The sequence below is a fragment of the Streptomyces fragilis genome (assembly GCF_003112515.1).
Classification (GTDB): Bacteria; Actinomycetota; Actinomycetes; order Streptomycetales; family Streptomycetaceae; genus Streptomyces; species Streptomyces fragilis.
Map to the genome: position 1 here is coordinate 1,596,061 of NZ_BEVZ01000002.1, position 113,320 is coordinate 1,709,380.

101 protein-coding genes, 1 tRNA gene, 2 pseudogenes and 1 riboswitch (2 of these 105 running past the window's edge) are annotated in these 113,320 nt (G+C 74.2%); of the genes and pseudogenes, 59 read left to right on the plus strand and 45 right to left on the minus strand.

Annotated elements, in window-relative coordinates; genetic code table 11:
• Positions 1-445, plus strand: the 3' portion of a protein-coding gene (locus Sfr03f_RS08780; RefSeq protein WP_108953074.1) for a class I SAM-dependent methyltransferase. The gene continues 362 nt to the left of window position 1, outside the view; the window shows 445 of its 807 coding nt (coding positions 363-807); its start codon lies off the left edge, out of view; it ends in the stop codon at positions 443-445.
• Between the two features lie 84 nt (positions 446-529).
• Here Sfr03f_RS08780 and rfbC read toward each other — a convergent pair whose 3' ends face one another.
• Both rfbC and Sfr03f_RS08790 read right to left on the minus strand, forming a co-directional pair.
• Positions 530-1,135, minus strand: coding sequence for a dTDP-4-dehydrorhamnose 3,5-epimerase (gene rfbC, locus Sfr03f_RS08785; RefSeq protein WP_108953075.1), 606 nt, complete (start codon positions 1,133-1,135; stop codon positions 530-532).
• A 3-nt stretch (positions 1,136-1,138) separates the two neighbouring features.
• Positions 1,139-3,169 (minus strand): glycosyltransferase family 2 protein, encoded by a 2,031-nt coding sequence (locus tag Sfr03f_RS08790; protein WP_108953076.1) that lies wholly within the window; start codon positions 3,167-3,169, stop codon positions 1,139-1,141.
• 424 nt (positions 3,170-3,593) lie between these two features.
• Here Sfr03f_RS08790 and fusA point away from each other — a divergent pair, with 424 nt between their 5' ends.
• Positions 3,594-5,645 carry an elongation factor G gene (gene fusA, locus Sfr03f_RS08795; protein ID WP_108953077.1) on the plus strand — a complete coding sequence of 684 codons (2,052 nt, stop codon included), beginning with the start codon at positions 3,594-3,596 and terminating at the stop codon, positions 5,643-5,645.
• A 78-nt stretch (positions 5,646-5,723) separates the two neighbouring features.
• Here the strand turns inward: fusA and Sfr03f_RS08800 are convergent, their stop codons facing one another.
• Positions 5,724-6,116: an SCO5389 family protein gene (locus tag Sfr03f_RS08800; protein WP_108953078.1), complete on the minus strand. Its 393-nt coding sequence runs from the start codon at positions 6,114-6,116 to the stop codon at positions 5,724-5,726.
• 137 nt (positions 6,117-6,253) lie between these two features.
• Positions 6,254-7,495, minus strand: coding sequence for a serine hydrolase domain-containing protein (locus tag Sfr03f_RS08805; protein ID WP_108953079.1), 1,242 nt, complete (start codon positions 7,493-7,495; stop codon positions 6,254-6,256).
• A gap of 117 nt (positions 7,496-7,612) precedes the next feature.
• Between Sfr03f_RS08805 and Sfr03f_RS08810 the strand changes: the two genes are divergently transcribed.
• Positions 7,613-8,047, plus strand: a complete 435-nt coding sequence (locus Sfr03f_RS08810; protein ID WP_108953080.1) for a PPOX class F420-dependent oxidoreductase — start codon at positions 7,613-7,615, stop codon at positions 8,045-8,047.
• A gap of 41 nt (positions 8,048-8,088) precedes the next feature.
• Here the strand turns inward: Sfr03f_RS08810 and Sfr03f_RS08815 are convergent, their stop codons facing one another.
• From Sfr03f_RS08815 to zwf, 4 genes are read right to left on the minus strand one after another with little or no spacing between them, the layout of a single operon-like run.
• The gene (locus Sfr03f_RS08815; RefSeq protein WP_108953081.1) at positions 8,089-8,697 is read right to left on the minus strand and encodes a histidine phosphatase family protein; all 609 of its coding nucleotides are present in this window, start codon (positions 8,695-8,697) and stop codon (positions 8,089-8,091) included.
• A gap of 12 nt (positions 8,698-8,709) precedes the next feature.
• A complete protein-coding gene (gnd, locus tag Sfr03f_RS08820) occupies positions 8,710-9,612 on the minus strand; it encodes a phosphogluconate dehydrogenase (NAD(+)-dependent, decarboxylating) (RefSeq protein ID WP_281262827.1) in 903 nt (300 codons plus the stop codon).
• A gap of 48 nt (positions 9,613-9,660) precedes the next feature.
• Positions 9,661-10,608 (minus strand): glucose-6-phosphate dehydrogenase assembly protein OpcA, encoded by a 948-nt coding sequence (gene opcA, locus Sfr03f_RS08825; protein WP_108953082.1) that lies wholly within the window; start codon positions 10,606-10,608, stop codon positions 9,661-9,663.
• Positions 10,605-12,194: a glucose-6-phosphate dehydrogenase gene (gene zwf, locus Sfr03f_RS08830; protein WP_108953083.1), complete on the minus strand. Its 1,590-nt coding sequence runs from the start codon at positions 12,192-12,194 to the stop codon at positions 10,605-10,607. Before zwf ends, opcA begins: the two co-directional genes overlap by 4 nt.
• A 197-nt stretch (positions 12,195-12,391) precedes the next feature.
• Here zwf and Sfr03f_RS08835 point away from each other — a divergent pair, with 197 nt between their 5' ends.
• The gene (locus Sfr03f_RS08835) at positions 12,392-13,729 is read left to right on the plus strand and encodes a 6-phospho-beta-glucosidase (protein ID WP_108953084.1); all 1,338 of its coding nucleotides are present in this window, start codon (positions 12,392-12,394) and stop codon (positions 13,727-13,729) included.
• A 198-nt stretch (positions 13,730-13,927) separates the two neighbouring features.
• Here the strand turns inward: Sfr03f_RS08835 and Sfr03f_RS08840 are convergent, their stop codons facing one another.
• Positions 13,928-15,073 carry an ATP-grasp domain-containing protein gene (locus tag Sfr03f_RS08840; protein ID WP_108953085.1) on the minus strand — a complete coding sequence of 382 codons (1,146 nt, stop codon included), beginning with the start codon at positions 15,071-15,073 and terminating at the stop codon, positions 13,928-13,930.
• Between the two features lie 256 nt (positions 15,074-15,329).
• Between Sfr03f_RS08840 and Sfr03f_RS08845 the strand changes: the two genes are divergently transcribed.
• Complete coding sequence (locus tag Sfr03f_RS08845) at positions 15,330-16,274, plus strand: Rieske (2Fe-2S) protein (RefSeq protein WP_108953086.1); 945 nt, start codon at positions 15,330-15,332, stop codon at positions 16,272-16,274.
• A 20-nt stretch (positions 16,275-16,294) separates the two neighbouring features.
• Here Sfr03f_RS08845 and Sfr03f_RS08850 read toward each other — a convergent pair whose 3' ends face one another.
• The 5 genes from Sfr03f_RS08850 to Sfr03f_RS08870 all read right to left on the minus strand — a co-directional run bounded on the left by Sfr03f_RS08850 (position 16,295) and on the right by Sfr03f_RS08870 (position 19,965).
• On the minus strand, positions 16,295-17,197 hold the full coding sequence (locus Sfr03f_RS08850; protein WP_108953087.1) for an aminoglycoside phosphotransferase family protein: 903 nt from the start codon (positions 17,195-17,197) through the stop codon (positions 16,295-16,297).
• A 24-nt stretch (positions 17,198-17,221) separates the two neighbouring features.
• Positions 17,222-17,431, minus strand: coding sequence for a hypothetical protein (locus Sfr03f_RS08855; protein ID WP_108953088.1), 210 nt, complete (start codon positions 17,429-17,431; stop codon positions 17,222-17,224).
• Positions 17,432-17,501: 70 nt separating this feature from the next.
• Entirely contained in the window at positions 17,502-18,653 is a 1,152-nt protein-coding gene (locus tag Sfr03f_RS30205) for an MAB_1171c family putative transporter (protein ID WP_159105594.1), read from the minus strand.
• Complete coding sequence (locus Sfr03f_RS08865) at positions 18,650-19,174, minus strand: toxin-antitoxin system, toxin component (protein ID WP_245967513.1); 525 nt, start codon at positions 19,172-19,174, stop codon at positions 18,650-18,652. The genes Sfr03f_RS30205 and Sfr03f_RS08865 overlap by 4 nt, the downstream gene beginning before the upstream one ends.
• 95 nt (positions 19,175-19,269) lie before the next feature.
• Positions 19,270-19,965, minus strand: coding sequence for a helix-turn-helix domain-containing protein (locus Sfr03f_RS08870; RefSeq protein ID WP_108953090.1), 696 nt, complete (start codon positions 19,963-19,965; stop codon positions 19,270-19,272).
• Positions 19,966-20,175: 210 nt separating this feature from the next.
• Between Sfr03f_RS08870 and Sfr03f_RS08875 the strand changes: the two genes are divergently transcribed.
• Entirely contained in the window at positions 20,176-20,865 is a 690-nt protein-coding gene (locus Sfr03f_RS08875; protein ID WP_108953091.1) for an MmyB family transcriptional regulator, read from the plus strand.
• 82 nt (positions 20,866-20,947) lie between these two features.
• On the opposite strand, the gene Sfr03f_RS08880 is transcribed toward Sfr03f_RS08875, so the two are convergent.
• Complete coding sequence (locus Sfr03f_RS08880) at positions 20,948-21,916, minus strand: ABC transporter substrate-binding protein (RefSeq protein WP_108953092.1); 969 nt, start codon at positions 21,914-21,916, stop codon at positions 20,948-20,950.
• A gap of 277 nt (positions 21,917-22,193) precedes the next feature.
• Positions 22,194-23,192, minus strand: coding sequence for a DUF2510 domain-containing protein (locus Sfr03f_RS08885; protein ID WP_108953093.1), 999 nt, complete (start codon positions 23,190-23,192; stop codon positions 22,194-22,196).
• A gap of 214 nt (positions 23,193-23,406) precedes the next feature.
• On the opposite strand from Sfr03f_RS08885, the gene Sfr03f_RS08890 reads away from it, so the two are divergent.
• Positions 23,407-26,079, plus strand: coding sequence for an ATP-binding protein (locus Sfr03f_RS08890; RefSeq protein ID WP_108953094.1), 2,673 nt, complete (start codon positions 23,407-23,409; stop codon positions 26,077-26,079).
• Between the two features lie 19 nt (positions 26,080-26,098).
• On the opposite strand, the gene pcaDC is transcribed toward Sfr03f_RS08890, so the two are convergent.
• From pcaDC to pcaH, 4 genes are read right to left on the minus strand one after another with little or no spacing between them, the layout of a single operon-like run.
• A complete protein-coding gene (gene pcaDC, locus Sfr03f_RS08895; protein WP_108953095.1) occupies positions 26,099-27,229 on the minus strand; it encodes a bifunctional 3-oxoadipate enol-lactonase/4-carboxymuconolactone decarboxylase PcaDC in 1,131 nt (376 codons plus the stop codon).
• Positions 27,226-28,578, minus strand: a complete 1,353-nt coding sequence (gene pcaB, locus Sfr03f_RS08900) for a 3-carboxy-cis,cis-muconate cycloisomerase (RefSeq protein ID WP_108953096.1) — start codon at positions 28,576-28,578, stop codon at positions 27,226-27,228. Before pcaB ends, pcaDC begins: the two co-directional genes overlap by 4 nt.
• Positions 28,575-29,180, minus strand: a complete 606-nt coding sequence (gene pcaG, locus Sfr03f_RS08905) for a protocatechuate 3,4-dioxygenase subunit alpha (RefSeq protein ID WP_108953097.1) — start codon at positions 29,178-29,180, stop codon at positions 28,575-28,577. The genes pcaB and pcaG overlap by 4 nt, the downstream gene beginning before the upstream one ends.
• Positions 29,181-29,185: 5 nt before the next feature.
• On the minus strand, positions 29,186-29,959 hold the full coding sequence (gene pcaH / locus Sfr03f_RS08910; RefSeq protein WP_108953098.1) for a protocatechuate 3,4-dioxygenase subunit beta: 774 nt from the start codon (positions 29,957-29,959) through the stop codon (positions 29,186-29,188).
• A gap of 320 nt (positions 29,960-30,279) precedes the next feature.
• On the opposite strand from pcaH, the gene Sfr03f_RS08915 reads away from it, so the two are divergent.
• Both Sfr03f_RS08915 and Sfr03f_RS08920 read left to right on the plus strand, forming a co-directional pair.
• Positions 30,280-30,741 (plus strand): MarR family winged helix-turn-helix transcriptional regulator, encoded by a 462-nt coding sequence (locus tag Sfr03f_RS08915; RefSeq protein WP_108953099.1) that lies wholly within the window; start codon positions 30,280-30,282, stop codon positions 30,739-30,741.
• Between the two features lie 347 nt (positions 30,742-31,088).
• Positions 31,089-32,468 carry an SGNH/GDSL hydrolase family protein gene (locus tag Sfr03f_RS08920; protein ID WP_108953100.1) on the plus strand — a complete coding sequence of 460 codons (1,380 nt, stop codon included), beginning with the start codon at positions 31,089-31,091 and terminating at the stop codon, positions 32,466-32,468.
• A 165-nt stretch (positions 32,469-32,633) separates the two neighbouring features.
• Here the strand turns inward: Sfr03f_RS08920 and Sfr03f_RS08925 are convergent, their stop codons facing one another.
• Positions 32,634-33,542, minus strand: a complete 909-nt coding sequence (locus tag Sfr03f_RS08925; RefSeq protein WP_308216788.1) for a DUF3048 domain-containing protein — start codon at positions 33,540-33,542, stop codon at positions 32,634-32,636.
• A gap of 269 nt (positions 33,543-33,811) precedes the next feature.
• Here Sfr03f_RS08925 and Sfr03f_RS08930 point away from each other — a divergent pair, with 269 nt between their 5' ends.
• Positions 33,812-35,002: a zinc-dependent alcohol dehydrogenase gene (locus tag Sfr03f_RS08930; protein ID WP_108953101.1), complete on the plus strand. Its 1,191-nt coding sequence runs from the start codon at positions 33,812-33,814 to the stop codon at positions 35,000-35,002.
• Here the strand turns inward: Sfr03f_RS08930 and Sfr03f_RS08935 are convergent.
• Positions 34,992-36,062, minus strand: a complete 1,071-nt coding sequence (locus tag Sfr03f_RS08935) for an ATP-dependent DNA ligase (protein ID WP_108953102.1) — start codon at positions 36,060-36,062, stop codon at positions 34,992-34,994. The genes Sfr03f_RS08930 and Sfr03f_RS08935 overlap by 11 nt on opposite strands.
• 51 nt (positions 36,063-36,113) lie before the next feature.
• On the opposite strand from Sfr03f_RS08935, the gene ligD reads away from it, so the two are divergent.
• The gene (gene ligD, locus Sfr03f_RS08940; RefSeq protein WP_108953103.1) at positions 36,114-37,124 is read left to right on the plus strand and encodes a non-homologous end-joining DNA ligase; all 1,011 of its coding nucleotides are present in this window, start codon (positions 36,114-36,116) and stop codon (positions 37,122-37,124) included.
• Positions 37,125-37,148: 24 nt separating this feature from the next.
• Here the strand turns inward: ligD and Sfr03f_RS08945 are convergent, their stop codons facing one another.
• The 3 genes from Sfr03f_RS08945 to ssgD all read right to left on the minus strand — a co-directional run bounded on the left by Sfr03f_RS08945 (position 37,149) and on the right by ssgD (position 40,380).
• Positions 37,149-37,934: a VOC family protein gene (locus Sfr03f_RS08945; RefSeq protein ID WP_108953104.1), complete on the minus strand. Its 786-nt coding sequence runs from the start codon at positions 37,932-37,934 to the stop codon at positions 37,149-37,151.
• A 94-nt stretch (positions 37,935-38,028) separates the two neighbouring features.
• Positions 38,029-39,669, minus strand: a complete 1,641-nt coding sequence (locus tag Sfr03f_RS08950; RefSeq protein WP_108953105.1) for an ABC-F family ATP-binding cassette domain-containing protein — start codon at positions 39,667-39,669, stop codon at positions 38,029-38,031.
• Positions 39,670-39,963: 294 nt separating this feature from the next.
• Complete coding sequence (gene ssgD / locus Sfr03f_RS08955) at positions 39,964-40,380, minus strand: spore wall synthesis regulator SsgD (RefSeq protein WP_108953106.1); 417 nt, start codon at positions 40,378-40,380, stop codon at positions 39,964-39,966.
• A 328-nt stretch (positions 40,381-40,708) separates the two neighbouring features.
• On the opposite strand from ssgD, the gene Sfr03f_RS08960 reads away from it, so the two are divergent.
• From Sfr03f_RS08960 to Sfr03f_RS08980, 5 genes are all read left to right on the plus strand, one after another.
• On the plus strand, positions 40,709-41,032 hold the full coding sequence (locus Sfr03f_RS08960; protein ID WP_108953554.1) for a plasmid stabilization protein: 324 nt from the start codon (positions 40,709-40,711) through the stop codon (positions 41,030-41,032).
• Positions 41,033-41,074: 42 nt separating this feature from the next.
• A complete protein-coding gene (locus Sfr03f_RS08965) occupies positions 41,075-41,794 on the plus strand; it encodes an endonuclease V (RefSeq protein WP_245967468.1) in 720 nt (239 codons plus the stop codon).
• A gap of 207 nt (positions 41,795-42,001) precedes the next feature.
• Positions 42,002-43,216 (plus strand): CaiB/BaiF CoA transferase family protein, encoded by a 1,215-nt coding sequence (locus Sfr03f_RS08970; RefSeq protein ID WP_108953107.1) that lies wholly within the window; start codon positions 42,002-42,004, stop codon positions 43,214-43,216.
• Positions 43,213-44,427 (plus strand): acetyl-CoA C-acetyltransferase, encoded by a 1,215-nt coding sequence (locus tag Sfr03f_RS08975; protein WP_108953108.1) that lies wholly within the window; start codon positions 43,213-43,215, stop codon positions 44,425-44,427. Before Sfr03f_RS08970 ends, Sfr03f_RS08975 begins: the two co-directional genes overlap by 4 nt.
• Before the next feature lie 53 nt (positions 44,428-44,480).
• Positions 44,481-46,655, plus strand: a complete 2,175-nt coding sequence (locus Sfr03f_RS08980; RefSeq protein ID WP_108953109.1) for a 3-hydroxyacyl-CoA dehydrogenase NAD-binding domain-containing protein — start codon at positions 44,481-44,483, stop codon at positions 46,653-46,655.
• Between the two features lie 27 nt (positions 46,656-46,682).
• On the opposite strand, the gene Sfr03f_RS08985 is transcribed toward Sfr03f_RS08980, so the two are convergent.
• Positions 46,683-47,384, minus strand: a complete 702-nt coding sequence (locus Sfr03f_RS08985; protein ID WP_108953110.1) for a MerR family transcriptional regulator — start codon at positions 47,382-47,384, stop codon at positions 46,683-46,685.
• A 193-nt stretch (positions 47,385-47,577) separates the two neighbouring features.
• Between Sfr03f_RS08985 and Sfr03f_RS08990 the strand changes: the two genes are divergently transcribed.
• Positions 47,578-49,065: an amino acid permease gene (locus Sfr03f_RS08990; protein WP_245967469.1), complete on the plus strand. Its 1,488-nt coding sequence runs from the start codon at positions 47,578-47,580 to the stop codon at positions 49,063-49,065.
• A 138-nt stretch (positions 49,066-49,203) separates the two neighbouring features.
• On the plus strand, positions 49,204-50,940 hold the full coding sequence (locus Sfr03f_RS08995; RefSeq protein WP_108953111.1) for a BCCT family transporter: 1,737 nt from the start codon (positions 49,204-49,206) through the stop codon (positions 50,938-50,940).
• Positions 50,941-51,196: 256 nt separating this feature from the next.
• On the opposite strand, the gene Sfr03f_RS09000 is transcribed toward Sfr03f_RS08995, so the two are convergent.
• Positions 51,197-52,150, minus strand: coding sequence for an FAD-dependent oxidoreductase (locus tag Sfr03f_RS09000; RefSeq protein ID WP_108953112.1), 954 nt, complete (start codon positions 52,148-52,150; stop codon positions 51,197-51,199).
• A gap of 66 nt (positions 52,151-52,216) precedes the next feature.
• On the opposite strand from Sfr03f_RS09000, the pseudogene Sfr03f_RS09005 reads away from it, so the two are divergent.
• Positions 52,217-53,253, plus strand: a pseudogene (locus tag Sfr03f_RS09005) (oxidoreductase).
• Between the two features lie 414 nt (positions 53,254-53,667).
• Here the strand turns inward: Sfr03f_RS09005 and Sfr03f_RS09010 are convergent.
• From Sfr03f_RS09010 to Sfr03f_RS09015, 3 genes are all read right to left on the minus strand, one after another.
• Positions 53,668-56,019 carry a Tex family protein gene (locus Sfr03f_RS09010; RefSeq protein ID WP_108953113.1) on the minus strand — a complete coding sequence of 784 codons (2,352 nt, stop codon included), beginning with the start codon at positions 56,017-56,019 and terminating at the stop codon, positions 53,668-53,670.
• Positions 56,020-56,206: 187 nt separating this feature from the next.
• Positions 56,207-56,338 (minus strand): LPFR motif small protein, encoded by a 132-nt coding sequence (locus Sfr03f_RS31505; protein WP_281262828.1) that lies wholly within the window; start codon positions 56,336-56,338, stop codon positions 56,207-56,209.
• Positions 56,339-56,452: 114 nt separating this feature from the next.
• Positions 56,453-57,193: an enoyl-CoA hydratase/isomerase family protein gene (locus tag Sfr03f_RS09015; protein WP_108953557.1), complete on the minus strand. Its 741-nt coding sequence runs from the start codon at positions 57,191-57,193 to the stop codon at positions 56,453-56,455.
• Positions 57,194-57,260: 67 nt separating this feature from the next.
• Between Sfr03f_RS09015 and Sfr03f_RS09020 the strand changes: the two genes are divergently transcribed.
• Positions 57,261-57,971, plus strand: coding sequence for an HdeD family acid-resistance protein (locus Sfr03f_RS09020; RefSeq protein ID WP_108953114.1), 711 nt, complete (start codon positions 57,261-57,263; stop codon positions 57,969-57,971).
• Positions 57,972-58,152: 181 nt separating this feature from the next.
• Positions 58,153-58,656 carry an ATP-binding protein gene (locus Sfr03f_RS09025; RefSeq protein ID WP_108953115.1) on the plus strand — a complete coding sequence of 168 codons (504 nt, stop codon included), beginning with the start codon at positions 58,153-58,155 and terminating at the stop codon, positions 58,654-58,656.
• Positions 58,657-58,840: 184 nt separating this feature from the next.
• Here Sfr03f_RS09025 and idi read toward each other — a convergent pair whose 3' ends face one another.
• Both idi and Sfr03f_RS09040 read right to left on the minus strand, forming a co-directional pair.
• Complete coding sequence (gene idi, locus Sfr03f_RS09035; protein ID WP_108953116.1) at positions 58,841-59,416, minus strand: isopentenyl-diphosphate Delta-isomerase; 576 nt, start codon at positions 59,414-59,416, stop codon at positions 58,841-58,843.
• A gap of 76 nt (positions 59,417-59,492) precedes the next feature.
• Positions 59,493-60,437 carry a cation diffusion facilitator family transporter gene (locus tag Sfr03f_RS09040; RefSeq protein WP_108953117.1) on the minus strand — a complete coding sequence of 315 codons (945 nt, stop codon included), beginning with the start codon at positions 60,435-60,437 and terminating at the stop codon, positions 59,493-59,495.
• 300 nt (positions 60,438-60,737) lie between these two features.
• Here Sfr03f_RS09040 and Sfr03f_RS09045 point away from each other — a divergent pair, with 300 nt between their 5' ends.
• The 17 genes from Sfr03f_RS09045 to Sfr03f_RS09125 all read left to right on the plus strand — a co-directional run bounded on the left by Sfr03f_RS09045 (position 60,738) and on the right by Sfr03f_RS09125 (position 78,873).
• Positions 60,738-62,573: a DUF5941 domain-containing protein gene (locus Sfr03f_RS09045; RefSeq protein ID WP_108953118.1), complete on the plus strand. Its 1,836-nt coding sequence runs from the start codon at positions 60,738-60,740 to the stop codon at positions 62,571-62,573.
• A complete protein-coding gene (locus Sfr03f_RS09050; RefSeq protein WP_108953119.1) occupies positions 62,570-63,322 on the plus strand; it encodes a phosphocholine cytidylyltransferase family protein in 753 nt (250 codons plus the stop codon). Before Sfr03f_RS09045 ends, Sfr03f_RS09050 begins: the two co-directional genes overlap by 4 nt.
• On the plus strand, positions 63,310-64,374 hold the full coding sequence (locus Sfr03f_RS09055) for an iron-containing alcohol dehydrogenase family protein (RefSeq protein ID WP_108953120.1): 1,065 nt from the start codon (positions 63,310-63,312) through the stop codon (positions 64,372-64,374). The genes Sfr03f_RS09050 and Sfr03f_RS09055 overlap by 13 nt, the downstream gene beginning before the upstream one ends.
• A complete protein-coding gene (locus Sfr03f_RS09060; protein ID WP_108953558.1) occupies positions 64,352-65,137 on the plus strand; it encodes a CDP-alcohol phosphatidyltransferase family protein in 786 nt (261 codons plus the stop codon). Before Sfr03f_RS09055 ends, Sfr03f_RS09060 begins: the two co-directional genes overlap by 23 nt.
• 131 nt (positions 65,138-65,268) lie before the next feature.
• Positions 65,269-66,123, plus strand: a complete 855-nt coding sequence (locus Sfr03f_RS09065; protein ID WP_108953559.1) for a glycosyltransferase family 2 protein — start codon at positions 65,269-65,271, stop codon at positions 66,121-66,123.
• A gap of 111 nt (positions 66,124-66,234) precedes the next feature.
• Entirely contained in the window at positions 66,235-67,164 is a 930-nt protein-coding gene (locus Sfr03f_RS09070) for an ABC transporter permease (RefSeq protein WP_108953121.1), read from the plus strand.
• The gene (locus Sfr03f_RS09075) at positions 67,157-67,936 is read left to right on the plus strand and encodes an ABC transporter ATP-binding protein (protein WP_108953122.1); all 780 of its coding nucleotides are present in this window, start codon (positions 67,157-67,159) and stop codon (positions 67,934-67,936) included. Before Sfr03f_RS09070 ends, Sfr03f_RS09075 begins: the two co-directional genes overlap by 8 nt.
• A 272-nt stretch (positions 67,937-68,208) precedes the next feature.
• Positions 68,209-69,108 (plus strand): squalene synthase HpnC, encoded by a 900-nt coding sequence (gene hpnC / locus Sfr03f_RS09080; RefSeq protein WP_108953123.1) that lies wholly within the window; start codon positions 68,209-68,211, stop codon positions 69,106-69,108.
• Positions 69,105-70,055 carry a presqualene diphosphate synthase HpnD gene (gene hpnD / locus Sfr03f_RS09085; RefSeq protein ID WP_108953124.1) on the plus strand — a complete coding sequence of 317 codons (951 nt, stop codon included), beginning with the start codon at positions 69,105-69,107 and terminating at the stop codon, positions 70,053-70,055. The genes hpnC and hpnD overlap by 4 nt, the downstream gene beginning before the upstream one ends.
• Positions 70,056-70,170: 115 nt before the next feature.
• A complete protein-coding gene (gene hpnE / locus Sfr03f_RS09090) occupies positions 70,171-71,616 on the plus strand; it encodes a hydroxysqualene dehydroxylase HpnE (RefSeq protein WP_108953125.1) in 1,446 nt (481 codons plus the stop codon).
• A 53-nt stretch (positions 71,617-71,669) separates the two neighbouring features.
• Entirely contained in the window at positions 71,670-72,755 is a 1,086-nt protein-coding gene (locus Sfr03f_RS09095) for a polyprenyl synthetase family protein (protein WP_372514426.1), read from the plus strand.
• 100 nt (positions 72,756-72,855) lie between these two features.
• On the plus strand, positions 72,856-74,862 hold the full coding sequence (gene shc, locus Sfr03f_RS09100) for a squalene--hopene cyclase (protein WP_108953127.1): 2,007 nt from the start codon (positions 72,856-72,858) through the stop codon (positions 74,860-74,862).
• Positions 74,862-75,536: a phosphorylase family protein gene (locus tag Sfr03f_RS09105; RefSeq protein WP_108953128.1), complete on the plus strand. Its 675-nt coding sequence runs from the start codon at positions 74,862-74,864 to the stop codon at positions 75,534-75,536. The genes shc and Sfr03f_RS09105 overlap by 1 nt, the downstream gene beginning before the upstream one ends.
• Positions 75,537-75,542: 6 nt before the next feature.
• Complete coding sequence (gene hpnH, locus Sfr03f_RS09110; protein ID WP_108953129.1) at positions 75,543-76,613, plus strand: adenosyl-hopene transferase HpnH; 1,071 nt, start codon at positions 75,543-75,545, stop codon at positions 76,611-76,613.
• Positions 76,610-77,989, plus strand: a complete 1,380-nt coding sequence (locus Sfr03f_RS09115) for an aspartate aminotransferase family protein (RefSeq protein WP_108953130.1) — start codon at positions 76,610-76,612, stop codon at positions 77,987-77,989. The genes hpnH and Sfr03f_RS09115 overlap by 4 nt, the downstream gene beginning before the upstream one ends.
• 78 nt (positions 77,990-78,067) lie before the next feature.
• Positions 78,068-78,718: a helix-turn-helix domain-containing protein gene (locus Sfr03f_RS09120; protein WP_108953131.1), complete on the plus strand. Its 651-nt coding sequence runs from the start codon at positions 78,068-78,070 to the stop codon at positions 78,716-78,718.
• Positions 78,715-78,873 carry a DUF6126 family protein gene (locus Sfr03f_RS09125; RefSeq protein ID WP_108953132.1) on the plus strand — a complete coding sequence of 53 codons (159 nt, stop codon included), beginning with the start codon at positions 78,715-78,717 and terminating at the stop codon, positions 78,871-78,873. The genes Sfr03f_RS09120 and Sfr03f_RS09125 overlap by 4 nt, the downstream gene beginning before the upstream one ends.
• 78 nt (positions 78,874-78,951) lie before the next feature.
• Here Sfr03f_RS09125 and Sfr03f_RS09130 read toward each other — a convergent pair whose 3' ends face one another.
• The gene (locus Sfr03f_RS09130; protein ID WP_108953133.1) at positions 78,952-79,749 is read right to left on the minus strand and encodes a tyrosine-protein phosphatase; all 798 of its coding nucleotides are present in this window, start codon (positions 79,747-79,749) and stop codon (positions 78,952-78,954) included.
• 443 nt (positions 79,750-80,192) lie between these two features.
• Positions 80,193-80,357, plus strand: a riboswitch (cyclic di-AMP (ydaO/yuaA leader).
• 4 nt (positions 80,358-80,361) lie between these two features.
• Between Sfr03f_RS09130 and Sfr03f_RS09135 the strand changes: the two genes are divergently transcribed.
• The 3 genes from Sfr03f_RS09135 (at position 80,362) to Sfr03f_RS09145 (ending at position 83,596) form a co-directional block, all read left to right on the plus strand.
• Positions 80,362-81,210 carry a M23 family metallopeptidase gene (locus Sfr03f_RS09135; protein WP_108953134.1) on the plus strand — a complete coding sequence of 283 codons (849 nt, stop codon included), beginning with the start codon at positions 80,362-80,364 and terminating at the stop codon, positions 81,208-81,210.
• A gap of 164 nt (positions 81,211-81,374) precedes the next feature.
• Entirely contained in the window at positions 81,375-82,202 is an 828-nt protein-coding gene (locus Sfr03f_RS09140) for an SGNH/GDSL hydrolase family protein (RefSeq protein ID WP_245967471.1), read from the plus strand.
• Positions 82,203-82,447: 245 nt separating this feature from the next.
• Positions 82,448-83,596: an MBL fold metallo-hydrolase gene (locus Sfr03f_RS09145; protein WP_108953561.1), complete on the plus strand. Its 1,149-nt coding sequence runs from the start codon at positions 82,448-82,450 to the stop codon at positions 83,594-83,596.
• 41 nt (positions 83,597-83,637) lie between these two features.
• Here Sfr03f_RS09145 and Sfr03f_RS09150 read toward each other — a convergent pair whose 3' ends face one another.
• The 3 genes from Sfr03f_RS09150 to Sfr03f_RS09160 all read right to left on the minus strand — a co-directional run bounded on the left by Sfr03f_RS09150 (position 83,638) and on the right by Sfr03f_RS09160 (position 85,822).
• Positions 83,638-84,063 carry a hypothetical protein gene (locus Sfr03f_RS09150; protein WP_108953135.1) on the minus strand — a complete coding sequence of 142 codons (426 nt, stop codon included), beginning with the start codon at positions 84,061-84,063 and terminating at the stop codon, positions 83,638-83,640.
• Between the two features lie 198 nt (positions 84,064-84,261).
• On the minus strand, positions 84,262-85,002 hold the full coding sequence (locus Sfr03f_RS09155; protein ID WP_108953136.1) for a LysE family translocator: 741 nt from the start codon (positions 85,000-85,002) through the stop codon (positions 84,262-84,264).
• Between the two features lie 169 nt (positions 85,003-85,171).
• Positions 85,172-85,822, minus strand: a complete 651-nt coding sequence (locus Sfr03f_RS09160; RefSeq protein WP_108953137.1) for a TetR/AcrR family transcriptional regulator — start codon at positions 85,820-85,822, stop codon at positions 85,172-85,174.
• A gap of 142 nt (positions 85,823-85,964) precedes the next feature.
• Between Sfr03f_RS09160 and Sfr03f_RS09165 the strand changes: the two genes are divergently transcribed.
• The 5 genes from Sfr03f_RS09165 (at position 85,965) to Sfr03f_RS09185 (ending at position 92,042) form a co-directional block, all read left to right on the plus strand.
• The gene (locus tag Sfr03f_RS09165) at positions 85,965-87,365 is read left to right on the plus strand and encodes a flavin monoamine oxidase family protein (RefSeq protein WP_108953138.1); all 1,401 of its coding nucleotides are present in this window, start codon (positions 85,965-85,967) and stop codon (positions 87,363-87,365) included.
• Entirely contained in the window at positions 87,362-88,216 is an 855-nt protein-coding gene (locus Sfr03f_RS09170; protein WP_108953139.1) for a universal stress protein, read from the plus strand. The genes Sfr03f_RS09165 and Sfr03f_RS09170 overlap by 4 nt, the downstream gene beginning before the upstream one ends.
• A complete protein-coding gene (locus tag Sfr03f_RS09175) occupies positions 88,213-89,754 on the plus strand; it encodes an APC family permease (protein ID WP_108953140.1) in 1,542 nt (513 codons plus the stop codon). The genes Sfr03f_RS09170 and Sfr03f_RS09175 overlap by 4 nt, the downstream gene beginning before the upstream one ends.
• Before the next feature lie 309 nt (positions 89,755-90,063).
• Positions 90,064-90,864, plus strand: a complete 801-nt coding sequence (locus Sfr03f_RS09180) for a glycoside hydrolase family 71/99 protein (RefSeq protein WP_108953562.1) — start codon at positions 90,064-90,066, stop codon at positions 90,862-90,864.
• 164 nt (positions 90,865-91,028) lie between these two features.
• Positions 91,029-92,042: an ArsR/SmtB family transcription factor gene (locus Sfr03f_RS09185; RefSeq protein WP_245967514.1), complete on the plus strand. Its 1,014-nt coding sequence runs from the start codon at positions 91,029-91,031 to the stop codon at positions 92,040-92,042.
• A gap of 12 nt (positions 92,043-92,054) precedes the next feature.
• On the opposite strand, the gene Sfr03f_RS09190 is transcribed toward Sfr03f_RS09185, so the two are convergent.
• The 6 genes from Sfr03f_RS09190 to Sfr03f_RS09215 all read right to left on the minus strand — a co-directional run bounded on the left by Sfr03f_RS09190 (position 92,055) and on the right by Sfr03f_RS09215 (position 96,927).
• Positions 92,055-93,479 carry an amino acid permease gene (locus Sfr03f_RS09190; protein ID WP_108953142.1) on the minus strand — a complete coding sequence of 475 codons (1,425 nt, stop codon included), beginning with the start codon at positions 93,477-93,479 and terminating at the stop codon, positions 92,055-92,057.
• Positions 93,480-93,672: 193 nt separating this feature from the next.
• Positions 93,673-93,927, minus strand: a complete 255-nt coding sequence (locus Sfr03f_RS09195; protein ID WP_108953143.1) for a hypothetical protein — start codon at positions 93,925-93,927, stop codon at positions 93,673-93,675.
• Between the two features lie 61 nt (positions 93,928-93,988).
• Positions 93,989-94,726, minus strand: a complete 738-nt coding sequence (locus tag Sfr03f_RS09200) for a class I SAM-dependent DNA methyltransferase (protein WP_170145046.1) — start codon at positions 94,724-94,726, stop codon at positions 93,989-93,991.
• A 56-nt stretch (positions 94,727-94,782) separates the two neighbouring features.
• A complete protein-coding gene (locus tag Sfr03f_RS09205; protein ID WP_108953145.1) occupies positions 94,783-95,283 on the minus strand; it encodes an HAD domain-containing protein in 501 nt (166 codons plus the stop codon).
• A gap of 131 nt (positions 95,284-95,414) precedes the next feature.
• On the minus strand, positions 95,415-96,161 hold the full coding sequence (locus Sfr03f_RS09210) for a class E sortase (protein ID WP_108953146.1): 747 nt from the start codon (positions 96,159-96,161) through the stop codon (positions 95,415-95,417).
• 193 nt (positions 96,162-96,354) lie between these two features.
• Positions 96,355-96,927 (minus strand): rhodanese-like domain-containing protein, encoded by a 573-nt coding sequence (locus Sfr03f_RS09215; RefSeq protein WP_108953147.1) that lies wholly within the window; start codon positions 96,925-96,927, stop codon positions 96,355-96,357.
• 69 nt (positions 96,928-96,996) lie between these two features.
• Between Sfr03f_RS09215 and Sfr03f_RS09220 the strand changes: the two genes are divergently transcribed.
• The 13 genes and pseudogenes from Sfr03f_RS09220 to Sfr03f_RS09280 all read left to right on the plus strand — a co-directional run bounded on the left by Sfr03f_RS09220 (position 96,997) and on the right by Sfr03f_RS09280 (position 109,483).
• Complete coding sequence (locus Sfr03f_RS09220; protein ID WP_108953148.1) at positions 96,997-97,275, plus strand: metal-sensitive transcriptional regulator; 279 nt, start codon at positions 96,997-96,999, stop codon at positions 97,273-97,275.
• A 191-nt stretch (positions 97,276-97,466) separates the two neighbouring features.
• Positions 97,467-98,522: a patatin-like phospholipase family protein gene (locus tag Sfr03f_RS09225; RefSeq protein WP_108953149.1), complete on the plus strand. Its 1,056-nt coding sequence runs from the start codon at positions 97,467-97,469 to the stop codon at positions 98,520-98,522.
• A gap of 139 nt (positions 98,523-98,661) precedes the next feature.
• Positions 98,662-99,522: an MBL fold metallo-hydrolase gene (locus tag Sfr03f_RS09230; RefSeq protein WP_108953150.1), complete on the plus strand. Its 861-nt coding sequence runs from the start codon at positions 98,662-98,664 to the stop codon at positions 99,520-99,522.
• Between the two features lie 75 nt (positions 99,523-99,597).
• Positions 99,598-99,840: an acyl carrier protein gene (locus Sfr03f_RS09235; protein ID WP_108953151.1), complete on the plus strand. Its 243-nt coding sequence runs from the start codon at positions 99,598-99,600 to the stop codon at positions 99,838-99,840.
• Between the two features lie 395 nt (positions 99,841-100,235).
• Positions 100,236-101,492, plus strand: a pseudogene (locus tag Sfr03f_RS31510) (sensor histidine kinase); the annotation flags it as partial.
• 1,582 nt (positions 101,493-103,074) lie between these two features.
• Positions 103,075-103,578 (plus strand): roadblock/LC7 domain-containing protein, encoded by a 504-nt coding sequence (locus Sfr03f_RS09245; RefSeq protein ID WP_108953152.1) that lies wholly within the window; start codon positions 103,075-103,077, stop codon positions 103,576-103,578.
• Entirely contained in the window at positions 103,575-103,952 is a 378-nt protein-coding gene (locus Sfr03f_RS09250; RefSeq protein ID WP_108953153.1) for a DUF742 domain-containing protein, read from the plus strand. Before Sfr03f_RS09245 ends, Sfr03f_RS09250 begins: the two co-directional genes overlap by 4 nt.
• A gap of 194 nt (positions 103,953-104,146) precedes the next feature.
• Entirely contained in the window at positions 104,147-105,175 is a 1,029-nt protein-coding gene (gene tdh, locus Sfr03f_RS09255) for an L-threonine 3-dehydrogenase (RefSeq protein WP_108953154.1), read from the plus strand.
• Between the two features lie 57 nt (positions 105,176-105,232).
• Entirely contained in the window at positions 105,233-106,426 is a 1,194-nt protein-coding gene (locus Sfr03f_RS09260) for a glycine C-acetyltransferase (RefSeq protein WP_108953155.1), read from the plus strand.
• A gap of 110 nt (positions 106,427-106,536) precedes the next feature.
• The gene (locus Sfr03f_RS09265; RefSeq protein WP_108953156.1) at positions 106,537-107,445 is read left to right on the plus strand and encodes a LysR family transcriptional regulator; all 909 of its coding nucleotides are present in this window, start codon (positions 106,537-106,539) and stop codon (positions 107,443-107,445) included.
• A gap of 62 nt (positions 107,446-107,507) precedes the next feature.
• On the plus strand, positions 107,508-107,867 hold the full coding sequence (locus tag Sfr03f_RS09270; protein WP_108953157.1) for an MmcQ/YjbR family DNA-binding protein: 360 nt from the start codon (positions 107,508-107,510) through the stop codon (positions 107,865-107,867).
• A gap of 138 nt (positions 107,868-108,005) precedes the next feature.
• Positions 108,006-109,295, plus strand: a complete 1,290-nt coding sequence (locus tag Sfr03f_RS09275; RefSeq protein WP_245967473.1) for an MFS transporter — start codon at positions 108,006-108,008, stop codon at positions 109,293-109,295.
• A 114-nt stretch (positions 109,296-109,409) separates the two neighbouring features.
• A tRNA-Pro gene (locus tag Sfr03f_RS09280) sits at positions 109,410-109,483 on the plus strand.
• 144 nt (positions 109,484-109,627) lie between these two features.
• Here the strand turns inward: Sfr03f_RS09280 and Sfr03f_RS09285 are convergent.
• The 3 genes from Sfr03f_RS09285 to Sfr03f_RS09295 form a co-directional block, all read right to left on the minus strand.
• Entirely contained in the window at positions 109,628-110,845 is a 1,218-nt protein-coding gene (locus tag Sfr03f_RS09285) for a mannose-binding protein (protein ID WP_108953159.1), read from the minus strand.
• A gap of 124 nt (positions 110,846-110,969) precedes the next feature.
• Positions 110,970-112,250, minus strand: coding sequence for a ricin-type beta-trefoil lectin domain protein (locus Sfr03f_RS09290; RefSeq protein WP_159105598.1), 1,281 nt, complete (start codon positions 112,248-112,250; stop codon positions 110,970-110,972).
• A 78-nt stretch (positions 112,251-112,328) separates the two neighbouring features.
• Positions 112,329-113,320, minus strand: partial view of a hypothetical protein gene (locus Sfr03f_RS09295; RefSeq protein WP_159105599.1) — the end only. The gene runs 2,323 nt beyond the window's last position; the window shows 992 of its 3,315 coding nt (coding positions 2,324-3,315); its start codon lies beyond the right edge, outside the window — the gene reads right to left on this strand; the stop codon is at positions 112,329-112,331.

Here is a 113,320-nt window from a genome sequence, read left to right on the forward strand (position 1 = left end):
GAAGCACTCCGACTGGGCCAGCGTCGTCGTCCTCGACGACATGCTGCCGCGCAACGTCGACGAGGCCGCGCGCGACCGGCACACCAACGCGTGGACCGGCGACGTCTACAAGGTCGTCGAGATCCTGCGGCGCTACCGGCCCGACCTGCGGACCGTGCTGGTCGACACCCAGCCCACCGGCCAGCTGCTGGTCTTCGGCGCCGACCCGTCCAACACGGTGCTGCAGGACAAGTACGACGAGATCATCGCCGAGTTCGAGGTCCCCGACCCGCAGAAGGTGCCCGAGTCGATCCTCGGCCGCACCACCGCGGTCCGCGCCGAGGACCTGCTGAACGCCGGGTTCTGGAAGCCGCTGGTCCACGCCCGCAACCGGGGCACCAAGCGCGCCAAGGGCTGGGAGCAGCTGAGCAGGTCACTGGACCGCCTGACCGGCGAGCGGGCCTGACCGGCGAGCGGGCCTGACGGACGACGGCGGAGGCCGGGACCCCGGGGTCCCGGCCTCCGCCGTGCCGTGCCACGCCGCGCGCCCTCACACGGACTCGTCGCCCCGCAGCTTCTCGTAGTACGCGACGCACTCCTCGTACACCGGCAGCAGCCCCGCCGCGCGGGCCTGCGCCAGCGAGGGCGCCGCCGCGTCCTTCGGGGAGAGGACCGGCTCGAGGTCGGCCGGCCACCGGATGCCCAGCTCGGGGTCGAGCGGATGCACCCCGTGCTCACGGCCGGGGGAGTAGCCGGTGGAGCACAGGTACAGCACCGTGGCGTCGTCGGTCAGCGCCATGAACGCGTGGCCGATGCCTTCGGCGAGGAAGACCGCGTGCCGGTTCTCCTCGTCCAGCCGGACCGCCTCCCACCGCCCGAAGGTGGGGGAGCCGACCCTGATGTCCGCCATCACGTCCAGCACCGCGCCCCGGGCGCAGGTCACGTACTTGGCCTGCCCCGGCGGGACGTCCGCGAAGTGCAGCCCGCGCAGCACGCCCCGGCGGGACACCGAGCAGTTGGCCTGGGCGAGCGACAGGTCGTAGCCGGTGGCCGCCCGGAACGCCCCTCCCCGGAACCACTCGTGGAAGCTGCCCCGGTCGTCGGGGAAGACCTCCGGTTCCAGCAGCCAGGTTCCCTCGATGGTCAGCGGTCGCACGGCTCAGTCCCTCTTCCCGTCGGTCAGTCGTGCCCGCAGTCCGGGCACGAGCGTGTCCATCGCCCTGACCACGGCGCGGCGGACCGGCAGCGGCAGCCGGCGCGCCAGCCGGTGCAGCCCCCGCACGGCTCCGGGCCGCCGCCCCGCCGTCCGCGGCAGCGCGGCGTGCCGTACCCGCACCCCGTCGGTGACCACGCTCAGCGACACCGGCAGGGGCAGGAACCGGGGCTCCGCCGCCCGCGGGTCCGCCGCCAGCAAGAGCCGCAGCGGGACCTCGCGCGGAGCGGCGTCCAACGGCAGCGCCGCCTCCAGCACCGAGGAGCGGGCCGCGTCCTCGCCCGGGGACAGGGTGCCCGGCGCCTGGAGCCGCGGGTCGTCCGCCGGGCCGGCCAGCCGCAGCAGGACGTCGGAGCGGTCCGCCACGTGCAGCGGCAGCGTCGCCCGCAGCCGGTCGCCCGTCACCGTGACGGCGGACGGGGACAACCGGTCCAGGCGCAGGTTCTTGGACGCCTTGTCCACGTCGAGCGACAGGGTGTCGCGGGCCGTCCAGTACGGCAGCACCACACCGTCCGCCGTGACCGCGGCGTTCCCGGCCGGGCGCGGCGCGCCCGGAGCCGGGTCGATCCGGCACTCGCGGGCCCAGCCGCCCAGCTTCACCCGCACGAACAGGTCCCACAGGCCGGGCCGCAGCGGCGAGCCGCCCGCGGCCACCGCGGGATCCAGGGACACCGAGGCGCGCAGCCTCAGGCGCACCCCCGCCTCCTCGCCGTCCCCGGCGGGCTCCTGCTCCCGGGTCACCTCGGCCGGCAGGTAGTACTGGGCCGCGGTGGCGCGCTCGCGCACCACGACGTCCACGTCCGCCGAGCCGAACCGCGCGGTGGCGTCGGCCAGCACCCAGGCGATCGCCGCCGCCACGTCCTCGGGCGCGCCCTCCGGCTCGGTGTGGGCGCCGTCGGCCGGGAAGACCATCGGCTCGCCCCGCGTGGTGTAACCGGCCGTCAGGTCGAAGCGCAGGACGCCCTTCTCCCAGCCGACCGCCCCGGCGGCGGCCCGGGGGGCGAGGGACGCCTCCCACTCGGCGAAGGCCAGCGTGTCCTCGTAGCGGTCGGCGGCGACCAGGGCCGCCACCACCCGCTGGGTGGGCGCCAGCGGGGCGGCCACCGACGGCCCGAACCGCTCGGCGACCACGTCCCGGATCTCCCCGAACAACTCCCGGCGGTAGTCGTCGGGGAGGTTCAGCAGCCGTGTGCCGCGCATCCGTTCGACCATCTCGTTGCGCAGCCAGCGCCGGTACATCCGGTCGCGCAGCGCGCCCGGCTCCGTGTGGCGCTCGACCACGTCGAGCGCCTCGCGCAGGTTCTTGAAGTAGCCCACCGGGTCGAAGCGCTGGAACCCGGCGTTGGAGGCGTCGTCCCGCTTGACGTGGTAGTAGCACACGTAGTCGCTGAGGACGGAGATCGTCTCCGCCCGCAGGTAGGCCTCCGCGACGAAGACGTGGTCCTCCAGCCGGCGGCGGCCCTCCGGGAAGCGCAGCCCGATCCGGTCGAGGAAGGCCCGCCGGAACATCTTGTGCGGCGTCAGGCTGTCCATCAGCGGGGCGTTCTCGACGGTGGCGCGCGGATGGTTCCTGCGGAACAGCTCCACCGGCACCGGGCGGCCCTTGCCGGCCATCTTGCCGATGACGACGTCCGCGTCGTTCTCCACCGCGTACGCGTACATGCGCTCGAGGGCCTCGTCGCCGAGGTAGTCGTCGTTGTCGACGAACATCACATACTCGCCCCGCGACGCGGCGACGCCGACGTTGCGCGGCTTGCCCGACCACCCCGACGGCTCCTGGTGGATCACCTGGATGTGGGAGTGCTCGGCGGCCAGCGCGTCCAGCCGCGCCGGAGTCCCGTCCGTGGAGCCGTCGTCGACGAAGACCACCTCGAACTCGCCCGGCGGCAGTGACTGCCGCAGGAGCGAGCCGACGCAGTCCTCGATGTAGGGACCTGGGTTGTACACCGGGACGACCACACTGACCTTCACCGACATGCGCTTCACGAGCTCCTAGTCAGACGTACCTGGGGCGAACCTACCGCGAACCGGACGCCGGCCGGGGCCGCTCGCACGCACCCGAAAATGCGCTGCCCGGTCCGCCGCCTGTCCCTACACTCGCAGCAACCCCCGGGTTTTCCCGGCCTCTTGGCGACACGTGCGTGTCGCCGGGGCCTCCCCGGAGGACGACCGCGACGAGTGAAGGGGGACAGGCCGTGCGTCAGCGCGCCGATGCCGTCGTTCCCCGTTCGCGGTACGAGGTGATCCTGGTGTCCCCGGCCCCCCGGCGCCCGCTGCGCGGCCGGCGCCGGACGTCCGCCACGCCCTGCTGAGACACCCCGCCCCTCGCGGAGTGCCGCGGCCGTGGCGGTGATCGCGCGTCCCGAAGGACCGGATCATCACCCCAGAAAGGCCGAAGGCCGTGCGCAACGACCTCACCCGCAGCCCCGCCCTCTCCCTCGCCGACGTCCGCAACCTGGGCATCCTCGCCCACGTCGACGCCGGCAAGACCACGGTCACGGAGCGGATCCTGCACGCCACCGGCGCCGTCCACCGCACCGGCGAGGTGCACGAGGGCACCACCGTCACCGATTTCGACGCCCAGGAACGCGAGCGGGGCATCACCATCTTCGCGGCCGCCGTCAGCTGCGCCTGGAAGGGGCGCCGGATCAACCTGATCGACACCCCGGGCCACGTCGACTTCGCCGACGAGGTGGAGCGCTCGCTGCGCGTCCTGGACGGCGCCGTGGTGGTCCTGGACGCCGTCGCCGGCGTCGAGCCGCAGAGCGAGGCGGTGTGGCGGCAGGCCGACCGGCACGGCGTGCCCAGGATCGTCCTGGTCAACAAGATGGACCGGGCGGGCGCGGACCTCGACGCCGCCGTCGCCTCGATCCGGGAGCGGCTGCACCCGGCGCCGCTGGTGGTGCAGCTGCCGGTGGGTGCCGAGGACGGGTTCCGGGGCGTGGTGGACCTGCTCGACCAGCGTGCGCTGACCTGGCCGGGCGGCGCCGGCGAGCCCGTGGTGACACCGGTCCCCGAAGAGCTCCGCACTGCGGCGGCGCGAGGGCGCCGTGAGCTGGAGGAGGCCGTGGCCGAACGGCACCCGGGGGCGCTCGAGGAGTTCTGCGAGCACGGCACGCTGACCGCGGCCACCCTGCGCGCGGCCCTGCGCGACCTCACCCGCACCGGCGAGGCGGTGGTGGTGCTCTGCGGCTCCGCCTACCGCGACAAGGGGGTGGAACCGCTGCTGGACGCGGTGGCGGACTACCTGCCGTCCCCGCTCGACCTGCCCCCGGTGACGGGCAGCTGGGAGGGCGCCGAGGTGCGCCGCGAGGCCGACCCCGAAGGCCCGCTGGCAGCCCTGGCGTTCAAGGTGAACGCCACCGCGACCGGCAGGCTGACCAGTCTGCGGATCTACTCCGGGACCCTGCGGAAGGGGGACGTCGTGCGGGACACGACCACGGGCCGCACCGAGCGCGTCGCGCGGGTGCTGCGACTGCGCGCCGACCGGTACACCGAGGTCGCGGCCGCGGTGGCCGGCGACATCGTCGCCGTGGCGGGGCCCAAGGCCGTGCGGGCCGGGGCGACGCTGTGCGCCCGGGAGCACCCGCTGGTGCTGGAGCCCCCCGCCCCGGCCGAGCCGGTGGTGTCGGTGGCGGTCGAGGCCGTCCGCTCCACCGACACCGGGCGGCTCGCCGAGGCGCTGGCCCGCCTCGCCGAGGAGGACCCGTCGCTGACCGTCCGCACCGATCCGGAGACCGGGCAGACCCTGCTGTCCGGCATGGGCGAACTGCACCTGGAGGTGGCGGTGGAGAAGGTCCGCCTGTCGGGCGGGCCCGGCCTCACGGTCGGGCGGCCGAGGGTCGCCCACCGGGAGACGGTGACCGGCGGCGTCACCGGGTTCGTCCACCGGCACGTCAAACAGGACGGCGGCGCGGGCCAGTTCGCGCACGTCGTGTTCGACGTGGAGCCGCTGGACGGGCTCGGGTTCGCGTTCCGCTCGACGGTGACCGGCGGCCGGGTGCCGCAGGAGTACGTGCGGGCGGTGGAGGCCGGGTGCCGTGACGCCCTGCTGGACGGTCCCCTCGGCGGGCACCCGGTGACCGGTCTGCGGGTCGTCCTCACCGACGGCGCCACGCACGTCAAGGACTCCTCGGACACGGCCTTCCGCACCGCCGGCCGGGCCGGACTGCGGGCCGCCCTGCGCGCCTGCCGCCTCACCCTGCTGGAACCGGTCGCCGAAGTCACGGTGACCGTGCCCGCCGACTGCCTGGGCGGGGTGCTCGGCGACCTGGCCGCACGGCGCGGCCGGGTGCACGGCTCCGAGTCCCGGGGCGGGACGGCCGTGGTGGGCGCGGTGGTCCCGCTGGCGGAGTTGTTCGGCTGGTCCGCCGCGCTGCGCGGCAGGACCAGGGGGCGGGGGACGTTCGTCTCCCGCCCGTGCGGGTACGCCCCGGCCCCGGCCCGGGGCTGAGCCGAACCGGCGGGGCGCGGCCACACGGGCCGCGCCCCGCCGGGGCCGGTCTGGGTGCCGGGTCCGCCGGACGTGGGCTCAGCAGTCCCGCAGGTCGGGGGACTGGTTGAGGAGCTGGGCACGCGGAGAGGTGAAGCGCGCGTGGCGCTCGCCGCCCACGTCCTGCGGCCGGAAGACGGCCACCCGGTGGCAGTTCTGGAAGGCCAGTGCCACGCCGAAGTGGCGCTCCAGCGTGCCACGGACGGCGTCGCTCGCCAGCGCCCGCAGCAGCTGGCCCCGCTCGCGCTCGGAGGGAGGCGGCGTGGTGTTGTCGGCGAACTCCGCGGACCCTCCGCGCAGTTCGCCGGCGAGCCGGGCGATCAGGTCGTAGGCGTACGGCAGCGAGGCGCGCACGGTGGCGACGAAGTCCGCCTCGCGGACGTCACCGCGTTCGGCGTCGGCGAGGAGGGTGGGGGAGACGTCGAGAGACATGGGGAAGTCCTGTCCGTGGGGTGCCGGTGTGGAATGCGGGCGGCGTGAACCGGGCGCGCCGTCCCACGGCCCACTCTTACTGAAAACGAATGTCATGTAGAGAGGGTGCCGGTCAATCCGCCGCGCCCGAAGGCCTCTCATCCCACGACGGATGCGTGCACCAGGCGCCGGATCTCCGGGAACAGCAGCCGCGAACGCCGGGGCCGCAGCTGCGTCATGAACTGCACGGTCAGGTCCTGGACCGGGTCCACCCAGAAGGCGGTGGTCGCCACGCCCTTCCAGCCGTAGGTCCCGAGCGAGGAGGGGGACTGGGTGCGCGCGGGGTCCACCACCACCGAGAAGCCCAGTCCGAACCCCACCCCGCTGTTGGCCGGCTCGTCGTGGACCGGTGCGCCGAAGGACCGCAGGTCCTCGCCCGCGGGCAGGTGACTGCGCGTCATCAGGTCCACCGTCGCCGGCCGCAGCAGCCGGACGCCGTCCAGCTCCCCGCGCCGCCGGAGCATCTCCATGAAGCGGTGGTAGTCCCCGGCGCTCGCCACCAGCCCCCCGCTGCCGGAGACGAAGCGCGGCCGCTCCCGCACCGGCGTCCCCGGCACGGCCTCGAGCGTCCCGTCCTCCCCGTCGCCGTACAGCTCGGCCAGCCGGCCCGCCTGCTCCTCGTCGATCCGGAACCCGCTGTCGGTCATCCGCAGCGGCCCCAGCACCCGCTCGCCGACGAACTCGTCCAGCGGGCGCCCGGAGACCACCTCGATCACCCGGCCCAGCACGTTGGTCGCCACCGAGTAGTTCCACCGGCTGCCGGGATCGAACTGGAGCGGGAGCCGGGCGTAGGCGTCACAGGTCCGCGCGAGGTCGGCGCCCGGCAGGACCGAGGCGTGCAGGCCCGCCTCGCGGTAGAGGGCGTCCACCGGGTGGGCGTGGTGGAAGGCGAAGGTCAGACCGGCCGTGTGGGAGAGCAGATGGCGGATCAGGACCGGCCCCCGCGCCGGGCGCGTCCGCATCCCGGCTCCCTCACCGGCCACATGGACCCGTGGATCCGCGAAGGCCGGCAGGTGGCGCTCGAGCGGATCGTCGAGCGACAGCAGCCCCTCCTCGACCAGCAGCATCGCCGCCACCGAGGTCACCGGCTTGGTCATCGAGTAGATCCGCCAGAGGGTGTCCGGTTCCACCGGCAGTCCCGCGGCCAAATCGCGGCTGCCGTAGGTGGTCAGACGGGCCACCCTGCCGTCGCGGGCCACCGACAGCAGGTATCCGGGCAGACTCCCGGTGTCGACGTGCCGGCCCAGCAGGCGGTCCAGTTCGTCCAGGCGGGCGGCGTCCAGGCCCGCCTCGCCCGGCTCGATCTCCTGGCGCAGCACCGTCCTCGCGGTCGCCGTCATGCTCCTGACCCTCCGTCCACGTTGCGCGAGCGGCTCGGGGATACCCCGTTCGGCGCAATTCCAGACCTGACCGGTCCGCCGGGGGAACACCCCGGCCCGGGGGGACGTTCCGCCGGTATGAGTGAAGAAGCCCTGCTCGCCCTGCTCTCCGAGGCCGCCGGCGGAGTGCTGGCGACCCTCAAGGCCGACGGGCGGCCGCAGTTGTCCAACGTCAACCACGCCTACTACCCCGAGGAACGCCTGCTGAGGATCTCCGTCACGGACGGCCGGGCCAAGACCCGCAACCTGCGCCGCGACCCGCGTGCCTCCTACCACGTGACCAGCGCCGACCGCTGGGCGTACACCGTGGCGGAGGGCACCGCCGAGCTGAGCCCGGTGGCCGAGGACCCCGAGGACGCGACGGTGGAGGAGCTGGTACGGCTCTACCGGGACGTCGCCGGGGAGCACCCGGACTGGGACGACTACCGGGCGGCGATGGTGCGCGACCGCCGCCTGGTGCTGCGGCTGCGTGTGGAGCGCGTGTACGGGATACCCAAGGGCGCCCTGGGATGACGGCGCGGGGGCCGGCCCGGGGCGACGCCCGGGCCGGTCCCCTAGAGCTCCGCGCCACCGGGCCGGGCGTTCCACACGGAGACGACCGGGCGGCCGTGCTCGGTGGACAGACGGCTGACGGTGCCGGTGAAGATCTGGAACAGCCGCCCGTCGGTCGCCGCGAGTCCCAGCCGGCGTGCCGTCAGGACGCGCAGGTAGTGGCCGTGGGCCACCAGCAGCACGTCGCCGTCGTCCGCCCGCAGCAGCGGCTCGACGCGGGCCAGCACCCGGTCCGCCCGCGCGCCGACCTCCTCCGGCAGCTCCCCGGGATGCCCGTCGGCCGAGGGCGGGCAGCCGTCGTCCCAGATGTTCCAGCCCGGCCGCTCCTGGCGGATCTCCTCCGTCATCAGTCCCTCGTACGCCCCGTACTCCCACTCGCGCAGGTCGGGATCGGCACGGGTGCCGGACAGGCCGGCCAGCCGGGCGGTGGTGACCGCGCGCAGCCGGGGACTGGTCAGCACCGCGGCCAGTCGCCGTCCGGCCAGCAGCGGGGCCACCGCCCGCGCCTCCTCCTCGCCGTGCGCGGTGAGCGGCAGGTCGGTGCGGCTGGTGTGGCGGCGCGCCGCGCTCCACTCGGTCTCGCCGTGCCGCAGCAGCAGAAGATCGCCCACAGTCGGCCCCGGCTACCGCGCCGCCGAGGGACCGGCCGCCTCGACGGCGTGGCCGCCGAACTGGTTGCGCAGGGCGGCGATCATCTTCATCTGCGGGGAGTCCTCCTGGCGGGAGGCGAAGCGGGCGAAGAGGGAGGCGGTGATGGCGGGCAGCGGGACGGCGTTGTCGATGGCCGCCTCGACCGTCCAGCGGCCCTCGCCGGAGTCCTGGGCGAAGCCGCGGAGCTTGTCCAGGTGCTCGTCCTCGTCGAGGGCGTTGACGGCCAGGTCCAGGAGCCAGGAGCGGATGACGGTGCCCTCGCGCCAGGAGCGGAAGATCTCCCGGACGTCGGTGACGGAGTCGACGGCCTCCAGCAGCTCCCAGCCCTCGGCGTAGGCCTGCATCATGGCGTACTCGATGCCGTTGTGGACCATCTTCGCGAAGTGACCGGCGCCGACCTTGCCGGCGTGCACGGAGCCGAAGTCGCCCTCCGGCTTCAGCGCGTCCAGCACCGGCTGCACCTTGGCCACGTGCTCGGGCTCGCCGCCGTACATCAGCGCGTAACCGTTCGCCAGGCCGTGCACACCGCCGGAGACGCCGCAGTCCACGAAGCCGATGCCCTTCTCGGCCAGCTCCGCGGCGTGCTTCTCGTCGTCCGTCCACCGCGAGTTACCGCCGTCGACCACCACGTCACCGGCGTCGAGCAGACCCGAGAGCTCGTCGATCACGGACTGGGTCGGCGGGCCGGCCGGGACCATCACCCACACCACGCGCGGCGCGGTCAGCGAGTCGGCCAGTTCGGCCAGGCTCGCCACGTCGGAGAGGCCGGGGTCGCGGTCGTACCCGATGACCTCGTGGCCGGCCCGGCGGATGCGCTCGCGCATGTTGCCGCCCATCTTTCCGAGACCGATGAGTCCGAGCTGCATGTCGTTCACTTCTTCCTGTTGTTCGGGGGTTCGCAGGCCGCCGGACGGCTCCGGCCGTCAGACGGCTCCGGCGTCCGCGGCGGACCCGGACGTCGCCCCGGCGCCGCGCAGGGCGATCTCGTACATGTCGTCGGCGTCCAGGCGCCGCAGTTCCTCGGCGATCAGCTCCGAGGTCGGCCGGATCTTCAGGGCCAGGCTGCGCGGCGGCTGGCCGGGCAGGGTGAGCGTGGCGAGCGGGCCGTCCTCACGGACCACCGAGACGTCACCGCGGTCGGTCTCCAGCCGCACCGCGGTGATCGCCGGACCGGCGGACGGCCTGACCTCGCCGGAAACCTCCAGGCGGGCGCGCAGCCAGCGCAGCAGCAGTTCCGCGCTCGGATTGCCCGGCTCGGCCTCGACGGCCACCGAGCGCACCGGCGCGTGCTCCTGGTCCAGCGCGGCGGCGAGCGCCGAACGCCACAAGGTCAGCCGGGTCCACGCCAGGTCGGTGTCGCCCGGGGCGTACGCGGCGGCCCGCTTCTCCAGTTCGCCCAGCGGGTCGGGGCAGGCGTCCATGTCGGTGATCCGGCGCTGTGCCAGCGCGCCCAGCGGGTCCTCGGCCGGTTTGTCCGGGGCGTCCACCGGCCACCACACCACCACCGGCGCGTCCGGCAGCAGCAGGGGCAGCACCACCGACTGCGCGTGGTCGCGCACCTCCCCGTAGAGCCTCAGCACCACCGTCTCGCCCGGCCCGGCGTCGGCCGCCAGCCGCACCTCGGCGTCCAGCCGCGAGTGGGTACGGTCGCGCGGGCTGCGCGGATGACGGCGGATCACCACCACCGTGCGGGAGGGGTGTTCCTGCGAGGCCTGCTGCGCCGCCCTCATGGCGTCGTAGGCGAACTCCTCGTCGATCACGACCACCATGGTCAGCACCATGCCGACGGCGGGCGTGCCCGAGGCCCTGCGGGCCTGGAGCAGTGCCTTGTTGACGTCTGTGGCCGTGGTGTCGTTGAGGTCCAGTTTCATGGCCTGCGCCAGCTCCGTCCGTCTCGTGCGAGCATCTCGTCGGCCTCCGGGGGACCCCAGCTGCCCGCCGGGTACTTGGCCGGCACGCCGTGGGTGGCCCAGTACTCCTCGATCGGGTCCAGGATCCGCCAGGACTCCTCGACCTCCTCGGTGCGCGGGAACAGGTTGGCGTCGCCCAGCAGCACGTCCAGGATGAGCCGTTCGTAGGCCTCCGGGCTGGACTCGGTGAAGGACTCGCCGTAGGCGAAGTCCATCGAGACGTCCCGGATCTCCATGGAGGTGCCCGGAACCTTGGAACCGAACCGCACCGTCATGCCCTCGTCCGGCTGGACCCGGATCACGATCGCGTTGGAGCCGAGCTCCTCGGTCGCCGTCGAGTCGAACGGCGAGTACGGGGCGCGCTGGAAGACCACCGCGATCTCGGTGACCCGGCGGCCCAGCCGCTTGCCGGTGCGCAGGTAGAAGGGGACGCCCGCCCAGCGCCGGTTGTCGATCTCCAGCTTGATGGCGGCGTAGGTGTCCGTCATGGAGGACGGGTCGATGCCGTCCTCCTCCAGGTAGCCCAGCACCCGCTCGCCGCCCTGCCAGCTCCCCGTGTACTGGGCGCGCACCGTGTGCTCGCCCAGGTCCTCCGGAAGCTTGACCGCCTTGAGGATCTTGAGCTTCTCGGTGAGTAGCGACTCGGCGTCGAAGGAGGCGGGCTCCTCCATCGCCGTCAGGGCCAGCAGCTGCAGCAGGTGGTTCTGGATCACGTCCCGAGCCGAGCCGATGCCGTCGTAGTAGCCGGCCCGCCCGCCGATGCCGATGTCCTCGGCCATCGTGATCTGCACGTGGTCCACGTAGGACCGGCTCCAGACGGGTTCGAACATCTGGTTCGCGAAGCGGAGCGCCAGGATGTTCTGGACGGTCTCCTTGCCGAGGTAGTGGTCGATCCGGAACACCTGGTCGGGGGCGAAGACCTCGTGCACCAGCGCGTTCAGGGCCCGGGCGCTGGCCAGGCCGTGACCGAACGGCTTCTCGATCACCGCGCGCCGCCAGGAACCCGGGGGAGCCTCGGCCAGTCCGTGCTTCTCCAGCTGCTGCACCACCCGGGGGAAGAACCGGGGCGGCACCGACAGGTAGAAGGCGTAGTTGCCGCTGGTGCCGCGGGAGGTGTCCAGCTGCTCCACGGCCTCGCGCAGCTGCTCGAAGGCCTGGTCGTCGTCGAAGTCACCGGGGACGAAGTGCATGCCCTGGGCCAGCTGCTGCCAGACCTCCTCCCGGAAGGGGGTGCGCGCGTGCTGCTCCACGGCGTCGTGCACCACCTGGGCGAAGTCCTGGTCGGCCCACTCACGCCGGGCGAAACCGACCAGCGAGAAACCCGGCGGCAGCAGTCCCCGGTTCGCGAGGTCGTACACCGCGGGCATCAGCTTCTTGCGGGACAGGTCGCCCGTGACGCCGAAGATGACGAGTCCGGACGGGCCCGCGATCCGGGGAAGCCGGCGGTCGCGGGGATCGCGCAACGGGTTGGCCCTGCCCAGGAGGGGGACGCCGGCCCCGAGCGGCGCGGCGCCCACCGTTCCGGTCGCTTCGGTCAATGTGATCATCTACTTTCTCGTCGGACGGGTGAGGGCCGAGTACCGCGCCCGGGGGCGGGCCATGCGGGCGCGGCGGCCTCCCGCACCATCCGGGCAGGTCGGAACGGGTTCGCCGGTCACCCCGGAAGGGGTTCCCGTCCTTGCGCCGCCCCACACCGAGCCGGATCGGCCGTCCCTCCCACAGGTCCGCGCGTTAGGTTGGCGGAATGAGGCTCACGATCATTGGTGGGGGCGGCTTCCGCGTGCCGCTCGTGTACGGGGCGCTGCTGGCCGACCGGGCACCCGGGCGCGTCACCCGGGTGGTGCTGCACGACGTCGACGCGGAGCGGCTGGCCGCCGTCGGCCGGGTGCTGGCCGAACAGGCCCGGGAGGTGCCCGACGCGCCCGAGGTGGTCACCACCACCGACCTGGACGAGGCGCTGACCGGAGCGGACTTCGTCTTCTCGGCGATCCGGGTCGGCGGCCTCGAGGGCCGGGCCGCGGACGAGCGCGTCGCCCTGGCCGAGGGCGTCCTCGGCCAGGAGACCGTCGGCGCCGGCGGGATCGCCTTCGGACTGCGCACCGTCCCCGTGGCGGTGGACCTGGCCCGCCGGGTGCGGCGCCTCGCCCCGGACGCCTGGGTCATCAACTTCACCAACCCGGCCGGCCTGGTCACCGAGGCGATGTCCAGGACCCTCGGCGACCGGGTGATCGGCATCTGCGACTCCCCGGTGGGGCTCGGCCGCCGCCTCGCCAGGGTCCTCGGGGTCGACCCGGCCCGCGCCTTCGTCGACTACGCGGGGCTCAACCACCTCGGCTGGGTCCGGGCCCTGCGCGTCGACGGCCGCGACCTGCTGCCCGGGCTGCTCGCCGACCGCGGCCTGCTCGAGTCGTTCGAGGAGGGCCGGCTGTTCGGCGCCGACTGGCTGCAGTCGCTGGGCGCGATCCCCAACGAGTACCTGCACTACTACTACTTCAACCGGGAGACCGTCGACGCCTACCGGCGGGCCGAACGCACCCGCGGGGTCTTCCTGCGTGACCAGCAGGCCCGCTTCTACGCCGAGGCCGGCCGGCCCGGGGCGCCCGCCCTCGAGCTGTGGAACCGCACCCGCGCGGAGCGCGAGGCGACCTACATGGCGGAGAACCGGGACGCGGCGGGGGCCGGGGAACGCGAGGAGGAGGACCTCTCGGGCGGCTACGAGAAGGTGGCGCTCGCCCTGATGCGGGCGATCGCCCGCGACGAGCGGGCCACCCTGGTGCTCAACGTCCGCAACCGTGGCGCCCTGCCCGGACAGGACGACGACGCGGTGGTCGAGATCCCCTGCCTGGTGGACGCGAACGGCGCGCACCCGCGGGCCGCCGCCCCCCTGCCGCAGCACGCCGCCGCCCTGGTGGACGCGGTCAAGGCGGTGGAACGGGAAGTGATCACCGCCGCCCTGACGGGCTCACGGGCCGCCGCGGTGAAGGCGTTCGCGCTGCACCCGCTGATCGACTCGGTCACCGTCGCCCGGCGGCTGATGGACGGTTACCAGGAAACCCATCCGGGCCTCACCCGATTCGAGTGAGGCCCGGGTCCCCCCGTCATGGTGGGGCGGACGGCCGCGCTCCCCCCGGGCGCGGCCACCCGCCCCATCCCCCGCACCGTTAAGAGCGCCACGTACGCGGATTGATACACCTCCGCGGAAAAAAATTCCGCGGCCGTCCGCACGGACCCCGTCGGCGCCGGGCAGGCGCCGCCCGGAGGGCCGCCGACCGTGCCGTTCTCAGGCGGGCGCGGCCGCCGTCGTGGAGGGGGAGGAGGCCGCGACGGCCCCGGCGGCGGGCGGCGCGGCCTGCGCGGGGACCGTCACCGCCGCCGGCACGGCGTCCCCGTCGCGGGCGGGACCCGCCCCACGCAGGAGCTGCGGGGCCGCCACCACGGCGTAGTCGGCGCCCAGGAAGGGCGGCTCCAGGCTCCCCGGGTCCTCGCCCAGGGCCAGCCGGACCGCGGCCCAGGGAGCGTTGAGGCCGCACAGCGACAGCTGGTGCAGCCCGCCGGCCGGCCGCGTGTTGACGTCGAGAAGAACCGGTTCCTCACGGAACTCCCGGAACTGGATGTTCGACAGGTGGTGCAGCCCGAACCGCTCGGCGACCAGGCGGGCCGGGGCGAGCCACCGCTCGTCCAGGGTGAACCCGCGACGCCGGCCGTTCTTGGTGCGGCCCACCGCCATCCGCACCCGGTCGTCCGTCCCGGTGAGGCAGTCCACCGAGACCTCCGGCTCCCGCAGCCTCGGCATCACCAGCCAGTCGACCTCCTCGCCGCGGTCGCGCAGCGCGCCGAGCACCAGGTCCAGCGGGACGCGAGGGCTGGGGAAGCCGTCGAGCTGGTCCATCGAGAAGGGCTCCCGGGTGACGACCCGGTAGCCCACGCCGCCCGCGCCCGCGGCCGGCTTGAAGCATGCCTGGTGCCCGTCCGCCTCCAGCTTCTCCACGGCGGTGAGCAGTTCGTCCGCCGTGCGCACCCGGAACCACGGCGGGACCGGCACGCCGAGTTCGGCCACCCGTTCGTAGGCGGTCGCCTTGTCCTGGAAGGCGGCCACCCCCTCCGCGGTCGGCGCCAGCAGGGCCGTGCCCACCGCCTCGAACTCGGCGCGGTGGGCGACGACCGCCTCCTGGTGCAGCCGCGGCACGAACACGTCGATGCCGCGCCGCACGCACTGGTCCAGGGCGAACTCGGCGTACGCGGCGGGGGACAGGCCCTCGGGCTCCAGCGCCGCCGTGTCCGCAGCGGCGAGCACCGGCGAGTCGGGGTCGCCGTGCGTGGCGTGGATCTCCACCGCCCGGTCCTGCGGATTTCTCCGCAGCTGTTCCATGAAGAAGACGTTCTCCGCGTACGTGCGGTTGAGCCAGACGCGTACGCGAGAGATCATTCAGGCCGCCCTTCAGTGTGCGGGCACGGCGGAGCCGCCGGGCCCTGCCGGGGAACACGCGGGTAGGGACACCGGGCCGCGCGGGGAGCCGGGGGCCCGGTGCGGCGGTGTCGGGCCGATCATAGAGCTTCGCGGGACGCGTACCGCTACGGGCGTGTTACGGCTTCTCCTCCCGCGTGTCGTCCCCGTTCCGCGCGGTCCGCGCGAGTCGGCGCGATCCACGTTTCCTTCCCCGCGGGAGGGCTACTCGCGCGGCATGACGACAACCGAACGTGACGAGGCGTGCACGGGGCGTGGCGGGCCCGGACGGCTCCATGTGCTGCTGGACGGTCTGGAGCGGTGGGGCGGGACCGACCGGGCGGCGGACGCCGTGCAGAAAGTGGTGAAAGCCGCGCCCCTGGGGCGCCGTGCCCGGGACCTGCTGCACGGGCTGCCGCTCGGCCATCCGCTGCACCCCGTACTGGTCCAGGTGCCGGTCGGCGCCTGGATGTCCTCGGCGGTGCTGGACCTGCTGCCCGGGCAGGAGAGGGCGACGCGGCGGCTCATCGGCGTGGGCCTCGCGGTGGCCGGACCGGCGGCGGTCGCCGGATGGGTGGACTGGTCCGACCTGCAACGCCAGCAGCGGCGGGTGGGGCTCCTGCACGCGGCGCTCAACAACGCCGCCGTCCTGCTGTACGCGGGGTCCTACGCGGCGCGGCGGAGCGGGCGCCAGGGGCTCGGCCGGGGACTGGCGGTGGCGGGACTGGCGGCCGTCTCGGCCGGCGGGGCGCTCGGCGGTCACCTCGCCTACCGGCAGGCCGCGGGAGCCAACCACGCCGAACAGGTGCCCCACCTGGTGCGGCCGGGCTGGCACCCCCTCGGCGGCGTGGCGGACCTGCCGATCGGACGGGCCGTCCGGCGGCAGGTCGACGACGTCCCGGTGATGGTGGTCCGGGTCGACGAGGACACCGTGCGGGTGCTCGCCGAGCACTGCAGCCACCTCGCGGGGCCGCTGTCGCAGGGGGAGATCGTCGACGGCTGCGTGCGGTGCCCCTGGCACGGGAGCGTGTTCCGGCTGGAGGACGGCTGGAACGTGCGAGGACCCGCCACGGCGCCCCAGCCCGCGTTCGACACGCGGGTGGTCGACGGGCGCCTGGAGGTCAGGCTGCGGGGGATCGCCCCCGGGAGCGAGGAGGAGGAAGAACCGGCGACGGCGGGCTGAGGAGCCTCGTCACCCCGTGTCTACATCGAACCCTCCGTCAGGACGCGGTCGAGAGCAGCCCGGCCCGCGGGTCCCCATGCCGGCTTGCCACCGGGAAGGCCCTGGTCCCCGTTGCGGCCCATGAGCATGAGGAACAGGCCCTTCAGGACGGCCAGCCCGCGGGCGCGGCGGACCGTCCCCTCGTCCGCCCGCGCGTACGCGTCGAAGAAGCGGGCGACGGTGCCCGCGGGAAGGATCACCCAGGCGGCCGCGAGGTCCCAGGCGGGGTCGCCGGCGAACACGGCGTCGAAGTCGATCACGCCCGAGAGTGTTCCGTCGCGGACGACGACGTTCGCGGGGTGAAGGTCGCCGTGCACCCACAGCGGCGGGCCCTCCCACGCGGGTGCCGCGACGGCGTCCTCCCAGACGGCGCGGACGGCGTCGGCCAGGTCGGCGGGGACGACGGCGTGGAAGAAGTGGTCGAAGCCGTCCGCGCACTCCGCGGGGTGGCCGCCGCGGTCCGCACCGGCCGGCGCGTCCTGCGGTGCTTCCACGTGGAGCGCGGCCAGGAAGGCCGCCAGCGTGTCGGCCGCGTGGTCGCCACGGCTGAGGGATGCCTGGTCCAGCGGCTCGCCGGGCACCCACGTCATGACGGTCCACGGCTTCGGGAAGCGCGCGGACGGCTCACCGACCCGTACGGGACCGGGGACCGGGAGCGGCAGGCGCGGACCCAGGACGGGCAGCCACCGGCACTCCTTGCGCAGCAGGGCCGCGGCACCTTCCTGACGCGGCATACGGACGGCCAGGTCGTCCCCGAGGCGCCACATCTGGTTGCCCCAGCCGCCCGCCACTTCGCGCAGGGGCAGCCCGGCGAGGTCCGGATGCTGCTCCAGCAGCAGGTCACGGACCAGGCCCGCGGTGATCTCGATCTCGAGGTCGGTCATACGGGACGACCCTACCGGCAGGCCCTAACGGCCCACCCGCCGCAGGAACGCCTCCTCGGCGCCCGTCAGGCCCGCCTCGCGCAGGGCGCGGTCCGCCTCGGCGAGCACCCCCGGCGGCACCGCGACGGGGCCCGGACCCGCCTCGGCGAACGCGGCCCGCACCGCGTTCAGCAGCCGCAGGTACGCCTGCGCCGCGCGGCGCTCACGGTCGGTCGGCACGGTGGTGGTGGTCATCCTCGGCAACTCCTCGGGCCGGGTCGGGCAGCTCACACCCCCCAGCCTGCCGCGCGGCACTGACAGGACGTCACCCGCGCATGGCGCGCAACGCCCGGGAGAGCCGCACCAGGTCCTCGGGACCCTCGGCCGGCGGCACCGCCACCGCGTCGTCCGCCGCCGCGTCCGCGGCCGCGCCGTGGGCCCGCACCGCCTCCACGACCATCACCGCGTCCGCCTGCGCGCGCGCCCGCTCCGACGCCGCGCCCGCCGCCACCGCGGCGGCCAGGGCCCTCTCCCGCACCGACGGGTCGAAGTGCGGGCACAGGACCAGCAGCGCGTCGTGGATCTCCGCCTGCCGCTGCACCGCCCGCAGCGACGGCGGCGACCACCAGCCGACCCGCACCGCCGCCCGGCTCTCGTCGCCCGCCGCCGACACCGGCCGCACCGCCCGCCACAGCGGCGCCAGCGCGCGGTACGACCGCCACGCCGACCACGCGTCGCCCAGGAGCCGGGCGGGCAGGGACCACAGCAGCGGCAGGGAGAACCCGGTCGCGCTCAGCACCCCGCCGAAGGCCGCCAGGGCAGGCGCCACCGAGGTGCTCAGCGCGTCGAGGTCGCCGCCCGCCCAGCGGACTCCCACCGCGACGAGCTTGGCGACCGCGTACAGCGCGCAGAAGCCGAACCCCAGCGCGATCAGCAGCAGCGACGAGCGCAGCGGCCGCCCGCCCACCCGGCGCAGCCAGCGCAGGCACAGGACGTTCACCGCCACCCCGGAGACGAACAGCGAGAGCAGGTACAGCAGCACCATCTCGCGCAGGCACGGCGTGGTCGCGTAGTAGGTGTCGAAGTCCCTCAGCCGCTCCACCGGCGCGTCGCCCAGCGCGAACAGCACGCACATCACGACGATCACCGCGCCGAAGCCCGCCGTGTACCACACCGTCAGGCGGCGGGTGGTGCCGGGCGGGCCGCCTCGCCAGCTGACGATCAGCACCAGACTGGCCGCGCAGACCGCTGTCAACAGCGCGTAGACCAGCGGCGCCGAGGCGTTCGGGACGCCGGTGATCCGGTTCACGGCCGCGATGCTCGGCGGCGCGGCGAAGGTGAAGGCCAGCGCCGTGAGCAGCAGCAGCGCGCACACCGAGCGCAGCAGCGGATCCCGCCAGGACGCCGTGCTGCGGCCCTTGAGCACCAACGGCACCGCCATCGCCATCGCGGGGACGTAGTAGCTGACGTCGTTCACGGACCGTCGGTCCCGTGCCGGGAGGCCGGGCGGTCACCGCCGAGCGACGCCTCGATCCGGCGCACCAGACCGTCCGGCCACGACGGGTCGCGCCTCGGCGGGGCGGCCGGCTCGGGCGCCGCGGGAGCGGTCGGCGTCCAGGTGCGGAAGCGGCTCGCCAGCAGCAGGCCGAAGCGCTCGGCCTCCGCCTCCTCCCACCGGTCGAAACGGGTCCGGGCCGCCACCGGCACCCCGTCCACCGGGCCGCCCCGGTGGCCGGCCGCCATGTGCCACAGTTCGTGTCCCAGGATCACCAGCTGGTGGTTGGGCGCGGTGCGCTCCTCGACCACCACGACGTCCTGGTCGTCGAAGGCCAGCCACAGGCCGCTGGCCGTGCCCGGCGGGAAGACCGCGGTGCGGAAGCGCACCGGACGCCCCCGCAGACCGCTCATCACCGCGCACAGCGCCCGGTGCGTCTCCTCCGGCCCCGCCGCCGCGGGCAGCGACAGCCCCGCCAGCAACACCTCGCACAACCGGGCCATCTCCCGGCGCACGCGCAGCGTCCGGAGCCGTCCCGCGGCAGTCCGCGCCAGCGCCTCCCCGACGCGGCCGGTTCCTCCCCTGACGAAGCCCAATGTCACGTCCCCGGCCGTCGCACGCTCTCCAGCAGCATGTCCAGCCATTCGGCGACCTTGTCCCGGTGCTGGTCGGTCGGGAGCTGCGCCGCCCGCCAGGCGATGCCGCGCACCCCGTGGTCGCGCAGCAGACGCTCCAGCGCGTCCTCGGCGACGTCCGTCCCGGCGGGGGAGCGGGCCGGGTCGGAGTCGGCCGCGGGGGCCGGGGAGGGCAGGCGCGCCTCGCGGTCGGCCAGCCGGCGCAGCAGTTCGCGCTCGGTCCGCTGCAGCGCGCCGGTCAGCGCCTCCGGGTCCTCCGCGGTCAGGAACCCCGCGTGGACGCCGAAGAAGCGCTGCAGCGCGTCGCAGTGCTCCATGGTGGGCCGCCGGTCGCCGTTGAGCAGGGCGCCGGCCTGCTGGCGCGACATGCCCGCCCCGTCGGCGATCTCCCGCTGGGTGTAGCGGCGGCCGTCCGGCCTGAGCCGGGTGCGCCGCAGCAGGTCGAGCCGCTGCAGGAACCGCGTCTGCACATCGCGCTCGCCGCCGGGCCGGCCGTTGAGCAGGGCCTTCACGGTGCCCTCGGGAACGCCGGAGGCCGCCGAGAGCCGCGAGACGTCGAAGACCTCCTCGCGCGGCACGCCCAGCCGGTCGGCCAGCGAGGAGACCCGGGCGGCGACGGCCCGCAGCGGGGCAGCCTGCCCTGCGCCCCGGTTCTCCATGTCACCAGCCACCGCAGTCTCTCCCGCGTATTGTCCGTCCGGACCCGGTGAGACTAGCGGGGACCCGTGCGACCCTCCAGGTTCCGCCACAACTGTGGCCGGATCCCGTCGCCAACACCCCTGAAATGCCACAATGGTTGACACGCGTGCCTCCGGGCGGCGAGGATCGGGGCCGCCGATGGGGCCGGAGCCGAGAGGGGGAACCTCCCGATGACAGCTCGGGCAGGAGGCCGGCGCCCGCAACCGCGGCCGGGGCCCGACGAGGACTACCTGAGGGACTACGCCGCACTCCTGGAGGGCGTGCCGTTCCCCTCGGTGCTGCTCGACCGCAGCTGGGACGTGGTGCTCGCGAACGAGGCGTTCACCGAGCTCTTCCGTGCCGTGGGGCCGCACCCCACCGCGATGCCGCACGACAACCTGCTGCGCTTCGTCCTGTTCCACCCCGACGCCGGGCTGGTGCTCGCCGACCGGGAGGTCCGGTGGTGCCTGCCGGCGCTGGCCCGGTTCGCCTTCCTCGTCGAGCGGTTCGCGGACGACCCGGTGCTGCAGGCCGTCCGGCGGGAGATCGCCGAGGACCCGCTGATGGAGGCCGCCTACCGGCAGGGGCTGCCGCACTGGGTGCACACGGTGGGGGAGCGCGCCGCGCGCGAACACGACGGCTCGGTGCGCCCGTTGCTCGGACCCGGGGCAGCGGGGACCGTGCGCGAGTGCCGCCTCGTGGTGGAGGCGCCCACCGCCTTCTCGGAGCTGGGGTACGAGCGGATGACGCTGGTGCTGCCGGAGCCGGGCCCCGAGCCGGAACCGGACCCGGTGCGCGAGCCCGCCGCCGTCGCGGCGCGGCGCCCGCCGCGGGGGCGCGGACACCTCTCCCTGGTCCACTCCGCCGCGTCCGACGACTGACCCCGAGGTCTCCGGCACGGCGCCCTCCGCGCACGGTGCCTCCCGAGCACGGTGCCCTCGGCGGGCCCCGGCTCGGCGTGCATCACGGCAGCAGCGCGTCCAGGTCCGGGGTCCTCGCGTACAGGCCGTCCTTCTCGCCGAGGTCACGGAGCGTCTCGATCGAGGCCCGGTCCGCCTCGGCCGGCCACCTGGGCAGGACCAGCTTCGGCAGCAGCTCGGCCGGGATGCCGGTGTAGGTGGTCAGGACGTCGCGCACCTCGTCCGGGTGGCCGTCGGCGTAGGTCAGCGCCTCCTCGGTGGCCGCCGCGAACCTCTCCACCACCTCCGGGTTCCGCTGCGCGTACCGTGCCGAGGTGAAGTACATGGCGACGGTCAGCCTGTCCGAGACGTCGACGTAGGAGGAGGCGACCTCCTTCGCGCCCTGGCTCTTCGCCGTGCTCAGCGCGGGCTCCACGGCCATGGCGCCGTCGATCCTCCCGGAGGCCAGGGCGGCCGGCATCCGCTCGAAGGCGATCTCCACGAACGTCACCGCGGACGGGTCGCCCCCCGCCTGACGCACCGACTCGCGCACGGTGGTGTCGTTGATGTTCTTCAGGGTGTTGACCGCGACCTTCCTGCCCTCGAGGTCCTTGGCCGAGCTGATGCCGCTGTCGCCCTTGACCACCAGGGCGCCGAAGTCCCTGCCCTTCTCGCCGGTGGTGGCGACGCCGTTGACCACGGCCTTCACCGGGACCCCGCCGGAGTGCGCGATCATCAGCGAGGCCATGTTGGAGAAGCCGAACTGGAACTGTTCGCCGACCACACCGGGCACGATGGCCGCGCCGCCCTGCGCGGGCGTCATCTCGAGATCGAGTCCGTGCCTCTCGAAGATGCCCTTCTCCCGGCCCAGGTAGAGGGGCGCGACGTCCACGACCGGGACGACGCCGACCCGGACGGTGGTGACGCCGCGGGCCGAGGAGCCCTTGCCCGACGCGGAGCCGACGGACGAGCCGCAGGCCGTCGCGCTCAGCAGGAGGGCACCGGCGGTCATACCGGCGAGCAGACGACGCATGGCTACTCCAGGCGCGGGGGAGAGGAGGGCGGAGGCGGATGCGATCCAGGTCCTGCCACGCGGCGGGCGCGCTCGCTGCGTGACGCTAGATCGCGGCCCGCCCCGGGTCAATGAGTGTCCGCCGAACAGGACCGTCGACCGTTCGGCGGGCGACCGCTCCACCCGGGAACACGGCCGCGGTCCGGCCGCCGTCCGGCACGACCCGACGGTGTCCGGACGTGCCGGAAGGCCGGTCCCGTGCGGCTGTGGGCGCGCGGAACCGGCCTCCCGGGTGCTGTCAGACCTCCTCGCCGGACCCCGGCGCGGAACCCAGCTCGGACTTCTCGATGCCCTCGGTGATCTCCTCGATCACCGAGAGGTCCTGGCCCGCGTCGATGCCGAACCGCACCAGGACCATCCGCTCGGGGTCGGCCGGGGACGGGAAGGCCAGGGACTCGACGACGCCGTCCGCCCCCTCCTCGGTCACCGCCGACCAGCGGACCCGGTGGCCCTTCTGCCCGGCGACCGTCACCGGACCGGCCTCGAGCTCCTTGTGCGAGGTGATGGACCCGTAGGTGTCACCGCCGTAGGAGTCCTCCATGTTGGCGGCGATGTCGGCCCGGGCCACCGCCTCGGCGGTGCCCCGCAGCCCCAGGCCCTCGGCGGGCAGCGAGTAGGCGCCGCCCGGTGTGCAGTCCTTGGACGGCGTGCCCGGGCACGGGTAGGTCCTGTCGGCCCCGACCTGCGCGCCCGCCTCGTGCGCCGAACCCGTCCAGCCGTCCGGCAGCGGAAGGCTGATGCCGTTCGCCGGGTCGGGCACCGGCCCTTCGGTGATCTTCTCCGGGCTCCCGGGCGTCTCCTCCTCGCCCGGCGCGCCGTCCTGCGCCCGCGTCTCCCGGGGCTGCGGGCCGGCCCGGTCCTCACCCCGGTCGAGCAGCAGGACGCCCCCGACCGCGGCGCCCGCCACCACCACGACCGCGGCCACGATCGCGGCCACCAGCGCCCCGCGCCGCTTGCGGGGCGGTGGCTGGACGCCGTACACCGGGTAGGCCGGGTGACCCGGGTGTGCGGGGAAGGCCGGTTGCCCCGGCGCCGAGAGGTCGCCACCGGCCAGGGTGGGGTGCGCGGCGATCGCCTGCGCGGAGGCGTCGGCCGCGGGCGGGCCCGGCGGGACGGGGGCGCCGGCCGGCAGCGTGTGCTGCGTCCACGCGCCGCCGTCCCACCACCGCACGCCGCTGGGGCCGTCGCTCGTGTGCCCGGGATCCGGGTACCACCCGGGAGGAATAGCCTGCGTCATGCGTCAAAGGTATGGGGCAACCGTGAAGGAGGCGCGGGAGGGTCGCCGAAGAAACGCCCGGATCCTCAAGCGGGCACCGCCGCAACGGGGTTGACGTGCCGCTCCGTGCGCCGCGTTCGGCGACACGTGCCCCGGGGCGGAGCGTGTGCCCCGGCCCGCGGCGGGCTAGGCTCACAAGGCGCACGTCGTCCGGGTGCCTGGGGAGGGAACGGAAGTGACCGAGGAACGGCCCGGTTCGGCCTTGCTCTGGGAACGTGACGAAGAGGTCGCCGCGATCGAACGGGCCGTCGACAGCCTGTGCACCGGGCGCGCCCCTACCGGCCGCTTCCTCGTCCTGCGGGGCGAGGCGGGCCTCGGCAAGACCGCCCTGCTGGGCGAGGCCCACCGCATCGCCGAACTCCGCGGCTGCACCGTCTGGTCGGCGCGCGCCGGGGAGACCCTCCGTTCGGTGCCGTACAACGTGGTGCGCCAGCTCCTGCAGCCGGCGCTGCTCGCCCTGCTGCCCGAGGAGGCCCGCGAGTACCTGGGCGACTGGTTCGACATCGCGGGCCCCGCACTCGGCATCGCCGAACCCGGCAGCCGCAACCCCGACCCCGGCTCCGTCTGCGACGGCCTGGTCAGGGTCGCGCGCCGGCTCGCGCGCCGCGAGTACCCGCTGGTCCTGCTCGTCGACGACGCGCACTGGGCCGACCTGGAGACCCTGCGGTGGCTCGCCGAGCTGTGCGCGCGCCTGGAGGACACCTCCGTCCTGGTCCTGGTGACCAGCCGCCCCGGCGAGATCAGCGGAGAACGCGCCGAGTACCTCCAGCGCGTCGTCGACGCCGCCGGCGCGGTCACCTCCCTGCGCACGCTCACCCCCGAGGCCACCGCCGGCCTCACCCGCGACACCGTGGGACGGCACGCCGACGACCCGTTCTGCCGCGAGGTCTGGGCGGTCACCGGCGGAAACCCGTACGAGACCGTCGAACTGCTCGCCAAGGTCCGCGACGCGGAGATGGAGCCCGTCGAGTCCTCCGCCCACGAACTGCGCGACCTCAACCGCGCCGCCCGCGGTGGCGGCCTCGTCTCCCGCCTCGACAAACTCGGCATAGAGGCCACCCGCTTCGCCTGGGCCGCCGCCATCCTGGGCGCCGGCATCACCGTCGACCTGGTGGCCGAACTCGCCACGCTGCGCCCGGCGGTCGCCGCGCGGTGCGCGGGCATCCTGTGCGAGGCCCGCATCCTCACCGTCCCGGACCCGCTCGGCCGGCAGCCCGCCGGCGGGGAGCTGGAGTTCACCCACCCGCTCATCGAGTCCGCCGTCTACAACTCGATACCCGACAGCCTGCGCACCGCCATGCACGGCATCGCCGCCCGGGTCGTCACCGACTCCGGCCGCGGCGCCGCGGCCGCCTCCCGGCACCTGCTGCAGGTCCACCCCGACGACGACGAGGAGGTCGTCGAGCAGCTGCGCGAGGCGGCCCGCGAGCACCTCGCCGTCGGCGCCCCGGCCGCCGCCCGGGCCTGCCTGGAACGGGCCCTGAGGGAGCCGCCGAGCCCCGAGATCCACCCCAGGGTGCTCTACGAGCTGGGCTGCGCCACCCTGCTCACCGCGCCCGCCGTCACCATCGGCCACCTGCGCGACGCGCTCGCCCTGCCGGGACTGGACGTCGCCGACCGCATCGACGCCGTGGTCCGGCTCTCCCAGGCGCTGCTGCACAACGACCAGGTCGGCGAGGCGATCCGCACCGTGCGGGCGGAGGCCGCACGGCACGAACACGGACCGGCCAGGCTGCGGCTGAAGGCCTGCCAGTTCCTGTGGGAGGGCATCCACTCGGCCGAGGCCGACTCGCCCGACCGCTCCCGGCACCTGGCCGAGCTCGCCTCCGCCTGCACCGGCCGGGACGGCGCCGAGCGCGCCCTGCTCATCGTGCACGGCTTCGACGTCATGATGCGCGGCGGCGACGCCGACGAGGTCGTCGCCATCTGCGACCGCGCCCTGGTCAACGGCCGGCTCGCCCCCGGCGTCGGCTGGACGGACAGCGGCTGGGGCTTCGAGCTCCCGCTGATGATCGCCGCCATCTACGCCTACACCGACCGCCTCGACCGGGCCGAGGCGCTCTTCGCCGAGGCGGTCCGCGAGTACGAGACGGCCGGCTGGAGCGGCGGCCACGTCTCGCTCTCCTACGGGTACCTCGGCCTCGCGCTGCGCCGCCGCGGCCGGCTGCGGGAGGCGGAGACCACCCTGCGCGAGTCGCTGCGGCTCGCCGACCGGGTGGGACGCCGGCTGCCGCTGCACTGGACCGCGTTCTGCAATCTGGTCGACACCCTGATCGCCCGCGGCCGCCCCGAGGAGGCGATGGAGATCGCCGAGCGGTACGAGTTCGGCGCGCCCTACCCCTCGACCATCCTGCTGCCCGACGCCCGCTCGATCCGCGGCAGGCTGCTGCTGGCCGTGGGCCGCACCGAGGAGGGGATCGAGGAGCTGGAGGCGGCCGGCCGGACGGCCGCCGAACGCGGACACCGCAACCACCTGGTCGCCCCCTGGGCGGCGGACCTGGCCAGGGCCCTCGCCGGCCGGGACCCCGCCCGCGCCGCCGAGCTGGCGGCGACGGTGCGGGCCGGCGCGGAACGGTCGGGCACCTCGACGGCGATCGGCGAGGCGCTGCGCTGCGAGGCCGCCCTCGCGCCCGGGCACCGCGCGGTCGAACTCGCGGGGCGGGCGGCCAAGATGCTCGAGGACTCCCCGTGCCAGTACGAACACGCCGCGGCACGCGTGGAGTACGGAGAACTGGCCGACTCCGTCGCCGAACTCCGCCGGGGCCTGGACCTCGCCGAGGCCTGCGGCGCCGACTCGCTGGCGCGGCAGGCCCGCGCGGCCCTGCGGAGGCTGGGCGCGGCGGACTGAGCGCCCGCCCCCGGGTCGGTCAGATGTCGCCGTCCTCCGCCAGGACCCGCTGGGCCACCGCGAAGGCCGAGTTGGCGGCCGGGACGCCCAGGTACACGCCGGCCTGCAGCAGGACCGCGCCGATCTCGTCCGCGGACAGCCCGTTGCGCCGTGCCGCCCGCACGTGCATGGCCAGCTCGTCCAGGTGGCCGTGCGCCACCAGGGCCGTCAGCGTCACCAGGGACCGCTCGCGGCGCGTCAGCGTGGGATCGGTCCAGATCTCGCCCCAGGCGTAGCGGGAGATGAAGTCCTGGAAGCGCGCGGTGAACGGCGTCTGCCGGGCCTGCGCCCGGTCCACGTGGGCGTCGCCCAGCACCTCCCGGCGCACCGCGACGCCCCGCTGCGCGAACCCCGTGAAGTGTCCCCGCAGCGCGGCCAGTACGGCCTCGGGCCGCTCCGCCGGGGCCAGGTGCGAGGCGCCGGGGATCTCGGTCAGCGACGCCCCGGGGACCGCGTCCGCGATCTCCCGCAGATGGGCCGGCGGGGTCGCCGGGTCCTCGCGGCCCGCGATCAGCAGCGTGGGCGTCCTGACCTCGGCCAGCCGCCCCCGCAGGTCGAAGGCGGCCAGCGCGTCGCAGCACGCCGCGTAGGAGTCCGGGTCGGCCGCGCGGTGGTCCTCGACCAGCCGCTCCACCGTGAAGCCCGGCGTGAACCAGCGCCCGTCGGCCGAACCGGCCAGCTCCCGCATCGCCGCGGGCCCGCCCGCCCGGACCGCCGCCGCCCGCTCCTGCCAGGGCCGCGTCCCGCCGAAGTGCGCCGAGGAACAGATCACGGCCAGCGAGGAGACGCGCTCCGGATGGTGGACCGCCAAGTGCAGCCCGACCGCGCCCCCCAGGGACACGCCGGCGTAGGCGAACCGCTCCACGCCCAGCTCGTCGGCGAGCCGCAGCACCAGGCCGGCGATGTCGCCCACGGTCGCCCCGGGACCGATCAGCCCCGCCGGTGAGCCGCCGTGCCCGGGCAGGTCGAAACGGATCACCCGGTGGTTCACCGCCAGTTCGGGCGCGAGCGCGTCCCACAGGGCCAGCGAGGTGCCCAGTGAGGGACCCAGCAGCAGGGGCTCGGCCGAAGTGGGGCCCTCGGCCCGGTGGTTCAGCGTTTTGGTCGTCAACGTCGCTCCAGTGCACGGTCGGTGAGGGCGGCGGCGCTGCCCGTGTAGTCGGCCGGGTCGGTGAGCGACTCCAGGTCGACGTCCTTCAGTTCGGGCATTTCGGGCTCCTGCCGCAATGCCTCGAGCAGGGGGAGCCCTTCCGCGTAGGCGCGGCGCGCGGCCGCGGTCAGCAGTTCCTTGGCCCGGGCGCGCCCCAGCACCGGCGCCAGCACGGCGGAGAGCCGTTCGGAGACGATCAGCCCGTGGGTCACCCCGAGATGGGCGCGCATCGCCGCGGCGTCCACCCGCAGCCCCTCGGTGAGCTCGGCGGCCTGTCCGGCCGCCGAGCCCGCCGCCCGCAGCAGGTCCCGCAGCGGCTCCCACTCGGCGTGCCAGGCGCCGGCCGGGCGCTCGTCCTCGGCGACCATCGAGCCGAACAGTGTGGCCGCCAGCTGGGGGGCACGGCGGGCCGCGGCGGCGATCAGGGTGGAGCGGACCGGGTTGGCCTTGTGCGGCATGGCGGACGACCCGCCGCCGCTCGCCTCGGCGAGCTCCGCGATCTCGGTGCGGGCCAGTGTCAGGACGTCGGCGGCCATCTTGCCCAGGGCGCCGGTGGTGAACGCCAGCGCCGCGGCGAGGTCGGCGACCGGGGTGCGCAGCGTGTGCCAGGGCAGCGGCGGCTCCGCGAGCCCCAGCTCCCGGGCGAAGGCGGCCACCAGCGGCAGCGGGTCGTCGGCCCCGTAGGCGCCGAACGCCGCCAAGGTGCCCGCCGCACCGCCCAGTTGCACCGGCAGCGCGCCACGGACCGCGCGCAGCCGGTCCCGGGCGTCGAGCACCAGGGAGCGCCACCCGGCGGCCTTCAGCCCGAAGGTGGTGGGAACTGCGTGCTGGGTGAGGGTCCGTCCCGGCATGGGCGTGTCGCGGTGTGCCGCGGCCAGCCGGGCCAGCGCGGCCTCGGTGCGCTCCAGGTCGGCCAGGACCAGGTCCAGGGTGCGGGCCGCGACCAGCATGGTGGCGGTGTCCATGACGTCCTGGCTGGTCGCGCCCCGGTGGACGTACGGGCCGTGCTCCGCGCCGACGGCGGCCGTCAGGTCGGCCACCAGCGGGATCACCGGGTTGCCTCCGGCCGCGGCCCGCCGGGCCAGCGAGAGCAGGTCGAAGCGGTCCGGGACGGCGGCCCCGGTCACCGCGGCGGCGGCCTCGGGGGGCACGAGGCCCAGCGATGCCTGGGCACGGGTCAGCGCGGCCTCGGCGTCCAGCAGCGCCGCCAGGAAGGCGGCGTCGCCGGTCGCCCCGGCCGCCGGGGAGCCGGTGCGGCCCGGGGAGAGCAGGCCGGCCTCTGACGGGGGGAGATGGGACGGCGATGTCACGGGAACTCCAGGAAGACCGTTTCGTCCTCGCCCTGCAGGCGGATGTCGAAACGGTACGTCGCGGGTGACTGCTCCACGGCGATCAGCGTGCGGCGCCGGTCCTCGGCCACCTGCCGGAGCACCGGGTCGGCGGCGAGCGCGGCGTCGTCGCCCGGCAGGTACACGCGGGTGAACAGGTGCGTCAGCAGCCCGCGGGCGAACACGCAGACGGCGAGGTACGGGGCGTTGACGCCGCGCGCGCCGGGGCGCAGCGTGCGGACCACCCAGTGGCCGTCGGCGTCCGTCGGGATGCGCCCGAAGCCGGTGAACTCCAGGCCGTTGCGGCCGGCGAAGCCGCCCGACGCGGGGTCGCGGCGCATCGAGCCGGTGGCGGTGGGCATGGAGCCGTCGGGGGCGGGGCCCCAGATCTCGACGAGCGCGTCCGGCAGCGGGGCGCCCTCGCCGTCGTAGACGTGGCCGTGGACGGTGACGGTGTCCGCGTGGCCCACCGGGGCGACCTCCGCGCCGCCGGGGAAGGGCAGGGCGTAACCGTAGAAGGGGCCGACGGTGTGGGAGGGGGTGGGGAGCACCGTCCCGGGACGGCTGGGGTCGATCTTCGTCATGGCGGTCAGCGTCCTTCTTCCGTCCAGGTGGCGCTCGGGCCGTCGAGCACGATGTCCCAGCGGTAGCCGAGGGAGAACTCCGGCACCGACAGGCCGTGGTCGTAGGTCGCGACCAGCCGCTGCCGCGCCGCGTCGTCGGTGACCGACTGCAGGATCGGGTCGTAGGGGAACAGCGGGTCGTTCGGGAAGTACATCTGGGTGACCAGGCGCTGGGTGAACGACCGGCCGAACACCGAGAAGTGGATGTGCGCCGGGCGCCAGGCGTTGGTGTGGTTGCGCCAGGGGTAGGGGCCCGGCTGGATCGTCGTGAAGCGGTAGAAACCGTCCCCGTCGGTGAGGGTGCGGCCGGCGCCGGTGAAGTTGGGGTCCAGCGGGGCGTCGTGCTGCTCACGCCGGTGGGCGTACCGGCCGGCCGAGTTGGCCTGCCAGATCTCGATCAGCTGGCCGCGGACAGGGCGGCCGTCGCGGTCGAGCAGACGGCCCTCGACGGTGATGCGCTCACCGATCGGCTCGCCGTGGTGCTGGCGGGTGAGGTCGTTGTCGATCTCCGTGATGTCCCGTTCGCCCCAGGCGGGGGAGGAGAGCTCCACCAGCTCGGGGTCCTTGGTCACGTCGATGTTCACCGGCGGCTGCTTGGGGTGACGCAGCACCGAGGAGCGGTAAGGGGCGTAACCGCGGGCGGGGTGGTGCTCCACCGGAGCGCCGGCGGCGACGCGCTGCTCGTAGGCCTCGCGCTCGGCGGCGATCTCCGCGTCGATGTCGTGCTGGGTGAGGGCCATGGTGGCGGCGACCTCCTTCGGTCGGGCGGCCTTCGTGCGGGCCGGCCTTCGGGGGTGGCGGGGGCGCGCCCCGAAGAGGCCGGCACTCCCCTTCGGACCGCGCCCGCCGCGGTCGTGACCCCGGAGAGGTGAATTAGTCAGGGCACTGATTATTTCTCCGGGGCTGCTCCACGCTTTCATCGGCTCCGCCGGATCGTCAAGAGAGGTCGCTTCCACCTGCCGGATCAAGCGGGAGCGGCAGGATTCCCGGGAGCAGGCAGGGAGGGTGTCCGGCTGGGTATCCTTCCGTGTACCGATCACATGACACCTTGGGAGAGCGCATGGCCGCGGTGGACCTCACCACCCATCCCGGGCACCTCGCCCGGCGGCTGCAGCAGGCCCACACCCTGCTGTGGAACGCGATGGTGTCCGAGGAGATCACCTCGCCCCAGTTCGCCGTCATGAACGCCGTCACGGCCGAGCCCGGTCTCGACCAGCGCACGGTGGGGGAGCGGGTCTCGCTGGACCGCTCCACCGTCGCCGAGGTGGTCGGGCGGCTCATCCGGCGCGAACTGCTGGACAAGGTCCGCGACCCCCAGGACGGGCGCCGTTACCTGCTGCGCCTGACCGAGGAGGGCGCGCGCGTCCACCGCCGGCTCACGCTCCGCGCGGCCCGGATGAACCAGGTGCTCCTCGCCCCGCTCAGCTCCGAGGAGCAGGGTCTCTTCGTCGACCTCATCCGCCGCGTCTCGGAGGCCGCCGAGGAACTCCGGCAGCCGGTCCAGGTCCCGCCGCGGCCGTAGCCGGCGGTAGCTCGTAGCCGGTAGTCGAGGGCCGGGGCCGGGGCCGGGGCCGGGGCCGGGGCCGGTGCCCCGGGGTCGGGGCCCGGCGCCCTGAGGCCAGGGTTCCAGGTCCGGGGTCCCGGGTCCGACCCATGATCTCCGGCCGTCGTCCGGCATGTTTCGATCGCCGGGCCCCGAGTCGCGCCAAAGGCCAATTACGTCAGAGGTGTTGACGCTCGCGACCGCGCTCCGTAGCTTCCCTCGCGGAAACTTTCGCCCCATTCCCGAAAGTTTCGACACCAGGCGTTCCCGCGCCGCACCGGTACCGGGCGCGGGGCGCGCAGTCGCGCATCGTGAGGGAGCCCCCCATGCCGTCCTCGACCCCGTTCCGCGACAGACGCAGCCGGGCCGCCTCCCGGCTCCGGGTGCGGGAGCGCGCCGGGTCCCTGCTCCGCACCGCCGCGGTGGCCGCGGTCGCCGTCGTGGTGGCCGTCTCGGCCACCGCCACCGGCGCCCCGGACGAGAGCCGGACCGGCGGCCGCACCCCCGGGACCGGCCCCGGCGGCGCCCGCTGGGTGGACACCTGGGCGTCCATGCCCCAGCTCACCGAGCCGCACAACATGCCGCCCGCGCCCTTCACGGACGGCGAGTCGGTCCTGGACGACAGCACCCTGCGCCAGACCATCCGCACGACCGTGGCCGGCGACAAGGTCCGCCTGCGCTTCTCCAACGCCTTCGGCGGGGCCGAACTCCCCCTGACCCGCGTCTTCGTCGCCCTTCCGGCCGGCGGCGCCGCGGGCGTCCCCGGGATCGAACCCGGCACCTCCCGTCAGGTCACCTTCGGCGGGCGGACCTCGACCGTGGTGCCGATGGGCGCCCAGACGGTCTCCGACCCCGTGGACATGAAGGTGCCGGCCGGGACCAACCTGACCGTTACGGTCTACCTGGCCGACGGGCAGGCCTCCTCGTCGGTGACCTCCCACCCGGGCTCCCGCACCTCCTCGCACCTCGTCAAGGGCGACCACACCACCGACGCCGACCTGCCCGGCGCCACCCGCACCGACCACTGGTACTTCCTGAGCGGCGCGGAGACCTGGACCGACGAGCCGCGCGCCGCCGGACTCGTGGTGATCGGCGACTCGCTCAGCGACGGCCGCGGCTCCACCACCAACGGCAACGACCGCTGGCCGGACCAGCTCCACCAGCGCCTGCTGCGCTCTCCCGCCACCGACGACGTGGCCGTCCTCAACGAGGCGGCGGGCGGCAACCGCGTCCTGCACGACGGGCTCGGCCCCAACGTGCTCGCCCGCCTCGACCGCGACCTCCTCGCGCGCACCGGGGTGAAGTGGGCGCTGGTCTTCGAGGGCGTCAACGACCTGGGCACCGCGGAGGCCACCGAGGCGGCCCAGCGCGCCACCGCGGACGCCCTGATCGCCGCCTACCGCCAGATCGTCGAGCGGGCCCACGCCAAGGGGATCGCCGTGTACGGCGCCACCCTCACGCCCATCGGCGGCAACGAGATGTACGACGACCCGGCCGGCCACCGCGAGCGGGCCAGGCAGCGCGTCAACGACTGGATCCGCCACAGCGGCGTGTTCGACGCGGTGGTCGACCTCGACCGGGCGGTCCGCGACCCGCAGGCGCCCACCAAGCTGCTGCCCGCCTACGACACGGGCGACCACCTGCACCTCAACCCGACCGGCTACAAGGCGATGGCGGACGCGGTCCCGACCCGTCTGCTGCGCTGACCGGACCCGTCCCGCGGTACTCCCCGGGCCGCCGGCGGCCGGTCGTGGCCACCGCCGGCGGCCCGGGGTCCCCGCCCGCCCGGCCGGCGCGACCCGCGCCGCCCGGACCCTGACCGCCCGGCCCCTGATCACCTGCTCGGGGCCACCCGCGCGAACGGCCGTCCCTCAGCGCTCGGTCAGCACCACCCACACCTGGCCGTCCGCCGTGTTCACCGCGGCCCCGTCACCGGTGGTGAACCGGGTGCCGTCGGCCGCGGTCGGCCGCTGCCAGCGCACCGGCCAGACCTTCCCGTCCCGCAAGAGGTCGGCGGTCCCGGACCCCACCGTCTCGCTGAACGGCGTGGCGTTGCCCCCGCGGTCCCGGAAGCCCGAGGCGCGCACCGTCACGTACTGGACGACCACGGTGGGCGGGGCCAGCTGCCGTCCGCCGTCGGTGGTGGGACGGCCGTCGGTCTCCACCAGCCAGCCGTGCCGCTCCGCGGACCAGGTGAAGGTGAAACGGGCCGACGGGAAGCGCACCGTGCGCCGCTCCTCGCTCGTGCCGCCGGCCGGGGCCGGACCCTCGTGGAAGCCCGCCGGAGCCAGTGCCGCCGCTCCGGCGGGTTTCCCCACCAGGCGCCGGGGCCGCAGGTAGAGATTGTGCGGAGCGGGATGGTCGCCGCCCCGGTACCAGGCCTCGGGATGACGCCCAGGGGTCTCCGCCCGCAGCGGTGCGGCCTCGATGAGCGGCCGCAACCGGCTCTGCGAGCCCGAGTAGGCGAGCACCGGCCGGTTGAACCCGCGCAGCAGCCTCAGGTCGGTCTCCCGGGCGCTGCGCACCGGGCCCACCGCCCCGGGCAGGGTGGTGGAGTAGAGGGCCATCAGCCGGCTGAGGCCCGCCTCGACCTGCTCCGTGTAGATCACGTCGGCCTGCGCCAGTCCGGTCTGGGGCCGCGCCGGGAGCACGTTGTCGACCTTGACGGCCAGCACGCCGGGCGCCGCGGCGGCCGTGGGGGAGGGGTCCGCGTCGCCCCCGCCGCCCGGCGCTGTGCAGCCTCCCGTCAGGGCGAGAGCGGTGATCGCGGCCGTGAGCACCGCTCTCCTTCCGGCGGGGCCGGCCCGTCTCCCGCGCGACAGCGCCCGCACCCGCGGCCGCCGCCGCCACTTCCGCAGTCCCACGCCCACTGCCTACCGCCCGCCGATCCGTCGGTCCCTCAGGGTGCACCGGTCCGAGGTGCTCTACCCTTCCGCGCCGCCGGTCGCACCTCCGGCAGGCGAACCGTGCCGGTTCGGCCGGTTTCGTGTAGGCCGTCCGGGTACCCGTCGCACGGACAGGAGTACGCGGAAGCAGGGAGTCCGACGCGATGAAGGCAGTGACCTGGCAGGGCAAGCGGGACGTCAGGGTGGAGACCGTCCCCGATCCGACCATCGAGGAACCCACGGACGCCGTCATCCGGATCACCTCCTCCGGTCTGTGCGGCTCCGACCTCCATCTCTACGAGGTCCTCACCCCGTTCATGACCCCCGGTGACATCCTCGGCCACGAGCCCATGGGCATCGTCGAGGAGGTCGGGTCCGAGGTCACCAACCTGAGGCCCGGGGACCGCGTGGTGGTGCCCTTCCAGATCTCCTGCGGCAGCTGCTGGATGTGCGGCCAGGGCCTGTACACCCAGTGCGAGACCACCCAGGTGACCGGCGAGGGCATGGGCGCCGCGCTCTTCGGCTACACCCGCCTCTACGGCGCGGTCCCGGGCGCGCAGGCCGAGTACCTGCGCGTGCCGCAGGCGCACTTCGGGCCGATCAAGGTGCCCGAGGGCCCGGCGGACGACCGGTTCGTCTACCTCTCCGACGTCCTGCCCACCGCCTGGCAGGCCGTCGAGTACGCCTCCGTCCCGCAGGGCGGCACCCTCGCCGTCCTCGGTCTCGGGCCGATCGGCGACATGGCCTGCCGCATCGCCCTGCACCAGGGCGCGGAGCGGGTCATCGGCATCGACCTGGTCGGCGACCGCCTGCGCCGCGCCCGCGAGCGCGGGGTGGAGACCTTCGACCTGCGCGACTTCGACAGCGAGAAGGAACTGGTCGCCGCCATCCGCGACGTCACCGGCGGGCGCGGCCCCGACTCGGTGGTCGACGCGGTCGGCACCGAGGCGCACGGCAGCGCCGTCGCCCGCCTCGCGCAGAACGCCACCGCACTGCTGCCCAACAAGATCAGCGGCCCGCTCGCCGAACGCTTCAGCATCGACCGGCTCGCGGCCCTGTACACCGCGATCGACCTGGTGCGGCGCGGCGGCACCATCTCGCTCTCCGGCGTCTACGGCGGCATGGCCGACCCGATGCCGATGCTCACCCTCTTCGACAAGCAGATCCAGCTGCGGATGGGCCAGGCCAACGTGCGGCGCTGGACCGACGACATCCTGCCGCTGCTCACCGACGAGGACCCGCTGGGCGTCGACGACTTCGCCACCCACCACGTCCCGCTCTCCGCCGTGCCGGAGGCGTACGACATGTTCCAGAAGAAGCGGGACGGCGCCGTCAAGGTCGTCATCAACCCCTGACGCCCAGCACCTCCGCGAGGTCGTAGCGCACCGGCTCCTCCAGCTGGGAGAAGGTGCAGCTCTCCGGGGTGCGGTCCGGCCTCCACCGGCGGAAACGCGCGGTGTGCCGGAACCGCGCCCCGCTCTCCATGTGGTCGTACGCCACCTCGACGACCAGGTCGGGGCGCAGCGGCACCCACGAGAGGTCCTTCTTCCCCGACCAGCGGCTCGGCGCCCCCGGCAGCCGGGCGCTCTCGTGCGCCGCCGCGTCCCCCCACGCCGCCCACGGGTGCCCGGACACGTCGTCCAGCCGCAGCGGCTCCAGCTCCTCCACCAGCTCGGCCCGCCGCTTCATGGTGAACGCGGCGCACACCCCCACGTGCTGCAGCACCCCCTGGTCGTCGTGCAGCCCCAGCAGCAGGGAACCCACCACCGGACCGCTCTTGTGCAGCCGGTAGCCGGCCACCACCACGTCCGCGGTCCGCTCGTGCTTGATCTTGAACATGGCGCGCTCGTCCGGCAGGTAGCGCAGCGTCGGCGGTTTGGCCACCACCCCGTCGAGGCCCGCCCCCTCGAACTGCTCGAACCACCGCCGCGCCACCTCGACGTCCCCGGTCGCGGGGGCCAGGTGCACCGGCGGGCCGGCGTCCCGCAGCATCCGCTCCAGCAGGGCCCGGCGCTCCGTGAGGGGACGGCCGGTCAGGGACTCGTCGTCGAGCGCCAGCAGGTCGAAGGCGACGAACGAGGCCGGGGTGCGCTCCGCGAGGGTGCGGACCCGGGAGTCCGCCGGATGGATGCGCTCGGTCAGCGCGTCGAAGTCCAGCCGCCCGCCGCGGGCGATGACGATCTCCCCGTCCACCACGCACCGCCCCGGCAGCCGCTCCCGGAGCGCGCTCACCAGCTCCGGGAAGTAGCGGGTGAGCGGCTTGGTGGTGCGGCTGGCGAGCTCCACCTCCTCGCCGTCGCGGAACACGATCGCGCGGAAGCCGTCCCACTTGGCCTCGTAGTGCATCCCCTCGGGGATCTTCGCCACCGACTTGGCGAGCATCGGCTTCACGGGCGGCATCACCGGCAGGTCCATGGGGCGATTCTGCGTGTGCGCGCCGCCCGGGGCACGCCTACCGTGGCACACATGGGTGACGACGCCGTGGAACTGGACGCCGGAGGACGGAAGGTGCGCCTGTCCCACCCGGACAAGGTGCTCTTCCCGCAGAAGGGCTGGACCAAGCGCGACGTGGCGGAGTACTACCTCGCCGTCGGGCCGGGCGTCGTGCGCGCGCTGCGCGAGCGGCCCACCACCCTGCAGCGCTTTCCGGACGGCGTCGAGGGGGAGTGGTTCTTCCAGAAGCGCGTCCCCAAGAACCACCCCGCATGGATCCCCACCGCGCACATCACCTTCCCCAGCGGCCGCAGCGCCGACGAGATGTGCCCGACCGAGATCGCCGCGGTGATCTGGGCGGTGCAGTTCAACACCCTGACCTTCCACCCCTGGCCGGTCCGCAGGGCGGACGTCGACCGGCCGGACGAACTGCGCCTGGACCTCGACCCGCAGCCCGGCACCGGGTACGCGGACGCGGTCGCCGCGGCCCACGAGCTGCGCCAGGTCCTCGAGGAGTACGGCGTGCGCGGCTGGCCGAAGACCTCCGGAGGCCGCGGCATCCACGTGTTCGTGCCGATCGAGCCGCGGTGGACGTTCACCGAGGTGCGGCGCGCGGCAATCGCCGCCGGGCGGGAGCTGGAGCGGCGGATGCCGGAGCGGGTCACCACCCGGTGGTGGAAGGAGGAACGCGGCGAGAAGATCTTCGTCGACTACAACCAGACCGCGCGGGACCGCACCATCGCCTCCGCCTACTCCGTCCGGCCCCGGCCGCACGCCCCCGTCTCGGCGCCGCTGCGCTGGGAGGAGGTGGGGCAGGCCCGGCCGGAGGACTTCGACATCCGGACCATGGCCGCCCGCTTCGCCGAGGTCGGCGACGTGCACGCCGACATGGAGGACCACGCCTTCTCCCTGGAGCCGCTGCTGGAACTGGCGCGGCGGGACGAGGCCGAACACGGGCTCGGCGACCTGCCGTACCCCCCGGACCACCCGAAGATGCCCGGGGAGCCGAAGCGGGTGCAGCCCAGCCGGGCCAGGAAGGCCTGAGCCACCCGCGCCGCCGGGCCCCGTTCAGCTCCGGGGCGGCTCCGGGCGCAGGACCGCGAAACGGGCGCCGTGCGGGTCGGCGAGGCGGGCCATCCGCCCGACGCCCTCGACGTCGACCGGACCGAGGTGCACCGAGCCGCCCCGTTCACGGGCGCGGCCGGTCACCGCGTCGACGTCCGTCACCGCGAAGTAGGGCAGCCAGTGCGTGCCGCCCTCCGCCGGGTCGTCCGCCGAGCCGACCAGGCCGCCGAACATCGCCGCCTCGCCGGCGCCCGCCGGGTTGACGCTCGTGTAGGCCCCGCCGGGGAAGGACACCGAGGAGGTCTCCCAGCCGAGTGCCGAGTGGTAGAAGCCCGCGGCGCCCGCCACGTCCGTGGTGTGCAGCTCCACCCAGCACAGGGCCCCGGCCTCGCCGGCGACGTCGAGCCCGGTCAGCGTCCCCGGGCGCCAGACGCCGAAGGACGCCCCCATCGGGTCGGCGAAGATCGCCATGCGGCCCTTGTCCATGACGTCGTCCGGTCCCGTCAGCACCGCGCCCTGCGCCCCGCGGACCGCCCGCGCGGTGGCGTCCACGTCGTCGGAGCGGAAGTAGACCGTCCACGCCGCAGGAGCGGGGGAGTCGCGCAGTTCCATGCCGCCCGCCACCGTCCGCCCGCCCGAGGTGAAGAAACCGTAGCCCCCGGCGTCCGGGCCGGCCGAGCCGAACTGCCAGCCGAACAGGCCGCCGTAGAAGGTCATCGCCACGTTGATGTCGGGCGTCCCCAGATCGACCCAGTTGGGGGAGCCGGGGACGAAGGCGGTGGTCAGCATCGTTGCCTCACGATTCGTCGGGGGTGCACGGCCCGCGGCGGGCGCGCCGCGGGTACCGCCGAGTGTGCACCGCGCACCCCCGCCGACCGTGGAGTCACGGCCGCTCCAGGTCCTCCCGGGTGACCTCGGTCAGCTCGCCGTCGGCCATCAGCCACCGGGTGACGCCGATCGAGTCCAGGAACGGCAGGTCGTGGCTGGCCACCAGCAGGGCGCCCCGGTACCCGTCCAGCGCCCGGGTCAGCTGCCGCACGCTCGCCATGTCCAGGTTGTTGGTGGGCTCGTCGAGCATCAGCAGCTGCGGCGCCGGCTCCGCCAGCATCAGCGCGGCCAGCGCCGCCCGGAAGCGCTCGCCGCCGGAGAGCGTCCCGGCCTGCTGCTCGGCCCGCGCCCCGCGGAACAGGAACCGCGCGAGCCGCGCCCGCACCTCGTTGACGGTGGCGCCGGGCGCGAAGCGCGCCACGTTGGCGGCGACCGACAGCTCGTCGTCGAGGATGTCCAGCCGCTGCGGCAGGAAGCGCGCCGGCACGTGCGTGACCGCCGCACCCTCCACCGGAGCCAGCTCGCCCGCCAGGGTGCGCAGCAGCGTGGTCTTGCCGGACCCGTTGCGGCCGACCAGGGCGACGCGCTCCGGACCCCGCACCTCGAACACCCCGGTCAGGCGCGCCCCGTGGGCCACCCGCAGGTCCTCCAGGGTCAGCACGGTCCGGCCCGGCGGCACAGCGGTGGCGGGCAGGTCGACGCGGATCTCGTCGTCCTCACGCAGCGCGAGCTCCGCCTCGTCCAGGCGCTCCCGGGCGTCGGCGAGGCGTTCCTGGTGCATCGCGCGGTGCTTGCCCGCCGACTGCTCGGCGGCGTTCTTGCGCATCCCCATCACGATCTTGGGCTCGCGCTTCTGCTCGTTCATCTTCTGGCCGTACTTCTTGCGCTTGGCCAACTTGGTCTGCGCCTCGGCCAGTTCACGCTTCTGGCGACGCACGTCCGCCTCGGCGGCGCGCACCGTGCGCTGGGCGGCCTCCTGTTCGGCGGCCAGCGCCTCCTCGTAGGCGGTGAGGTTGCCGCCGTACCAGGTGACCTCGCCGGCGCGCAGGTCGGCGATCCGGTCGGCCAGCTCCAGCAGTTCACGGTCGTGACTGACCATGACCACGACGCGGGAGCCGCCGCTCCAGCCCGCCACGGTGTCGTAGAGCCGCCGGCGGGCGAAGACGTCCAGATTGTTGGTGGGCTCGTCCAGCAGCAGGACGTCGGGACGGCGCAGCAGCAGCGCGGTGAGCCGCAGCAGCACCGACTCGCCGCCGGAGAGGTCGCCGACGGCGCGGTCCAGGCCCAGGTGACCCAGGCCGAGTTCGCCCAGTGTGGCCAGGGCGCGCTCCTCGACGTCCCAGTCGTCGCCGACGGTCTCGAAGTGCTCCTCACCGACGTCGCCGGACTCGATGGCGTGCAGCGCGGCGCGCTTGGCCTCGATGCCCAGGGCCTGGTCGACGCGGAGCGAGGTGTCGAGCGTGACGTTCTGCGGGAGGTAGCCCAGCTCGCCGGTCACCCGGAGGAACCCGTCGGTCGGGGTGAGCTCCCCGGCGATCAGTCTGAGCAGGGTGGACTTGCCGGCGCCGTTGACGCCGACCAGTCCCGTGCGGCCGGCGGTGAAGGAGACGTCCAGCTCCTCCAGGACCGGGGTGCCGTCCGGCCAGGCGAAGGACAGGGACGCGGCGGTGACGGAAGGGGCGGAGGTGGTTGACACGTGGCCTCGCGGTGGTGGGATGCGGTCGGGTGATCGCGTATCGAGACACCGTGCCGAGGCCGGAAACGAGAAAAGGCCCTGCAGGCGGAGGACGGCTCATGACGTCCGAGGTCGCACACGCGACGCGAACAGCCCCGGGGTACGCGGGGGTGCGGCACGGTGTCTCAAGACCTCAGACGAGCAACGTCCTTCTCCGATCGACGGCAGCAGAAGCACCACCAGGGTAACCACCCCGGGCGGGCGGGGGCGAGCCGTTTTTCCCCGGCCCCCTCGCCGGCGCGCGTTTCCCGTGCCTCAGAGCACGTCGCGCATCAGCTCGGCCAGGTCCTCGTCGAGGTCCAGGTGCAGGTGCTCGCAGCCGAACGGCACGACCGCGGCGGAGGCGGCGAGGAACCGGCGCACCTCGTCGGTCGCCACGTGCACCACGGCGGCGCCCTCGGGGGAGTGGAACTCCAGCGCCGTGCGCCCCTCCGCGTAGGGCAGCACCCGCACGTCCCCCAGACCGTGCGCGTCACGCAGTCCCTCGGTCAGCAGCTCCCGGGCGAACGTCCAGCACACTTCCACCCCCTCCAGGGTGGCCGGCCCCGGGAAGGTCATCCGCACCGCGAACGGGTCGTCCGTGTCGTAGTGCAGCGTCGACGGGATGACCGTCATCCGCGGAGCCGCGGCGACGAGACGGGCCTGGACCTGGTGCTCGATGACGGTGGACAAGACGGCTGCTCCCCCTGGAAGTCGACTGACCGGACGCCGGACTGGTCGGACCCGCGCAATGGAACAGAGGCCGGACGGCGGAAATCCGTACACCCCCGCCGCGTGACCTGTGTCACCGAGGCCATTCCCCCCGCCACCATTCCCCCACGGCATCTCCAGGACTCGTCCCCCGCATCGGCGTTCCCATGCGCCCCGCGCGCCGCGCCCCGCCGCGCGCGCCGGGCGCCGCGCCGTTCGGTCGCCGCCGCATGGCGCCCCTCCATGACCGTGCCGAACATGGGTATCCGTCCTGTCTCCGCAGATTCCCGACATGAAGGAGTGCGCGAACATGCCCCGTGGTTCCAGCCCCAAGCGGGAACGGCAGTACGAGCACATCAAGGAGAGCGAGAAGTCCCGCGGCGCCTCCACCGACCGCGCCGAGGAGATCGCCGCGCGCACCGTCAACAAGGAACGCGCCCGCTCAGGCGAGTCGAAGACCGCGAGCCGCACCTCCACTCAGGACATGTCGTCCGGCAAGCGGGGCGGACAGCGCTCAGGCAGCGGCTCGCAGGGGCCGACGTACGACCAGCTCTACCAGGAGGCGCGGAAGAAGAACGTCCAGGGCCGCTCCGACATGAACAAGGAGCAGTTGCGCAAGGCCCTGGGCAAGTGACCCCGGGCAGGTGACGGCCGAAGGGACGTAGTCTCTTCCGCCGTGACCGACATCCACGCCGTGACGGCGGCCACCGCAGAGGTTCCCGAGGGCTGGCCCACCACCGAGGAGGCCGCCCTGGCCGTCCAGGACGAGCTGCGCGCGCGGCTCGACCTCGGCGAGCAGGGCCCGCCCCCGGGCACCGGCCCCGTCACCGGCGTCGACGTGGCCTACGACGACGAGCGCGGGGTGGTCGCGGCCGCCGCGGTCACCCTGGACGCGGCCACCCTCGAGGTGACGGGCCGCGCCGTCGCCGTCGGACCGGTGGCCTTCCCGTACGTCCCCGGGCTCCTCGCCTTCCGCGAGGTGCCCGCGGTCCTCGCCGCACTCGAGGCCCTGCCCGGCCCGCCCGGCCTGGTGGTCTGCGACGGCTACGGCCTCGCCCACCCCCGGCGCTTCGGCCTCGCCTGCCACGTGGGGGTGCTCACCGGACTGCCCGCCGTCGGCGTCGCCAAGAACCCCTTCGTCCTCGCCGCCGACCCGCCCGGCCCCGGCCGCGGCGACCACACCCCGCTGCGCCTGGACGGGGAGGAGGTCGGCCGGGCACTGCGCACCCGGGCCGGCGTGAAGCCGGTCTTCGTCTCGGCCGGCCACCGGGTCTCCCTGGACAACGCCTGCGCCCACACCCTCGCGCTGACGCCGCGCTACCGCCTGCCCGAGACCACCCGGCAGGCCGACGCCCTGTGCCGCACGGCGCTCAAGGAGGCGTCGGCACAGCGGTGACCGCCTCCGGCGGACACCGCCGGCCGGCTCCGGGGGACGCCGCGGACCGGCTCCGGCGGACACCACCGACCGGCTCCCGACTGAGCGCTTGCTTTCCAGGCTCTTGTGCGGTGCTCCCCGCCTTCGTAGCATCACCGGTGTTACATCAGTTGTGTCACATGCAGGCCGGGTCGCACCGGGACCGCGCCGCGAACAGTGGGGGCTCTGATGACGGTGGCGAACACGCCGCGAGACCCGGGGGACGGCCCCGGGACGGACGGCCCGCGAGGACCGCTGGACGGCGTGCGGGTGCTGGAGCTGGCGGGCATCGGCCCCGGCCCGTTCGCCGCCATGCTGCTGGGCGACCTCGGCGCCGACGTGGTACGGGTCGACCGGCCCGGCGGCATCGCCGTCGCCCCCGACCCCCGGTACGACGTCACCCACCGCAACAAGCGGTCGGTGGTGCTCGACCTCAAGTCGCCCGACGGTGCCGCACGCGTCCTCGACCTTGCCGAACGCGCCGACATCCTGATCGAGGGCTACCGACCCGGCGTCGCCGAACGTCTCGGAGTGGGCCCCGGGGCGTGTCACGCCCGCAACCCGCGCCTGGTCTACGGCCGGATGACCGGCTGGGGCCAGGACGGCCCGCTCGCCGACCGGGCCGGCCACGACATCTCCTACCTCGCGCCCACCGGCGTCCTCGGCATGATCGGCGAGGCGGACCGGCCCCCGGTCGTCCCGGTGAACCTGCTCGGGGACTTCGCCGGCGGCTCCCTCTACCTGGTCACCGGCGTGCTCGCCGCCCTGCACCACGCCCGCGCCACCGGCGTCGGACAGGTGGTCGACGCCGCCATCGTCGACGGCGCGGCCCACCTGTCGGCGCTGATCCACGGCATGCTCGCCGGCGGTCAGTGGCAGGACCGGCGCGGGGCCAACCTGCTCGACGGCGGCTGCCCCTACTACGGCGTGTACGCCTGCGCCGACGGGCGGCACATCGCGGTCGGCGCTCTCGAACCGCAGTTCTACGCCCGGTTCCTCGACCTGCTGGGCCTGCCGGACTTCCAGGACGCGCACGTCGACCTGGCCCGCTGGCCCGCCCTGCGGGAGGCTGTCGCCGCGCGCTTCGCGACCCGCGACCGTGACGAGTGGGCGGCCGTCTTCGAGGGGTCCGACGCCTGCGTGGCGCCCGTCCTCTCGCTGCGCGAGGCCCCGCACCACCCCCACCTCGCCGCCCGCTCGACCTTCGTCGAGCACTCCGGCATCGTCCAGCCGGCGCCCGCCCCGCGGTTCTCCGTCACCCCCGGGAGCGTGCGGACCGGCCCCGCGCGGTCCGGCTCCGGCACCGAGGACGTGGCCCGGGACTGGGACCTGCCCGCACTCCTGCCGCACGCCCCCGCACCCGCCGACATCGACTCCGCACCCCTGCGAAAGGCTGACCAGTGAGCACCGAAGCGTACGTCTACGACGCGATCCGCACCCCCCGCGGGCGCGGCAAGGCCAACGGGGCCCTGCACGGCACCAAGCCGATCGACCTCGTCGTCGGCCTGATTCACGAGATCCGCGGCCGCTTCCCCGACCTCGACCCGGCGGCGATCGACGACATCGTGCTCGGCGTGGTCAGCCCCATCGGCGACCAGGGCTCCGACATCGCCCGCACCGCCGCCATCGCCGCGGGCCTGCCCGACACCGTCGCCGGCGTGCAGGAGAACCGCTTCTGCGCCTCCGGTCTCGAGGCCGTCAACATGGCCGCCATGAAGGTCCGCTCCGGCTGGGAGGACCTGGTCCTGGCGGGCGGCGTGGAGTCGATGTCCCGCGTCCCGCTGGGGAGCGACGGCGGTGCCTGGGCGATGGACCCGATGACCAGCCTGGAGACCGACTTCGTCCCCCAGGGCATCAGCGCCGACCTGATCGCCACCATCGAGGGCTTCTCCCGCCGCGAGTGCGACGAGTACGCGGCGCTCTCCCAGGAGCGGGCCGCCACCGCCTGGAAGGAGGGCCGCTTCAAGCGGTCCGTCGTCCCGGTCAAGGACCGCAACGGCTTCACCGTGCTGGACCACGACGAGTTCATGCGCCCCGGCACCACCGCCGACTCCCTCGCCAAGCTGAAGCCCTCCTTCGCCGCGATCGGCGACATGGGCGGCTTCGACGCCGTCGCCCTGCAGAAGTACCACTGGGTCGAGAAGATCGACCACGTCCACCACGCGGGCAACTCCTCCGGCATCGTCGACGGCGCGGCCCTGGTCGCCGTCGGCAACAAGGCGACCGGCGAGCGGTACGGCCTCACCCCGCGCGCCCGCATCGTCTCCGTCGCGGTCTCCGGCTCCGAGCCCACCATCATGCTCACCGGCCCCGCCCCCGCCTCCCGCAAGGCGCTCGCCAAGGCCGGCCTGACCGTCGACGACATCGACCTGGTCGAGATCAACGAGGCCTTCGCCGCCGTCGTCCTGCGCTACGTCAAGGACATGGGGCTCTCCCTGGACAAGGTCAACGTCAACGGCGGCGCCATCGCCCTTGGCCACCCGCTCGGCGCGACCGGCGCGATGATCCTCGGCACCCTGATCGACGAACTGGAGCGGCAGGACAAGCGCTACGGCCTGGCCACCCTCTGCGTCGGCGGCGGCATGGGCATCGCCACCGTCGTCGAACGCCTCTGACACAGCCCGGCGGAACCACGAGACCTCACGCATCCAACGGAGAGATTCCCGTCATGACCGACAGCACCGCCATCCGCTGGGAGAAGGACGAGACCGGCGTCGTCACGCTCGTCCTGGACGCCCCCGGCCAGTCCGCCAACACGATGAACCAGGCGTTCCGCGAGGCGCTGCACGCCGTCGCCGACCGCCTCGAGGCCGAGAAGGACTCGATCCGCGGCGTCGTCGTCACCTCCGCCAAGAAGACCTTCTTCGCCGGCGGCGACCTGCGCGAGCTCGTCAAGGTGACCCCCGAGACCGCCCACGACCTCTTCCGGGGCGGGCTGGAGATGAAGCGCGACCTGCGCCGCATCGAGACCCTCGGCAAGCCGGTGGTCGCCGCGATCAACGGCGCCGCCCTCGGCGGCGGCTACGAGATCGCCCTCACCTGCCACCACCGCGTCGCCCTGGACGCCCCCGGCTCCAAGATCGGCCTGCCCGAGGTGACCCTGGGCCTGCTGCCGGGCGGCGGCGGCGTCGTGCGCACCGTCCGCAAGCTGGGCATCACCGACGCCCTGCTCAAGGTGCTGCTCCAGGGCACCCAGTACAGCCCGCGCCGCGCCCTGGACAACGGCCTGGTCGACGAGGTGGTGGACAGCCCCGAGGAGATGATCGCCCGGGCCCGCGCCTTCATCGACGCCCACCCCGAGTCCGCCCAGCCCTGGGACCTCCCGGGCTACCGCATCCCCGGCGGCACCCCGTCCAACCCGAAGTTCGCCGCCAACCTGCCGGCCTTCGCGGCCAACCTGCGCAAGCAGACCAACGGCGCCCCCTACCCGGCCCCGCGCGCCATCCTGGCCGCCGCGATCGAGGGCTCCCAGGTCGACTTCGAGACCGCCCAGGTGATCGAGTCCCGCTACTTCGCGGAGCTGGCCGCGGGACAGACCGCCAAGAACATGACGCAGGCGTTCTTCTTCGACCTGCAGGCCGTCAACTCCGGCGCCAACCGCCCCAAGGGCGTCGAGCCGCGCAAGGTGTCCAAGGTGGCCGTGCTCGGCGCGGGCATGATGGGCGCCGGCATCGCCTACTCCTGTGCCATGGCCGGCATCGAGGTCGTCCTCAAGGACGTCACCGCCGAGGCCGCCGCCAAGGGCAAGGCCTACTCGGAGAAGCTGTGCGCCAAGGCCGTCTCCCGCGGCCGCACCACCCAGGAGAAGGCGGACGCCCTGCTGGCCCGCATCACCCCGACCGCCGACGTCCAGGACCTGGCCGGCTGCGACGCGGTGATCGAGGCGGTCTTCGAGGACACCGGCCTCAAGCACAAGGTGTTCCAGGAGATCCAGGACGTCGTCGCCCCCGACGCGCTGCTGTGCTCCAACACCTCCACCCTGCCCATCACCGAGCTCGCCGAGGGCGTGGAGCGGCAGGCCGACTTCATCGGCCTGCACTTCTTCTCCCCGGTCGACAAGATGCCGCTGGTGGAGATCATCAAGGGCGCCCGCACCGGCGACGAGGCCCTGGCCCGCGCCTTCGACCTGGTCCGCCAGATCCGCAAGACGCCGATCGTGGTCAACGACTCCCGCGGGTTCTTCACCTCCCGCGTCATCGGCCACTTCATCAACGAGGGCGTCGCCATGGTCGGCGAGGGCATCGAGCCCGCCTCCGTGGAGCAGGCGGCCGCGCAGGCCGGCTACCCGGCCAAGGTGCTCAACCTGATGGACGAGCTGACCCTCACCCTGCCGCGCAAGATCCGCAAGGAGACCAGGGAGGCCGTCGAGGCCGCGGGCGGCACCTGGGTCTCCCACCCCGCCGAGGCCGTGGTGGACCGGATGGTCGACGAGTTCGGCCGCACCGGCCGCAGCGGCGGCGCCGGCTTCTACGACTACGTCGACGGCAAGCGGGCCGGCCTCTGGCCGGGGCTGCGCGAGCACTTCACCAGGCCGGGTTACCGGATCCCCTTCGAGGACATGCAGGAGCGCATGCTGTTCTCGGAGGCCCTGGACACGGTGAAGCTGATCGAGGAGGGCGTCCTCACCTCGGTGGCCGACGCCAACATCGGCTCCATCATGGGCATCGGCTTCCCGGCCTGGACCGGCGGCGTGCTCCAGTACGTCAACGGCTACCCGGGCGGTCTGCCCGGCTTCGTGGCCCGGGCCCGCGAGCTGGCGGAGAAGTACGGAGACCGGTTCCAGCCGCCCGCGCTGCTGGTCGAGAAGGCGGAGAAGGGCGAGGTCTTCACCGACGCCCGCTGACTCCCCGCTCGGCGGCCGGCCCCGCTCTCAGGGCCGGCCGCCGAGCCAGCTGAGCAGCTCCTGGCGCAGCGACCGCTGGAACGCGGTCAGCAGCGCCTGCACCACGAGCGGCTGCATGTGCGCCGACAGCGACCGCACCGCCTCGGCGTCCTGCTCGGCCGACGCCTCGCGCAGCAGCCCCGACAGCGCCTGGGCGGCGGCCCGGGAATGCTCGGTGAGCACCTCGCGCGCCTCCAGCAGCGTCCGCTGGGCGAACGGCATGTCCAGCACCTCCACGCACAGGCGCAGCAGGCCGGTGTCCACCCGGAAGGCGTCCTCGCCCTCGCGGTCCAGCACGCCCAGCTGAGCCAGCCGCTCGAGGTCCTGGTCCTCCAGCGGGCGCCCGGCCAGCCGCTCCAGGCCCGCGCGGTCCAGGGTCTCGGCGCTCTCCGGAGCCCAGGAGGCCACCACGGCCCGCTCCAGGGCCAGATCGTGGGCGGTCACGTCGTCCGGGAGGCCGCGCAGATGACGTTCGATGCCGGCCAGCGTCATGCCCTGCCGCTGCAGTTCCTCGATCAGAGCCAGACGCGCCAGGTGCCCCGGCCCGTACCGGCCGACCCGCCGGGGGCCGATCTCGGGCGGCGGCAGCAGCCCGCGCGTGCTGTAGAAGCGCACGGTCCGGACCGTCACGCCGGCGCGCGCGGCCAGCTCGTCGACCGTGAGCGTGGGCCCCTGGGTGTCGGTCCTCATGCGCAACAGTATTGCTGTCTCACCAGCACTGCGAAAGACGGGATGTGAAGTCCACCACTGCGCATCGTCATGCGCAATGAGACATTCACTCCCGGCCCGCACCCGTAGGACGCCAAAAGCGCTGGTGGCGGGCCGTGAACCGTCCGACCCCCCGCGCCACCAGCGCACCGGGGAGCAACAGAGTGGAACACGCGTGAGCAAGGACGTCGCGACCGCCACGGTCACGAAGCCCCTCGACGGCCCGGCGGCCACCGGCCGCAGCGCCGAACCCCCCGCGGACGCGGGGGACGCCGGATACAGCAAGGACCTCAAGGCCCGGCACATCAACATGATCGCCATCGGCGGGGCGATCGGCACGGGGCTCTTCCTCGGCGCCGGCGGCCGCCTGGAGAGCGCCGGTCCCGCCCTCGCCCTGGCCTACCTGGTCTGCGGCGTCTTCGCCTTCTTCGTGGTACGGGCGCTCGGCGAACTCGTCGTCTACCGTCCCTCCTCGGGCTCCTTCGTCTCCTACGCCCGGGAGTTCCTCGGCGAGAAGGGCGCCTACGTCGCCGGCTGGATGTACTTCGTCAACTGGTCCACGACCGGTATCGCCGACATCACCGCGGTGGCGCTCTACACGCACTACTGGAGCCTGTTCTCCGACATCCCGCAGTGGGTGCTGGCGCTGGCCGCGCTCGCGGTCGTGCTCACCGCGAACCTGATCTCGGTGAAGTACTTCGGCGAGATGGAGTTCTGGTTCGCCATCGTCAAGGTCGCGACCCTGGTCGTCTTCATGCTGGTGGGCATCTTCCTGCTGGTCGCCGGACACGACGTCGGCGGCACCACCCCGGGCCTGTCGGTGATCACCGACAACGGCGGCCTGCTCCCGCACGGCGTCCTGCCCGTCGTCCTGGTGATGCAGGGCGTGGTCTTCGCCTACGCCTCCCTGGAGCTGGTCGGGACGGCGGCCGGCGAGACGGCGGAGCCCCGGAAGATCGTCCCGCGCGCGGTGAACTCCATCATGTGGCGGGTCGGCCTCTTCTACGTCGGCTCCGTGGTGCTGCTCGCGCTGCTGCTGCCCGGCTCGGCCTACTCGGGCGACGAGAGCCCGTTCGTGACCGTGCTCTCCCGCATCGGCGTGCCGGCGGCCGGCGACGTGATGAACCTGGTCGTCCTGACCGCCGCGATGTCCTCGCTGAACTCGGGCCTGTACTCCACCGGCCGCATCCTGCGCTCCATGGCGGCGGCCGGCTCCGCCCCGCGGTTCACCGGCGTGATGAACCGCAACCAGGTGCCCTACGGCGGCATCCTGCTCACCGGCGCGGTCTGCGTGCTCGGCGTGGGCCTCAACTTCCTGATGCCCGGGCAGGCCTTCGAGATCGTGCTCAACGTGGCCTCGCTGGGCATCGTCAGCACCTGGGTGATCATCATGATCTGCCACCTGGTGTTCGTCCGCCGGGCCAGGGCGGGACTGGTGACCCGGCCGGCCTTCCGGCTGTGGGGCAGCCCGGTGACGGAAATCGTGACCATCGCCTTCCTGGTCGCCGTCCTCGCCCTGATGTGGGGCGACCCGGAGGTCGGGCGCAAGACACTGCTGCTGATCCCGGTGATCGGCGCCGCGCTGGTGGCCGGCTGGTTCGCGGTCCGCCGCCGCGTCACCCGCGCGGAGGACACCGGACCGACCGCCCCGAAGCGGGGCTGAGCCGCCCCTGTGCGGCCGGGGCGGGCGTCCCGGCCGCACACGGGGAGCGACAGAGGGATTACGCAGGTGAGAAACGCGGGATATGTGGTAGCTGCGTAGCGGAACCAGACCAAGATCCGCTCGGCGAAAGGTGCCGCAGTGTCGCAAGACGTCCCCGACCCCTCGCAACACCACCCCAAGGGCTCCCTGCCCGGCACCGAGGCCGGCCTGCCCGGACCTCAGCACCGGGGGACCGACCGGGTGGTCTTCGGGGTGACCGCGGCGCTCACTCTCGCCTTCGTGCTGTGGGGCGCGTTCGGCACCGACTCGCTCGAGGACGTGTCGGGGACGTTGCTCGGGGAGCTGATCCACAACTGCGGCTGGGCCTTCGTGCTGGCCGCCTCCTGCTTCGTGATCTTCGCGCTCTGGCTGGCGATCAGCCGCTACGGCCGCATCCACCTGGGCTCGGAGCACGAGAAGCCGGAGTTCCGCACGGTCTCCTGGATCGCGATGATGTTCAGCGCCGGCATGGGCATCGGCCTGATGTTCTGGGGCGTCAGCGAACCCCTGGCCCACTTCGTCGACGCCCCGCCCGGCACCCGGCCGGGCAGCGTCGGCGAGCGCATGTCGACCGCCATGGCGACCACCCTCTTCCACTGGACCCTGCACCCGTGGGCCATCTACGCGGTGGTGGGCCTCGGCATCGCCTACAGCACCTTCCGCAAGAAGCGGCGGCAGACCATCAGTTCGGTCTTCACCCCGCTCATCGGCCGCCGGCACGCGGAGGGGGCCGTCGGCCGGGTCATCGACATCCTGGCCATCGTCGCCACCGTGTTCGGCTCCGCCGCCTCGCTCGGCCTCGGCACCCTGCAGATCGGCTCCGGCATGCAGGAGGTCGGCTGGCTGGACAAGGCCGGCACCGGGCTGCTCGTCGCCATCATCGCCGTGCTGACCGCGGCCTTCGTCCTTTCCGCCGTCTCCGGCGTCGAGCGGGGCATCCAGTGGCTCTCCAACACCAACATGGTCCTGGCGCTGCTGCTCGCCGTGTTCGTCTTCGTGGCCGGCCCCACCATCGTCATCCTCGACCTGGTGCCCACCTCGCTCTTCGCGTACCTGGGCGACCTCCCGGAGCTGGCCGGGCGCACCGAGATCAGCGGCGGACCCAAGGTGGACGAGTGGCTCTCCAGCTGGACGGTCTTCTACTGGGCGTGGTGGATCTCCTGGACGCCCTTCGTCGGCATGTTCATCGCCCGCATCAGCCGCGGCCGCACCATCCGCCAGTTCATCGGCGGGGTCATCCTGGTGCCCAGCACGGTCAGCCTGATCTGGTTCGCCATCTTCGGCGGTTCCGCCATGCAGCTGCAGTCGCGCCACCTGCTCGGCGACGCGTCCACGGTCGAGGGGCGGCTCTTCGCGGTGCTGCGGGAGTACCCGATCGCCACGGCCACCTCGCTGCTGGTGATGATCCTCGTCGCGATCTTCTTCGTCTCCGGCGCGGACGCCGCCTCCATCGTGATGGGCACGCTGTCGCAGCGCGGCGCGCTGGAGCCGCAGAAGCCGCTGGTGATCTTCTGGGGCGTGGTCACCGGCGCGGTCGCCGCGATCATGCTGCTGGTGGGCAGCGGAAAGGGGGACGCCCTCACCGGGCTGCAGAACCTGACCATCCTCGCCGCGGCACCCTTCGTGCTGGTGATGATCGGGATCTGCTGGGCGCTGATGCGGGACCTGCGCCGCGACCCGCTGATGCTGCGGGAGGAGGCGGCCAGCGAGGCGCTGGAGGACGCGGTGGTCACGGGCTACCGGAAGTTCGACGGCGACTTCGAGCTGCAGGTCCGCCCCTCCCAGGGCGAAGGCCCCGCCTCCGGTTCCACGGTCGCCGACGACTCCCCGATCTGACGCCGCCCCGCGCCGCTGCCCGCCGCCCCGGCCCCCGCAGGACCGTGCGGGGCCGGGGCGGCGTGGGCGTGACCTCGGACGGCCCTCGATCCGGCGCGACGGACGCGGCCCTCCCGCCGAGTGGGTGCTCGTGCCGCGGTGCGGCCGCGGCCGGGAGGCACCCGCAGCGCGGCTGCGGGCGGGCCGCCGCACCACCGGTCACCCCGTCAGGGCCGCCGCACCACCGGTCACCCCGTCAGGGCCGCCGCACCACCGGTCACCCCGTCAGGGCCGCCGCCTCCCGGGCGCAGCCCCAGGCGACGGTCACGCCCGCGCCGCCGTGGCCGTAGTTGTGCACCAGCGCCCGCCCCCCGGCGCGGGTCTCCCGCTCCAGGCGCACCGACGGCCGCGCGGGCCGCAGCCCGACCCGGTGCTCCAGCACCCGCGCCCGTGCTATCTCCGGCCGCACCGCGGCGCACCGCGCCACGATCGCCTCGGCGGTCGCCGGGTCCGGCTCGGTCGACCAGTCGCCCACCTCCGCCGTCCCCCCGAGCAGCAGCCGCCCCGGCTGCGGCAGGAAGTACGTGGACCCCTCGCGATCGTCGGCGACCGAGGTCATCCAGGTGTCCACCCCTGGGTTCTCGACGACCACCAGCTGGCCCCGCACGGGATGGACCGAGCCGTCCGGCACCAGCTCCCGCGCCCCGAGCCCGGTCGCGTTCACCACCACCGGCGCCTCGGCGGCCGGCTCGTCCAGCGAGCGCGCCTCGCGCCGCTCCACCACCCCGCCCGCCTTGTGGAAACGTTCCCGCAGCCAGGGCAGATGGACCCGCATGTCGATCAGCGGCACCCGCGCCCACAGTCCGCCACCAGGGCATTCCGCGGGCGTCGCTTCCCGCAGCCCGGGCACCCGCGCGGCCCAGGGACCGAGCTCGCCGAGGAGGGCGCCACCGTGCACCCCCGCCACCATGCGCACCCCGGTCTCCTCCGGCCGGGCGGCCAGCTCCGCGTACACCTCGTAGGAGACCAGCGACCAGTCGCCGACGCGCTCCTCGGGCTCGATCCGGTACGGCCACCACAGACCGCCCGCAACCTCCGAGGCGACCGGCAGCGCCGACCCCCGGTCCCACAGCCGCACCCGACGGCCGCTCTCCGCCAGTACCACGGCCGTGGTCAGGCCGATGACGCCGCCGCCGACGACGATCACTTCACCGTGTCGCTCCCGTTCCATCCGCGGACCGTAACGGAATGCCGGGGACCGGCAACAGGGCGCCCGCGCCGCGGGAATACTCGGACCATGGCTGCCGAGCACGCGACGTACGCGTCCTTCGCCCTCACCCCGGCGACCCGCGCGGGCGCGGTCCTCGCCGGCGGGGCGCACGTGACCCACCGGGACTTCACCGACTTCGTCGTCGACGGGCGCCCGCTGCTCGTCCGCCTCGCGGACCTGGACGCGGTCTCCCCGCTCGCCGCCGACGTGCCGCCCGCCATCTTCGCCGAGCAGGTGCGCGCGCTGCTGCTGGAGGCGCCGGCCCCGCTGCCCGGCGGCCGCTACCTCGTCCACGGCTGCCCCGAGTGCGCCGACCTCGCCTGCGGGGCGGTCACCGCCGTCATCGAGCGGGACGGCGAGGACTACGTGTGGCGGGACTTCGCCTGGCAGAGCGACGACCACCCCGACCTGCGGCTGAACGGCTATCACGGCCTCGGCCCGTTCCGCTTCCACGGGGCGCGGTACCGCGAGGCCCTGACCGGCCTCCTGGAGCGGGCCCGCGACACCGATCCACAGGGCCGCCGGGTGCTGCTCGTCGGCGCGCGGGCCGCCATGCTCAACGAGCTCGCCGCCGCCCTGCGTTCCATCGGCATAGGGGCCGACGTCGGCGACGACCCGGCCGAGGTGCCACCCGGGGAACTGCGCGCCTACGGCGTCGTGGCGTTCGGACGGGCGGTGGGGGAGGAGCGGCGGCAGCGGGTGCGCGCCGCGTTCCGGCGGGCGGGGGCCGAGGTGGCGTACGTCGACGGCCCGCCCCGGTCGTCCCGCTGCTCGTGGCGCAGACCGAGGAGGCGCTGGACCGGCGCCCGGAGGCACGGCGACGGCTCGCCGCGCTGCGGGCGACCCAGCGCGAGGCGGTCGTCGAGGTCGGTTCCGACTGCCGTGTGGGCCTCACCGTCCACCGCGTGGACCGGCTGCGCCGCACGCACGAGCACGTCGCCTTCGACGACGTGCTGCCCCGGGGCAGCCACCGGCTTCCGCTGGACCCCGGCGCGGTCAGGGGCGAGGCCTTCCTGGTCGCCCGGACGTCGGGCGAGGTCCGGGTGGCAGCCGTACCCCGATGACGACGGCGCCGGGAACGCCCCGTCCCCGGCCCCGCCACCGTCAGTACCGCCGCGGTCGTCGCCGCCACCCGGCGACGGCCCCCGCAGCGCCCCGCCGCCCTCCGGAGGCCCCGTCTCCTGGCGACGAGGCCGGGACCGTCTCAGCCGCCCGGGTCTCACCCCGACGGCCTTGGGCCGCCTGCCCCCGGGCAGCCCTCGCATGGGGGCTGCCCGGCTCTCGGGTTCCGGGGCACCCGGCGGGCCCGGCGGCCGAGACCGTCCCAGCCGCACCTGCCTCACCCCGGCGGCGTTCGGGCCGTCCGACCCCCAGTCACCTGGAGGCCGGGACCGGACCCTCTCAGCCGCACCGGCCTCACCCCGGCGGTGTCCGGGCCGCGCCGGCTGCGGTGGCCGGCACGGCGGCGGGGCCGGGGGTCACAGGAGGCCCGCCCGGCGCAGCGCGTCCGCCATCGCGCCGTCGGCGGGCGGCTGCGTGCGGCGGCCGTCCCCGCCGCCGCCCCGGCCCTCCTTCGTCCGGCGCGGCTGCGGCGGACGCTGCCCGCCGCCGCGCTGCTGCCGCTCGCCGCGGACCGGGCGCTCCGCGGTCTTCTCGTCCTCCAGGCGCAGCGTCAGCGAGATCCGCTTGCGCGGGATGTCGACGTCCAGCACCTTCACCCGGACGATGTCACCGGACTTCACCACGTCCCGCGGGTCCTTGACGAAGGTGCGCGACATCGCCGAGACGTGCACCAGGCCGTCCTGGTGGACACCGACGTCGACGAAGGCGCCGAAGGCGGCCACGTTGGTGACCACGCCCTCCAGGATCATCCCGGGCTCCAGGTCGGTGATCTTCTCGACGCCCTCCTTGAAGCCGGCGGTGCGGAAGGCGGGCCGCGGGTCGCGCCCCGGCTTCTCCAGCTCCTTCAGGATGTCCGTCACCGTCGGCAGTCCGAAGGTGTCGTCGACGAACTGCTCGGGCCGCAGCGAGCGCAGCGCCGAGGTGTTGCCGATCAGCGCGGCCACCTCCTGCCCGGTGGTCTTCACCATCCGGCGCACCACCGGGTAGGCCTCCGGGTGGACGCTGGAGGCGTCCAGCGGGTCGTCGCCGCCACGGATGCGCAGGAAGCCCGCGCACTGCTCGTACGCCTTGGGCCCGAGCCGCGCCACCTTCTTCAGCTCCGCGCGCGAACGGAACGGCCCGTTCTCGTCGCGGTGGCGGACGATGTTCTCCGCGAGCGAGGAGGAGACGCCCGAGACCCGGGCCAGCAGCGGGGTGGAGGCCGTGTTCACGTCCACGCCGACGCCGTTCACACAGTCCTCGACCACCGCGTCCAGCGAACGGGACAGCTTCACCTCGGACAGGTCGTGCTGGTACTGGCCCACGCCGATCGACCGGGGGTCGATCTTCACCAGCTCGGCCAGCGGGTCCTGCAGCCGCCGTGCGATGGAGACCGCGCCGCGCAGCGACACGTCCATGTCCGGCAGCTCCTGCGAGGCGAACGCGGAGGCCGAGTACACCGAGGCGCCCGCCTCGGACACCATCACCTTGGTCAGGTTCAGCTCCGGGTGCCGGGCGATCAGGTCGCCGGCGAGCTTGTCGGTCTCCCGGGAGGCCGTGCCGTTGCCGATGGCGATCAGCTCCACGGCGTGCTGCTTCGCCAGCCGGGCCAGCTTGGCGATCGCCTCGTCCCACCGGTTGGCGGGCACGTGCGGGTGGATGACGTCGGTGGCGACGACCTTGCCCGTGGCGTCCACCACGGCCACCTTGACGCCCGTGCGGTACCCCGGGTCCAGGCCGAGCGTGGCGCGGGTGCCGGCCGGCGCGGCGAGCAGCAGGTCGCGCAGGTTGGCGGCGAACACCCGCACCGCCTCGTCCTCGGCGCCGGTGCGCAGCCGCAGCCTCAGGTCGATGCCCAGGTGCACCAGGACACGGGTCCGCCAGGCCCAGCGGACGGTGTCCTTCAGCCACTTGTCGCCCGGGCGGCCGCGGTCGGCGACGCCGAAGCGGTGGGCGATGATCCCCTCGTAGGACGACGGCCCCTCGACCGGCTCCTCCGGCTCCAGGACCAGGTCGAGGACCTCCTCCTTCTCGCCGCGCAGCAGTGCCAGCACCCGGTGCGAGGGCAGCTCGGCGAAGGCCTCGGCGAAGTCGAAGTAGTCGGAGAACTTCGCGCCGGCCTCCTCCTTGCCCTCCCGCACCTTCGCGACCAGGCGACCGCGCGTCCACATCCGCTCGCGCAGCTCGCCGATCAGGTCGGCGTCCTCGGAGAAGCGCTCGGTGAGGATGGCCCTCGCGCCGTCCAGCGCGGCCTGCGGGTCGGCGACGCCCTTGTCCGCGTCGACGAACGCGGCCGCGGCGGCGAGCGGCTCCACCGACGGGTCGGCGAGCAGCCCCTCGGCCAGCGGCTCCAGCCCGGCCTCCCGGGCGATCTGCGCCTTGGTCCGCCGCTTCGGCTTGAACGGCAGGTAGATGTCCTCCAGGCGGGCCTTGGTGTCGGCCTCCCGGATGCGGGCCTCCAGCTCCCCGGTGAGCTTGCCCTGCTCGCGCACCGACTCCAGCACGGCGGTGCGGCGCTCCTCCAGCTCCCGCAGGTACCGCAGCCGCTCCTCCAGGGTGCGCAGCTGGGCGTCGTCCAGCCCGCCGGTCGCCTCCTTGCGGTAGCGGGCGACGAACGGCACCGTCGACCCGCCGTCCAGGAGATCCACCGCGGCCTGGACCTGCCGCTCCCGTACGCCGAGTTCCTCGGCGATCCTGCCTTCGATGGACGCTGCCAGGGGTGTCGTCACGATCCCGTACCGCCTTCTGAAGCCTCGAGGTTGCGCGGCAATTCTGGCAGGTCGCGGGGGCGAACGGGGGTCAGGGCGTGCGCGGACGCGCGAAGGCCCGGCCACCGGGGCCGGGCCTTCGCGCGTTTGCCGCGCTCACGACGCGCGCACAGGGGCGCTCATGGCACGCTCGCGACGGTGCGCGCGCTCAGGCGCGACGACCGTGCGCCGTGGAGGAGGCGCCGCCGAAGAGACGGGCGACGGCTCGGAAGGGCAGCGTCACCACGGTGGCGATGGCGCCGCCGATCTGACGGAGGACGTCCGCGACAGCTCGGAACACGTTGGTCACCTTCCCTCGCTCTGCCCGGCCGGAAGTCCCGGTGCCGGGGACCTACAGGTAACCGGCCTCGCCGCGGACATGCCTGATCGGTCCCGCGAAGGGCCTGGCAGCCGGTCAGTGCGGCCAGGTGAAGGAGGCGCCGCGGCGCTCCAGGAAGGCGGCGACGCCCTCCTCGAGGTCCTTGCTCGCGCGCGCCGCCGCGGCCCAGTGGGCGTCCCGGTCGGTGCGCCCGTCGGCGAACTCCTTCGCCGCCGCCTGGGTGAGCCGCGAACGGGAGACCAGGACGCGGGTGAACTCCTCGACCCGGGCCGTGAGCCGCCCGGCCGGCAGCAGCTCGTCCACCAGACCGGTCCGCAGGGCCCGCTCCCCGTCGATGAGCTCCCCGGAGAACAGCAGGTATTTCGCGCCCGACGGCCCCACCAGCGACACCAGCCGCCGGGTGGAGGAGGACGGGTAGACGATGCCCAGCTTCGCCGGAGTCACCCCGAAGAGCGCGCCCGCCTCGGCGAACCGCAGGTCGCAGGCGGCCGCCAGCTGGGTGCCGCCGCCCACGCAGTGGCCGCGCACCGCCGCGAGCGTCGGCTTGGGGAACGCGGCCAGCGCCTCCTCCGCCTCCACGGCGAGCCGCTGCGCCACCTCCGCGGTGTCGCGCAGCCCGGAGATGTCCGCGCCCGCGCAGAAGGTGGCCCCCTCGCCGGTGAGCACCAGGACCCGCACGGCGTCGTCGAGCGCCAGTGTCCCCAGCAGCGGGGGCAGGGCCCGCCACATCGCGTCGGTCATGGCGTTGCGCCGGGCGGGGTGGCTGATCACGACGGTGGCGACGCCGTCGGCGACGCTGTGCGACAGATGGGGCATGCCGCGGATGGTACCGGCCGGCTGGGTACTCGGCCGGGCACGTGGGACACCCGGCGAGGAGGCCGTGATGAGCAGGATCAGGGCGAAGGACGAGCGGACACGGATCAACCGGAGCTTCGGCTGGCTGGCCGTCCTCGGTGTGGCGCTGGTGATCGCCGGAATCGTCGGCCTCGTCTACACGGGCCTGGCGACGCTCACCAGCATGCTGCTGTTCGGCTGGCTGCTGCTGATCGGCGGAGTGGTGGGCCTCGGGCACGCCGTGCAGGCCCGCGGCACCGGCTTCTTCTGGCTGGGCGTGGTGGTCGCCGCGCTGAACATCGCGGCCGGCGTGGTGATCCTTGTGCGGCCCGACGCGGCCGCCGTCTCGCTGACGCTGTTCGCGGCGCTGCTCTTCCTCACCGGCGGGGTGTTCCGCATCGTGGGCAGCCTGGTGGTGCGCGGGCCGCAGTTCGGCTGGACGCTGGTGCAGGGCGCGTTCGGCCTGCTGCTGGGCATCCTGGTGCTGAACTCTTGGCCGAGCGACAGCCGCTACGTCCTGGGCACCTTCTTCTCGCTGGCGCTGCTCTTCGACGGACTGGGACTGATCGCCACCGGCTTCGGCGGCCGCAACGTGGTGGGGATGGTGACCGAGGCCGAGCGTGCCGACCGGGGACGCAGCCTCGGGGGCGACGCCTACTACGCGGGCCGCTCGGACGCGGAGCGGAACGTGTCCGCCGAGGACCGGACCGGCCCGGAGCACGGCGATCGCCGGGCAGGAGGCGACGTTCCGCCCCAATAAGCGGAAGAGTTCGCGAAGCTTCCCGAGGCGCGCAGGAGCGATCCTGCAACCGCCCTTGGCATACGCCAACGGTCGACATCGGTCGATAGTGATCGGTTTGTGGACTCGGTCCGGGCGGTGACCTGCCGATTCCCACACTCGACGTGTGGTGACAGTCGAGCACGAGGGCGGGGGCCGGACGATGGAGGACCCAGGGCGCGGAGACGATCCGGGCCCACAAGGCCCCGTGGAGGCGGCCACGCCCCCCGGGGCGCACGCCCCCTACGAAGGGGTGTGGAGGTTCACCGCCCCGGCCGTGGACGCCTCGGTGCCGCAGGCGCGCCGCGCCGTGCGCGACCTGCTGCGGCGCCAAGGGGTGCCGGCCGCCGAGGAGGTGCTCGACGGACTGCTGCTGATCGTCTCGGAGCTGGTCACCAACGCCGTCCGCCACGCCGCTCTGCTGTCACCCGTCCTGGCGGTGGAGGTCGCGGTGGGTGCGGAATGGATCAGGGTCTCCGTCGAGGACAACCACCCCTACCGGCCCACCGCGCTGATCGCCGACACCGGTTGGACCGGCGGCCGGGGTCTGCTGCTGGTGCGCGAGACCACCCGGGAGTTCGGCGGGGTCTGCGAGGTGGAGCACACCGCCGCGGGCGGGAAGATCATCTGGGCGGCGGTGCCGCTCCGCCCGCCCGGCCGGTACTGAGAGCCGCACGGAAGCGGCCGCCGGACCGGCCCCCACCCGGCCCGGCCGACCCACCCGGACCGCTCGGCCCACCGGATCGTGGCCCGCCAGCCCGCCAGCCCGCCAGCCCGCCAGCCCGCCAGCCCGCCGGCCCACCGGAACGCGGGGCGCGTCGGACCGCAGGGGCCCGCCGGCCCGACGGCGGCTACCAGCCGATCGAAGGACCGGTGAGCTCGCGGATCGCGGGGCGCGCCGCGTCGAGCACGGTCATGAACCACGCCGAGAAAGGGTCGGCGTCGTGCCGCTTCTCCAGCTCCTCGGGAGTGACGAACGCGATGTCGCCCACCTCCTCCGGGTCCGGATCCGGCCGGCCGCCGACCAGGCCGACGAAGAGGTGGTTGAACTCCTGCTCCACCAGGCCCGAGGCCGGGTCCGGGTGGTTGTAGCGGACGGTGCCCGCCTCGGCGAGCAGCGCGGGGGAGACCCCCAGCTCCTCGAAGGTGCGGCGCGCGGCGGCGGCGAAAGGCGATTCGCCCGGGTACGGGTGGCCGCAGCAGGTGTTGGACCACACGCCGGGGGAGTGGTACTTGCCCAGCGCGCGCTGCTGCAGCAGCAGCCTTCCGCGGTTGTCGAAGAGGAAGACGGAGAAGGCCCGGTGCAGCAGACCGGGCGCCTGGTGGGCCGTGAGTTTCTCCTCCGTGCCGATGGTCACGCCCTGCTCGTCGACCAGCTCCAGCAGGATGGTCTCGTCCGTCGTCGTCTTCACAGGTGTGCTCGGCATGACCCCTAGTCTGCCGTACACGAGCCGGTGGCGCGGGCGCGGCACCGCCGACCGGCCCCCGCGCGCCGGAGCGCGGTCAATGGCACAGACCCGCCTCGTGCGCCGCGTGGCCCGCCGGTTCGAGCTGGAAGGTGCAGTGCGCCACGTCGAAGTGCGAGCCCAGGCAGGACTGCAGGTCACGCAGCATCCGCTCGTGCCCCCTGCCCGCCAGCGCCTCGGCGCCGACCACCACGTGCGCCGACAGCACCGGCAGCCCCGAGGTGATCGTCCACACGTGCAGGTCGTGCACGTCGTCCACACCGGGCAGCGCCAGCAGGTGCGAGCGCAGCTGGGCCAGGTCGACGTCGCGCGGGGCGGCCTCCAGCAGGACGTCCACCGTCTCGCGCAGCAGCCGCCAGGCGCGCGGCACGATCATCAGCGCGATCACCAGGGAGGCGAGGGGGTCGGCGGCCCGCCAGCCGGTCAGCAGCACCAGCGCGGCCGAGACCAGCACCGCCACGGACCCCAGCGCGTCGGCCGCCACCTCCAGGAAGGCGCCGCGGACGTTCAGGCTCTCCTTGCGGCCGCCCATCAACAGCAGCAGCGACACCAGGTTCGCGACCAGGCCCACCGCGCCGAAGACCAGCGTCAGGCCGCCCTCCACCTCGGCCGGCTCCAGCAGCCGGCCGACGGCCTCCACCACCACGTAGCCGCCCACCCCGAACAGCAGCAGGCAGTTGGCCAGCGCCGCCAGGATCTCCGCCCGGGCCAGCCCGAAGGTGCGGTGGCCGCTCGCCGGGCGGCCCGCGAAACGGATCGCCAGGAGCGCCATGCCCAGCCCCAGCGCGTCGGTGGCCATGTGGGCGGCGTCCGCGACCAGCGCGAGGGAGCCCGCGAGCACGCCGCCGGCCACCTCGGCCGCGGTCACCAGCAGCGTGATCGCCAGGGCCGCCCGCAGTCGGCCGCGGTGCGCCGCCGTCACCGTGGCGGCGGGTCCCGCGCCCCCGCCGTGGTGGTGTCCGTGCTGGTGTCCGGCCCCCATGGAAACCGCCCTCCGTGCTCGCCGCCGCCCCCGGGTGACCGGGGAACGCCGCCCTCCGCCGACCGTTGCCGCCCCCAGTCAACTACCTCCGGTCGCCAGGGGCAAAGCGACGCTGAACACCGTTGTCATATCCTGTGACCTGCGCAAACGTTCTGCGGCCGGCCGGCCGCGGGGCGGGCGGTGATCGCGGGGCTCCGGCGATCCGATAGCCTCTGCCGACACGCCCCGGCCGCCTCGCCGGGCGGGCCACCACGTATGCCGCCGGCGCGCATCAGCGCCGCACCCAGGGAGTGAGTACGGTTGCCGACCGCCATCGTCACCGGTCCGCCGGTTCCCGGATCTTCCTTGGCGGACGATCTCGCATCCCTCGGGTTCGAGGTGCGCGCCGCCGCCGACGTGGGTGAGACGGAGGCGCTGCTCGCCGCCGTCCCGGGCGACCGCCGCGTCGCGCTCGTCGACGCGCGGTTCATGGGCCACCTGCACGCATTGCGCCTCGGTCTCACCGACCCCCGGTTCCCGGTCTCCGCGATCGAGGGAGCCGTCTCGGTGAAGCCGGAGGCGCGCAAGGCGCTCATCCGGGCCGTCGCCCGGGCCAGCTCCGCCGCCGTGGACGCCGTGGACGCCCCCGCGCCCGGCGACGCCACCGCCGTCGCGGACCGCGCGCTGGCCGACCGGCTCGCCGCCGCCCTCGAGAGCGACGGCGAGCAGGTGCACCGCCCCGAACTGGGCAGCCTGGTGGCGGCCACCCCCGCCGACCCGCAGAGCCGGCACGCCACCCGTGAGGCCCTCGCGGCCGTCGACGAGGAGTCGGTCCGGCTGCGCTCCGCGGTGAAGGCCCGCGACGGCTTCGTCACGACCTTCCTCATCAGCCCCTACTCCAAGTACGTCGCCCGCTGGTGCGCGCGCCGCGGTCTGACCCCCAACCAGGTCACCACCGCCTCGCTGCTCACCGCGCTGGTCGCGGCCGCCTGCGCCGCCACCGGGACCCGCGGCGGCTTCGTCGCGGCCGGCGTGCTGCTGATCGCCTCGTTCGTCCTGGACTGCGCGGACGGACAGCTCGCCCGCTACTCGCTGCAGTACTCGACGCTGGGCGCCTGGCTCGACGCCACCTTCGACCGGGCCAAGGAGTACGCCTACTACGCGGGCCTCGCCCTGGGCGCCGCCCGCGGCGGGGACGACGTCTGGGCACTGGCCCTGGGCGCGATGATCCTGCAGACCTGCCGGCACGTGGTCGACTTCTCCTTCAACGAGGCCAACCACGACGCCCAGGCCAACACCAGCCCCACCGCGGCGCTCTCCGACAGGCTGGACAACCTCGGCTGGACGGTCTGGCTCCGCCGCATGATCGTCCTGCCGATCGGCGAACGCTGGCTGATGATCGCCGTGCTCACCGCCCTCACCACGCCCCGCGTCACCTTCGTGGTGCTGCTGATCGGCTGCGCCGTCGCCGCCTGCTACACCACCGCCGGCCGCCTGCTGCGCTCGGTGACCCGCAAGGCGCGCCGCACCGACCGCGCGGCCGCCGCGCTGGCCGACCTGACCGACAGCGGCCCCCTCGCCCAGGCCGTGGCCCGGGTCACCCGTCGTCTCGTTCCGTCCGGTTCCGCCCCGTTCGTCGCCGCCGCCGGCGCGCTGCTCGTGGTGATCCTCGCCGCAGTGTGGGGCGCCTCGTGGATCACCGTCGCCGGCGCCGCCGGCTACGCCCTGCTGGCCGGCGCGGCCGTCGCCCGGCCCCTGATGGGCGCCCTGGACTGGCTCGTTCCCCCCTTCTTCCGCGCCGCCGAGTATGGCGTCGTTGCGCTGCTCGCGGCCGAATCCGGGGTGAACGGAGCGCTTCCGGCGGCTTTCGGGCTGGTGGCGGCGGTCGCCTACCATCACTACGACACGGTGTACCGCATCCGCGGCAACGCCGGAGCGCCCCCGCACTGGCTGGTGCGGGCGGTGCTGGGCCACGAGGGCCGCACCCTCGTGGTCGCCGTGCTCGCCGCACTGCTCACCGCGGCGCAGTTCCCGGTCGCGCTCACGGCGCTCGCCGTGGCCGTGGCCGCCCTGGTGCTCCTGGAGAGCATCCGCTATTGGGTGTCCGCCCACCGGGCCGGCGCACCCGCTGTACACGACGAAGGAGAACCCGCATGATCGGCCTCGTGCTGGCGGCAGGCGCCGGACGCCGCCTGCGCCCCTACACGGACACCCTTCCCAAGGCTCTGGTGCCCGTGGGGCCCGAGGGCAACGAGGACAGCCTCACCGTCCTCGACCTGACCCTCGGCAACTTCGCCGAGATCGGCCTCACCGAGGTGGCGATCATCGTCGGGTACCGCAAGGAGGCCGTCTACGAGCGCCGCGAGGCCCTCGAGGCCAAGTACGGTGTCAAGATCACCCTGATCGACAACGACAAGGCCGAGGAGTGGAACAACGCCTACTCCCTCTGGTGCGGCCGTGACGCCCTCAAGGACGGCGTCATCCTCGCCAACGGCGACACCGTCCACCCGGTCTCCGTCGAGAAGACGCTGCTCGCCGCCCGCGGCGAGGGCAAGAAGATCATCCTCGCCCTCGACACGGTGAAGAAGCTCGCCGACGAGGAGATGAAGGTCGTCGTCGACCCCGAGAAGGGCGTCCGCAAGATCACCAAGCTGATGGACCCGGCGGAGGCCACCGGCGAGTACATCGGCGTCACCCTGATCGAGGGCGAGGCGGCCGCGGAGCTCGGCGACGCGCTGAAGACCGTCTGGGAGACGGACCCGCAGCAGTTCTACGAGCACGGCTACCAGGAGCTGGTCAACCGCGGCTTCAAGATCGACGTCGCGCCGATCGGCGAGGTCGCGTGGGTCGAGATCGACAACCACGACGACCTGGCCCGTGGTCGGGAGATCGCGTGCCGCTACTGACGAGGCTCATTCCGTCGCCGGTCGTCGTCGACATCCGGTCCGGAGCCCTGGACGACCTGGCGGCGATCCTGTCCGACCAGCGGATCTCGTCCTCGGGCAAGCTGGCCTTCGCGATCAGCGCCGGCTCCGGTCAGGCGCTGAGGGAACGGTTCGCTCCCGCGATGCCGCAGGCGGACTGGTTCGACGACGCGGACGGCACCATCGACGGTGCCGTCCGGCTGGCCGACTCCATCAAGCGCAAGGGCCGCTACGACGCGGTCGTCGCGCTCGGTGGCGGCAAGGTGGTCGACTGCGCCAAGTACGCGGCCGCCCGGGTCGGGCTGCCGCTGGTCGCGGTCGCCACCAACCTGGCCAACGACGGACTATGCTCGCCGGTGGCCACGCTGGACAACGACGCGGGCCGCGGCTCGTACGGCGTTCCCAACCCCATCGGCATCGTCATCGACCTGGACATAATCCGCCAGGCGCCGCCGCAGTTCGTGCGGGCCGGCATCGGTGACGTGATCTGCAAGATCTCCGCCGTGGCGGACTGGGAACTGTCCCAGCGGGTGAACGGCGAGAAGGTCGACGGCCTGGCCGCAGCGATGGCGCGGCAGGCCGCCGAGGCGGTGCTGCGCCATCCCGGCACCATCGTCGACGACCAGTTCCTCGCCACCCTGTCCGAGTCGCTGGTGCTCTGCGGCATCTCGATGTCGGTGGCCGGCGACTCGCGTCCCGCGTCCGGCGCGTGCCACGAGATCAGCCACGGGTTCGACCTGCTCTACCCGAAGCGGGCCGCCGCCCACGGCGAGCAGTGCGGTCTGGGCGGCGCGTTCGCCACCTACCTGCGCGGCGACGTGGCGACCGCCGGGGAGATGGCCGAGTGCCTGCGGCGGCACGACCTGCCGGTGCTGCCGGAGGAGATCGGCTTCTCCATGGAGGAGTTCGTCAAGGTCGTGGAGTTCGCGCCGGAGACCCGTCCCGGCCGCTACACGATCCTCGAGCACCTCGACCTCCGGACCGACCAGATCAAGGACGCGTACGCCGACTATGTCAAGGCCATCGGTAGCTGAACTGCGGCCCGTCGTCCACCCCGAAGGGGTGAAGGACCGGCGCAGCGGTGAGCACTGGGCGGGTCGCCTCTACATGCGGGAGATCTCGCTGCGGGTCGACCGCTACCTGGTGAACACCCGGGTGACGCCCAACCAGCTCACCTACCTGATGGTGGTGGCGGGCGTCCTGGCGGGCGCGGCACTCCTGGTGCCGGGCCTCGCCGGGGCGCTCCTCGGCGCCCTGCTGATCCAGCTGTACCTCCTGCTGGACTGCGTCGACGGGGAGATCGCCCGCTGGCGCCGGCAGACCTCGGTCACCGGCGTCTACCTGGACCGCGTCGGCCACTACCTGTCCGAGGCCGCCCTGCTGGTCGGCTTCGGCCTGCGGGGCGCCGACCTGTGGGACGGGTCGGAGGGTCCCGAGTGGCTGTGGGCCTTCCTGGGCACGCTGGCCGCCCTGGGCGCGATCCTGATCAAGGCCGAGACGGACCTGGTCGACGTGGCCCGCAGCCGCAGCGGCCTGACCGCCGTGAAGGACGAGGCCGCCGCGCCGCGCTCCTCCGGCCTGGCACTGGCCCGCCGGGCGGCGGCCGCGCTCAAGTTCCACCGGCTGGTCGGCGGCGTCGAGGCGAGCCTGTTCGTCCTCGTCGTCGCGATCGCCGACCTGATCGCCGGCGGCGGTCTCTTCTGGACCCGCCTCGGCATCGCCGTGCTGGCAGGCATCGCGATCCTGCAGACCCTGCTGCACCTCGTGTCCATCCTCGCCTCGAGCAGACTGCGGTGAGCGCCTCCGTGAACTCCGTGAACCCCGTGCACTCCGCGCACGAATCCCTGAAGGACGCCGTGACCGGGATCCAGCCCGACGCCGCCCCCGCCGGCCGCCGGCCCGCCAAGGTGGGCGCGGTGATCATCACCATGGGCAACCGCCCGGCCGAGCTGCGGGCGCTGCTCGACTCGGTGGCCCGCCAGGAGGGCGACCCGGTCGAGGTCGTCGTGGTGGGCAACGGAGCTCCCGTGCCCGAGGTCCCCGCCGGCGTGCGGACCGTCGAGCTGCCCGAGAACCTGGGCATCCCCGGCGGACGCAACGTCGGCATCGAGGCCTTCCGCTCCGAGGGGGCCGACGGCTACGACGTCGACATCATGCTCTTCCTGGACGACGACGGCCTGCTCGCCCGCACCGACACCGCCGAGCTGTGCCGCCGGGCCTTCGAGGCCGACCCGCGCCTGGGCATCATCAGCTTCCGGATCGCCGACCCGGACACCGGGGCGACCCAACGCCGGCACGTCCCGCGGCTGCGCGCCTCCGACCCGATGCGCTCGTCGCGGGTCACCACCTTCCTGGGCGGCGCCAACGCGGTGCGCACCGAGGTCATGGCCCAGGTGGGCGCGCTGCCCGGCGACTTCTTCTACGCCCACGAGGAGACCGACCTCGCCTGGCGCGCCCTGGACGCCGGCTGGATGATCGACTACCGGGCCGACATGGTCCTGTACCACCCCACCACGGCCCCCTCCCGGCACGCGGTCTACCACCGGATGGTGGCGCGCAACCGGGTGTGGCTCGCCCGCCGCAACCTGCCCGCCCTCCTCGTCCCGGTCTACCTGGGGGTCTGGACGGCGCTCACCTTGCTGCGCACCCGTGACCGGGCCGCGCTCAAGGCGTGGCTGGGCGGCTTCAAGGAGGGCTGGACCACCGCGTGCGGTCCTCGCCGTCCGATGCGGTGGCGCACCGTGTGGCGGCTGACCCGGCTGGGCCGCCCTCCGGTCATCTGAGAAGCTCGTCGCAGCGGGCGGGCCGGGGCCTCGGCCCGTGCCCGCCTCCCACCGCCGGGACGCCGTGCCCGTCCAGACGCCGTATCCATCGAGACAGCGAGAGTTCGAGCAGTGAGTGAGTCAACGCATGACGGCCCGGTCGCGGTCGGTCCGCGCCCGTCGCCCGACGACGGCCTGACGGCGGCGGAGCTCGCCGCCAAGTACGGCCTGACCGTGAGCGGCGCGCGGCCCTCCCTTCCGGCGTACGTGCGTCAGCTGTGGAACCGCCGTCACTTCATCGTGGCCTTCTCCCGGGCCAAGCTGGCCGCGCAGTACAGCCAGGCCAAGCTCGGCCAGCTCTGGCAGGTGGTGACGCCGCTGCTGAACGCGCTGGTCTACTACCTGATCTTCGGGCTCATCCTGGACGCGGGCCGCGGCCTGCCCAAGGACGTGTACATCCCGTTCCTGGTGACCGGCGTGTTCGTGTTCACCTTCACCCAGACGTCGGTGATGTCCGGCGTCCGGGCGATCTCCGGCAACCTGGGCCTGGTGCGCGCCCTGCACTTCCCGCGCGCCTCGCTGCCCGTCTCCTTCGCCCTGCAGCAGCTGCAGCAGCTGCTGGTCTCGATGATCGTGCTGTTCGTGGTGGTCATGGTCTTCGGCAGCCGGCCCTCGCTGTCCTGGCTGCTGATCCTGCCCGCGCTGGCGCTCCAGTTCGCCTTCAACACCGGCCTCGCCCTGATCATGGCGCGGGCCGGGGCGCACACCCCCGACCTCGCCCAGCTCATGCCGTTCGTCACCCGGACGTGGATGTACGCCTCCGGCGTGATGTTCTCCATCCCGGCCATGCTCGAGGGCAGGCCGCAGTGGATCGCGGACGTCCTGCAGTGGAACCCGGCCGCCGTCTACATGGATCTGATCCGTTTCGCGCTGATCGACGGCTACGGCTCGGAGAACCTCCCGCCGCACGTGTGGGCGGTGGCGCTGGGCTGGGCCGTGCTGATCCTGGCCGGCGGGTTCGTGTACTTCTGGAAGGCGGAGGAGAGGTACGGCCGTGGCTGAGCAGCGCGAGGACGCCCGCGTCCCCACCGTGATCGCGGACGGACTGCACATCGTCTACAGGGTCAACGGCGCCCGCAAGGGCAAGGGCAGCGCCACCGCCGCGCTCTCGCGCATCGTGCGCCGGGGCGAGGAGCGCGGCGTGCGCGAGGTGCACGCGGTGCGCGGCGTCTCCTTCACCGCCTACAAGGGCGAGGCCATCGGCCTCATCGGCTCCAACGGCTCCGGCAAGTCCACCCTGCTGCGGGCCATCGCCGGCCTGCTGCCGGCCGAGCGCGGCCGGGTGTACACCAACGGCCAGCCCTCCCTGCTCGGCGTCAACGCGGCCCTGATGAACGACCTGACCGGCGAGCGCAACGTGATACTCGGCGGTCTCGCGATGGGGATGTCGCGCGAGCAGATCCGCGAGCGCTACCAGGAGATCGTCGACTTCTCCGGCATCAACGAGAAGGGCGACTTCATCAGCCTGCCCATGCGGACCTACTCCTCCGGCATGGCGGCGCGGCTGCGGTTCTCCATCGCCGCGGCCAAGGACCACGACGTGCTGATGATCGACGAGGCGCTGGCCACCGGCGACAAGAAGTTCCAGAGGCGCTCCGAGGCGCGCATCCGCGAGCTGCGCCAGCAGGCCGGCACCGTCTTCCTGGTGAGCCACAACAACAAGTCGATCCGCGACACCTGCGACCGCGTCCTGTGGCTGGAGCACGGCGAGCTGCGGATGGACGGACCCACCGAAGAGGTCCTCAAGGAGTACGAGAAGTTCACCGCCAAGTGACGCCTGCGTGCGGCATGAGCCCCGGGGTGACGGTGACCGTGGGTGACCCCCCTGCGTGCGCGCGCCGACGCGCCACGTAGGCTGGGGCGACGCCGCAATCACGGCAAGCGGTGACGAAACGGCGTATATCTCGCACTCGAACGCCTCGCCCTGCGCACGGCGTGTCCGAAATAGTGCGATTTAGGTCCACAGTGTAGAACGGGAGACATGACGGCAATGGCTACGGAAGTTTCCCGACCCGTAGGGTCCGCCGTCCCCGTCCAGGGCCGCGCGTGGTGAGGCGAGCGGCGGCGCCGTGTGCCGGGGACGGCACCCTCGTCAAGGCGGCCGACGAGAACTTCCCGGTGGCGCCGTTCTTCCTGCCCCGCGCCTGGCGTGAGGACCTGATGGCCGTCTACGGCTTCGCCCGTCTGGTCGACGACATCGGCGACGGCGATCTCGCCCCCGGCGGCGAGGACGCCCGGCTGCTCGGCGCCGCCCCGGCGGACGCGGACGACCGGCTCCTGCTGCTCGACGCCCTGGAGGCCGACCTGGACCGCCTGTTCGGCGGCCAGGGTCCGCGCCATCCGCTGATCACGGCCCTCGCGCCCACGGTGCGCCGCACCGGCCTCACCCCCGAGCCGTTCCTCGGCCTGATCGCCGCCAACCGGCAGGACCAGCAGGTCACCCGGTACGAGACCTGGGACGACCTGCTCGCCTACTGCGAACTGTCGGCCAACCCGGTGGGCCGCCTGGTGCTCGCGGTCACCGGCACCGCCACCCCCGAACGGATCCGCCGCTCCGACGCGGTGTGCACCGCGCTCCAGGTCGTCGAACACCTCCAGGACGTCCGGGAGGACCTGGAACGGGGCCGGATCTACCTGCCGTCGCAGGACATGAAGCGTTTCCACGTCGACGAGGCCGCCCTGGCCGCCCCCACCGCCGGCGCCTCCGTGCGCGCGCTGATCGCCTTCGAGGCGGAGCGCGCGCGGACGCTGCTCGACGAGGGCGGCCCCCTGGTGGCGAGCGTCTCCGGACGCCTGCGCCTGCTGCTGGCCGGTTTCGTCGCCGGCGGCCGGGCGGCGCTGGCCGCCGTCGCCGCCGCCGGGTTCGACGTGCTGCCCGGTCCGCCGAAGCCCGGCAAGCTCCGCCTGCTGCGCGAGGCGGGCGTGATCCTGCGAGGAGAGAGGTGACCCCGTCCGTGGACCTGGAACAGGACGTGTCCGCGCCGGTGCTCGCCGCCTACAGCTACTGCGAGACCGTCACCGGACAACAGGCGCGCAACTTCGCCTACGGCATCCGGCTGCTGCCCGAGGCCAAACGCCGTGCCATGTCGGCCCTGTACGCCTTCTCCCGGCGGGTGGACGACATCGGCGACGGCGACCTGCCGGACGAGGTGAAGGCGCTCAGGCTGAAGGAGACCCGGGCGCTGCTCGGCCGGGTCCGCGACGGCGAGATCGACGCCTACGAGACGGACCCGGTGGCGGTGGCCCTGGCGCACGCGGCGCGGGTCTTCCCGATACCGCTGGACGGCCTGGACGAGCTGATCGACGGCGTGGTGATGGACGTCCACGGCGCGACCTACGAGACCTGGGACGACCTCGCCCTGTACTGCCGCTGCGTGGCGGGGGCGATCGGCCGCCTCTCCCTCGGGGTGTTCGGCGCCGACCCGGGGGCGCGCGACGCCGAACGCGCGCCCGAGTACGCCGACACCCTGGGTCTCGCGCTCCAGCTCACCAACATCCTGCGCGACGTCCGCGAGGACGCCGGGAACGGGCGCGTCTACCTCCCCGCCGAGGACCTGGCGAAGTTCGGCTGCACCGGCGGATTCGACGGCCCGACCCCGCCGGCCGGCTCCGACTTCGCCGGACTGGTCCACTTCGAGGTCCGCCGGGCGCGCGCCCTGTTCGCGGAGGGCTACCGGCTGCTGCCCATGCTGGACCGGCGCAGCGGCGCCTGCGTCGCCGCCATGGCGGGCATCTACCGGCGGCTGCTGGACCGCATCGAACGCGACCCGCACGCCGTGCTGCGCGGCCGGGTCTCGCTGCCCGGCCGGGAGAAGGCGTACGTCGCCGTGCGCGGCCTGTCCGGTCTCGACGCACGCACCGTCACCCGGCGCGACGCCAGGAGGCCTTCCTGATGGGGGCCCCGGAACACGGGCGCACCGGCGCCGCCGCGCCCTGCGCGGACACGCACGCGCCGGGCCGCCCCGGCCGCCTGCCGCGAACCGGCCGGCCACCAGGGAAGGGGACGCGATGACCCGCACCGCCACGGCCCGCGCCGCGGGCGACGCCGTCGTCGTGGGCGGAGGGCTGGCCGGCGTCACCGCCGCGCTGTCCCTCGCCGACAGCGGGGTCCGCGTCACCCTGCTGGAGGGCCGCCCCCGGCTCGGCGGCCTCGCCTTCTCCTTCCGCAGGGGCGAGCTGACCGTGGACAACGGACAGCACGTGTACCTGCGCTGCTGCACCGCCTACCGCTGGTTCCTCGACCGCGTCGGGGGCGCCGCCCTCGCGCCGCTGCAGGAACGTCTCGACGTGCCCGTCCTCGACGTCGCCCGGCCACCGGGCCGGCGGCTGGGGCGCCTGCGGCGCGACGCGCTGCCGGTGCCGCTGCACCTGGGCCGCAGCCTCACCGCCTACCCCCACCTCTCCCTCGCCGACCGCGCCCGGGTGGGCCGCGCGGCCGCCGCGCTGTACCGGCTCGACCCGGCCGACCCGGCCCTGGACGCACGCGACTTCGGCGGCTGGCTGGCCGAGCACGGGCAGTCGCCGCGCGCCGTCCGGGCGCTGTGGGACCTGATCGGCGTCGCCACCCTCAACGCCCGCGCCGACGACGTCTCGCTGGCCCTGGCCGCCATGGTGCTGCGCACCGGACTGCTCTCCGAGGCGGGCGCCTCCGACATCGGGTGGGCCCGGGTTCCGCTCGGTGAGCTCCACGACACCCTGGCCCGCCGCGCACTGGAGGCCGCGGGAGTCCAGGTCCTCACCCGGGCCCGGGCGACCGGCCTGGCGCGCCGGGAGGACGGCCGCTGGCAGGTCGCCCTCGCCGAGGGCGCGGGGGGCGCGCGGACGATCGAGGCCGACGCCGTCGTCCTCGCCGTACCGCCCCGCGAGACCCACGGCCTGCTGCCCGGCGGCGCCCTCGAGGACGCGGGACGGCTCCTGGAGATCGGGCACTCGCCCATCCTCAACGTGCACGTCGTCTACGACCGCAAGGTCCTCGACGCGCCCTTCGTGGCCGCGCTCGGCACCCCGATCCAGTGGGTGTTCGACCGCACCGAGGCCTCCGGGCTCACCGAGGGGCAGTACCTGGCGCTCTCCCAGTCCGCGGCCGACGAGGACATCGACGCGCCCGTCGCCGACCTGCGCGCCCGGTACCTGCCGGAGCTGGAGGAACTGCTGCCGCTCACCCGCGGCGCCCGGGTGCGGGACTTCTTCGTCACCCGGGAACGCACCGCCACCTTCGCCCCCGCCCCCGGCGTCGGGCGACTGCGGCCCGGGGCGCGCACCCGGCTGCCCGGCCTCAGCCTGGCCGGAGCGTGGACCGCGACCGGCTGGCCCGCCACCATGGAGGGCGCGGTGCGCAGCGGTGTGAGCGCGGCCGACGCCGCCCTGGCCTCCCTGGGCCGCGCCCGCCTCGTCCGCCACGCCTTCGCACCCGACCCGGCGCCCGCCGGGACCCTCCCGGGCGGCGCCGCGTGAGCGCCCGCGCCGCCGAAGGCGCTCCCCCCAACCCTGTCACCCCACGAGGAGAGATCGTGCCCACTGTGCCCCCGGCCGAGAAGGCCGCCGACGCGGTGAACGTGACCGCGCTGCTGGAGCGCGGCCGGACGCTGGCCACACCGGTGCTCAGGGCCGCCGTGGAGCGTCTCGCGCCGCCGATGGACACCGTCGCCGCCTACCACTTCGGCTGGATCGACGCCGCGGGCAACCAGGCCGCCGGCGACGGCGGCAAGGCGGTGCGCCCCGCGCTCGCGGTGATGTCCGCGGAGGCCGCCGGCGCCGACCCCGAGGTCGGCGTCCCCGGAGCCGTCGCCGTGGAGCTGGTCCACAACTTCTCGCTGCTGCACGACGACCTGATGGACGGCGACGAGCAGCGCCGCCACCGCGACACCGTGTGGAAGGTGCACGGCCCCGCCCAGGCCATCCTGGTCGGCGACGCGCTGTTCGCCCTCGCCAATGAGGTTCTGCTGGAGCTCGGCACCGTCGAGGCCGGCCGCGCCACCCGCCGGCTCACCACCGCCAGCCGCGCCCTGATCGACGGTCAGGCCCAGGACATCTCCTACGAGCACCGCGAGCGGGTCACCGTCGACGAGTGCCTGGAGATGGAGGGCAACAAGACCGGCGCCCTGCTCGCCTGCGCCTGCTCCATCGGCGCCGTCCTCGGCGGCGCCGACGACCGCACCGCCGACGCCCTCGAGCGCTACGGCTACCACCTCGGCCTCGCCTTCCAGGCCGTCGACGACCTGCTCGGCATCTGGGGCGACCCGGAGTCCACCGGCAAGCAGACCTGGAGCGACCTGCGCCAGCGCAAGAAGTCCCTGCCGGTGGTGGCGGCCCTCGCCGCCGGCGGTCCCGCCTCCGAGAAGCTGGGGGCGATCCTCGCCGCCGACGCGAAGACCGCCGACCTGCGCCCCGCCGACTTTGAGGACTTCTCCGAGGAGGAGTTCGCCTCCCGCGCCGCCCTCATCGAGGAGGCCGGCGGCCGCACCTGGACCGCCGACGAGGCCCGCCGCCAGCACGCCATCGCCGTCCGGGCGCTCGACGAGGTGCGGATGCCCACCCGGGTGCGGGAACAGTTCGTGGCGCTCGCCGACTTCGTGGTGGTTCGCACGAGATGATCCCGGAAGGTCCTCGCATCGCGTAGTCGCCGGCGGCTTCCCCCGGGAGCCGGCCGACGGCGGACCCGCAGCAGCCACACCACTGCAGGAAGGGGAAGCCATGACCGCGACAACCGACGGAAGCACCGGCGCGCTGCCCTCACGCGCAGACCCGGCGGCCGGAACGCTCCCGGCCGACCACGCCGTCCGTCCCCCCGGGGACGGACCGGCCGGCCCACGGGAGGCAGCGGCGCTCGCCGCCCGGCGGGCCGCCGACCACCTGCTGGCCACCCAGGACGCCGAGGGCTGGTGGAAGGGCGACCTGGAGACCAACGTCACCATGGACGCCGAGGACCTGCTGCTGCGTCAGTTCCTCGGCATCCTCGACGAGGACACCGCCCGTGCCGCCGCCCTGTACGTCCGCGGCAAGCAGCGCGAGGACGGCGCCTGGGACACCTTCCACGGAGGGCCCGGCGACCTCTCCGCCACCGTCGAGGCCTACGTCGCCCTCCGGCTGGCGGGCGACGCGCCCGACGCGCCCCACATGGCCCGGGCCGCCGCCTGGGTCCGCGAACAGGGCGGCATCGCCGCCACCCGCGTCTTCACCCGCATCTGGCTCGCGCTCTTCGGCTGGTGGCCGTGGCGGGACCTGCCCGAGCTGCCGCCCGAGCTGATCTTCCTGCCGAAGTGGTTCCCGCTCAACATCTACGACTTCGGCTGCTGGGCCCGGCAGACCATCGTGCCGCTCACCGTCGTCTCGGCCGAGCGGCCGGTGCGACCGGCCCCGTTCGCCCTCGACGAGCTGCACACCGACCCCGCGGAGCCGAACCCGCCCCGGCCGCACGCCCCGCTCGCCAGCTGGGACGGCGTCTTCCAGCGGCTGGACGACGCGCTGCGCCGCTACCGCACCGCCGCACCGCGGCCGCTGCGCCGCGCCGCGATGAACGCGGCCGGCCGCTGGATCGTCGAACGGCAGGAGAACGACGGCTGCTGGGGCGGCATCCAGCCCCCGCACGTCTACTCGCTGATCGCCCTCCACCTGCTCGGCTACGACCTCGGCCACCCGGTGATGCGCGCCGGCATCGAGGCCCTCGACCGCTTCGCGGTACGGCGCGACAACGGCGCCCGGATGGTCGAGGCCTGCCAGTCTCCCGTCTGGGACACCTGCCTCGCCGTCATCGCGCTGGCCGACGCGGGGCTGCCCGCCGACCACCCCGGCCTGGTCAGGGCCGCCGACTGGATGCTCGGCGAGCAGGTCGTCAGGCCCGGTGACTGGTCCGTGCGCAGACCCGGACTCCCGCCGGGCGGCTGGGCCTTCGAGTTCCACAACGACAACTACCCGGACATGGACGACACCGCCGAGGTCGTCCTCGCGCTGCGCCGGGTCCGCCACCACGACCCGGAGCGGGTGGAACACGCCGTCGCCCGCGGGGTGCGGTGGAACCTCGGCATGCAGTCCGCCGGCGGCGGCTGGGGCGCCTTCGACGTGGACAACACCAGCGCGCTGCCCAACCGGCTGCCGTTCTGCGACTTCGGCGAGGTGATCGACCCGCCGTCCGCCGACGTCACCGCCCACGTGGTGGAGATGCTCGCCGTCGAGGGCCTCGCCGACGACCCTCGCACCCGGCGCGGCATCGACTGGCTGCTGCGCGAACAGGAGCCGGACGGCAGCTGGTTCGGCCGCTGGGGCGTCAACTACCTCTACGGCACGGGCTCCGTGGTGCCGGCACTGGTCGCCGCCGGGCTGCCGGCCGGGCACCCCGCGATCCGCCGCGCGGTCGCCTGGCTGCACCGCGTGCAGAACGCCGACGGCGGCTGGGGCGAGGACCTGCGCTCCTACCGGGAGGCGGGATGGGCGGGCCGCGGCGACTCCACCGCCTCGCAGACCGCCTGGGCGCTGATGGCACTGCTGGCCGCGGGGGAGCGGGAGACCGCCGCCGTCGAACGGGGTGTCGCCTGGCTGGCCGCCACCCAGCGCGAGGACGGCACCTGGGACGAGCCCCAGTTCACCGGCACCGGCTTCCCCTGGGACTTCTCCATCAACTACCACCTCTACCGGCAGGTGTTCCCGCTCACCGCCCTCGGCCGGTACCTCCACGGGGAACCGTTCGCCGCGAAGGCCCGGTGATGAGCACCCCGGCCGGGCCGCCGGACCCGTCCGCGCCCGCCCCGCTGCTGGTGGCCTGCGCGCTCGGCATCGAGCAGCTCGCCCTGCGCGCCGGGGCCCGCGGCGCCGGCCGCGCGGGCGGGCCGGGCGGACCCGTCACCGTGCTGCGCACCGGCATGGGCGCCGCCGCGGCCCGGCGCTCCCTGACCCTCGCCCTGGCCGGGGAGGCGCTGCGGGACGCGGCGGTCCTCGCCACCGGCTTCTGCGCCGGACTCGCCCCCGGCATGCACCCCGGCGACCTGGTGGTCGCCGAGGAGGCCCGGGACGCCCAGGGCCACGTGCGGTGCGCCGGCGCCGGAACGCTGGTGAAGGAACTCACCCGGGCCCTGCCGGGCCGCACCGTCCACACCGGGGTCCTCGCCGGGACCGACCACGTGGTCCGCGGCGCGGAGCGGACGGCGCTGCGGCGCGGCGGGGCCGTCGCCGCCGACATGGAGTCCGCCGCCACCCTGCTCGCCGCCGTCGGCGCCGGAACCCGTCCGGTTGCCGCCGTCCGGGTGGTCGTTGACGCCCCGGAGCACGAACTTGTACGAATCGGGACGGTTCGGGGTGGAATAACGGCGTTCCATGTCCTTCGTCGCGTACTCCCCGCGTTCTTCGAATGGCACCGTTCCCTGCCGCCCCCCGAGAGGTGAGCCCAGATGGCCATGCCGCTGCGCCAGTCCGTCACGGTCGCTACTTATCTGGCCCGACAGAAGCTCCGCCGCCGGGACAAGTTCCCGCTCATCGTGGAACTCGAGCCGCTCTTCGCCTGCAACCTCGCGTGCGAGGGGTGCGGCAAGATCCAGCACCCCGCCGGCGTCCTCAAGCAGCGCATGCCGGTCGCCCAGGCCGTCGGCGCGGTCGTCGAGTCCGGCGCGCCCATGGTCTCCATCGCCGGCGGCGAGCCGCTGATGCACCCCCAGATCCACGAGATCGTCCGCCAGCTGGTGGCCCGGCGCAAGTACGTCTTCCTCTGCACCAACGCCCTGCTGCTGCGCAAGAAGCTCGACCTGTTCACCCCCTCGCGCTACTTCGCCTTCGCCGTCCACATCGACGGCCTGCGCGAGCGGCACGACGCCTCGGTCGCCAAGGAGGGCGTCTTCGACGAGGCCGTGGAGGCCGTCAAGGAGGCCAAGCGGCGCGGCTTCCGGGTCACCACCAACTCCACCTTCTTCAACACCGACACCCCGCAGACCGTCGTCGAGGTCCTCGACTACCTCAACGACGAGCTGGAGGTGGACGAGATGATGATCTCGCCCGCCTACGCCTACGAGAAGGCCCCCGACCAGGAGCACTTCCTCGGCGTCGAGCAGACCCGCGAACTGTTCCGCAAGGCCTTCGCCGGCGGCAACCGCCGCCGCTGGCGGCTCAACCACTCGCCGCTCTTCCTGGACTTCCTGGAGGGCCGCGCCGACTTCGCCTGCACCGCCTGGGCGATCCCCAACTACTCGCTCTTCGGCTGGCAGCGGCCGTGCTACCTGATGAGCGACGGTTACGTGCCCACCTACCGGGAGCTGGTCGAGGAGACCGACTGGGACAAGTACGGCCGCGGCAAGGACCCCCGCTGCGCCAACTGCATGGCCCACTGCGGCTACGAGCCCACCGCCGTGCTGGCCACCATGGGATCGCTCAAGGAGTCGCTGCGGGCCCTGCGGGAGACGGTGGCCACCAACCGGGCCGGCCGGCCGCAGGAACGGGTGGCGGCCGCCGCGGTGAAGGAACTCCCGTGACGGAGTTCGACCTGGCGGCGCTGCTGGCCGACCGCGCGGGGGAGCGGTACGCCCTGCACGAGCGGCACCTGAACCACCAGCTCCCCAGGATGCTGCGCACCCTCGGCTTCGACAGGCTCTACGAGCGGGCCGAGGGCGCCCACTTCTTCGACAGCGAGGGGAACGACTACCTCGACATGCTCGCCGGGTTCGGCGTGATGGGCCTCGGCCGCCACCACCCGGTGGTCCGCAAGGCGCTCCACGACGTCCTCGACGCCCGGCTCGCCGACCTCACCCGTTTCGACTGCCCGCCGCTGCCGGGGCTCCTCGCCGAGCGACTGCTGGCCCACAGTCCGCACCTGGAGCGCGTCTTCTTCTGCAACAGCGGCACCGAGGCGGTGGAGACGGCGCTGAAGTTCGCCCGCCGGGCCACCGGGCGGCCCAGGATCCTGCACTGCGACCACGCCTTCCACGGCCTGACGGTCGGCTCGCTGTCGGTCAACGGGGAGGCGGGCTTCCGGGACGGCTTCGGGCCGCTGCTGCCGGGCACCGCCGTCCCGCTGGGCGACCTCGGCGCACTGGAGCGGGAACTGGCCCGGGGGGACGTCGCCGCGCTGATCGTCGAGTCCGTCCAGGGCAAGGGCGTGCACGAGGCGCCGCCCGGCTACCTGCGCGCCGCCCGGCAACTGCTGCACCGGCACAAGGCGCTGCTGATCGCCGACGAGGTGCAGACCGGGCTCGGGCGCACCGGCGACTTCTATGCCTACCAGCACGAGGAGGGGGTGGAACCGGACCTGGTGTGCGTGGCCAAGGCGCTCTCCGGCGGCTACGTGCCGGTGGGGGCGACGCTCGGCAAGGACTGGATCTTCAAGAAGGTGTACTCCTCCATGGACCGGGTGCTGGTCCACTCCGCCAGCTTCGGATCGAACGCGCAGGCGATGGCCGCGGGACTCGCCGTGCTCTCGGTGATGGAGAACGACCGGATCGTCGAGCGTGCCCGGGCCACCGGGGACCTGCTGCGGTCGCGGCTGGCGGCGCTCACCGAACGCTACGAGCTGCTCGCGGAGGTCCGGGGCCGGGGCCTGATGATCGGCATCGAGTTCGGCCGTCCGCGTTCGCTGAGGCTGCGGGGGAGGTGGGCGATGCTGCAGGCGGCCCGCAAGGGGCTCTTCGCGCAGACGGTGGTCGTGCCGCTGCTGCGGCGGCACCACATCCTCACCCAGGTGTCCGGCGACCACCTGGAGGTGATCAAGCTGATCCCTCCCCTGATCATCGGCGAACGGGAGGTGGACCGCTTCGTCACCGCCTTCACGGCGGTGATGGACGAGGCGCACGAGGGCGGGCTGGTCTGGGACTTCGGGCGGCACCTCGTGCGCCAGGCGGTCGCCAACCGCTGATCCGCCCCGCCGATCAGCACCTCTTGCCTCAGAGGCAAAGGATTTGCCTTGGAGGCAAGACGGTGGCTGAATGGTGACATGCCCGCCGCAGCACAGGCGCCCGGCCCCGGGCCGGGAGACCTTCCCAGCGTAGCTCCGACGCTCCGCGCACTCCGGCACCGGACCGGCCTCACGCTCGAGGCCGCCGCCCGGGCCGCCGACCTCTCACCGGCCCACCTCTCCCGCCTGGAGACCGGCCACCGCCAGCCGTCCCTGCCCGTCCTCCTCGGGCTCGCCCGCGTCTACGGCACCACCGTCTCCGAACTGCTCGGCGAGACCACCCCCGACCGCGAGGCCGTGGTGCGGGCGGCCGCCGCCGCGGAGACCCGGGCCGGCGGATGGAGCTACTGGCCCGCCGGGGCGCCGGGTCGCGCCATGCAGGCCCTGCGGGTCCGCATCCCGCACAGCGGCGGCCCCCAGGACCAGGTGGTCCGGGTCCACCCGGGTGAGGAATGGCTGCACGTCCTCGCCGGCGGTCTCCGCCTCCACCTGGGTGACACGTCCCACGCGCTCGGCCCCGGCGACAGCGCCCACTTCGACTCCCTCACCCCGCACCGCCTGGCCGCCGAGGGCCCCGACGGCGCCGAGCTCCTGTTCGTCCACACCCTGCTGCAGAGCCCCACGGCCGCCCTGTGCCTCGGACCCGAGGCGACCGGCGGCCACCCGACCCCGTCCGGAGTGACGTCATGACGACCCCCGACAAGAACAACGTGCCCGACCGCCGGAACGTCGAGGACAAGTTCCCGCGCGCCCTGTGGATCCGCCTCTTCGTCTACATCGTGGCCGGCCACCTCTTCGCCGGCTTCATCTGGCTGCTCTTCGAGGCGGGCGCCCGCGCCAACTGAGCCGGGGCGCGGGCACGGCCCGCACAGCGCGAGGGCCCGGGAGCGGACATCCGCTCCCGGGCCCTCGCGCTCGCGCCGTCAGTCGAGGAGCCGCTCGCGCAGCCGCTCCCGCAGCTCCGGGGTCACGCCCAGGCCCCGCGCCAGGTAGGCGTCGACCCCGCCCCAGGTCTCCTCGATCGTCTCGAACGCGGCCCCCAGGTACTCGGGCCTCGCGTCGAACAGCGGGCTCAGCAGCTCGGTGATCTCCGGGGTGTAGGGGTCCGAGGACTCGCCGCCCCGGTGCAGGTTGTAGCGCCGGTGCGCGGCCCCCGACTTCAGGTAGTCCTCGGCGATCGCGTCCCGCTCCACGCCCAGCACCAGCAGCGTCACCGCGATCGACAGGCCCGCCCGGTCCTTGCCGGCCGAGCAGTGCATCAGCGCCGGGGCGCCGTCCTCGGCCAGGGAGCGAAGCACCTGGGAGTGCTCCTCGGTGCGCGTGAGGATGGTCTGCCGGTAGGAGGCGATCATGCGCTGCGCCGCGCGGCCGTCGCCCAGCAGCGGCCGCAGCTCGTCCACGCCTCCGCGGCGTACCCGGCGCCAGAACTCGGCGCCGTCGGCCGGGTCGGACAGCGGCAGGCGCACCTCCTGGACCCCCGGCAGCGTGACGTCGGGGCCCTCCAGGCTCCGGTCGGCCTCGTTGCGGAAGTCGAAGACGGTGCGCAGGTTGAGCGAGGCGAGGAAGGCGGCGTCCTCGGCCGTGGCGCTCGCCAGGTGACCGCTGCGGTACAGGACCCCGGGCCTCACCTTGCGGCCGTCCGCCGTGGGCATCCCGCCCACGTCGCGAAAGTTGCGCACTCCGACGAGCTGGGGCTCGGTCGACGGGACCTGCTGCGTCACGGGGGCTCCTCCCACTAGGCCCCGCCGGCGCGGCATCCGGCGGGTGCGCTCCGACGATACGACACGTGTCGCCAGGGCAAGGAGGGTGCCGTCGCCCCGGAGCCGCGGCGGCCCCTGGAACCCGCTTATTGCGCATTTCGGGCAAAACGTACCAATGATGATTTGTCTCTTGATAGCCCAACTCTTGTGATGCGTGGGGCTGGTGGGGAGCGGGTGGGTGAGCAGCCTCATATCGGTGACCGAGCGTCGTCGGCGCCTGCGGTGCAACTGAGGCCACTCGGGCGGGACTTGCGGGGGGTTGTCGACTCTCCGTGACCGTTTTGCCCTTAAGTGATCACAAAGAATGCACCTTCGTGGAAATCCGGCGCTTGTCCGGTTGCGCTCCGGTCGCTTACGTTCACCATCCGATCCGGACGGACGCCTAATCCTGCCGCCGCCCGGATCTCTCACACTCACCCGAGTAACCCGAGTACGGCAGGAGCGGGGGACCCACAGGTACGCGCCTGTTCCGGTCTCCGGAACGGGCTTGGGGTAAAGCCGCGCACCGCGCGTCCGGGCATCTCCAGCCCGCACCCGACAGCTCACCTCGCAGGCGACGGAGAGGACAACGTCATGCCCGCGAAGCGTCAGCAGCACCGCCGTCCCACCGGCGTCCAGCGCCTCACCCGCTCCATCGCCGTCGCCGGAACGGGCGCCATGGTGCTCGGCCTGCCCCTGATGGGCTCCGCCACCGCGCACGCCGCCGCCCCGCAGAACGCCCCGCAGGGCGTCGCGGCCGCCGCGAAGAAGGCCGCCGGCCAGACCTACACGGTCAAGAAGGGCGACTCCCTCTCGAAGATCGCCGACAAGAAGAAGGTCGCGGGCGGCTGGAAGAAGCTCTACAAGATCAACCGTGAGGTCGTCGGCGACAACCCGCGCCTGATCAAGCCCGGCACCAAGCTGGACCTGGGCAAGAAGGCCGCGGCCAAGCCCGCCAAGGCCAAGCCCGCCAAGGCCGCCGCCCCCAAGAGCGAGGCGCCGACGACCACGGTGGCCGACGCGGCCGCCACCAGCGGCTACACCGCCCCCGTGGACGCCGCGAGCCTGGGCACCGCCTACCACACGCCCGGCGGCATGTGGTCCAGCGGCTACCACACCGGCGCCGACTTCGTGATCCCCACCGGCACCCCGATCAAGGCGATCGCCGCGGGCACCGTGGTCGCCGCCGGCAACGGCGGCGCCTACGGCAACCAGGTCGTCATCCAGCACGCCGACGGAATGTACTCCCAGTACGCCCACCAGTCGCAGCTGTCCGTCTCCGTCGGGCAGACCGTGACGGTCGGCCAGCAGATCGGCCTGTCCGGCGCCACCGGCAACGTGACCGGCCCGCACCTGCACTTCGAGGTCCGCACCAGCCCCGACTACGGCTCCGACGTCGACCCGGTGGCCTACCTCAACTCGCACGGGGTCAGCCTCGGCTGACGCCCCTGCGGGACCTCGCGGTTGCGCGCGGAACGAGGGCCGCACCCCCTGTCGGGGGTGCGGCCCTCGGCGTGTCCCCGCCCTCACGCGTGGTGTTTATCACCCGCCGTCAACCCCTCCCTACGGTCGCGTAGCTCACATCCGAAGGAGGAAGATGCCTCGATGTGGCAGACGATTCGAAGAATGACAGCAGAACAGTGATCGGGTCGGTCGGGTCGTACGTGGCCGTCGGGGACAGCTTCACCGAGGGCGTCGGGGACCCCGGCCCCGACGGGACGTTCGTCGGCTGGGCCGACCGCCTCGCGGTCCTCCTCGCCGACCGCAGGCCGGAGGGCGACTTCCGCTACGCCAACCTCGCCGTGCGCGGGAAACTCCTCGACCAGATCGCGGCCGACCAGGTCCCCCAGGTCCGCGACCTCGCCCCGGACCTGGTGTCCATCTGCGCGGGCGGCAACGACATCCTGCGGCCCGGCACCGACCCCGACGAGGTCGCCGAGCGCTTCGAGAAGGCCGTCGCGGAGCTCGCCTCCGCGGCCGGGACCGTCCTCGTCGCGACCGGCTTCGACACCCGGGGCGTCCCCGTCCTCAAGCACCTGCGCGGAAAGATCGCCACGTACAACGGGCACGTCCGCGCCGTCGCCGACCGGTACGGCTGCCCGGTGCTGGACCTGTGGTCCCTGCGCAGCGTCCAGGACCGCCGCGCCTGGGACAGCGACCGCCTGCACCTCTCCGCCGAGGGTCACACCCGCGTGGCCCTGCGGGCCGGACAGGTCCTCGGCCTCGAGGTCCCCGCCGACCCGGAGCAGCCCTGGCCCCCGCGCCCCCAGCGCGGCGTGCTGGAGGTACGCCTCGACGACGTCCACTGGGCGCGGGAGCACCTGGTGCCGTGGATCGGGCGACGCCTGCGCGGACAGTCCTCGGGCGACACGATCGTCGCCAAGGGTCAGTTGGCGCTGGACGACCTCAAGTCCTGGCTCGCCAGGGCCGTCTGACGCGAAGAAGACCGGGCGTGGCCGTGGCCGGGCCCCGTCCCGGCGCGGCCCGCCGGGCAACGCGAGCAGGCGCCCCGGCGTCCTGGGGAACAGGGACGTCCGCGCGGACGTTCCCAGGAACATCCGCGCGGACACACGCAACACGACGACGCCGGCACGGACCACCGGTCCGGCACGGCGGCTGGAGGCCACCTGTGAGCGACACCGGTTCCCTTGCCCGTTCCGTCTCCGCGGCAGGGGCCTCCCTGCTGCGCGGCCTGCGGCCGGTGTCCTTCGGGGCCGAGCCCCGGGGCGAGCGCCTGGCCCGCATCGAGGCGTCGCCCCATTTCGCCGACGGCGTCTTCCGCAACCCGGACGGGCCCGCCCGCACGACCCCCGCCCCCGCCGGGCGCCGCGAGCTGGCCAAGGGCTTCCTCGACCGCGAGGCCCGCGCGCTGCGCGCCCCCGCCCGGCCGATACCCGTTCATCCCGGCACGCTCGCCGAACTGTCCTCCCCGCCCGCCGACGGCCTGCGCGTCACCTGGCTCGGACACTCCACCGTGCTGACCGAGATCGACGGCCACCGGGTGCTGTTCGACCCCGTCTGGGGCGAGCGCTGCTCCCCGGTCGGCTTCGCGGGGCCCCGCCGGCTGCACCCCGTGCCGGCGCCGCTCGCCGCGCTCGGCCCGGTGGACGTGGTCGTGATCTCGCACGACCACTACGACCACCTGGACATGCCCACCATCAAGGCGCTGACGGGCACCGACACCCTGTTCGCCGTGCCGCTCGGCGTCGGCGCCCACCTGGAGCACTGGGGCGTGCCCGCCGACCGCCTGCGCGAACTCGACTGGCACGAGTCCACCCGCGTCGGCTCCCTGACGCTCACGGCCACCCCCGCCCGCCACTTCTGCGGCCGCGGCCTGCGCAACACCCAGCACACGCTGTGGGCCTCCTGGTCCGTGGCGGGTGACCGGCACCGCGTGTACCACAGCGGCGACACCGGCTACTTCGAGGGCTTCCGCGACATCGGCGCGAGCCACGGCCCGTTCGACGTGACGATGATCCAGCTCGGGGCCTACTCCGAGCACTGGCCCGACATCCACATGACGCCCGAGGAAGGCCTGCGCGCCCACCTCGACCTCCAGGGCGGCGGCCCCGGCGGCGTGCTGCTGCCCATCCACTGGGGCACCTTCAACCTGGCCCTGCACCCGTGGGCGGAGCCGGCCGAGTGGATCCACGACGTGGCCGAGGAGGCCGGGCAGCCGGTGGCGTTCCCGCGCCCCGGCGAACCCTTCACGCCGGGCGCCGAGTTGCCGGCCGAGCCGTGGTGGCGCGCGGTGTCCGCACCGCTCGACCGGCACTGGCGCCGACGCACGGCACCGGCCGCCGAGGCCTCCTCCACGGCCGGTCCGTAGGTCGGCGGGGCAGCGGCGCGGCTCCCGCACGGGCGCCGCGGTCAGCCCCGGTAGCGGCGCAGGGCGGCGAACTGCAGGACCGCGAAGCCTCCGACCGTCAGCGCCTGCATCGGGATCCAGAGCATGCCGGCCGTGGTGGGGGCGTCCAGCCACAGCAGGACCGTCACGATGCTGAGCACCGCCCACACCACGTTCGCGTCGATCACCGCCGTCACGGCCTTCACCGAAGGCGCGGGCCGAGTGGCCAGGAAGGCCACCGCCCCGGCGAAGAGGACGAGGAAGATACCCAGTTCGAACAGCAGCGCGCTGCCCACCCCCAGCAGTTCCCCCAGGGGGCCGGAGGCCACCACGTAGGCGAGCCCGTTGGCGCCGGTCACGGCGGCGTCGAGGGCGAGGAAGCGGGACAGCCATACGCGTGCGCCCTCCTGAGGGCGGCGGATTGCGGTGGTCGCGTCGGTCGTGGTCATGGCAGGTGATCCCCTCGGAGTTCGTCGGCAGCGGATTGTGCGTCGTTGCGGTTCCCACCTTCGCGTGGGGCTGACGGATCGTCGATTACCGCCGAGGTAATGAGGACGACGCACCGATCCGCCGGGGCCCCGGGCGTCCCGCGGCCCGGACCGGCAGGAGGGGTTCCGGCCTGCCGGTGGCGCGGGGCCCGGGCGGGTTCAGGCGGAGCCGGCGACGCCCACGCCGACGGCGATGAACAGCCAGCCGGTGGTCAGTTCCCAGCGGCGGCGCACGTCCGGACGGGCGAGGAAGGCCCGCATTCGCGCGGCGACCGCGACCAGGGCGAACCAGTAGACGACGCCGATCAGCACGTCCAGGACGCCGAGGAGGAAGATCTGCCGCGCCGGGGAACCCTCGCCGTGCACGAACTGCGGCAGCACGCTCAGGAAGAACAGTGCGGCCTTCGGATTGAGCACGTTGGTGAGCAGGCCCCGCCTGAAGCCGGAACGCCACCGGCCCCGCCGCCCCGCCTCGGCTCCCGAGGCGCCGGCCTCGAGCCCGGAGCCGTCCGCACAGGCCTCCACGTCGCCCGGGCTGTCCTGCGCGTCGCCCGGCCCGTACTCACGGCCGGTCCGGCCGGTGGCCGGTTTCCGCCGGGCGGCCCGTGCCCCGGCGGCACGACGGGCCGCCGACACCGCCCGCACCCCCAGGTACACGAGGTACGCCGCGCCCAGCAGCTTGACCACCTGGAAGACCACCGGAGTGCGGGCCGCGATCAGCGACAGCCCGACGGCTGCGGCGAGCATGTGGACGCACAAGCCGGTCTGGGCGCCCAGCGCCGCCGCCCGCCCCTTGGACGGGTGGGCGGCGGCAGCCTGCACCACCACGAGGAAGTCCGGGCCGGGCACCAGATAGGCGACCAGCACCACCCCCAGGAAACCGACGAGGTCGACCGACATCCGCTCTCCCTCCGTCACCCCTGCCGTCCGCGCGCCGGGGCGGCACGGCGGCACGGCGGGTACGGGTACGGGTGCCCGCCCTCGCCCGCCGAAGGCAGCGGCGTTCCGGCCACCTTGCGCGAGGCGGGGCCGCCGACGCCCGGTCAGGGCCGGTGACGCGCCCCGGACGTCACGGCGTGAGGGCCCGCAGCCGGTCCCGGAGACCCGCCAGCACCGTCGCCAGTCCCAGGTCGAAGGCGGCCCGGGCCGCGTCACGGCCCACCCGCGCGCCGACCACCCGCGCCAGCACGGGAGCCTGGTCGGCCGGAACGTCGAAGATGTCGTCGGGCGCCGCCGCGTCCAGGGCCGAGCCGAGGACGAAGGACTCCACCGCCACCACGACGTCCATGACCTGATCGTCCGGCCACCCCCCGGCCCGCAGCCCCGCCGCGACCTTCTCGTACATCGCGACCGTGTGCGGGGATCCGGCGATGGGAGTCACCGCGATGACGGGGACGAGCAGCGAATGCCGCGCGTACGCGTCGCGGTAGGAGTGCGCCCACGCCTCGAGCGCGGCGTCCCAGGGACGCACCTCGAAGTCCGAACAGTCGATCTCCCGGTTGACGTGGTCCTGGATCCACCGCAGGAGCTGGTGCTTGTTGCTCACGTGGTTGTAGAGGGCCGAGGGCGCGACCCCCAACTGCCGGGCGAGCGCCGCCATCGTGAGCGCCGAATACCCCCGCAGCTCGATCAGCTCCACCGCCGCCGAGGTGATCTTCTCCTGCGACAGCAGGGGCGCGGTGGGGCGCCCACGGCGTCGCGGCTGTTCGGAAGACGTCACCGCGTCACCCTCTCACGACGCCGCTCCGGCGCTTCCCGAGGGGCTGATCAGCAGGCCAATTTCTTACCCGGGATCCCTTGACGCGGTGCTTCCCGTCCAGGCTAAATGAGCGACATTCATATTGTCTTCCGGAAGAAGCATCATGCACACCCCCCAGTCCACCCCCCTCACCATCGACCGTGACGTGGTGGTCGTCGGCGCCGGACCGGCAGGCCTGTCGACCGCCCGCCGCCTCAGCCAGGCCGGCGTCACCGTCGCCGTCCTGGAAGCCCGCGACCGGGTCGGCGGGCGCACGTGGAGCGACACCGTGGACGGCGCCTGGCTGGAGATCGGCGGTCAGTGGGTCTCGCCCGACCAGACCGAGCTGCTCGCCCTGCTCGACGAGCTCGGCCTGGAGACCTACGCACGCCACCGCGACGGCGACTCCGTCTACGTCGCCCCGGACGGCACCCGCACCCGGTACACCGGCGACCGCTTCCCGGTCGGCGAGAAGACCGCCGCCGAGATGGACCGGCTGATCGAGCTCCTCGACGCGCTCACCGCCGAGATCGGCGCGCGCGAGCCGTGGGCGCACCCGAAGGCCCGCGAACTCGACACGATCTCCTTCCACCACTGGCTCCGAGCCCAGTCCGACGACGAGGAGGCCTGCCAGAACATCGGGCTCTTCATCGCCGGCGGGATGCTCACCAAGCCCGCGCACTCCTTCTCCGCGCTCCAGGCGATCCTGATGGCGGCGTCCGCCGGCTCCTTCTCCCACCTCGTCGACGAGAACTTCATCCTCGACCGGCGCGTGGTCGGCGGCATGCAGTCGGTCAGCGAGACCATGGCCGCCGCCCTCGGGGACGACGTCCACCTCTCCACCCCGGTGCGCACGGTGCGGTGGGACGAGGCGGGAGTCACCGTCGTCTCCGACCGCGTCACCGTCCGCGCCCGGAAGGTCGTCATGGCGGTGCCGCCGAACCTCTACACCCGGGTCTCCTACGAGCCGCCCCTGCCGCGCCGTCAGCACCAGCTCCACCAGCACCTCTCGCTCGGCCTGGTGATCAAGGTGCACGCGGTGTACGAGACGCCCTTCTGGCGCGCGGACGGCCTCTCCGGAACCGGCTTCGGCGCCGGCGAGCTCGTCCAGGAGGTCTACGACAACACCAACCACGGCGACACGCGCGGCACCCTGGTCGGCTTCGTCTCCGACGAGAAGGCCGACGAGGTCTTCGCGCTGCCGGCCGCCGAACGCCGCCGTCGCATCCTCGAGTCCGTCGCCGCCTACCTCGGCGAGCTGGCCCTCGAGCCGGTCGTGTACTACGAGAGCGACTGGGGCAGCGAGGAGTGGACCCGCGGCGCCTACGGCGCGACCTTCGACCTCGGCGGCCTCACCCGGTACGGCGCCGACCAGCGCACCCCGGTCGGCCCGATCCACTGGGCCAGCTCCGACCTGGCCGCCGAGGGCTACCTGCACGTCGAGGGCGCCCTGCGGATCGGCCGCCTGACCGCCGAGGAACTGCTCGACGAGCTGACCGACACACCCCCGGGAGAGACCTCATGAGCGCCCCGCACTACGTCGTCGCCTACGGCGGGGACGAACGGAGCAAGGTCGCCCTGCGGACCGGAGCGGACCTCGCCCGGTCGCTGGGAGCCGTCCTCGACATCGTGCTCGTGGTCCGCGCCGACACCCCCTTCGGCGCGGCCTACCCGCCGGCACCGGACATCGAGTCCCTGGTCGAGCACCAGGCGAAGGGGTGGCTCGAGGAAGCGCGGGCGTCGGTCCCCTCCGGCGTGCCCGTCGAGACCCACATCCGCCACCACCGGTCCGTCGCCCAGGGGATCCTCGAGGCCGCGGCGGACCTCGACGCCCGCCTGGTGGTGGTCGGCACCGCGTCCGGCGGCGGCCCCGGCTTCACCGTCGGGCCCGTGGCCACCCAGTTGCTCCACGCCTCGCCGGTGCCCGTCGCCCTGGTGCCCCGCCGCCACGAGTCCCCCGGGCTGCTGGAGCGGATCTACTGCGCCGTCGGCACCCGCCCCGGGGCCCAGCTGGTGGTGCGCGAGTCGGTCGAGGCCGCGCGCCGCGCCGGACTCGACCTGCACCTCGTCTCCCTGCTGGAGATCGACGAGCACGACGGCGCGCAGGAGTCCGCACGCCGGCGCGCCACCGAGCTGATCGCCACCGCCGCCAAGGACTTCACCGACGGGCGGGCCCGGGTCGAGATCGGACAGGGCCGGACCATGAAGCAGGCCGTCGAGTCGATCGCCTGGGACCCGCGCGGCGTCCTGCTGGTCGGCTCCTCACGCCTCGCGCCGGGACGGCGCACCTTCCTCGGCACCACGGCCGCCAGAATTCTCCGGCACCTGCCCATCCCCATGGTGGTCGTGCCGCACACGGACGGAGAACCGCGATGACAGCGACGACCACCCCCGCAGCAGGCGCCACCGCCTCCGGCGACGACGGTGACGGCGGCAAAGGCCTGGCCAAAGGGCGCGTCGGGCTGCTGGGCGCGGTCGTCATCGGCGTCTCCTGCATCGCCCCGGCCTACACGCTCTCCGGCGCGCTCGGCCCCACCGCGGCCGTCGTCGGGGAGCAGCTCCCCGCCATCTTCCTCGTCGGCTTCCTCCCGATGCTCCTGGTCGCCATCGGCTACCGCGAGCTGAACCGGGCCATGCCGGACGCCGGCACCACCTTCACCTGGGCCTCGCGTGCCTTCGGGCCGTGGGTGGGCTGGATGGGCAGCTGGGGCCTGCTGGCCGCGACCATCCTGGTGCTCTCCAACCTGGCCGGCATCGCGGTCGACTTCTTCTACCTGCTCCTCGCCCAGGTGACGGGCGACGACAGCCTGGCCGAACTCACCCGCAACGTCCCGCTCAACGTCGCCACCTGCCTGGTGTTCATGGCCCTGGCCTGCTGGATCTCCTACCGCGGGCTCGAGGCCACCAAGGCCGTCCAGTACGTCCTGGTCACCTTCCAGGTCGGCGTCCTCGTCTGGTTCTCGGTCGCCGCGTTCGGCCACGTGGGCGACGGCACGGCCTTCGACGCCTCCTCGATCGGCGCCGAGTGGTTCAACCCGTTCGCCGTCGACTCCTTCTCGTCCTTCGCCGCCGGCATCTCCCTCTCGGTCTTCATCTACTGGGGCTGGGACGTCGTCCTCACCATCAACGAGGAGACCAAGGGGTCCGCCACCACGCCCGGGCGGGCGGCCCTGACCACCATCATGGTCATCGTCGCCCTCTACATGGCGGTGGCACTCGGCGTGCTCAGCTACTCCGGCGTCACGGACGGCGCGCACGGGCTCGGCAACGCCGACATCCAGGAGAACGTCTTCGCGGCTCTCGCCGGCCCGGTGATGGGACCGACCGCCATCCTGATGTCCCTCGCGGTGCTCTCCTCGTCGACCGCGTCGCTGCAGTCGACGTTCGTGTCCCCGGCGCGCACCATGCTCGCGATGGGCCACTACGGCGCACTGCCGCCGGCCTACGCACGCATCACCCCCCGTTTCCAGTCCCCGGGCTACGCCACGGTCGCGGCGGCGCTGGTGGCCTCGGCCTTCTACGCCGTCATGCGGGTGCTGTCCGAGGACGTCCTGTGGGACACCATCACGGCGCTCGGGATGATGGTCTGCTTCTACTACGGCATCACGGCCCTGGCCTGCGTGTGGTACTTCCGCAAGGAGCTCGGCCGCAGCGCGAAGGCCTTCCTCATGAAGGGCCTGCTGCCCGGCACCGGCGGCATCCTGCTCCTCGTCTTCTTCGTCCAGACCTGCTACGACTCGATGGACCCGTCGTACGGCTCGGGGTCGCAGATCGGCGGCATCGGCCTGGTCTTCGTCCTCGGCGTCAGCGTGCTCCTGCTGGGCGTCGTCGTGATGATCACGCAGCGGCTGCGCCGGCCCGAGTTCTTCCGGGGCGTGACCCTTCCCCGCACGGACTCGCGGAGCGCCGTCTGACACCCGGCTCCCCACGGCCCTCGGGCGCGCCCCACGGCGCCCGGTGGTGACCGGGCGGCGGCCCCGCACGGTCACCACCGGCTCCCGTACACCGGCTCGTACACCGGCCACGACACCGTCACTGGGGCACCGGCACGCGTGGATTCGCCCCCGACCGCCCTTCCGGGCGGGCCCGCGGGAGACGGGGCGGCCGCGGCCTCAAGTTACCCACGAGACACCCTGGGCATCGGGATGCGTACCGGCCAGGATGTCCTCGACGATCACCCCGCCCGGGACCGCCGGGCGGCATCGGGACTGGAGGCCCTGCACATGAGGAAGACCCGCTTATTCGCCGCGCTCACCGCCCTGCTGGCGGCGACGACCGCGGCGGCGCCCGCGTCCTGGGGCTCGGCCCCGGGACCGGACCACCGCGGTGGTGACCGCACCTGCGCCCACCGCCACCTGATGTTCTGCGAGGATTTCGCCACCCTTCCCGGCGGCGAGACCACGCGGGGCCGCGGCTGGACGACGGAGACCGCCGGCGGCACGCTGAGCGTCGAGCGTGACGCCTCCCGTCACAGCAAGCACCTGCGCATCCGCACCCAGGGCAACGGCAAGGCGTTCCTGCGGGTCGACGGCGTCCGGCCGCCCGCCAACAGCTTCTGGGGCCGCGTCCGCCTGCACGTCGACGCCTTCCCGACGGCCCCCGACTGGGCACACTGGACCATGGTCGAGGCGACCGGGGAGGGCCCCGGCTACATCCGTCCGCTCGGCGGCCAGTACGTGCCGGACCTCGGCAGGAACCTGTGGGGCGTCGGCTCCGACGGCGGCCCCACCGGCGACTGGACGGCCTGGCGCGAGTCCGCCCCCGCGACCGCCGGCGTCTGGAGCTGCGTCGAGTGGCGCATGGACGCCTCCGACAACAGGATCTCCGTCTGGATCGACGGGAAGCCCAAGCCCGAACTGACCGTCTCCACGCGCGACCACGGCGGCGCCGACACGGACTTCGTCTTCCCCAAGTTCGACACGGTGAAGATCGGCTGGCAGCTCTACCAGGGCAACCCGAGCCCCTCCTCCTACGACGTCCGCCTGGACGACATCGCCCTCGACGGGCGCCGGATCGGCTGCTGAGACCCCCGGGTCCTCCGCGCCGCCCCCCGGCGGCCCGGAGGATCCGGCCCCCGGCGCCCCACGTCGTGGCGCCGGGCTCCGCTGCCCGCCCCGGCGGCCCACCGGCCGGGGAGCCGTCCACGCCTGGTCAAAACGGCCCCACGGGGCCATGATCGGACGCCGTGATGCGCTTACACTTCACCGCCGCCGACCTGAGCAACGTCACTCTGGCGGGGCCCGACGCCCTGGGGGAGGCCGCGTTCAGCGTTCGCCGCCTGCGCGCCGGGCCGGCCGGAGGGCAGGGTGCCGGAGGACAGGGCGCACGGCCCGGGCTGGGGAAGTGGCTGCGGCAGACCCGTCCCGGTGCGGCCCTCCGGGCCGGCCTCCTGTTCGAGCTGGTTCCCCGGGAGGGGGTCCTCCCCGACTTCCTGGTCCAGCTGGAGGAGGACTTCGACACCGGCGTCCTGCAGGCCGCCGGAACGCCCGCGGACCGGCTGGCCGCCGATCTGGCCGAGCTGTCGCTCTCGGCCCGCGCCGCCCGCCGGCTGCGGGACCTCGCCCAGGGCACGGCCGCGGCGCGGCGCGGCCTGGCCGCGGACCTGCGGCGCTACCACGGCTCCTGCCTCGCCGAGGTGTGGCCGCGGATCCGGGCCGACGCGGTCACCGACCGGGCGCTGCGGGCCGAGACGCTGCTGCGCGGCGGAGTCGACGGCCTGCTGGCCACCCTCGGCGTCCTGTGGCGCTGGGAACCACCGGTGCTGCGGATCCCCTGGCCGGGCACGCACCACGTCGACGTGCCGCTCTGCGGACGGGGCCTGGTGCTCGTGCCCTCGTACTTCGGTGGCCCCGCGCTGATGTACCGGCCCGAGGACGCGACCGTGCTCATCTACCCCATGCACGCCGGAGCGCCGGCCGCCAGGACCGCGGACGCCCTCGGACCCCTGCTCGGCCGCACCCGCGCGGCCGTCCTGGCCGCCGTCCGCGACCCCGCCTCCACCACCGCCCTCGCCGAACGCGCCGGCGTCTCGCTCGCCTCCGCCAGCCAGCACGCCGCCGTCCTGCGCAACGCCGGCCTGCTCACCACCAGCCGCGTCGGCAGCGCCGTCCTGCACGCCCTCAGCCCTCTGGGCGAAGCCCTCCTGCGCGGCGACAGCGCGCTGCGCGCGGGCGCGGACCGGGACCGTCGGCCGCGGCTGTGAGCGGCGGACGGGTCAGTGGCGCCTGCGGGCAGCGGTGACCGCGTACACCAGGACGCCGGCGAAGAGGAACAGGGTGCCCTGGTAGACGGCCGCGTACCCGGAGCCGGCGACCAGCCAGAGGGAGAAGCCGGCGGCCACGGAGGCCACCGTCACATCGCGCAGCAGGCGGACGCGGTCGACCTGGTCGTGGCGGCCGGCCACCAGGTGGCGCAGCTGGGCGGCGGTGGCCAGGAGGTAGGGGACGGTGGCGGTGAAGGTGGTGATCAGGACCAGGACCTCGAAGATCCGGGCCGAGTGCGACGCGTAGTTGTAGACGGTCAGGAGGGAGGAGAGGACCACGGTGACGGCCACGCCGAAGACCGGCACCCCTCGGCGGCGGTGGGCGAAGCGGGCCGGGAAGAGCCCGTCGCGGGCGGCGGCGTACGGGGTCTGCGCGCTGAGCAGCGTCCAGCCGTTGAGGCAGCCGGTCATCGACACCAGCGCGGCCACCGCCACGGCCCAGCCGCCCCAGGTTCCGCCGACCATCGCGTTCACCGCGTCGGAGAAGGGCGCGGAGGAGTCCACCAGCCGGTCGTGGGCGACGGTGCCGAAGACGGCCAGCGTGCCCAGCAGGTAGACCAGCGCCGCACCGGCCGTGCCGATGACGGTCGCCCGGCCCACGTTGCGCCGGGGATCGGCGACGTCGCCCGCGCTCACCGCGGCGGACTCGACGCCGAGGTAGGAGAACAGCAGGATCGCCGCCGCCGCCGAGACCGCGCCGACGGTGCTCCGGCCGCTCGCGTTGAAGGGGCCGAGGTTGTCGGCGTCGAAGAAGAAGAGACCGCCCACGGCGACCAGCAGCAGGGGCACGAACTTCAGGACCGTGGAGACGAGCTGGACGGCGCCGACCCACCGGGTGCCGGCGAAGTTGGCGAGCGCCGGGAGCCACTGCAGGACCAGGGCGGCCGCGCAGAGGGACCAGCGGTGGTCGCCGACGGCCGGGAGGAGCACGGTCAGGTAGCCGACCGCCGCCACGGCCAGCGCCGCGTTCGACACCCAGGTGGTGATCCAGTAGGACCAGGCGGCCAGGAATCCCGCGAAGTCGCCGAACGACTCACGGGCGTAGACGTACGGGCCGCCGGTGCGCGGGTCGCGCCGCGCGAGCCGGCCGAAGGTGAGGGCCAGGGCGATCGCACCGACGGTCAGCACCGCGAAGGCCACCAGGCTCACGGTGCCGAACGGCGCCACCGAGGCCGGCAGCAGGAAGATGCCGCCGCCGATGATGTTGCCCATGACCAGGGCGGTGGCCACCGGGAGGCCGAAGCGCCGGGCGTGCCGGTTCCCGTCGCCGTTCCCCGCGTCCTGCCCCGGCGCCGCGGAGCGGGGGGCCGAGGGGGCGTCGTCGCGCCGCGGGGCGGAGGTGCGGGCAGGGGAGGAGGAGGTCCGGGTGGGGAGCATGGGTGGTGCGCCTCTCGTCGTGCAGACGCCCGGGATCGCCGGGCGTGCCGACCATGATTGGGTACGAGAGGAGATGGCGCAAAATCGCTCGATTTTGTCCGCTTGGACCCCTGGGCGCGCGACAAGTCTTACGCCGCAGGGGTCCTCGGACCGAAGGATTCCGGTCGCCCTCTTACGGGCCGGGCGGGGCGGGTCAGGCGCCCAGCTTGCCGATGGAGTCGCTCAGGGACGCCGCCGTCCGGGTCAGGTCCGCCTCGTCCGGCGACGTGCCGCCCAGCCGCTCCACGAGCTCCCCGCGGGTGACCACGACCGCCGCCCCGCGGAACGCCCCGTCGCCCTCGAGGGCGGCGCCGTCGACCACCTGTGCCGTTCCCTCGAGCAGGACCAGGGAGGCGTCGTCCGACGGCCTGTCCAGCAGCTCCTTCACCAGCGTCTCGTCGATCACCATGTGTGTCTTCCCTCCGGCTCGCCGCTGTGTGCGCCGGTGCGGGTACCCGCGCTCGGGCGGCTCAGGCGGGCTTGCGCCAGACGGAGACGTGCTTCTCGGAGTCGTTGGTGAAGGGGGAGCCGTCCCAGTCCGCGACACGCTGCTCCAGCTCGAGTCCCGCGATGCGGGCCATCAGGTCGAGCTCCGCCGGCGACGCGTACCGGTGGCGGGAGTTGCCCCGCCGGTAGCGGCCGTCCTCCTCCAGGACGAAGTGGTGGGAGACGAGGAGCTGGTCGGTCATGTCGATCGTGTCGAAGCCGAGGTGCCGCTCGGAGACGTCGAAGGGGACGGCGGTCTGTCCCGGTGGCATCCGCCGCAGGGGAAGGACGCCCAGCTCGACGACGAAGCGGCCGCCGGGGGCCAGGTGCCGGGCGGCGTTGCGGAAGCACTCGACCTGCTCGTCCTGGGTGAGCAGGTTGGAGATCGTGTTGTAGACCAGGTACACGAGGGTGAAGCTGCCGGGCACGACCGTGGTGGCCATGTCGCCGACGACGACCGGCAGGGTCTCCTCGTCGACCTTGCCGCGCAGCACGGCGGTCATGGGTTCGGACAGTTCGATACCGGTCACGGGCACGCCCCGCTCCCGCAGCGGAACACCGACCCGGCCGGTGCCGATGGCGAACTCCAGGGCGGGGCCGTCGCCGGCCAGTCGGGCGAGGAAGTCGACGGTGGGGCCGAGCACTTCGGGGGAGACCATGACCGTCTCACCCGCGTCGTAGCGCTCGGCCATTTCCTTGGACCAGATTTCGCTGCTTGTCACGAGCGGACAGTGTGCTGATCCGCCGGTCGGATGTCGAAGCCTTTTCGGGCACGCCGTCAGGCCGCGCCCAGGCCGCCCACGAAGGCGGCGAGCACGGCGAGGTCCCCGCCGGTGAGGCCGCGGCGGGGGTCGACGCGGTGGAGCAGCGCGGGCGCCGGGTGGACGCCCTCCACCCAGAGCCTGTCCACCGGGCCGATCTCGTCGTCCACCCACAGGAACGGGCGGTCCCCGGCCCAGGCCGCCAGGGCGGGGGTCTTCCAGTGCAGGCCGCGCGGTGTGCCCGGCGGGCCCGTGCCGTCCGGGTCCTCCGGCCACCGCACCACCGGCAGGGCGGGGAGGCCCAGGCGGGGGGCGACGACCTCGTTGGCCTCGTCCTGCCAGGTGGTGGCCCACACCAGGTCGCACCCGAGGGAGAGCAGGCGGGGGCCGAGGCCGGCGTCGAGGCGGGGAAGCAGGGGGTTGTCCGCGTCGGCGCTCGAGGGCGCGGGACGGGCGCCGCCGAACGGGAGCAACGGGCCGTCGACGTCGAGGAACAGGACCGGAACGGGCCGGGTCACCGGGGTGTCACCGGCCGGGTCCGCGGCACCGGGCGGCGCGTCAGGGACACGTCGACCGGGTTCCCGGGAGGCCGCACGGCGCCTCGGCGTCCATGGCGTCCATGGCATTCACGGCGTTCATGGGGGAGAGGTTACGCGGGGCGGGAGGAGACCAGGACGCCGATCTTGTCGATGCGGTGCTCGGGGTTGCCGTTGCCGTCCCGCCAGAAGTTGCCCGCCGCGTCGTCCTCGGGCGTCGCACAGGTCGAGACGGTGATCATGGCCCGGGTCGCCTCGCGGCCCGGATGCCCCGGCACCTCGGCGCGCTGCTCGGCCAGCGAGCGCCCCGAGCGGAAGGAGGTCGTGCGGGTCTCGGTGATCCGGTACTCGTGGACCGTGCCGCCCGACGTGACCAGGACCCGGTCGCCCACGTCCAGGGAGGGCAGGTCCCGCAGCGGGCCGCCGGCCGAGAGCCGGTGGGCGGTGACCAGGTGGTTGCCGATCTCGCCGGGGCCGACGCCACCGTCCGGCCCGTACGGGCTGGCCGCGTGCCCCCGGTCCTGGATGCGGGTGCCGGGCCGGTCGTCCGTCGTCCCCTCGTACCGCACCACCCGCAGGTCGTCGAGGCCGAGCGCGGGAATGCTCAGGCGTGCCTCCCGCGTGTGCGGATCGGGGCGGGTCGGAGGGTGCTCGGCCGGGGACCGGGCCGCCCGGGCCTGCTCCGCCCCTGCCGGGGAGGCCGAGGCGGTCGCCAGCGCGGTGGCCGCCACGGCCGGGGCGGGCGGGCGCGCGTCGCGGCGGTCGCCGGCCGCGCCGGTGGCGCAGCCGACGGTCAGGGAGGCGGCGGCGACCCCGGCCAGCACGGCCGAGGCTGCGGATGCGGGGCGGGAACGGGCCATGGCACTCGTGGGGGACGAGGGGCGGCCGGCGCCCCGGAGTGGAGTGCGCGCCACCGCGGGATGGGACCGCACCTTTCCTCCCCAGGAACATCGGACGCCGCCGCGGTGTTCCCGGAGCCGGCCGTCGTGGGTCCCGAGCGGCCCCCCCCGCGGCGGAGACGGCCGGGGCGGCCGGGCGGTCACGCGCCGGTGCTCAGGCGGCCAGGCGGCGACGGGTCTCGTCGAACGTCGGGCAGCCCGCGGCGCCCCGGTTGTACGGGAGCCTGCCCAGGACGGCGGCCATCCCGCAGGTGTTGGACACCCCCGAGAAGACCAGGCCCGCGCTGATCGCGCCGGAGAGCCAGTGGGCCGGCGGCCAGGCCAGGCCGACGAGGAAGCCCAGGAGCACCAGGGAACCCGCCACGAGCCGCACCTGGCGGTCCATGGGCCACACGGAACGGGCGCCGGCCGGACGCTCCAGCGGGTGACCGGCGGCCTGCCAGGCGGCGGTGCCACCCTCCAGGGTGGCGGCCCGTATGCCCAGCGAGGCCAGCTGGGCGCAGCCGTTGGCGGAGCGGGCGCCCGAGGCGCACACCACCAGCAGCGGACCCCGGTCCGCGGCCGCGCGCAGGGTGTCCGCCGCCTCCCTCACCCGGTCCAGCGGGACGTTGTGGGCGCCGGGCAGGTGACCGCCCGCGTACTCGCCGGGCGTGCGGACGTCGATGATCGTGAAGTCGTCCGCACGCGCGGCCGCCTCGGCCGTGGTCAGGGTGGTGAAGGTGCTCACGCGACAATGCCTTTCAGTGGGTGCTCGTCCGAGGGTAGGATACCCACGGGGGTATCAAGAGGAGGATGTGTGCAACTCGACATGAGCGCCGAGGAGCTCAAGTCGGCACTGAACCGACTGCGGCGCGCCCAGGGTCAGCTGGCCGGCGTCATCAAGATGCTGGAGGAGGGCCGCGACTGCGAGGACGTCGTCACGCAGCTCTCCGCCGTCTCCAAGGCACTGGACCGGGCCGGTTTCTCGATCATCGCGACGGGGCTCCAGCAGTGCATGACCAGTGAGGACCCGGAAATCCGCGACTCGGCACAGATGCGGGCGCGACTGGAGAAGCTCTTCCTGTCGCTGGCCTGACCCGCCGCCTCCCGCCCGGCCGCCTCCGGCCGTGGGGGCAGCCTCCGGCCGCGGGGCCCCGTCCCGCCGGGTCCGGGCAGCCGGGCCCGGCAGGAGGTCCGTCCTCGCGGCGGGGGACAATGGCGTGCGCAGCGCCCTCCGGCCGCCCGGCCGCGCCCGGGACGCCGCCGGAACCGTAGGGAGAGCCACGCATGAGCCGAAAGCCCGTCGCCGACGACAGGCAGGCGGACGGCAGGCGGGCCGGGTCGCACCCCGACTCGCCCCACGACCGGCACGAGGTCCTGCGGGCCGTCGCCGCACGCACCCGCGACGGCAGCCGTCCCGGCGCCCGCCACGACGACCTGCGGCTCGCCCTGGTGATCGAGGGCGGCGGCATGCGCGGCACCTTCTCCGCGGGCATGGCGCTCGCCCTCCACGACGCCGGTCTGGTCGGCGCCTTCGACGCCGTGTACGGCTCCTCGGCGGGCGCCATCACCGGCGCCTGGCTGCTCAGCGGCGCCCCGGAGCAGCTCAACGGCTGGGCCGAACCCGAGTACGCCAACACCATGATCCGCCCGTCGAACCTCTGGCGCGGCCGGCCGGTGGTCGACGTCCGGACACTGGTCGAGCACCTCTACGCCGAGGTGGCGCGGATGGACTTCCAGGCGGTGCTCTCCCACCCCGTCGAGTACCACCCGCTGGCCACCGACGCGCACACCGGCCTCTCCACGGACCTGCGCCCCTTCCTCGCCGGCCCGGCGGAACTGCGCCTGGCCCTGCGGGCGAGCGCCGCGCTGCCCTTCCTCGCCGGACCGGCCGTCGAGCTGGGCGGACGGCACTACTACGACGCCGGTCTCGCGGAGTCCGTGCCCTACCGCACCGCCCTGGCCCAGGGGGCGACCCACGTCCTCGTGCTGCGCTCCCGGCCGGCTCCCAAGGACCTGCTGCCCGCGCCCGCGGCCGACGGGGCGGTCCGCCCGTCGTACGGCTCCCGCCTGGTCGCCGCCACCGCGCTGCGCCGCTACCCGAAGGCGCTGCACGACAGCTACTTCGCCCGGGCGCACCGCCTGCGGGAGGACGAGGCGTTGCTCTCCGAGTACGACCGCGGCGGCCTGCCCGGCCGGGACGGCACGGCGGTGATGTCGGTCCGTCCGGCGCTGGACTCGCCGAAGGTGGGACGGCTCACCCGCGACGGCAGGCTGCTCAAGGCGGCGCTGGAGTCCGGCCGTGCCGCGGTCGAGCGGGTCCTGCAGCCCTCCGGAGCCTGACCCCGGCGGCGGCCGCGAGCCGCCGGGCGGCCGACGTCGGTCACGCACGGAGGTCTTCCCCACGCCCGACCGGGGTACTCCGGGCCGGGAACCGGGGAGGGCGACCTCCCGCAGCCCGGCCAGGAACACGGTGGTCCCCATGCACCCGTCGTCGGACGACAGCGACGCCCTCGACCTGCACTTCATCGGCAACGCGACCCTGCTGCTCCGCTACCGCGGGCTCACGCTGCTCACCGACCCCAACTTCCTCCACCGCGGCGAGCACGCCTACCTCGGCTACGGCCTGCTCAGCCGCCGTCTCACCGAGCCCGCCCTGGGCCTCGGCGACCTGCCCGAGCTGGACGCCGTGCTGCTGTCCCACCTGCACGGGGACCACTGGGACCGCCGCGCCCGCCGTCACCTCCCGCGGTCCCTCCCGGTGGTCACCACGCCGCACGCGTCCCGCCGTCTGCAGGGCGTGCACGGCTTCCACCGGGCGGTCGGGCTGCGCACCTGGGAGGAGTACGTCGTGCGGCGGGGCGACGCCCAGGTCCGGGTGACGGCCGCGCCGGGGCGGCACGCCGGTCACCCGCTGCTGCGCGGACTGCTGCCGCCGGTGATGGGCAGCCTGCTCGAGTTCGGCCCCCTCACCGGCCCGCCCCGGCTGCGGCTGTACATCTCCGGCGACACGCTGATGTACCCCGGGCTCGCGGAGATCGCCCGCCGCTTCCCCGGACCCGACCTCGCCGTGCTGCACCTGGGCGGCACCACCCTGCCGGGCGGTCTGCTGGTCACCATGGACGGCGAACAGGGCGCCGAACTCGCGCGGCTCGTCGACCCGCGTGCCGTCCTGCCGGTCCACTACGGCGACTACACGGTGATGCGCTCGCCGCTCACCGCCTTCCTGGCCGAGGCGGAACGCGCGGGTCTCGCCGACCGGGTCGTGCACTGCCGCCACGGGCAGCGCGCCCTGGTCGAGCCGGGCGGCGGGACCCGGGTGGTGGACGGGCCGAGCGGGTGAGCTGCCCGTTTGACCGGCCGTCCCCCGTGAAACCCGCCCCACGTCCGCATTTCGACGCACTTCGGGAGGACCATCATGGCCACGGGTGAAACCGGCTTCAGCGATGTCGTCTTCGACTTGATCTCCGTGCAGTACCACTCCCTCAAGGCCGGACACGACTACGGGCAGTACGTACGCGACGCGGAGAACGCCGGGAAGACCGAGATCGCCGAGTTCTTCCGCACGGTGATGGCACAGGACTCCGACCGGGCGGCCAAGTGCCACCAGTTCCTCAAGGAGCTGTCCGGGACCGAGGCCGCGGGTCCCGGGGCGGGATGACACGGAGGCCGAGCACTCGCCTCGGCCGGGGAGCGGCGGGCGGGCGCGGTCGCGTCCGCCCGCCGCTCCGTGCGTGCCGGCGGGACCCGTACGGACCGGAGCCGTGCGGACCGGAGCCGTGCCGACCGGATTCGTGCGCAGGGGCCCGCGTGGACCGGCGGTGAACACGTTGCGTGACGTCCGGGCCGTGGGGTGGCTGAGGTGACAGGGGCGCGGGTGTAGGTCAGGTGTGCGAACTGTCCTGCGGGAGAGGGTTGTCGAGGTTCGGACTTGCCCAACTGCCCGGCGATAGGTGCGACGGCGTGACTACTGTGAGTGTCCGCCGCGCCGGGGTGCGCGCGTCGCCCGCACGAGTGCCCCCGGTCCCTGACGCACCGCCCAGCACGAGGACGTCGATGTCTCACCTCCGCGCACCGGCCGACCGCAGATCGCCGCAGCAGCGACGGCAACTCCCGCCCCTGGGGACACAGTTGTCCCGCATCGCGGTGCTGCCGCCCGTGGCCGTGGCGCTCGGGGGCGGTGCGGCCGTGCTGTTCGTGCTCCGCACCGCCGGCACCCCTGCCGGGCCTGCCCTGTGGGCCGTACTGGCCGGGGCGCTGGCGCTCGCGGTGGTGGCGGTGGCCGCCGCGGCCGTCGCCGCGCGCCGGGCCGCGCACTCGGTGGCCGTACGCGTCGAGGAGATCCGTCGCCGGGTCGCCGAGCAGACGGAGGAACGGCGGGCGGCCGCAGGGGAGTCGGCGACCTTCGAGGCCCCGGACGCGGCAGAGGACCAGGCTTGTGCCTCGGGACCGGGCGGTCCGGCCGCCGACGCGTTCGGCAGGCTGGCCGACGATCTCGAGCGGGCCCACCGCGAGTCGCTGGAGACCCTGTCGCGGCGCGCGTCGGAGACCCCCGAGGAGGCGGCGACGGTGGGCGGGGGCGACCGGGGCGCCGGGGTCGAGCACCGCATCGAGGTGTTCGTGAACGTCGCCCGGCGGCTGCAGTCACTGGCCCACCGGGAGATCGCCGTCCTCGACGAGCTGGAGCGGGAGATCGAGGATCCCGACCTGCTCAAGGGCCTCTTCCACGTCGACCATCTGGCCACCCGGGTGCGGCGGCACGCCGAGAACCTGGCCGTCCTGGGCGGCGCGGTCTCCCGCCGGCAGTGGAGCGAGCCCGTCGCGCTCGAGGAGGTGCTGCGCTCCGCCGTCGCCGAGGTCGAGCAGTACGCGCGGGTGCGGGTCGTTCCGCCGGTGGACGGCACGCTGCGGGGGCACGCCGTCGCGGACGTGATCCACCTGCTCGCCGAACTGGTCGAGAACGCGACGGTGTTCTCGCCGCCGCACACCCAGGTGGCGATCCGCGCCGACGCGGTCGCGGTCGGCCTGGCGGTGGAGGTGGAGGACCGCGGCCTCGGGATGCCCTCCGAGGAACAGGAGCGGATGAACGCGCTGCTGGCCGACCCCGCCACGGTCGACGTCGCCGGCCTCCTGGCGGACGGGCGGATCGGACTGTATGTGGTGTCCCAGCTGGCCCGCAGGCACGGCGTCCGGGTCCGGCTCGGCAGCAACATCTACGGCGGCGTGCAGGCGGTGCTGGTGCTGCCGCAGGAACTGCTGGGGCCCCTGCCGGTGGAACCGTCCCCGGCCGCCGAGGACGCCCCGGTGAACCCGCCCACGGCGGGCGGCCCGGCCGGCACGGGGGAGCGGCGGCTCCCCGGCCCGGCGTCCCACCACGGGGAACGGCCCGGCGCCGACGCCGACGCGGAGGGGCCCGGATCCACGCCTGGGCTGGTCGCCCCCGTGTCGCACGGGACCCTGCCGGAGGCCGCGGACGCCGCGTGGTCCGGCCCGGTACCGGGCGGATCCGGCCCGGGCGTGGACGGCCCAGGAGAGGGCGGCCAGTCGCCCGTCGTCATGCCGGGGCCGGGGCCGGGGCCGGAGCCCTTGCCCGACGAGACGGTGCTGTTCTCTCCCGCCCAGGCCGCGGACCCCGCGCTCCGCGAGAACGCGGACCGGCGTCCCTCACCGGGGAACGCCTCGGCCGTCGAGCGGGCGGGGGCCCACGCCGGGGGACCCGAGCCGGGACCGTATCGGCCGGTGACCGCGCAGGATTCCTCCGCCGGCCTGCCGTTCCGGGGGGAGGCACGGGGCGACGGTGCGTACCAGGCGGACGGGCCGTGGGGCCGGACCCCCGACGCGGGTGGCAGGGCCGCCGACCCGCTCGCGCCGGCCGAGCACGCCCCTTTCGCGGCACCGGACGACTTCGCCGCCGAGTCCCCGACGCCGCCGCCCGCGCCCGACCCGTGGCGCTCCCTCGGAGACGCCCCGGCGGACCGTCCCGCTGCCGCTCCCAGCAGTCCGGCGACCACGCAGTACGAGGGTGGGGCGGGACACCTGGACCGGAGAACCGCGTGGCCGGAGCCGCAGCCGGAGCCGTCTCCCGAGCCCACGGCATCTGCCGAGGCGCTCGTCCGAGGGCCCGGCCGGAACGACGTGGCCGGGCGGCCGGGTGACGAGGACGCCTGGCCCGGGGCGCTCGGGACGGCCCGGACGGCCCCGCAAGGCCCGGGCGAGGACTCCCCGGCGCAGTCGGGCCGGCCCGACCCCGGCGCCCTGCCCGAGGCGTGGCGGCAGGCGACGCGCCCCGCCGAGGAGACGCCGCCGCTGCCGTCGCCTCGGCACGACGAGCACGTCGCCCCGCACGCCGGACCCCGGGCGTCGCTTCCCGTGCGGGAGCGGGACGGCCGGGCGACACCCGCGGGCGCGCTGCCCGGGATGCGGTCCGCCGCCCCGGCCGGTGGCCCCACCGGACCCCGAGTACCGCCCGCGCAGGAGCCCGTCGCCGGCCCGCCCCCGCTGCCCCGCCGCCGCGCGCAGTCGCACCTCGCCCCGCAGTTGCGGTCCCGTCCGACTCCCCGCCCCGAGGCCGACGCCGTCCAGGAGGAGACCGGACACGACCCCCAGCTGATGGCCGCCTTCCGGCGCGGTGTCGGACTGGCCGAGGCCCACGACACGCCGTTCCCCGGCGCGGAGGCCCACGCGGAGACGGGTCAAGGCGCCGAAACCGCCGGGACCGCCGGGACCGCCGAAACCACCGCCACCGGCGGCCGGGGCAACCCCGCCGACCTCTGACCGTCTCCCGCCGGCCCCGGACGGCCAGTGCTCGGCACCGCCGGCCCTCAGCCGCCACACCCCGCGCCGTCCCCCAGCCCCCAAACCGCCCTCCCCCCAGCCTTCTAGGAGTCGACCCACCATGGCCCCGGACACGCATACCGCGCACACCGACACCTGTACCGACCGCGCCGCCGACCTCGACTGGCTGCTGGCCGGCCTCGTTCGGCGCGTGCCGCACACCCGGAGCGCCGTGCTCCTCTCCTGCGACGGCCTGGTCCGGTCCGCGTACGGTCACGGGCTGGACCAGGAGGGCGCCGATCACATGGCCGCCCTCGCCTCGGGCCTGCACTCCCTCGGGCGCAGCGCCGGGCTCACGTTCGACGACGGCGGCGACGTCCGCCAGGTGGTCGTCGAGCTGACGTCCGCCCTGCTGTTCGTCACCACCGCCGGCTCCGGCACCTGTCTCGCGGTGCTGGCCGACAGCGCCACCGACGCCGCCGTCCTGGGCTACGAGATGGCCATGCTCGTCAAGAGCGTGCGCCCCTACCTCGTGACGGCCCCCCGGCACGCCGCCGTCCGTCCGCCCGCCCCGCAGGCCGCCGCGGCCGGGGCCGCGCCCGAGCCCGCGGTGACCCGGCGTTGATCACGGCGGCGGCCGACGACGGCCCCTGGCTCGACGAGCAGGCGGGCCGGCTCGTGCGGCCCTACACGGTGAGCAACGGCCGCACCCGGCCCACCGCCGACCTCGACCTGCTGACCCACGTGACGGCGACCGGGCATCCGGCCACCGGCCATCCCGGCCCCGAGCACGGCCGAGCCCTGAAGCTCGCCCGGACCCCGGTGACCGTCGCCGAGCTCGCGGCCCGGCTCGGGCTGCCGGTGGGCGTCGCCAAGGTGGTGGTCTCCGACCTCGTCGAGACCGGACTGCTCCTCGCCGAGGCGCCGTCCTTCCGGCACACCCCGGCGGACCCCGCCGTGCTGCGGCACGTCCGGAACGAGCTGCGGCGACGCCTCTAGTGCGGACCCCGCGGGGCGGCAGCGCGGAACACCCGGACGGCGTCTGAAGGAATCCTGAGGCCGAGGTTAAGAAAACCTCGATGGACCCGGACACCTCCGGTGCGGCATGTTCTAGAGGTAACCCAACCTCTTCCCCGCGCCCGGGCTGCTTCGCCATGCCCGGGCGCGGGAACGCACGCACAGGAGCCGCATCGGTGAAGGCGCTGGTCAAGGAGAAGGCGGAGCCGGGTCTGTGGCTCACGGACGTCCCGGAGCCCACGATCGGCCCCGGCGACGTGCTGATCAAGGTGCTGCGCACCGGCATCTGCGGCACCGACCTGCACATCCGCGCCTGGGACGGCTGGGCCCAGCAGGCCATCACCACGCCGCTGGTCATCGGCCACGAGTTCGTCGGCGAGGTCGTCGAGACCGGCCGTGACGTCGCCGAGATCAAGCCCGGCGACCGGGTCAGCGGCGAGGGTCACCTGGTCTGCGGCCGCTGCCGCAACTGCCTGGCCGGGCGCCGCCACCTGTGCCGCGCCACCGTGGGCCTCGGCGTCGGCCGCGACGGCGCGTTCGCCGAGTACGTCGCGCTGCCCGCGGCCAACGTCTGGGTGCACCGCGTCCCCGTCGACCTCGACGTCGCCGCGATCTTCGACCCGTTCGGCAACGCCGTGCACACCGCGCTGTCGTTCCCGCTGGTCAACGAGGACGTCCTGATCACGGGCGCCGGCCCGATCGGCCTGATGGCCGCCGCCGTCGCCAAGCACGCCGGCGCGCGCAACGTCGTCGTCACCGACGTCAGCGACGAGCGCCTGGACCTGGCCCGGAAGGTCGGCGCCGACCTCGCCCTCAACGTGGCGCGGACGACGATCGCCGACGGCCAGCGCGAACTGGGCCTGCGCGAGGGCTTCGACATCGGCCTGGAGATGTCCGGCCAGGCCGCCGCGATGCGCGAGATGATCGCCAACATGACGCACGGCGGCCGGATCGCCATGCTCGGCCTGCCCTCCGAGGAGTTCCCGGTCGACTGGTCCCGGATCGTCACCTCCATGCTGACCGTCAAGGGCATCTACGGCCGCGAGATGTTCGAGACCTGGTACGCCATGTCCGTGCTCCTGGAGAACGGTCTCGACCTCGCCCCGGTCATCACCGGCCGCTACGACCACCGCGACTTCGAGGCGGCCTTCGCCGACGCCGCCGCCGGCAAGGGCGGCAAGGTCATCCTCGACTGGACCGTCTGACCCGCGGCCCCGGCCCGCCCGCCGCCCCGCACCCACCCCTGGAGCCTGGAGCCCAAGATGTTCGACTCCGTGCGCGACGACATCCGCGCCACCCTCGACGAGATCCGCGCCGCCGGCCTGCACAAGCCCGAGCGCGTCATCGACACCCCGCAGTCCGCCAAGGTCAACGTCACCGCCGGCGGCCGCCCGGGCGAGGTGCTCAACTTCTGCGCCAACAACTACCTCGGCCTCGCCGACCACCCCGAGATCGTCGCCGCCGGGCACGCGGCGCTCGACCGCTGGGGCTACGGCATGGCCTCGGTCCGCTTCATCTGCGGCACCCAGGAGGTGCACAAGGAGCTCGAGGCACGCGTCTCCGCGTTCCTCGGGCAGGAGGACACCATCCTCTACTCCTCCTGCTTCGACGCCAACGGAGGCGTCTTCGAGACGCTGCTCGGGGCCGAGGACGCGGTGATCTCCGACGCCCTCAACCACGCCTCGATCATCGACGGCATCCGCCTGTCCAAGGCGCAGCGATTCCGCTACGCCAACCGCGACATGGCCGACCTGGAGGCCCAGCTCAAGGCCGCCTCCGGCGCGCGCCGGAAGCTGATCGTCACGGACGGCGTCTTCTCCATGGACGGCTACCTCGCCCCGCTCGACGAGATCTGCGACCTGGCCGACCGGTACGACGCCATGGTGATGGTCGACGACTCCCACGCCGTGGGCTTCGTCGGGCCGGGCGGACGCGGCACGCCCGAGCTCTTCGGCGTCATGGACCGTGTCGACGTCCTCACCGGCACCCTCGGCAAGGCGCTGGGCGGCGCCTCCGGCGGCTACGTCGCCGCGCGGGCGGAGATCGTCGCCCTGCTGCGGCAGCGGTCGCGCCCGTACCTGTTCTCGAACACCCTCGCCCCGGTGATCGCGGCGGCCTCGCTGAAGGTCCTGGACCTGCTGGAGTCCGCCGGCGAGCTGCGGACCCGCCTGGCGCGCAACACCGAGCTGTTCCGCCGCCGGATGACCGAGGAGGGCTTCGACGTCCTCCCCGGCGAGCACGCCATCGCACCCGTGATGTTCGGTGACGCCTCGGTCGCCGGCCGGATGGCCGAGCTGCTGCTGGAGCGCGGCGTCTACGTGATCGGCTTCTCCTACCCGGTCGTCCCGCAGGGGCAGGCCCGGATCCGGGTGCAGCTGTCGGCGGCCCACTCCACCGAGGACGTGGAGACCGCGATCGCCGCGTTCGTCTCCGCCCGCGCCGAGCTGGAGGGCTGAGACGCCCCCGCCCCGGGCCTCAGGCGGCCCGGGGCGGGCGCGCGTCCGGTGCCGGGTGCGATGCCGGGCGCGGGGCCGGGACACCCGCCGTGAGCTGAGACAATGGCAGCGTGATCGAAGCGCGGCGGCTGCACATCCTGCGGGCGGTGGCGGACCACCGGACGGTGACCGCGGCCGCGGCCGCGCTGTACCTCACCCCCTCCGCGGTCTCCCAGCAGCTCACCGCGCTCGAGCAGGAGACCGGGCACCGCCTGGTGGAGCGCGGGGCCCGCGGGGTACGGCTCACCCCGGCCGGCGAGATCCTGCTCGGGCACACCAACGCGGTGCTCGCGCAGCTGGAGCGGGCCGAGGCCGAGCTGGCCGCCTACGGTTCCGGAGAGGCCGGCACCGTCACCGTGGCCGCCTTCGCCACCGGCATCGGGCTGGTCGTCGCACCCGCGCTGGCGGCCCTGGCCAACAGCCGCCCGGGCATACGGGTGCGGGTACGGGACGCCGAGGGCGACGCCAGCCTGCCGATGGTCCTCGACCGGCAGGTGGACGTGGCGGTCGCCGTCGAGTACCGCGGCGCCCCGGCGGCCGGGGACGCCCGCCTCACCCACGTGCCGCTGTACGCCGAGCCCTTCGACGCGGTCGTGCCGACCGCCCACCGTCTCGCCGAGGCCGGCCGGGTCCCGCTGGCGGAGCTCGCCAAGGACCCGTGGATCGGCCCCTACCCGGGCAACCCCTGCCACGACGTGGTGGTCCTGGCCTGCGAGAGCGCCGGTTTCCAGCCGGACTTCGACCACTCCTCCGACGACTTCCGGGCCGTCGTCGCCCTCGCCTCCGCCGGCGCCGGAGTCGCTCTGGTGCCCCGGTCCGCCCTGCGCGGCACGGACCTCGCCGGCGTCACGGTGCGGCCGGTGGAGGGCGTGGCCCCCACCCGCCGGGTCTTCGCCGCCGTGCGCCGGGGCTCCGAGGCGCACCCGCTGATCCGTCCCGTGCTGGACGCGCTGGGCGAGGCGGCGCGCGGAGCCTGGTGACCGTCCGGCGGGCGACGCGCCGTCCGCCCGCCGTTGTCGGTGCCCGCCGCTACCCTGCGGGCATGCCGGACGCGCACGACGTACGCCGAATCGCCCTGTCCCTGCCGGACACCACCGAGAAGACGGCCTGGAGCATGCCCACCTTCCGGGTGGCGGGGAAGATGTTCGCCACCCTGCCGGAGGACGAGTCCTCCTGCGCGGTGCGCTGCCCCAAGGAGGAGCGGGACGAGCTGGTCCTCGCCGAACCCGGGAAGTTCTGGATCGCCGACCACGAGAGCGCCTTCGCCTGGATCCGGGTCCGGCTCGCCGCGCTGGAGGACGAGGGCGAACTCCGCGACATCCTCGCCGACTCCTGGCGCCAGGCCGCCTCCACCGCCCTGCGCGACTCCCATCCGGGGCTCGGGGTACCCGCCGGGGAATGAGCCCGCCCGGCCCGCCGTTGGGACGACGGGCCGGTCCGGCGGCAGGGTGTCATGTTCCTGTCGCCACTGGGTGGTTCCGGGTGGTGGGGACCCGTGACGGACAGCGGGACGTGGTGGCGGGACCAGGGGAGGGGCACCGTGGCGGGACAGGCACTGTGGTCACGGAACTTCACGCTGTTCTTCCTGGCCCGGGCGGTCGCCGCCCTCGGCGACGCCATGCTGCCGGTCGCCCTCGCCGCGGGCCTCCTCCAGCACGGCCACGGCGCGGGGGCGGTGGGCCTGGCGATGGCCTCGACCGCCGGCTCCTTCGCCGCGCTGGTCGTCTTCGGCGGGGTCCTCGCCGACCGGTTCGACGCACGGCGGCTGATGATTGGGGCCGACCTGGTCCGCCTGGTCACCCAGGCCCTGGCCGCCGTGCTGTTCTTCACCGGCCAGGTGGTGCTGTGGCAGATCTGCGTGATCGGCGCCGTCAACGGGGTCGCCGCGGCGGTCTTCCAGCCGGGGGTCGCCGGCACCGTGCCCCGGCTGGCGACCGACGTACAGGGCGCCAACGGGGCGATCGGCACCGCCGAGGCGGGCGCCCAGCTGCTGGGACCCGCCTTCGCGGGCGTCCTGGTGGCCTTCGCCTCGCCCGGCGGCGTCTTCGCCGCCCACGCCGCCACCTACGGGGTCGGCGCCCTGTGCCTCGTCCTGCTGCGGCTGCCCCCGCTCCCGCGCCGGAAGAACGCGGCCGGACGCGTGGTCGCCGCCTTCCTGGCCGATCTGGCGGAAGGCTGGCGCGAGTTCCGCTCCCGCACCTGGATGTGGGGCGTGATCCTCATCTGGTGCCTGATGATGGTCGCCTCCTGGGGCCCGACCATTCCGCTGGTCGCCGCCGAGGTGGTCCGCGAACACGGTGCCGGCTCCTACGGCCTGGTCAACTCCGCCTTCGGCGCCGGCACCGTCATCGGCGGCCTGGTGGCCTTCCGGCTGCGCCCCCGGCGGATGCTGCGCGCGGGCGGCATCGCCATCGCCGCCTTCGCCTGCTTCCCGGCCGCGGTGGGAGCCGGACTGGACGTGCCCGCCATGGCGGCGGGAGCCGTGGTCGCCGGAGCGGGGCGGGCCTTCTGGGCGGTGATGTGGGCGACCAGTGTGCAGACCCAGGTCCCCGCCTCCGTCCTCAACCGGATCCACGCCTACGAGGTCGCCGGGTCGCTGGCCATGGTCCCCGTCGGCCAGAGTCTCGCGGGACCCGCCGCGGAGCTGTTCGGCGCCGGCCAGGTGCTGCTGGCGGCGGGTGCGGCCACCCTGGTCGTCTCCGCCGCCCTGCTGGGGGTCCCGGCCATCCGCAACCTCCCGCGCGCCGACCGGCCCGCCGTGCGCGGCGGTCCGGCCGCCCCGGCGCCCGCGGCGGCGCCCCCGGCCCGCCCCGGAGGACCGCACGAGTAGGACCGGCGCCGACGCCGGGGACGTGTGGGAGAAACCCGCGCGCGACCACCGTCCGGAGTACGGTATGGTTGCCATGCACGTTCGGCCGGGGGAAACCCCAGGTCAGACGGCGAACGGGACGTGGCGCAGCTTGGTAGCGCACTTGACTGGGGGTCAAGGGGTCGCAGGTTCAAATCCTGTCGTCCCGACTCGAAGGAGTCGTCGATCAGGGGCCGGTACCGGAGCAATCCGGTACCGGCCCCTGATCGTTCCCGGTCATGCTCCCGCCGCTGACGGACACCGCGCGGCGGACCTGCCGGTGCAGGCCGGCCGCGCGGTGGATCCGAGCCGGTTCAGGTGGACCACACGACCCTGTTGCCGTTCATGATGACGACCTTGCCGTCCGACCGCAGGACCAGCTTCGCGCCGGGGTTGCCGTGCGTCTTGCTCGCCCAGACCGGCTGGTTGGGGTTGTACACCACGAGGTTGCCGTCCGCCTGGAAGACGGCCCTGTGGTTTTTGCCGAACATCATGGACGCCCAGACGGCCTTGCCGCTCCGGTTGTCGTAGACGACCAGGTTGCCGTCCTGCTGCAGGACCATCCGTATCCGGTTGGTGGTCCAGGCCTGGCCGACCTGCAGTGTGCTGGGCGCCGTGACGGTCTCGGTCGTCCACTCCTGCTTCGTGACCTCCTCCTTCACCTCCTGCTTGTCGCCGCCGGACTCCGCGTCCGACTCCGACTCCGACTCCGGCTTCGGGTCCGACTTCGGCTTCGGCTTCGAGGAGGGCTCGGCCGCTACCGGAGCGGGCTTGACGGGGACCTCGGCCTTCTTCTCCTTTTCCTTCTTCTCCCGGCTCGGAGAGGGACTGGGCTTCTCGGTGACGTAGTCCTGCGGGGCGCTGCCGGTGGGCTCCTCGTCCAGCAGAGTGCCGGAGTCGTTGGCGGCCAGCCCCCGCGCGGCGTCGTGCCTGCCGTCCTTGCCGTTCGCGCCTCCGGCGAGCAGCAGCGGCACGGCCACCAGGACGGCACCCGCGATCGCGGCCGCCGCCAGGACCGGCTTCTTGGGACGCCGGCCGTCCGCGCGCGCGTCAGCCGTCCCGCCCGGCGGCGTCGCCCCGCTGTCGGCCGCCGTCGCGGTGGCGGGCTCCGCCGGTGCCTCCTCCTCGGTCCCGGCGGCGGCCGCACCGGTGTCCGCCCGGGAGGTCCGCGAAGCCGGCTCGCCGGACGTCCCGGGCCCGGCCGCGGCGGGGTCCGTGCCCCCGCTCCCCGCCGGGTCCGTACTCCTGCTCCCGGCCGGGGCCGTGGCCTTGCCCGCGGTGGGCGTGTCCGCCGTCGGCCCGGGGCCGTCCTGCGCCTCGGCGGGGGACGCCTCGGACGGCGCCTCGTTCGTCATCCGTTCCGGACCCGGGAGCGCCTCCGGATCGCCGGCCGGTGCCGGACGCCCCGCCGGGGTCAGCGTGCCGGCGGGCGGTTCGGAGGCGGCGGGCAGCGGTACGGCGACCCGCACACGCGGAGTGGCGTCGGCGCCCGCGGGGTCGGACCCGTTCGCTGCGGGGTGTGGACGAGCCATGCTGTCACTTCTCCTCATTGCTGGGTCGTCGGACGCCGTCGGCCCGTGGGGCCGGGCGCGGCGGTCACGACGGGATGGGGAACAACGGATGCGGGGGCGCGGTGGCGCGGTGCCCGCCGAGCGGTCAACTCCGGTACCACTTCTGGTGGGGCACGCCGACGCACGACCACAGGTGCGCCGGAGTTCCGTCGGCGGTGCGGCCGTCGAGGATGTCCACGCACTTGTCGGCGATCTGGGCCACCAGGTCCCCGGCACCGTTCAGTCGGAACTGCTGGGCCGGGTTGCCACTGCAGTCGGCGACCTGGATCACCGTGCCGTTCTCCTGGGCGCCCCAGGCCACGTCCATGCACCGGCCCTGGGCACGGATGGTGCCGTCCGACCGGAAGGTCCAGCGCTGCCCCGCGGAACCGTCGCAGGACTGCAACGTCAACCGGGTGCCGTCGGCGCCCGCTCCGGCGCTCAGGCACTTCCCCGAGGCCTTGCTCACCAGGGTGTCACCGGCGACGGGAGCGGGGGCCTGCTTGCCGCCCGCGGCGGCCTCGTCCTTCTTCTCCGCCTCCTCGGCGGAGTCGTCGGCCGAAGCGCGTGTGCCCGTGCCGTCCTTCGCGGCCGGCTTCTCTTCCGGCTTGCTCTCCGGCTTGTTCTCCTCCTCCCCGTCCCTGTCCCCGGGCTCGCCCGTGTCCGAGGGGGTGGGCTCGGACGACGGAGACGGCGAAGGAGATTCGGCGGCGTACCGTCCGGAACGCTGCGGCTTCTCCTCCAGGACCGTGCCGTCCACGGGGCCGACAGCCGCCGCCGCGGACCGGTCCCGGGCGTCGGATCCCGACAGCAGGAACGGCACGGAGACGAGTACCGCTCCGGCGATCGCCGCGGCGGCCAGGACGGGCTTCTTCGGGCGCCCGGGCGTCGGGTCCGTCCGCACCGCCGTCCCGCCGTGCGGCGTGACCGAGCCCGACGCCACGTGGGTGGGCCGCTCCCCGGAGAGGGCGACCGCGCCGGCGGCCGGGACGGGCTCCCGGACCGGTGCGCCGGCCGTGACGCCGGCGTCGGGCCGCGTGCCGGAGTCCGCGTCCGCGGCGGGGGACGGTGCGGAAGCGGACTCCGGAGCGCTCTCCGGGTCCGGGGCCTCGGCCGTCGTCCTCCGCTCGCGCGCGTCGGGGCCCGCGCCGGTCCCTGCCCTCGGGCCCGTGCCGGCTACGGCGCCGGTCCTGTCACCCTCCTCGGGTGCCGCGGCGGTGCGCGCGGAGGCCGGTTTCAGCTCCGTCGTGGGAGCGGTGGCCGGGCCGGGCAGCGCGAACGCCTGGCGCACCTTCGGCACCCCGGGCTCCGCCGCGGCCGAGGCCGCAGCGGCGCCCGCGGCCGAGGCCGCACCGGTCGGGTTCGCGCCGTCTGACTGTAAAGACATCGGTCCTGTCTCTCGATCTGGGTCTGGTCCTGGTCCGGTCGGCTCCGCGGGCCGCTCGCCCCGGCAGGGGTACTCCGTTCAGGCGTCCCCGTGGTCGGAGCAGCCCACGGGTCCTGCGCAGCGGGCGGGCCACTCGAACGGCACGGCTGCGGCATCGGGCCGGTCCAGTGCCTCGCCGAGGCGGGCGAGTACGGTCCGGTCCTGGTCGTCCAGTTGTGCCGGGCCGACGGGGGAGGCACGCTGCGTGGCTGGCAGTTCCCGCAGCAGGACGAGGGGCGAGGAGCCCCCGGCCCGTATGTCGAGCACGCGGAACGCCGTGCCGGGCGCGAAGACCACCTCGTCGTACCGGGCGGCGGTGCCCGTAACGTCGGACAACTGCCGCACCCGGCGACCGGTCACCGACCAGATGGCGTACCGGGCGTCCGCGGGGGAGGGGCCACGGCCGTCACCCGGCAGCGCGCTCACCGGCGCGGCGTCGCGCAGCACGGTGCCGGGGACCGGCGTCCTGCCCGGCGTTCCGCCGTCCGGCCCGGCGCCGCGCAGCACCACGCCGCGGAAGGACGGCAGGCGCCGCAGCGCCGAGCCGACGCAGGCGCCGTAGGGCAGCAGCCGCGGGTCGCCGGCGCGCAGGCCCCGGCCGAGTTCCTCGTGGCCGAGCCCGTCGTCCGGCACCCCGGTCCGCAGGTGGAGCAGCAGCGCGATCAGGTCGGCGCGTGCGGCCTCCTGCTCGTGTCCGCGCAGTGCGGGCATGCGGGTGAACAGGCGGGTCACGACGGCCGCCTGACGGTCCCACACCCCGTCGGCGAGTGACCGGAACGCGGCCCGCTCCGCGTGCGTGCTCTGGTGCCCGGGCAGGAAGGGCACCGGAGGCAACGGCTTCGGGGGCGCCTGCGGCGGCTCTGGCATGGTGCCCGCGGCAGGTGGCGTGGGGTCCTTCTCCGCCGGTCGCCCGGGCGGCGTCGAGGGCTCGGCGGGACGGGGAGCGCGCTCGGCGGCTGCCGGTGAGGGGTCGGCCGGGGAGGCGGCTGCCGGGGAAGGGGTGCTGGTGAGGACCGGACGGCTCGGGGGAG

Bases quoted from the DNA above. Each gene is read 5' to 3' on its own strand.
- Sfr03f_RS08790 (WP_108953076.1), bottom strand. From the start codon at position 3,169: ATGTCGGTGAAGGTCAGTGTGGTCGTCCCGGTGTACAACCCAGGTCCC.
- Sfr03f_RS08800 (WP_108953078.1), bottom strand. From the start codon at position 6,116: ATGTCTCTCGACGTCTCCCCCACCCTCCTCGCCGACGCCGAACGCGGT.
- Sfr03f_RS08805 (WP_108953079.1), bottom strand. From the start codon at position 7,495: ATGACGGCGACCGCGAGGACGGTGCTGCGCCAGGAGATCGAGCCGGGC.
- Sfr03f_RS08810 (WP_108953080.1), top strand. From the start codon at position 7,613: ATGAGTGAAGAAGCCCTGCTCGCCCTGCTCTCCGAGGCCGCCGGCGGA.
- opcA (WP_108953082.1), bottom strand. From the start codon at position 10,608: ATGAAACTGGACCTCAACGACACCACGGCCACAGACGTCAACAAGGCA.
- zwf (WP_108953083.1), bottom strand. From the start codon at position 12,194: ATGATCACATTGACCGAAGCGACCGGAACGGTGGGCGCCGCGCCGCTC.
- Sfr03f_RS08835 (WP_108953084.1), top strand. From the start codon at position 12,392: ATGAGGCTCACGATCATTGGTGGGGGCGGCTTCCGCGTGCCGCTCGTG.
- Sfr03f_RS08840 (WP_108953085.1), bottom strand. From the start codon at position 15,073: ATGATCTCTCGCGTACGCGTCTGGCTCAACCGCACGTACGCGGAGAAC.
- Sfr03f_RS08845 (WP_108953086.1), top strand. From the start codon at position 15,330: ATGACGACAACCGAACGTGACGAGGCGTGCACGGGGCGTGGCGGGCCC.
- Sfr03f_RS08850 (WP_108953087.1), bottom strand. From the start codon at position 17,197: ATGACCGACCTCGAGATCGAGATCACCGCGGGCCTGGTCCGTGACCTG.
- Sfr03f_RS08855 (WP_108953088.1), bottom strand. From the start codon at position 17,431: ATGACCACCACCACCGTGCCGACCGACCGTGAGCGCCGCGCGGCGCAG.
- Sfr03f_RS08865 (WP_245967513.1), bottom strand. From the start codon at position 19,174: ATGGCCCGGTTGTGCGAGGTGTTGCTGGCGGGGCTGTCGCTGCCCGCG.
- Sfr03f_RS08870 (WP_108953090.1), bottom strand. From the start codon at position 19,965: ATGGAGAACCGGGGCGCAGGGCAGGCTGCCCCGCTGCGGGCCGTCGCC.
- Sfr03f_RS08875 (WP_108953091.1), top strand. From the start codon at position 20,176: ATGACAGCTCGGGCAGGAGGCCGGCGCCCGCAACCGCGGCCGGGGCCC.
- Sfr03f_RS08880 (WP_108953092.1), bottom strand. From the start codon at position 21,916: ATGCGTCGTCTGCTCGCCGGTATGACCGCCGGTGCCCTCCTGCTGAGC.
- Sfr03f_RS08885 (WP_108953093.1), bottom strand. From the start codon at position 23,192: ATGACGCAGGCTATTCCTCCCGGGTGGTACCCGGATCCCGGGCACACG.
- pcaG (WP_108953097.1), bottom strand. From the start codon at position 29,180: ATGACGAAGATCGACCCCAGCCGTCCCGGGACGGTGCTCCCCACCCCC.
- pcaH (WP_108953098.1), bottom strand. From the start codon at position 29,959: ATGGCCCTCACCCAGCACGACATCGACGCGGAGATCGCCGCCGAGCGC.
- Sfr03f_RS08915 (WP_108953099.1), top strand. From the start codon at position 30,280: ATGGCCGCGGTGGACCTCACCACCCATCCCGGGCACCTCGCCCGGCGG.
- Sfr03f_RS08920 (WP_108953100.1), top strand. From the start codon at position 31,089: ATGCCGTCCTCGACCCCGTTCCGCGACAGACGCAGCCGGGCCGCCTCC.
- Sfr03f_RS08930 (WP_108953101.1), top strand. From the start codon at position 33,812: ATGAAGGCAGTGACCTGGCAGGGCAAGCGGGACGTCAGGGTGGAGACC.
- Sfr03f_RS08935 (WP_108953102.1), bottom strand. From the start codon at position 36,062: ATGGACCTGCCGGTGATGCCGCCCGTGAAGCCGATGCTCGCCAAGTCG.
- ligD (WP_108953103.1), top strand. From the start codon at position 36,114: ATGGGTGACGACGCCGTGGAACTGGACGCCGGAGGACGGAAGGTGCGC.
- Sfr03f_RS08945 (WP_108953104.1), bottom strand. From the start codon at position 37,934: ATGCTGACCACCGCCTTCGTCCCCGGCTCCCCCAACTGGGTCGATCTG.
- Sfr03f_RS08960 (WP_108953554.1), top strand. From the start codon at position 40,709: ATGCCCCGTGGTTCCAGCCCCAAGCGGGAACGGCAGTACGAGCACATC.
- Sfr03f_RS08970 (WP_108953107.1), top strand. From the start codon at position 42,002: ATGACGGTGGCGAACACGCCGCGAGACCCGGGGGACGGCCCCGGGACG.
- Sfr03f_RS08980 (WP_108953109.1), top strand. From the start codon at position 44,481: ATGACCGACAGCACCGCCATCCGCTGGGAGAAGGACGAGACCGGCGTC.
- Sfr03f_RS08985 (WP_108953110.1), bottom strand. From the start codon at position 47,384: ATGAGGACCGACACCCAGGGGCCCACGCTCACGGTCGACGAGCTGGCC.
- Sfr03f_RS09000 (WP_108953112.1), bottom strand. From the start codon at position 52,150: ATGGAACGGGAGCGACACGGTGAAGTGATCGTCGTCGGCGGCGGCGTC.
- Sfr03f_RS09015 (WP_108953557.1), bottom strand. From the start codon at position 57,193: ATGCCCCATCTGTCGCACAGCGTCGCCGACGGCGTCGCCACCGTCGTG.
- Sfr03f_RS09020 (WP_108953114.1), top strand. From the start codon at position 57,261: ATGAGCAGGATCAGGGCGAAGGACGAGCGGACACGGATCAACCGGAGC.
- Sfr03f_RS09025 (WP_108953115.1), top strand. From the start codon at position 58,153: ATGGAGGACCCAGGGCGCGGAGACGATCCGGGCCCACAAGGCCCCGTG.
- idi (WP_108953116.1), bottom strand. From the start codon at position 59,416: ATGCCGAGCACACCTGTGAAGACGACGACGGACGAGACCATCCTGCTG.
- Sfr03f_RS09040 (WP_108953117.1), bottom strand. From the start codon at position 60,437: ATGGGGGCCGGACACCAGCACGGACACCACCACGGCGGGGGCGCGGGA.
- Sfr03f_RS09050 (WP_108953119.1), top strand. From the start codon at position 62,570: ATGATCGGCCTCGTGCTGGCGGCAGGCGCCGGACGCCGCCTGCGCCCC.
- Sfr03f_RS09060 (WP_108953558.1), top strand. From the start codon at position 64,352: ATGTCAAGGCCATCGGTAGCTGAACTGCGGCCCGTCGTCCACCCCGAA.
- Sfr03f_RS09065 (WP_108953559.1), top strand. From the start codon at position 65,269: ATGGGCAACCGCCCGGCCGAGCTGCGGGCGCTGCTCGACTCGGTGGCC.
- hpnE (WP_108953125.1), top strand. From the start codon at position 70,171: ATGACCCGCACCGCCACGGCCCGCGCCGCGGGCGACGCCGTCGTCGTG.
- shc (WP_108953127.1), top strand. From the start codon at position 72,856: ATGACCGCGACAACCGACGGAAGCACCGGCGCGCTGCCCTCACGCGCA.
- Sfr03f_RS09105 (WP_108953128.1), top strand. From the start codon at position 74,862: ATGAGCACCCCGGCCGGGCCGCCGGACCCGTCCGCGCCCGCCCCGCTG.
- hpnH (WP_108953129.1), top strand. From the start codon at position 75,543: ATGGCCATGCCGCTGCGCCAGTCCGTCACGGTCGCTACTTATCTGGCC.
- Sfr03f_RS09120 (WP_108953131.1), top strand. From the start codon at position 78,068: ATGCCCGCCGCAGCACAGGCGCCCGGCCCCGGGCCGGGAGACCTTCCC.
- Sfr03f_RS09125 (WP_108953132.1), top strand. From the start codon at position 78,715: ATGACGACCCCCGACAAGAACAACGTGCCCGACCGCCGGAACGTCGAG.
- Sfr03f_RS09135 (WP_108953134.1), top strand. From the start codon at position 80,362: ATGCCCGCGAAGCGTCAGCAGCACCGCCGTCCCACCGGCGTCCAGCGC.
- Sfr03f_RS09150 (WP_108953135.1), bottom strand. From the start codon at position 84,063: ATGACCACGACCGACGCGACCACCGCAATCCGCCGCCCTCAGGAGGGC.
- Sfr03f_RS09155 (WP_108953136.1), bottom strand. From the start codon at position 85,002: ATGTCGGTCGACCTCGTCGGTTTCCTGGGGGTGGTGCTGGTCGCCTAT.
- Sfr03f_RS09165 (WP_108953138.1), top strand. From the start codon at position 85,965: ATGCACACCCCCCAGTCCACCCCCCTCACCATCGACCGTGACGTGGTG.
- Sfr03f_RS09170 (WP_108953139.1), top strand. From the start codon at position 87,362: ATGAGCGCCCCGCACTACGTCGTCGCCTACGGCGGGGACGAACGGAGC.
- Sfr03f_RS09175 (WP_108953140.1), top strand. From the start codon at position 88,213: ATGACAGCGACGACCACCCCCGCAGCAGGCGCCACCGCCTCCGGCGAC.
- Sfr03f_RS09180 (WP_108953562.1), top strand. From the start codon at position 90,064: ATGAGGAAGACCCGCTTATTCGCCGCGCTCACCGCCCTGCTGGCGGCG.
- Sfr03f_RS09185 (WP_245967514.1), top strand. From the start codon at position 91,029: ATGCGCTTACACTTCACCGCCGCCGACCTGAGCAACGTCACTCTGGCG.
- Sfr03f_RS09190 (WP_108953142.1), bottom strand. From the start codon at position 93,479: ATGCTCCCCACCCGGACCTCCTCCTCCCCTGCCCGCACCTCCGCCCCG.
- Sfr03f_RS09195 (WP_108953143.1), bottom strand. From the start codon at position 93,927: ATGGTGATCGACGAGACGCTGGTGAAGGAGCTGCTGGACAGGCCGTCG.
- Sfr03f_RS09210 (WP_108953146.1), bottom strand. From the start codon at position 96,161: ATGGCCCGTTCCCGCCCCGCATCCGCAGCCTCGGCCGTGCTGGCCGGG.
- Sfr03f_RS09225 (WP_108953149.1), top strand. From the start codon at position 97,467: ATGAGCCGAAAGCCCGTCGCCGACGACAGGCAGGCGGACGGCAGGCGG.
- Sfr03f_RS09230 (WP_108953150.1), top strand. From the start codon at position 98,662: ATGCACCCGTCGTCGGACGACAGCGACGCCCTCGACCTGCACTTCATC.
- Sfr03f_RS09235 (WP_108953151.1), top strand. From the start codon at position 99,598: ATGGCCACGGGTGAAACCGGCTTCAGCGATGTCGTCTTCGACTTGATC.
- Sfr03f_RS09245 (WP_108953152.1), top strand. From the start codon at position 103,075: ATGGCCCCGGACACGCATACCGCGCACACCGACACCTGTACCGACCGC.
- Sfr03f_RS09260 (WP_108953155.1), top strand. From the start codon at position 105,233: ATGTTCGACTCCGTGCGCGACGACATCCGCGCCACCCTCGACGAGATC.
- Sfr03f_RS09270 (WP_108953157.1), top strand. From the start codon at position 107,508: ATGCCGGACGCGCACGACGTACGCCGAATCGCCCTGTCCCTGCCGGAC.
- Sfr03f_RS09285 (WP_108953159.1), bottom strand. From the start codon at position 110,845: ATGGCTCGTCCACACCCCGCAGCGAACGGGTCCGACCCCGCGGGCGCC.
- Sfr03f_RS09290 (WP_159105598.1), bottom strand. From the start codon at position 112,250: ATGTCTTTACAGTCAGACGGCGCGAACCCGACCGGTGCGGCCTCGGCC.